The 115,343-nt window shown below is 46.2% G+C and carries 78 protein-coding genes (2 of these 78 cut by a window edge); 41 read left to right on the forward strand and 37 right to left on the reverse strand.

Annotation, left to right across the window (positions count from 1 at the left end; all coding sequences use genetic code 11):
• The 18 genes from D6024_RS21010 to D6024_RS21100 form a co-directional block, all read left to right on the forward strand.
• A protein-coding gene (locus tag D6024_RS21010) for a hypothetical protein (protein ID WP_121356784.1) crosses the window boundary here: on the forward strand, positions 1-3,118 show its 3' portion. Its footprint begins 3,848 nt before the window's first position; the window shows 3,118 of its 6,966 coding nt (coding positions 3,849-6,966); its start codon lies off the left edge, out of view; its stop codon occupies positions 3,116-3,118.
• A gap of 31 nt (positions 3,119-3,149) precedes the next feature.
• Positions 3,150-4,055, forward strand: coding sequence for a hypothetical protein (locus D6024_RS21015; protein ID WP_121356785.1), 906 nt, complete (start codon positions 3,150-3,152; stop codon positions 4,053-4,055).
• 156 nt (positions 4,056-4,211) lie between these two features.
• Positions 4,212-13,292 (forward strand): RHS repeat domain-containing protein, encoded by a 9,081-nt coding sequence (locus D6024_RS21020; protein WP_121356786.1) that lies wholly within the window; start codon positions 4,212-4,214, stop codon positions 13,290-13,292.
• A gap of 7 nt (positions 13,293-13,299) precedes the next feature.
• Complete coding sequence (locus D6024_RS21025; protein ID WP_121356787.1) at positions 13,300-13,626, forward strand: hypothetical protein; 327 nt, start codon at positions 13,300-13,302, stop codon at positions 13,624-13,626.
• Positions 13,627-13,699: 73 nt separating this feature from the next.
• Positions 13,700-14,941, forward strand: a complete 1,242-nt coding sequence (locus tag D6024_RS21030) for an RHS repeat-associated core domain-containing protein (protein ID WP_121356788.1) — start codon at positions 13,700-13,702, stop codon at positions 14,939-14,941.
• Entirely contained in the window at positions 14,934-15,650 is a 717-nt protein-coding gene (locus D6024_RS21035; RefSeq protein ID WP_121356789.1) for a hypothetical protein, read from the forward strand. Before D6024_RS21030 ends, D6024_RS21035 begins: the two co-directional genes overlap by 8 nt.
• A 164-nt stretch (positions 15,651-15,814) precedes the next feature.
• Positions 15,815-16,828: an RHS repeat-associated core domain-containing protein gene (locus tag D6024_RS21040; RefSeq protein WP_121356790.1), complete on the forward strand. Its 1,014-nt coding sequence runs from the start codon at positions 15,815-15,817 to the stop codon at positions 16,826-16,828.
• 10 nt (positions 16,829-16,838) lie between these two features.
• Positions 16,839-17,300, forward strand: a complete 462-nt coding sequence (locus D6024_RS21045) for a hypothetical protein (protein WP_121356791.1) — start codon at positions 16,839-16,841, stop codon at positions 17,298-17,300.
• Positions 17,301-17,419: 119 nt separating this feature from the next.
• On the forward strand, positions 17,420-18,640 hold the full coding sequence (locus tag D6024_RS21050) for an RHS repeat-associated core domain-containing protein (RefSeq protein ID WP_121356792.1): 1,221 nt from the start codon (positions 17,420-17,422) through the stop codon (positions 18,638-18,640).
• Positions 18,641-18,644: 4 nt separating this feature from the next.
• A complete protein-coding gene (locus tag D6024_RS21055; protein ID WP_121356793.1) occupies positions 18,645-19,070 on the forward strand; it encodes a contact-dependent growth inhibition system immunity protein in 426 nt (141 codons plus the stop codon).
• 109 nt (positions 19,071-19,179) lie between these two features.
• Complete coding sequence (locus D6024_RS21060; protein WP_121356794.1) at positions 19,180-20,478, forward strand: RHS repeat domain-containing protein; 1,299 nt, start codon at positions 19,180-19,182, stop codon at positions 20,476-20,478.
• Positions 20,478-20,981 (forward strand): hypothetical protein, encoded by a 504-nt coding sequence (locus D6024_RS21065; RefSeq protein WP_121356795.1) that lies wholly within the window; start codon positions 20,478-20,480, stop codon positions 20,979-20,981. The genes D6024_RS21060 and D6024_RS21065 overlap by 1 nt, the downstream gene beginning before the upstream one ends.
• A 108-nt stretch (positions 20,982-21,089) precedes the next feature.
• Entirely contained in the window at positions 21,090-22,397 is a 1,308-nt protein-coding gene (locus D6024_RS21070; RefSeq protein ID WP_121356796.1) for an RHS repeat-associated core domain-containing protein, read from the forward strand.
• The gene (locus tag D6024_RS21075) at positions 22,394-22,855 is read left to right on the forward strand and encodes a hypothetical protein (RefSeq protein WP_121356797.1); all 462 of its coding nucleotides are present in this window, start codon (positions 22,394-22,396) and stop codon (positions 22,853-22,855) included. Before D6024_RS21070 ends, D6024_RS21075 begins: the two co-directional genes overlap by 4 nt.
• 50 nt (positions 22,856-22,905) lie before the next feature.
• Positions 22,906-24,111, forward strand: coding sequence for an RHS repeat-associated core domain-containing protein (locus tag D6024_RS21080; protein WP_121356798.1), 1,206 nt, complete (start codon positions 22,906-22,908; stop codon positions 24,109-24,111).
• A 6-nt stretch (positions 24,112-24,117) separates the two neighbouring features.
• Positions 24,118-24,807 (forward strand): toxin-antitoxin system YwqK family antitoxin, encoded by a 690-nt coding sequence (locus D6024_RS21085; RefSeq protein WP_121356799.1) that lies wholly within the window; start codon positions 24,118-24,120, stop codon positions 24,805-24,807.
• Between the two features lie 225 nt (positions 24,808-25,032).
• The gene (locus D6024_RS21095; protein WP_121356801.1) at positions 25,033-26,400 is read left to right on the forward strand and encodes an RHS repeat-associated core domain-containing protein; all 1,368 of its coding nucleotides are present in this window, start codon (positions 25,033-25,035) and stop codon (positions 26,398-26,400) included.
• Between the two features lie 9 nt (positions 26,401-26,409).
• Positions 26,410-27,054 (forward strand): hypothetical protein, encoded by a 645-nt coding sequence (locus D6024_RS21100; protein ID WP_121356802.1) that lies wholly within the window; start codon positions 26,410-26,412, stop codon positions 27,052-27,054.
• 92 nt (positions 27,055-27,146) lie between these two features.
• On the opposite strand, the gene D6024_RS21105 is transcribed toward D6024_RS21100, so the two are convergent.
• Positions 27,147-29,681: a glycine-rich domain-containing protein gene (locus D6024_RS21105; protein WP_121356803.1), complete on the reverse strand. Its 2,535-nt coding sequence runs from the start codon at positions 29,679-29,681 to the stop codon at positions 27,147-27,149.
• Positions 29,682-30,460: 779 nt separating this feature from the next.
• Here D6024_RS21105 and D6024_RS21110 point away from each other — a divergent pair.
• The gene (locus tag D6024_RS21110; protein ID WP_121356804.1) at positions 30,461-30,640 is read left to right on the forward strand and encodes a hypothetical protein; all 180 of its coding nucleotides are present in this window, start codon (positions 30,461-30,463) and stop codon (positions 30,638-30,640) included.
• 69 nt (positions 30,641-30,709) lie between these two features.
• Here D6024_RS21110 and D6024_RS21115 read toward each other — a convergent pair whose 3' ends face one another.
• The 4 genes from D6024_RS21115 to D6024_RS21130 form a co-directional block, all read right to left on the reverse strand.
• Positions 30,710-31,357 (reverse strand): hypothetical protein, encoded by a 648-nt coding sequence (locus D6024_RS21115; protein ID WP_121356805.1) that lies wholly within the window; start codon positions 31,355-31,357, stop codon positions 30,710-30,712.
• Complete coding sequence (locus D6024_RS21120; RefSeq protein ID WP_121356806.1) at positions 31,350-32,693, reverse strand: RHS repeat-associated core domain-containing protein; 1,344 nt, start codon at positions 32,691-32,693, stop codon at positions 31,350-31,352. The genes D6024_RS21115 and D6024_RS21120 overlap by 8 nt, the downstream gene beginning before the upstream one ends.
• A 131-nt stretch (positions 32,694-32,824) precedes the next feature.
• Positions 32,825-33,370 carry a hypothetical protein gene (locus D6024_RS21125; protein WP_121356807.1) on the reverse strand — a complete coding sequence of 182 codons (546 nt, stop codon included), beginning with the start codon at positions 33,368-33,370 and terminating at the stop codon, positions 32,825-32,827.
• A gap of 3 nt (positions 33,371-33,373) precedes the next feature.
• Positions 33,374-34,615 carry an RHS repeat-associated core domain-containing protein gene (locus D6024_RS21130; RefSeq protein ID WP_121356808.1) on the reverse strand — a complete coding sequence of 414 codons (1,242 nt, stop codon included), beginning with the start codon at positions 34,613-34,615 and terminating at the stop codon, positions 33,374-33,376.
• A gap of 371 nt (positions 34,616-34,986) precedes the next feature.
• Here D6024_RS21130 and D6024_RS21135 point away from each other — a divergent pair, with 371 nt between their 5' ends.
• The 3 genes from D6024_RS21135 to D6024_RS21145 all read left to right on the forward strand — a co-directional run bounded on the left by D6024_RS21135 (position 34,987) and on the right by D6024_RS21145 (position 38,903).
• Complete coding sequence (locus D6024_RS21135) at positions 34,987-35,838, forward strand: tyrosine-type recombinase/integrase (RefSeq protein WP_162944913.1); 852 nt, start codon at positions 34,987-34,989, stop codon at positions 35,836-35,838.
• Positions 35,839-36,748: 910 nt separating this feature from the next.
• The gene (locus D6024_RS21140) at positions 36,749-37,249 is read left to right on the forward strand and encodes a toxin-antitoxin system YwqK family antitoxin (protein ID WP_121356810.1); all 501 of its coding nucleotides are present in this window, start codon (positions 36,749-36,751) and stop codon (positions 37,247-37,249) included.
• 67 nt (positions 37,250-37,316) lie between these two features.
• Positions 37,317-38,903, forward strand: a complete 1,587-nt coding sequence (locus D6024_RS21145; protein WP_121356811.1) for a hypothetical protein — start codon at positions 37,317-37,319, stop codon at positions 38,901-38,903.
• A 1,579-nt stretch (positions 38,904-40,482) separates the two neighbouring features.
• On the opposite strand, the gene D6024_RS21150 is transcribed toward D6024_RS21145, so the two are convergent.
• The 5 genes from D6024_RS21150 to D6024_RS21170 form a co-directional block, all read right to left on the reverse strand.
• On the reverse strand, positions 40,483-43,794 hold the full coding sequence (locus D6024_RS21150) for a sacsin N-terminal ATP-binding-like domain-containing protein (protein ID WP_121356812.1): 3,312 nt from the start codon (positions 43,792-43,794) through the stop codon (positions 40,483-40,485).
• A gap of 589 nt (positions 43,795-44,383) precedes the next feature.
• Complete coding sequence (locus D6024_RS21155; protein ID WP_121356813.1) at positions 44,384-44,950, reverse strand: hypothetical protein; 567 nt, start codon at positions 44,948-44,950, stop codon at positions 44,384-44,386.
• A 52-nt stretch (positions 44,951-45,002) separates the two neighbouring features.
• Complete coding sequence (locus D6024_RS21160) at positions 45,003-54,626, reverse strand: hypothetical protein (protein WP_121356814.1); 9,624 nt, start codon at positions 54,624-54,626, stop codon at positions 45,003-45,005.
• Between the two features lie 39 nt (positions 54,627-54,665).
• Complete coding sequence (locus D6024_RS21165; protein WP_121356815.1) at positions 54,666-56,030, reverse strand: hypothetical protein; 1,365 nt, start codon at positions 56,028-56,030, stop codon at positions 54,666-54,668.
• A gap of 32 nt (positions 56,031-56,062) precedes the next feature.
• Positions 56,063-57,247, reverse strand: a complete 1,185-nt coding sequence (locus D6024_RS21170) for a M4 family metallopeptidase (protein ID WP_121356816.1) — start codon at positions 57,245-57,247, stop codon at positions 56,063-56,065.
• A gap of 178 nt (positions 57,248-57,425) precedes the next feature.
• Between D6024_RS21170 and D6024_RS21175 the strand changes: the two genes are divergently transcribed.
• From D6024_RS21175 to D6024_RS21200, 6 genes are all read left to right on the forward strand, one after another.
• Positions 57,426-57,782, forward strand: coding sequence for a hypothetical protein (locus D6024_RS21175; protein ID WP_162944914.1), 357 nt, complete (start codon positions 57,426-57,428; stop codon positions 57,780-57,782).
• Between the two features lie 57 nt (positions 57,783-57,839).
• A complete protein-coding gene (locus tag D6024_RS21180) occupies positions 57,840-58,163 on the forward strand; it encodes a hypothetical protein (RefSeq protein ID WP_121356818.1) in 324 nt (107 codons plus the stop codon).
• Between the two features lie 399 nt (positions 58,164-58,562).
• Entirely contained in the window at positions 58,563-59,660 is a 1,098-nt protein-coding gene (locus tag D6024_RS21185; RefSeq protein WP_121356819.1) for a glycoside hydrolase family 25 protein, read from the forward strand.
• On the forward strand, positions 59,657-61,534 hold the full coding sequence (locus D6024_RS21190) for a caspase family protein (protein WP_162944915.1): 1,878 nt from the start codon (positions 59,657-59,659) through the stop codon (positions 61,532-61,534). Before D6024_RS21185 ends, D6024_RS21190 begins: the two co-directional genes overlap by 4 nt.
• Before the next feature lie 565 nt (positions 61,535-62,099).
• Entirely contained in the window at positions 62,100-65,939 is a 3,840-nt protein-coding gene (locus D6024_RS21195) for a caspase family protein (protein ID WP_121356821.1), read from the forward strand.
• Between the two features lie 1,446 nt (positions 65,940-67,385).
• On the forward strand, positions 67,386-67,706 hold the full coding sequence (locus tag D6024_RS21200; RefSeq protein WP_162944916.1) for a hypothetical protein: 321 nt from the start codon (positions 67,386-67,388) through the stop codon (positions 67,704-67,706).
• Positions 67,707-69,114: 1,408 nt separating this feature from the next.
• Here the strand turns inward: D6024_RS21200 and D6024_RS21220 are convergent.
• A complete protein-coding gene (locus D6024_RS21220) occupies positions 69,115-69,339 on the reverse strand; it encodes a hypothetical protein (protein ID WP_121356826.1) in 225 nt (74 codons plus the stop codon).
• 90 nt (positions 69,340-69,429) lie between these two features.
• Here D6024_RS21220 and D6024_RS21225 point away from each other — a divergent pair, with 90 nt between their 5' ends.
• On the forward strand, positions 69,430-69,690 hold the full coding sequence (locus tag D6024_RS21225; protein ID WP_121356827.1) for a hypothetical protein: 261 nt from the start codon (positions 69,430-69,432) through the stop codon (positions 69,688-69,690).
• Positions 69,691-70,686: 996 nt separating this feature from the next.
• On the opposite strand, the gene D6024_RS21245 is transcribed toward D6024_RS21225, so the two are convergent.
• The 5 genes from D6024_RS21245 to kaiC are packed head-to-tail and all read right to left on the reverse strand — an operon-like array spanning position 70,687 to position 74,729.
• Entirely contained in the window at positions 70,687-71,082 is a 396-nt protein-coding gene (locus tag D6024_RS21245) for a response regulator (protein WP_121356831.1), read from the reverse strand.
• Between the two features lie 8 nt (positions 71,083-71,090).
• Positions 71,091-72,389, reverse strand: coding sequence for a sensor histidine kinase (locus tag D6024_RS21250; protein WP_240410111.1), 1,299 nt, complete (start codon positions 72,387-72,389; stop codon positions 71,091-71,093).
• Positions 72,379-72,702, reverse strand: coding sequence for a circadian clock KaiB family protein (locus tag D6024_RS21255; protein WP_121356832.1), 324 nt, complete (start codon positions 72,700-72,702; stop codon positions 72,379-72,381). Before D6024_RS21255 ends, D6024_RS21250 begins: the two co-directional genes overlap by 11 nt.
• A gap of 1 nt (position 72,703) precedes the next feature.
• On the reverse strand, positions 72,704-73,015 hold the full coding sequence (locus tag D6024_RS21260; RefSeq protein ID WP_121356833.1) for a circadian clock KaiB family protein: 312 nt from the start codon (positions 73,013-73,015) through the stop codon (positions 72,704-72,706).
• A complete protein-coding gene (gene kaiC, locus D6024_RS21265; RefSeq protein ID WP_121356834.1) occupies positions 72,999-74,729 on the reverse strand; it encodes a circadian clock protein KaiC in 1,731 nt (576 codons plus the stop codon). Before kaiC ends, D6024_RS21260 begins: the two co-directional genes overlap by 17 nt.
• Before the next feature lie 428 nt (positions 74,730-75,157).
• Here kaiC and D6024_RS27340 point away from each other — a divergent pair, with 428 nt between their 5' ends.
• From D6024_RS27340 to D6024_RS21285, 4 genes are all read left to right on the forward strand, one after another.
• Positions 75,158-77,221 carry an ATP-binding protein gene (locus tag D6024_RS27340; protein WP_121356835.1) on the forward strand — a complete coding sequence of 688 codons (2,064 nt, stop codon included), beginning with the start codon at positions 75,158-75,160 and terminating at the stop codon, positions 77,219-77,221.
• Between the two features lie 141 nt (positions 77,222-77,362).
• Positions 77,363-77,791 carry a hypothetical protein gene (locus D6024_RS26875; protein ID WP_162944917.1) on the forward strand — a complete coding sequence of 143 codons (429 nt, stop codon included), beginning with the start codon at positions 77,363-77,365 and terminating at the stop codon, positions 77,789-77,791.
• Entirely contained in the window at positions 77,730-79,829 is a 2,100-nt protein-coding gene (locus D6024_RS21280; protein ID WP_121356837.1) for a M48 family metallopeptidase, read from the forward strand. Before D6024_RS26875 ends, D6024_RS21280 begins: the two co-directional genes overlap by 62 nt.
• Before the next feature lie 403 nt (positions 79,830-80,232).
• Positions 80,233-81,072 (forward strand): enoyl-ACP reductase FabI, encoded by an 840-nt coding sequence (locus D6024_RS21285; protein ID WP_121356838.1) that lies wholly within the window; start codon positions 80,233-80,235, stop codon positions 81,070-81,072.
• A gap of 208 nt (positions 81,073-81,280) precedes the next feature.
• Here the strand turns inward: D6024_RS21285 and D6024_RS21290 are convergent, their stop codons facing one another.
• Together D6024_RS21290 and D6024_RS21300 are read right to left on the reverse strand one after the other, a co-directional pair.
• Positions 81,281-81,862 (reverse strand): RNA polymerase sigma factor, encoded by a 582-nt coding sequence (locus D6024_RS21290; protein ID WP_205573343.1) that lies wholly within the window; start codon positions 81,860-81,862, stop codon positions 81,281-81,283.
• Between the two features lie 804 nt (positions 81,863-82,666).
• Entirely contained in the window at positions 82,667-82,876 is a 210-nt protein-coding gene (locus tag D6024_RS21300; RefSeq protein ID WP_121356840.1) for a hypothetical protein, read from the reverse strand.
• A 209-nt stretch (positions 82,877-83,085) separates the two neighbouring features.
• Between D6024_RS21300 and D6024_RS21305 the strand changes: the two genes are divergently transcribed.
• Entirely contained in the window at positions 83,086-86,355 is a 3,270-nt protein-coding gene (locus tag D6024_RS21305; RefSeq protein ID WP_121356841.1) for a hypothetical protein, read from the forward strand.
• Between the two features lie 216 nt (positions 86,356-86,571).
• Here D6024_RS21305 and D6024_RS21310 read toward each other — a convergent pair whose 3' ends face one another.
• Positions 86,572-87,888: a C1 family peptidase gene (locus D6024_RS21310; RefSeq protein ID WP_121356842.1), complete on the reverse strand. Its 1,317-nt coding sequence runs from the start codon at positions 87,886-87,888 to the stop codon at positions 86,572-86,574.
• Between the two features lie 1,184 nt (positions 87,889-89,072).
• Here D6024_RS21310 and uvrA point away from each other — a divergent pair.
• Positions 89,073-91,931, forward strand: coding sequence for an excinuclease ABC subunit UvrA (gene uvrA / locus D6024_RS21315; RefSeq protein WP_121356843.1), 2,859 nt, complete (start codon positions 89,073-89,075; stop codon positions 91,929-91,931).
• 118 nt (positions 91,932-92,049) lie between these two features.
• Here the strand turns inward: uvrA and D6024_RS21320 are convergent, their stop codons facing one another.
• The 10 genes from D6024_RS21320 to D6024_RS21365 form a co-directional block, all read right to left on the reverse strand.
• Positions 92,050-92,724 carry a T9SS type A sorting domain-containing protein gene (locus tag D6024_RS21320; protein WP_121356844.1) on the reverse strand — a complete coding sequence of 225 codons (675 nt, stop codon included), beginning with the start codon at positions 92,722-92,724 and terminating at the stop codon, positions 92,050-92,052.
• Positions 92,725-92,747: 23 nt separating this feature from the next.
• Entirely contained in the window at positions 92,748-92,948 is a 201-nt protein-coding gene (locus D6024_RS21325; protein ID WP_121356845.1) for a hypothetical protein, read from the reverse strand.
• Between the two features lie 23 nt (positions 92,949-92,971).
• Positions 92,972-94,339, reverse strand: coding sequence for a hypothetical protein (locus tag D6024_RS21330; RefSeq protein ID WP_121356846.1), 1,368 nt, complete (start codon positions 94,337-94,339; stop codon positions 92,972-92,974).
• A gap of 511 nt (positions 94,340-94,850) precedes the next feature.
• Positions 94,851-95,195: a hypothetical protein gene (locus tag D6024_RS21335; RefSeq protein ID WP_121356847.1), complete on the reverse strand. Its 345-nt coding sequence runs from the start codon at positions 95,193-95,195 to the stop codon at positions 94,851-94,853.
• A gap of 285 nt (positions 95,196-95,480) precedes the next feature.
• Positions 95,481-97,862 (reverse strand): hypothetical protein, encoded by a 2,382-nt coding sequence (locus D6024_RS21340; protein ID WP_121356848.1) that lies wholly within the window; start codon positions 97,860-97,862, stop codon positions 95,481-95,483.
• Positions 97,863-98,059: 197 nt separating this feature from the next.
• The gene (locus D6024_RS21345) at positions 98,060-98,476 is read right to left on the reverse strand and encodes a DUF4293 domain-containing protein (protein WP_121356849.1); all 417 of its coding nucleotides are present in this window, start codon (positions 98,474-98,476) and stop codon (positions 98,060-98,062) included.
• Between the two features lie 205 nt (positions 98,477-98,681).
• A complete protein-coding gene (locus tag D6024_RS21350; protein WP_121356850.1) occupies positions 98,682-100,076 on the reverse strand; it encodes a hypothetical protein in 1,395 nt (464 codons plus the stop codon).
• A gap of 72 nt (positions 100,077-100,148) precedes the next feature.
• Positions 100,149-100,730: a YceI family protein gene (locus D6024_RS21355; protein ID WP_121356851.1), complete on the reverse strand. Its 582-nt coding sequence runs from the start codon at positions 100,728-100,730 to the stop codon at positions 100,149-100,151.
• A gap of 437 nt (positions 100,731-101,167) precedes the next feature.
• Positions 101,168-101,782 (reverse strand): START domain-containing protein, encoded by a 615-nt coding sequence (locus tag D6024_RS21360; protein WP_162944918.1) that lies wholly within the window; start codon positions 101,780-101,782, stop codon positions 101,168-101,170.
• Between the two features lie 357 nt (positions 101,783-102,139).
• Positions 102,140-103,414, reverse strand: a complete 1,275-nt coding sequence (locus D6024_RS21365) for a serine hydroxymethyltransferase (RefSeq protein WP_121356876.1) — start codon at positions 103,412-103,414, stop codon at positions 102,140-102,142.
• 247 nt (positions 103,415-103,661) lie between these two features.
• Here D6024_RS21365 and D6024_RS21370 point away from each other — a divergent pair, with 247 nt between their 5' ends.
• Together D6024_RS21370 and D6024_RS21375 are read left to right on the forward strand one after the other, a co-directional pair.
• Complete coding sequence (locus tag D6024_RS21370; protein ID WP_121356853.1) at positions 103,662-104,654, forward strand: sugar phosphate nucleotidyltransferase; 993 nt, start codon at positions 103,662-103,664, stop codon at positions 104,652-104,654.
• Between the two features lie 85 nt (positions 104,655-104,739).
• The gene (locus D6024_RS21375; protein ID WP_240410112.1) at positions 104,740-105,720 is read left to right on the forward strand and encodes an NAD(P)H-dependent flavin oxidoreductase; all 981 of its coding nucleotides are present in this window, start codon (positions 104,740-104,742) and stop codon (positions 105,718-105,720) included.
• On the opposite strand, the gene D6024_RS21380 is transcribed toward D6024_RS21375, so the two are convergent.
• Entirely contained in the window at positions 105,668-106,279 is a 612-nt protein-coding gene (locus D6024_RS21380; protein ID WP_121356854.1) for a 2'-5' RNA ligase family protein, read from the reverse strand. The two genes, D6024_RS21375 and D6024_RS21380, sit on opposite strands and share 53 nt — an antisense overlap.
• Positions 106,280-106,324: 45 nt before the next feature.
• Positions 106,325-107,122: a hypothetical protein gene (locus D6024_RS21385; protein ID WP_121356855.1), complete on the reverse strand. Its 798-nt coding sequence runs from the start codon at positions 107,120-107,122 to the stop codon at positions 106,325-106,327.
• 224 nt (positions 107,123-107,346) lie between these two features.
• Here D6024_RS21385 and gatC point away from each other — a divergent pair, with 224 nt between their 5' ends.
• The 4 genes from gatC (at position 107,347) to D6024_RS21405 (ending at position 109,659) form a co-directional block, all read left to right on the forward strand.
• On the forward strand, positions 107,347-107,646 hold the full coding sequence (gene gatC, locus D6024_RS21390; protein ID WP_121356878.1) for an Asp-tRNA(Asn)/Glu-tRNA(Gln) amidotransferase subunit GatC: 300 nt from the start codon (positions 107,347-107,349) through the stop codon (positions 107,644-107,646).
• Entirely contained in the window at positions 107,646-108,344 is a 699-nt protein-coding gene (locus D6024_RS21395; RefSeq protein ID WP_121356856.1) for an ABC transporter ATP-binding protein, read from the forward strand. The genes gatC and D6024_RS21395 overlap by 1 nt, the downstream gene beginning before the upstream one ends.
• Before the next feature lie 65 nt (positions 108,345-108,409).
• The gene (locus tag D6024_RS21400; protein WP_121356857.1) at positions 108,410-108,976 is read left to right on the forward strand and encodes a cob(I)yrinic acid a,c-diamide adenosyltransferase; all 567 of its coding nucleotides are present in this window, start codon (positions 108,410-108,412) and stop codon (positions 108,974-108,976) included.
• Positions 108,977-109,056: 80 nt separating this feature from the next.
• A complete protein-coding gene (locus D6024_RS21405; RefSeq protein ID WP_162944919.1) occupies positions 109,057-109,659 on the forward strand; it encodes a DUF922 domain-containing protein in 603 nt (200 codons plus the stop codon).
• Positions 109,660-109,743: 84 nt separating this feature from the next.
• On the opposite strand, the gene D6024_RS21410 is transcribed toward D6024_RS21405, so the two are convergent.
• From D6024_RS21410 to D6024_RS21435, 6 genes are all read right to left on the reverse strand, one after another.
• Positions 109,744-110,376: a deoxynucleoside kinase gene (locus D6024_RS21410; RefSeq protein WP_121356859.1), complete on the reverse strand. Its 633-nt coding sequence runs from the start codon at positions 110,374-110,376 to the stop codon at positions 109,744-109,746.
• Between the two features lie 78 nt (positions 110,377-110,454).
• A complete protein-coding gene (gene trpS, locus D6024_RS21415) occupies positions 110,455-111,453 on the reverse strand; it encodes a tryptophan--tRNA ligase (RefSeq protein WP_121356860.1) in 999 nt (332 codons plus the stop codon).
• Between the two features lie 263 nt (positions 111,454-111,716).
• A complete protein-coding gene (locus tag D6024_RS21420; protein WP_240410113.1) occupies positions 111,717-112,868 on the reverse strand; it encodes an LptF/LptG family permease in 1,152 nt (383 codons plus the stop codon).
• Between the two features lie 34 nt (positions 112,869-112,902).
• The gene (gene tgt / locus D6024_RS21425) at positions 112,903-114,042 is read right to left on the reverse strand and encodes a tRNA guanosine(34) transglycosylase Tgt (protein WP_121356862.1); all 1,140 of its coding nucleotides are present in this window, start codon (positions 114,040-114,042) and stop codon (positions 112,903-112,905) included.
• A gap of 299 nt (positions 114,043-114,341) precedes the next feature.
• Entirely contained in the window at positions 114,342-114,992 is a 651-nt protein-coding gene (gene rsmG / locus D6024_RS21430) for a 16S rRNA (guanine(527)-N(7))-methyltransferase RsmG (protein WP_121356863.1), read from the reverse strand.
• A gap of 257 nt (positions 114,993-115,249) precedes the next feature.
• Positions 115,250-115,343, reverse strand: partial view of a glycosyltransferase gene (locus D6024_RS21435; protein WP_121356864.1) — the end only. The gene runs 1,025 nt beyond the window's last position; only the last 94 of its 1,119 coding nucleotides appear in the window; the start codon falls outside the window, past its right edge — the gene reads right to left on this strand; its stop codon occupies positions 115,250-115,252.

The following is a 115,343-nucleotide window of genomic DNA, read 5'->3' on the forward strand; positions in this document are numbered from 1 at the left end:
CGGCTCGGTAATTAATGAATACTATACTGCCAAAGACTACCCCACCAAAGTGCAAGTGTTGACTTTGGAGAAGCGAAAGCCCGGATTTGAAAAAATCCTGAAGCTTTTAAAGATAAGCATACGTGATCTTGTGGGTCTTTCACAAGGCTATGTTGTTGAAAACAACGACATGCACGGTAAACCAAAAATGGTCACAGTGCTGAATCAAGGCGGAAGTCCAATATCAACCCAGGAGTATATCTATAAAACAGAAAACAAATTAGCTGAATTAAAGACACTTTCGAATAATGTGAAATTGCTGTTCCCTGACGGTAGTCAGCACGATGGAACGATTGGGCAGGAGGTAGAAGTGTTTACTGATATGCGGCAGCAAACAACAGAAAATTACGGTTTGCGTATCCAGGCAAGTGGTGGAAGTGGCGCAATCGGTCCCTTTCCGCTACCGTTTGCCTTTCCGGGAGTTGGCCCCAACAATGAATACCGGTCTTATCGGGCATCCTCCACTATCAAGCTGGTTAATAAATTCAGCCTGTTGGAAAAAGTGGTGAAAACAGAAAATGGCTCCAGTATAACGACCGAGAACCTGGCTTGGGATCCATTCACAGGTGAGGTACTACTGACTAAAGTGCAAAATGAATTTGACGATCCCGTGTACAACTTCACCTACCCTGCACACTGGGCCTATGATCGCATGGGACAAGCATATCGAAACGTAGGTACCTACCTGGATGGCTTTTCAACCAATGCACAAGGCGTCATTACCAATTCCGCTTATACCACTGGAACAGATAAGGTGCTGCTTCCCGGAGATGAACTCATTGATTTGAATGCCGCAAAAAAATACTGGGTTGTTTTTACAAACGGCGAGTACCGCCTCATTGACGAAAGTGGACAGCTGCAAACTGTATCCAATTTGTCCATCAAAATTCTTCGTTCCGGCCGGCGCAACATGCCAGATGCAGCCATTGCGACAGTGACTTCGTTACAGAACCCTATCATAAACGGAAAACTGGATATTAATTCACTGACAAAAGTACTGGATGCAAAGGCAATAGTATTTAGCGAGGAGTGGAAGATGCCAGCACCTTGTCTTACATGCCCGGATGGTTTCCAACTAGGAAGAGATGGTGTTTGTCACAAGGATACCATGCCTAGCGTAGCATCAGGATGTTATACAATCTGTGAAGGCGACCACCATGATTTATATGGCTCACAAGGTGCTTATATCTATCAGCCCGGATATGATGTAAATGGTAACGGATCCATTGCACAGATATTAACGGACTCATTTTGGGTAGGACGGCAATGCGCTTCAACTACAACTTCAATGATGACTGCGGCTGCTGGCGCAAACCAAGCAACAAGCAGCACGACAAACAGTGGTCAGACGGCAAGTACATCCTCATATACCTCTATTGACACGCCCTCAAAAACGAGTTTTTCGCCATCCACATATAGCGTATCCTCAAATGAAGCTACCTTGCAATCAAGCTCATGTAATCTAACGCCTGGTCAACGATCAACCGACTGGTGCGGTCCGCTTAATAGAACCTCTATTTGGACATGCCAATCGTCAAGTAATGGCTGGGATCGACCCCCTCTCCAACAATGGCTGGGTTTTTCAACCTGTATTACAAACGCTACTGATAAAACCTATTATTTAGGCATTGCATCGGACAACGATTTCCGCGTTAAGGTAGATGGTGTTATAAAGGTTCAGAAGCTCGAAAGTTCAACGGAAAATTTCAACAAATGGTTTATTTATCCAATTCAGCTCGGACCTGGACGTCACATTATCGAATTTGAAGCTATGAATGTAGGGGGTCCTGCTGCTTTCGGAGCCGAGATCTACGACAACACACTTCAACAAATCGCACAAGCGACAAACTATACCAGCTTGAACGTGCTCTTTACGACAAAGGATATGATCGGCCAACAGTTTCAATTGGGACAGTACACTTGTCCTGCAGGCTATGCATTGTCAACCTGTAGCGATCCTTTTATTTGTCAACAGGCGGTTTCCCCAACTGCGGTGTTCAATCCTTATCTATCAGGTATATTGGGTAACTGGCGACCACTGGAATCCAACGTCTACCACATTGATCGGAGCAAGGAGACTGATGCAAATGTTCCCGCTAGCAGCACAAATATTAGAAAGGGTGGTGTCTTCAGCTATTTTACCGCTTTTTGGAAATATGATGCGCAGTCGGGAGTCTTCATTCAAAGCGCAACGGATAAAAACTGGATTGCTGCAAGTCAAACAACACTGGTGAATGAAAAAGGTGTCGAAGTGGAGAACAAGGATGCCTTGAGCCGATATAACAGTGCTTTATATGGCTATCTGGAGTCTCTGCCGGTTGCTGTCGCCTCAAATGCTCAAGCATCAGAAATTGCGTATGACGGAATGGAGGACTATAACTTTGATTTACAGTGCAACTTGATTTCTACAAATTGTGATTCTTTGGTATCAGCTTTCAACTTCAAAAAGCTGGTTAACGCTACAAGCACGATCCTGACAAGTGATGAGGCCCATAGCGGTAAGTATTCAATTAAGCTCTTAAATGGGATATCTATCACCAAAGCTGTTACCGATCCTACACAACCACTCCAACCCTTTTATACAATTGATGCAATGGGGCAGTATCTATACAATGGGGCTGGTAGCCTGAAGCGGTTTTCTCCAATCGCCGGTAAAAAGTACGTTTTCAGTTGTTGGATAAAAGATGGAGTGGAAACAAGCGCTAATACTTCGTTTCGGGTTGTCATCAATGGCAATAATAACTACATAACCACCAACAGCAAATGGCCGCTGATAGAAGGGTGGAAACGGATTGAGTTTCCTTTTATCATGCCAGCCGGACAATTGCAGCTCCAGCTAATGACAGGAGGTGGTACGGTCTATCTCGATGATATCAGAATTCACCCCTTCGACGGCCAGCTTAAAACGTTTGCTTACGATGCTTCAAGCCAGCGTCTGATGGCTGAGATGGACGAGAACAACATGGCCACTTTTTATGAATACGATGATGAAGGCATTTTGATCAGAGTGAAAAAAGAAACTGAAAAAGGCGTTATGACCATAAAAGAGACGAGATCATCATTGCGAAAAAGAATCTAAAAACACTTCGAAAGAAATGCGAATGAATATAATGTCCAAGCGAATTATTTTCCCAACGGCAGTTGTTTTATGTGCAGCCATTGTTTTTGCACAAGCAACGGGCCATTTCAAGTTTAATAAATCAGCGCCGATTGCTTCATCGTCTAATGATAAAACAGTCCGCAACAATCAAAAAAGCACGGCCGGTGATCCATGGGCTGAATTGGAACATCTGTTTGCAGGCTACCAAAAGGCCAGGTCAATTGTTTATGAAGGTACAATGAAGCTTACTGACGAAGAAGGAGGAGAAACAATCGAAGAAGCTGATTTTTCCGGTGAAGTACAAGGCAAAACTTCGCATTACATCATTGATTCTGTTGAATTCATTCACGAGGACAATGTGTCGCTAAATGTCTATCACCGGGAAAAGCTGGTGGTAGCTGGCACCGAAAAGTTGCCGGCTAAAACAATGTGGCAGTTTGCAAACATCGATTCCATGAAAAGCTTTGTGGCCCGGGAAGGTGCTTTGGCCGAAGTGGATTGGGATAAGGCTGACAAAGTGATCAAAGTCACCAACACGGTCAGTACCGATGTTTATGGCTATGAGATCTACTATAGCCCACAAGATTATCGGTTGAAAAAAATGGTGCTGCACTTCGCAACTCTTGATAATCTGGGTGAGAATCCAGATGAAGAGGGAGGTTCGCAAGAAACCACAGCTAGCTCCAAAGAAAAAATGAACGTTGCTGCAGATTCTACGTCAAATACTCCTTCGATTGAATTTAATCTTTACAAGCTGGAGTTTGAGTACAAATTACTGAGCATGGGCAAAACGGCAAACAAATTTGAGCCGTTGAAAAAATATGGGCAAACAAAAGGGAGAGAATTCCATCTGAACAATTCCTATCCTGATTACCGTGTGGTGTGGATGGACAAGGCTGAAAAAAATGATGAATAATTCGCCCAAAAGGAGCACGTGTCGATGGGGATAAATACGCCCAAAAGGTGTAAAAAGATGATGCACTACGTCACTATGGTGGACAAAGTATTATACTTATTGAACGGAGGGATGGATGTGTGATTACTGTAGTTGAAACAATACATAACTGACCTTATGTTGAAAAAAATTTGCCTCTTTGCTTTTGCCTTATTTATCAATGTGTTTGCAGCATTTGCGGCAGATGAGCCTTATGTAAACATGTTAAGGGGGGCGCAATTAACGGCCGGGAGTTTCTTTACTGTGACTGATGAAAAAATCAGAAATGCAGGTACCAATAATTTCACGCTTTCATCAGTTGACAATATCCTCTCTTTTGAGATTGATTTTTACGCCAACAAATTTTTCTACAATACTTCATTCACTTGTACCGCCAACCTCACTATCGAAGCCTATGACCGTTTTGATACCACACAAAAAATTCCCGGTTGGCCGAAAACCATTAAACTTGAAATAAAGTATAATAAAAATGAAGGCGAACGTTACAAAGGAATGGGGTTGTACAAATTCAAGGGCGCACATAAGTTTAAAGTCACCGTTGACAGCATCAGCAGTGCAGAGTTGGGTAGCCCGTTGCCTGAAATCTTTTTGCTAAAGGGAACAACCATTGTTCACGACCGCAAGTACGATCTGCAACCGCCGTTATCGACCGCCCGCACAACGTATACAAAAGAGCCTGGCAAATTGAACCTGCAATGGAACCCGGGTGATTATCCGGGTGCCGAAATGTTTGACCTGGAGTACACCTTCATTGACAAGCACAGCCTAATCAGCGAGCGGCTGCGGACAGCGTTCAGCCCCTCCACCAATGTATCGGGACCTTTTCAGGTTCCTGCTGATACGTTAAACAAATGGTTTAAAAACAACAGTACCCGGGTTACGTTGACATCACCTTCTTACTTGTTGAACCTTTCTTATGATAGTGGATATGTGTTATTCCGGATACGTGGTGTGCAAATGTCTATGCCGCCGGATGAGATTCGACTGACAACAGTCTGGAACTACCAGGCGATAGATGGCAACACACAGGTACAAACCACTGCGGCAATTTTTACCGATGGACATGAACAAAATTTAAACTGGCAATATGCCGCCACCTTTGCCGAAGAGGGCAAGCGTAAAGAAGTAATGTCTTATTTTGATGGCTCACTGAAAGGCAGGCAAGCCGTTACCATCAACAATTCCGACAATCGTTCGGTGGTGCAAGAGTCGATTTACGATGAAATAGGCCGGCCAGTGGTCAGTTTGCTGCCGGCACCTGCTGACGACAGCACCTTGCACTACTTCCGAGCTTTTAACCGCAACCAGGCCGGCAATCCTTTCAGCTTTACCGATATTGTTTACGCAAAATGTGGTGTTACAGTCAGCCCGTTATCTACTGCTTCGGGTACTTCACAATACTATTCACCACAAAATCCATTTACCGGTTTCCTCCATCAAGCGTACATCCCAGATGCATTGGGATATCCCATTGCCGTAACAGAGCACACGCCAGATAATACCGGTAGGATCAAGCGACAAGGTGGCGTAGGCGCTGCATTTCAATTAAACAAGGGTCACGAAACTTCGTACTTCTATGGTAAGCCTGCACAACCAGAGCTGGATAGGCTTTTCGGATCTGAGGCAGGAGAAGCCAGCCATTACCTGAAAAACATGGTCGTTGACCCGAATGGGCAAATCAGCGTAAGCTACGTGAACGCCAGCGGCAAAACGATTGCAACCGCTTTGGCAGGGAAAAGCCCACCAAACCTGCATCCGCTTCCTTCAAACAGCGAGAGTACGATAGTGAAAATGACAAATGAGCTGATTACAGGAAAGAGCTTTGTACCGAATGCAGCGTCTTATTCGCTGACAGCCTCGGCTACATTTCTTGCTCCCGTTACCGGAGATTACATCTTTACTTACAATGTAAATCCCCAGCGCCTCGATATTGCTCATGGCGAAAACGGTGAAAAGACCATCTGTAACACCTGTTATTATGACGTATTGATTACGGTAAGAGATGGTTGCGATGATACTATTCAAACCAGGCAAGTGCCTGCTGGTTTTGTATTTGACTCAACCTGTGCTGTCCCTGCGCCTATTAGTGGAACCTTTACAGCTGGGATTAGTAAGATCGGTGAATACAATGTTTCCTATGAATTAAAAGTGAGTAAGGCAGCTCTTGATTTTTACGATGCAGAGCACATTAAAAAGAATACAAACCTGAAGAAGGTAAACAGCTTTTTGCTCGATCAGTTAAAGGAAACTGATTTTACGGGTTGCTATAGCAACTGTGAAACCTGTAAGGAAGATTTGGGTGACAAAGAAGAATTCAACAATTACTTCAAAACCTTGTACGATAAAAGTGCTGTGGAATTTGGTGAAGCTGATTCTTTGTGGGTGAACAACCTCTACGACAGCTTGTATGCGAATTGTGCTGCTTTGCAAGCTTCCGCCGATTGCGGCAGCGGGCCTTGTGAGGATCGCCTTGTTTTGCTCAAAGCCGATGTAACACCTGCGGGCCAGTACGCACTACTTGACAGCACCTGGCAACACTTCACCAACGTTGACGGTGAGAACGACTCTACTTCGGTGTTTGCATTCCATAACGATGGAACCAATGTTCTGTATAACTACACTTCCATTGATTTTACGGATGGGAGTGGAAAAATAGACTCTGTTGCCAATAGTGTAGGAGATCTTGTGCCTGTGAAGCAACTGACACAAGATGAATTTATCAAAAATTGGAAGGACTCGTGGGCAGATTCTCTTGTTACCCGTCATCCGGAGTATTGCTATTATCGCTGGTGTTTGGCCAATCCGGGTAGTTATGCGTTTGACGACATGATCCAGGATTTTGACGATGCAGACAGCGCCATGCGTGCCGGTTATTTTGACTCAACCCGTGTGCGGTATGACGCCCTGTTGCAGTATGACCCATTTTTCAATGGTGGCCTCGGCTCTTCGCTAAAGGACCGTATGCGTGATAGCCTGCGCCTTTTTTCCCGTACGCTGCTGCGTTACGGGGTGCCTGATAAAACTATTTTGCAATTTATCGATGTAGCGTTGTATTGCAACAATCAGTACAGCGGTTGGCAAGGTTGTCTGCCACCCGACAATGAATGCCGCAGTGATTACCAGGAATGGCTCCTTTACCGGAACCTTTACTTAAACCTGAAGCGAAAGTTTTATGAAGAAGCAAGACGGACCAGCAATGATCCTGTATTTGCCAATTGCTCCAATTGTTCCATCGGGAAGGATAACTTTTCCCTGGCTAATGCACCCATAGCTATTAATCCTGCAACTCCTTTCTCTGATTCCACTACCTGTAACTATTCGTGTCCCGGTGGCATTTACTCACCGGCCGACAGAAACGGAATTTCCTTCTTTGTTCAATACGGCACACCCACCGTTTCGCCCACGAATACACCTTCAGGTTACGGCAACTGCCAGTTCTACAATGTTTTTGACTTGCAAAAAGGCGGAGGGATAAGCTGCCGGTTTCTAAATGTATGGGTTTGTATGTACGATTCTTCCTGCAATGTCACGGCTCCGCCTTCCTCGTGTGGGCAAAGTTTTAGCGGTTCATCGCCCGCTATCAGCGGATTTTATACATACCCTGATCAAACCATTAATGTGCATACGGTTGCACAAGGCGGTAGTATTAGCCTGTATTACGACGCCATTGAACTACCAAACAATTTTACCATATACGACGGCACAACAGGGGCCATGATTGCCACTACAGGCTGGCAGGGCTACGCTACCTATGAGGGGCAGTGGGGAAATAGCCTGAACACGCAACCCAGCGGCGTACTGACGTTTACCCGAGGTGCTTCCTCCACTTATATTCTGCGGGTGACTACCCAAACGCAGCAATATGAAAATGATGCATGGAATGCCAGCATTGCTTGTGATTCTTCCGCTGGCGCCGCGCCTTGTCCTGTGCCGGCTTCCTATCCCTCTCAATGTCCGGACAATGCACAAGCTTCACTTTACAAAGATAAAATCCGTCGCTACCCTGACTATGTCAACACCGACAGTTTTATCGGTCAGGTGCTGGCATCCAATCCTGCGGGGCAAAGCCAAGCTAACGCCGCAGCTATCATTGACGAATGTAAAAGCTCCTGCGAAGCCCAAGCTGATAATTGGATTGCGGCACTTTCCAATTGCAATGCCGACTCTGCTCAACTGACGCAACTACGTGCAGCCTTTGTAGAGATATGCAGCGCCGGCTGTGCTTACAGCAAAGGCAATCACGGCTCCTCATCTGTGCCAGCGGGATCGGGCACTGCTTACAATAGCTTTGAAGAGGCCATTATTGGCATTCTCGGTGCAGACCATCTTAACGATGCCTGTACGGCAGAACTCATTGGAACACCTTATCCCTACAATCGGCAGCCGTTTGATGCGAACCGCACCGTCTTTACAACCGATTACGATATCTGCAACAAACTGCAGCAATATAGAAGTCAATACAGCGCTTCAGGCTTTGCCGGCAGCCTTCATGCTTATTTGCAGGAACTACTAAAGTCGGATTATACACTCGATTCGCTCGACCTTGACAATCTGGTAAAAAGCTGCACCACCTGCAATGGCATTCTCAAAGAGCCGGTTGTGTTGCCCATCGCCTTTGAGCCCGGAAGCCGGCCCTGCCTTGACTGTGGCAGTGTGCAACAACTCCTGTCCTCCTTCACTGCGAAGTACAACATCACGCCTGCCAACCCAAGGTATGAAACCTTGCTCACCAACTACTTCAACCACAGTCTCGGCTTTTCGCTTACCTACCAGGATTACCGCGACTTTATGGACAGCTGCGATGCACACGGAGGCAACTACAGCGGTCGCCTTTGCGACCAGCCGGTAAGCCCGGCTGAAAGCAGTGCGGTTACGGAGGGAAATAGTTGCACGGGTGAACTGTTTAATACAGCGCTGGAAAATGCCTATATCGAGTACAACCAATATATTGACTCGGTACACCTTGCCTTCCGCGAAGCCTACACCACGAAGTGCTTGAACGTGCAAGCCGGCCTGAGCATGACAGCCGATCTTTACGAATACCACTATACCCTTTACTATTACGACCAAAGTGGCAACCTGGTGAAAACCATCCCACCCGAAGGCGTGAAGCTGCTTACGCAGCAGCAGATTGATACGGTGCAACAGTACCGTAAGCTGAACACCGATGGTTGCTACCAATACAGCAATTACCTGAAGTTAAACGAAAGTGCTTCAGCAGGGGGGCGCATTCAGGGCAACAAGGCGTTCTATCCGCTCATGGGTAGCAAAGCCTATACAATCGAGATGTGGGTGAAGCCGTCGAGCTATGCCGACCAGGGGCTATTCAGCCATGCCATGCATGCAACCACCAGTCCTACGGTCTATTCCGGTGTGTCGCTATCGCTGGTCAACAAAAAACTGAATGTCTATCTCTATGACATGATCAACAGTGCGTCGAGCCCGGATGTGCCGGAGATCAAATTGCAATCGGCTGACGTGACCGGAAAGTTAAAGCTGAACGAATGGAACCACATTGCCGTAACGGTACAAGGCAGCGGTTACGGTTCGGTAAGGCTGTTCTTGAATGGACAAGACCCTGCCAGTCGTTACCTGAAAGACACGCCTTGCGAACTTTTTCAAACGACCGACGGCCAGAGCTTTACAGTAGGAACGGCTTATAGTTGGAATGAAAGCCAACCCGGTGCGCCACCCGTTGAGGTGGATGCGACCAATCTTGGTGTAAAACAATTCCGCCTTTATAACCGTGCACTGACTAACTCGGAAGTCGTGCAAAACGCTTTTTCGGGTTGTCTGCTACCTGCTTCTGAAGTTGGGCTGAAGGCTTGGTTGCCATTGACGAGCCTCCCCATTACCGATCTTACCGACCCTGTGGTCAATGCAAGTGCAGAAAATGATATAAGTGTTGGTAGCGGCCTTGGACCTGTTTTTCCGGACCACGGACTGCCAACAACCTATACGTACAACAGTCTGAACCAGGTGATCAGACAAAACTCACCCGACGGTGGCGAAAGCCAGTTCTGGTACGACCGGCTGGGACGCCTGAGCGCATCGCAGAACGCGGAACAAAAAGATCCATCGAACGGTGGGGAGGCAAACCGTTACAGCTACACACTTTACGACAAGCTAGGCCGCATTACTACTGTTGGAGAAAAAACCGGCGTAGCGGATCTTGCCACCGTTGATACCAAAGATGATCAGGCGCTGTCCGGATGGCTGGCCGCAGGTTCTAACAAACAGGTAACCAAGACCCTTTACGACGATCCGGTGAACCTGACCTTTCAAACCATGGGCAACAGCCGCAAAAGGGTAGTGGCTTCCGTTTTCCTGGAGAATGAGAGTGAGCTGGAAGGCGACTCCACGCTCTACGCCTACGACCTTTCCGGCAACGTGAAAACACTGGTGCAACACGTAAAGGCCTTACTGGCGAACGATCCGGATAACGGGAAAAAACGGGTGGATTACGACTACGACCTCATAAGCGGCAAAGTGAACAAGCTAACGTACCAAAAGGGCCGTGGCGACCAGTTCTTTTACCAATATGGGTATGATGCCGAGAACCGGCTGACGAGTGCGCAAACGAGCCGTGACGGGCTTGTGTGGACGCAGGACGCTACCTACCGCTATTACTTGCACGGTCCGCTGGCCCGTACTGAGTTAGGTCACTACAAAGTGCAGGGCGTCGACTATGCCTATACCCTGCAGGGGTGGCTCAGAGGCATTAACAGCGATACCTTGAACTCCGCGAAGGAGATCGGTGGCGATGGTGAGCCGAATACTTTATTTAGCAAAGTATCCAAAGATGTCTATGCCTTTACCCTGGGATATTACGGCGGTGATTACACACCCATTGGGGGCACCGCTGCACCGGCTTTTGGCTTGGTGCCCTACAGTGCACCCAGCAGTTTAGCGGCAACGGGCAATTCACTTTACAACGGTAACATCAGCTATACCACAGTGGCACTTTCAAAAATCAACAATGGCGCCACTGCCGGCTATACCTATGGTTACGACCAGCTTAACCGCTTGCGGGAGATGCGGCAGCACACGGTGAACGGCGCCTGGAGCAACAGCAACATTATTGATGCGTACAGCGAATCCATCGCCTACGATGCCAATGGCAACATTTTACAGTACCTGCGCAAAGGGGCAAATACTGCTGGTCAGCCACTGGACATGGACAGCCTTACCTACAAGTACAACCGGGATGCTGATGGCCGGCTGCTCACCAACCGGTTAAACCATGTAAGAGATGCTGTGAGCAGCAGCAACTATACCATAGATATTGATGATCAGGCACCGGACAACTATGCCTATGACAAGATCGGAAACCTGACCAAAGACAATGCTGAACATATTTCAGGCATCAATTGGACGGTGTACGGCAAGATCAAAAACATCACAAAGGGGGGCAGCACGGCCTCACAGATCAATTATGGGTACGATGCCGGAGGAAACAGGACGCTGAAAACCGTGGGCGCCGGTGAAGCCCTGAAAAAGACCTTTTATATACGGGATGCGCAGGGCAATGTGCTGGCGGTTTATACACGCAAAAACAGTGAAGCCGTTAAATGGGAGGAACAACATCTTTATGGCAGTAGCCGTTTGGGCATGTGGCAATGGGATACCCTTGTTCCCGCTACGGCACCCCTTGTACAAAGTGATGGACAGCCTATCTTTGATAGCCTGCTACTAGGCAGCCGTACCTATGAGCTATCGAATCATTTGGGTAACGTGCTGGCGACGATCTCTGATAAGAAGATCGGTGTATCTTCACCACAAGACAGTTCTTTGATTGAGCACTACAGGGCGGAAGTAACCACAGCCCAGGACTATTACCCCTTCGGGATGCTAATGCCGGAGCGCTCGGGGGCGCTGAGTGCCAGCGGGTTGTGGCAAAATGCGGGCAACGGAAGTGCCCTTCCGGCCAACCCGGTCTATGACAGCCGCACGGGCAATGAGCCCCTGGAGTACAAGGCCACCGAGACCATCACCTTTGTAGAGGGCTTTGAAAGCGGGGTGAACGATGCCTTTGAGGCCTATATCACAACGGATAATGGAGGTGGTAGCGGTGGAAATGGTGGCAGTGGTGCAGGCTTGTATGCTGATGGTGGGTATCGCTATGGGTTTAACGGCAAAGAGAACGATGATGAAGTGAAGGGAGTGGAAGGCAGCCAGCAGGACTACGGCATGCGCATCTATGACCCACGACTAGGTAGATTTTTAAGCGTGGATCCCCTAGAAGATGAATATCCGTGGAATAGTCCTTATAGTTTTGCTGAAGGCGATCCTGGCAACTACATTGATTTAGACGGTGCCGAAAAATCAAAAAGCGAACTCCAACAGATTGACCGTCAAAATACAACCCGCCTTCAAGTTATAAAACAGAATGCAAATCTGCTGGCAATTGCCACCCGCGGTGCTTCAGATGCTCTGTTAAATGCTAATACCGTTGGCTTTTCGGAAATGTTCGGTACTCATTTGAACGATTACAATTCCGATGCTGAAAGAGAAGCATATCTCAGGGGAAGGATTTCCGGAGATGTTATTGCAGGCTTACAATCAGCGAACGAAATTGGCACCGGCGGTGGTATTGCCTTGGCTTCCGGTGGCGAAACAATGGGTGCCGGGGCAGTTGTTGGAGGTGCTGTTGCTTTGCATGGATTTGGTGTGGGTGTTACAGCGGCAAGCGATATTGGCTGGGCGATAAAACAGCTTTACCAGCTGAATATGCAGGGCACAGCAGGAAACGATGCCACCAACTCTACAAACCAACAAGCTCAATCTGCTCATCAAAAAAGTAGCAACGCTTCTAACAGCAATACATCTAATGGAAATCAGTCAAATATCAAAACAAATCAACAGAAAGGGACGAGTCGAGAAGCGGCAGAACTGGCAGAGCTGAAACAAAACAATCCTAATGCATCAGTACTAGCAGAACGTTATTTAAGAGACAAAAACGGGAAAATATTAAAAGATCCACTTACCGGGGAAGCAAGAAGAATTGACTTTGCTGTCATTGAGAATGGAAGAGTCAAGCAGTTGGTTGAAACTACAAGTCTTACGGCAAATAAGACAGCGCAGACAGCAAAAGAAATGCGCATTAGAAATGCCGGTGGAACCTTTATAAGAGATTCAAAAACTAGAAAACTTTATGATGTTAGTACTATTCAGACAACTTTAAGCAGAAGACAATAAATATTATATGGAAAAAGATTTTATCATTGACCAAGTAAGTTGGCACACACACAAGGATAGAAATTTTGAGATCAATCAAGACCTCATTTATTCATATTTCAAAGGTATAATGACATATCTTCAAATTAGAGGTTTGGCAACGAAACCGCTCATTCAAGACGCTACTGTGATCAATGACAATACGCGGATTAGTTCGGGTGATTTAACTGAAGAAGGATTGTTGTTGATGAAAAAAGCATACGGCAAATGGGTCGATGGGATAATGGATAAAGGCAAGAATCCTTTCGACTATAAAACCCTAGATAATGCTTTAAATAAAATCAGAAATAAGTAAGCATTTAATACTGTATATCTCCACTTACACACTTGCATTATATTGGTTAATGGTTCTTTGACATTCCTTCGGGATGAAGCTGCCGGGCCGCTCGGGTGCGCTGAGTGCCAGCGGGTTGTGGCAAGATGGGGGCAGTTCCAATGCTCTGCCAGCCAACCCGGTTTACGACAGCCGCACGGGCAATGAGCCCCTGGAGTACAAGGCCACTGAGACCATCAGCTTTGTGGAGGGCTTTGAAAGCGGGGTGAACGATGCCTTTGAGGCCTACATCACAACGGATAATGGAAGCGGCAGTGGAAATGGCGGCAGTGCAGCAGGCTTGTATGCTGATGGCGGGTACCGCTATGGCTTCAACGGCAAAGAGAAAGATAATGAGATAAAGGGTGAGGGGAATAGCTTAGATTTCGGAGCAAGAATTTACGATCCCAGGCTTGGACGTTGGTTCAGTGATGATCCTAAATCTTCAAAATACCCAAGCTACAGCCCATACATATATTCCGCAAATAGTCCGATTACTTTTATTGACCAAGATGGTGAAGATTGGATTGTATCTACTTCAACGGATAAGAAAACTGGCGTAACAACAATCAGTATAACAATCAATGCTAAAATTGTGAATAATTCGTCCAAACCTATTGATATGAAAAAGTTAATCAAAAATGTTGAGGCGAATGTTGAAAGGTTATACTCTGGATCAGATCCTTCCGAGAAGTTGGTCTGGAAAACAAATCTGAATTTGCAGGAGTTTAAACAAGACAAAAACAAGCAGTCTAATCTTAGCAAAACAGATCACTTTTTAGAAGTTTTAGATGGTGACCATTTCAATAGTAAAACCACAGGGGGTTTCTCAAAGCAAGGTGGACTGTACATCGGTTTAAATGCAGATTATTTTGATAATAAAGGCACAATAGGGCGAATAAATGCGGGCAACGGCAAAATCGCTTACAATACCTCAATAATAGCTCATGAACTCGGCCATACAGGAGGATTACTCCATCCATGGGAAATTGAGGATAATCCTAATCTCAATACCGTGAACGGAAAAAAATTGGAAATCCCGGCACAAATAGCTGAAGATAGCAGAAATGACGACTTATATTATACGTTTATGGGCTATTCAAGTAATCCGCCTGCTGGAGTGATATTAGACCCTAATATTCCAGCGCGTAATCCAAATAATGCAATGGCAAGTCAAATAAAAGATATTAAACGAAATGCAGATAAAGGAAATCTAAATGGTAACGATACATCTACCCCAAGCGGTAAAGTTATACAGAAACGAACTCAAAAAAGTTTTGCAAATACACATGAATAGCTACGTGATATTTTGGTGGGCTGCATGTTTTAGCCTCATTTTATCAAGTGTTAACTGTAAACTTAACAACGAGGCAATCATTCAAATTGACAATGCAGTTTTCGCTTTACCGAAGGGATGGAGTTATAAACAGCCTTCATCCAACAATTTTGTAATATTTAATGACACCAACAGGATAATAGTCAATATAACCAATGACACTTCCTTTACGGACACACACCTTAAAAGTCCTTTAGAATATATTGAAACAGAAGATCCAAACCTTTTAACCCGCTTTGCATTTAATGAGCCAGGCGTTATATATACTTCTAAAGAAAACGTCGAAAAAATCAAAAGATCGAACGGCCTTGAAAGCAAAGTTCGAGAAAACCCTAAACCTGTTTTGGAGAGAGTAGTGAAAATTAATGACAGCTCATTAAGAAAGGAGGGCGTGGACTATTTATGCAGATTTAGAGTTAACGGCGGAGAAAAATGGCTACCTGTAAGCTTGCCAAAATACTTAAATAATTTCCTATTCGAAGTGAGTAAAAACGAAAATACATACAAAAAGCTTTACTATCCTATAAATAAAAATAGAGGGAAGATTGGTTTTCTGATCAAAGATTTCAACCATCATATTGTGCTGTCCGCTCATAGTAATTTGATAAATAGTGACACCCAATATTTTGTTGATATGCTAACGATATTTAATTCAATGAGAATTAAGTGATAAATACGGGCGACCCCTAGCCTTTATTGAATTATACAAATGCATGCGTCTGGCTTTTGGTAGTGTTCGCTTAGATTATCAAGGACTTCTGTTTTAGTCTCTTTGGCTCTAGAGAGTTATTCTTATTTTCCACCATTCTAGTTCTTTGACAGTCTCCCTTCGGGATGAAGCTGCCGGGCCGCTCGGGTGCGCTGAGTGCCAGCGGGTTGTGGCAAGACGCGGGCAGTTCCAATGCCCTTCCCGCTAACCCGGTTTACAACAGCCGCACAGGCAACGAGCCCCTGGAATACAGGGCCACCGAGACCATCAGCTTTATGGAGGGCTTTGAAAGCGGGGTGAACGATGCCTTTGAGGCCTATATTACGACGGATAATGGAAGCGGCAGTGGATCAGGTGGCAGTGGTGCCGGCCTGTATGCTGATGGTGGGTATCGCTATGGCTTCAACGGAAAAGAGCAAGATCCAGAGACCTACGGCGATGCAAACATTTATGATTATGGCTTTAGGATTTATAATCCTCGCATCGGGCGGTTCTTGAGCGTCGACCCGTTAACAAAAAAATACCCTGAACTGACGCCTTATCAATTTGCTTCAAACAGGCCAATTGACGGTGTTGATTTAGATGGTCTGGAGTATGCAACTTTCCATATTTACGTTGACAAAAATCAAAAAGTAACGAAGGTTACAGTCACTACCGATTATGAGTTAAAGAATAACGGTACCGAAGGACCCGGAGTAAAATATGTTATTTTTAAAGTGGATGAAGGGTATAGGCCTGATGAAGTAAGATGGTCCAAGAATATTTATGGCATTTATCAAGGTCCAGATAACCCCCGGATGCCCAAGGTAGGTAAGAACTATAATGTTTTATATGATGATTATAGGCTTGCTCCAATAGATGAAGCCGACGCTAATGCAAAGCAGCACGATCAGGATTATGATGCCGTCAAGGTAAGAGGCTTGGGTGGTGTGATGGATTCTAAGAGTACACCTGCAAATGAAGCTTATATAAAAAGAGCAGGCATAATCGAAGAAAAACAAAAGAAAGGTGAAAAGGACAACATTACTGGAAAGCCGGTGACAAAGGAAGCGGCGAAAGCTGCAAAAAAAGGTAGCGAGTTTTTTCAAGCGGCTGAAAGTCTGAAAAAAATGAAGGGCATGCGGATACCGACACAATAAAGCACAATAAATGAGATACAGTTTGGTTTTTATTATAATACTGCTCGGCTGTGGCATTGATGGTGGCACCCATGGTTCAATAAAGGGATACCGCTATCATGTCTCAAAACATCGCTTACAAGAGGCTGTCAATGCAGTAATTAACACGAGCCAAAATGTTGTCCGGGATACAAGTAAAGATTACTACAACGATGGAGAGAACTACCTCACAATAACAATTAAAAAACAAGACGTTGAGAATATTTATACGTTCCGGTATTATGGCAAAAAAGAAGATTGGGATACATCTCACAGTTCAGAGGTATTCATTGCCTATGCACATGACAAAGAAGGAAATGGCGGCAGCACAGGGGATGGAGGTTTCACACGGCTAAGTGAAAAATCAAAACAAAAATTGATTGGGATTTTCGAAACTGAATTTATTGATAAAGTTGACGGTCACGTAGGGCAAACTCATGTAACCACCGATTAACGATCATAGTCCTTTCCCCGTTTCCATTAATATTGAGAATATCCAAAGGTTAATTTGTGAAGGCATCTTAAGAACAAGAATTGATCTCTGCTTTGGTTCTTTGACATTGTCCCTTCGGGATGAAGCTGCCGGGCCGCTCGGGCGCACTGAGTGCCAGCGGGTTGTGGCAAGATGGGGGCAGTTCAACTGCCCTTCCGGCCAACCCGGTTTACAACAGCCGCAGTGGCAACCAGCCCCTGGAGTACAGGGCTACCGAAAGCATCAGCTTTGTGGAGGGCTTTGAAAGCGGGGTGAACGACGCCTTCGAGGCCTATATCACGACTGATAATGGCAGCGGTAGCGGTGGAAATGGCGGCAGTGCAGCAGGCTTGTATGCAGATGGTGGGTACCGCTATGGCTTTAACGGAAAGGAGAATGACAATGAAGTCAAGGGTGAGGGCAACCAGCAGGACTACGGCATGCGCATTTATGACCCGAGGCTGGGACGGTTCCTGAGCGTGGACCCTGTTGTCTCTGAGTTTCCATGGATATCTCCTTATGCTTTTGCCGAAAACGATGTTATTAGAAATTTTGATTTAGATGGACTAGAAAAAGCAACTCCTGCCGTTTATGACATGGCTGTACAGTTGAGAGAAATGGTGGGCAGAAGGGTTACGAATTCTACAGTTTCACTCTCCAAGACAACAGATAAAGAAGTTATCAAGACTTTGAAGTTGTCAATTGAACTTGATAAAAGAACATACGCTGCCTTAGTACTTTTTACATACAAAAACCATCCTACAGAAACTGAAAGGTTAGCCTACTATGCTGAAAAAGCAAAGCCAATTGTTAAAGAAGGCCTAGACTTAACTCCTGCCGGAGATGTAAAGGTTGTCTTAACAGGTAAAAATTTCAGAGGGGAAGAGAGCAGTAGATTAGGGGCTGTAGGCTGGTTGGCATTAGACGTTTTTGGCGCTGAGATTTTAAGTGGCCTAGGAAAAGCAGGACGAGCGGCAAGAGTGCTTGAGGGAGCTGGAAAAGAAGCTCTTGAAAACGTCATTAAGAAGGTTAATAATATTTCTACTGCTTTGGACGAACTCCATATAAGAGCCGCTGTAAATGACATATTTGGCAAGCCGGTCATAATCAATGGGAAAGCTTATGATCATCTAACCGAAGTAAAGAATGCTTTGGGCGGCTTAAAAAATCAAATAAAAGAACTGAACAAGTTAATTAATAGCAACAAAGTAAGTAGGGATGTAGTTGAAACAGCCACTGAATTGAGGAATACACTTTCTAAGCAGAAAGATGAAATAAATGCCGTTCTAGATAGAGCAACAAAAGCCGCAAAAAACAAATAACAAAATGAACACCCAAGAAGCGAATAACCGATCCTTAGAAGAATTAGAAAATGACTTTTGGAATGTCCCGTCAGAGTTTCCAACAAAACTAGTTGAAAGTGTATTTCTACTCCGGAGGAAACCGATATACAATTTAGATGCTAATGAAATACGTATCCTTTTGTCACAAAATGTTGGGCTAAAATATATAGTTCCTTTAGCAATTAGTTTATTAAATCGGAATGTTTATGAAGAAGCCCTATACTACCCAGGAGATTTACTACTAACTCTTTTGAAAGTCGAAGAAAGCTTTTGGTTGAAAAACATTCAACAAAAGAATGAGCTAATAAAATTGATTAATAAAAAGAGACCAAATATTATCAAGAGTGATATATTGGATGAGGATATAAAAAACGAGATATTAGACAAATTTCAGAAGCTTGTAGTTTAAGATATGCAACTCTAAAGCAAATTGCTACTGGTTTGGGACATGGCAACCGTGAGTTTTAATACAAGAAAGAGTAATCAATCGCGCTCTTTGACAAGTCTCTCCCTTCGGGATGAAGCTGCCGGGCCGCTCCGGCGCATTGAGTGCCAGCGGGTTGTGGCAAGAGGCGGGCAGTATAAACCCTCTTCCGGCCAACCCGGTTTACGACAGCCGCACCGGCAACGAGCCCCTGGAATACAAGGCCACCGAGACCATCAGCTTTGTGGAGGGCTTTGCCAGCGGGGAAGTTGATGCCTTCGAGGCCTATATCACACAGGATAATGGAAGTGGTAGCGGTGGCAATGGCGGCAGTGGTGCCGGCTTGTATGCGGAAGGCGAGTATCGCTACGGCTTTAATGGCAAGGAGAATGACGATGAGGTCAAGGGAGTTGAAGGTAGTCAGCAGGACTACGGCATGCGCATTTATGACCCACGGCTGGGCAGGTTCCTGAGCGTGGACCCATTGACTTTTAAATATCCAGAATTAACTCCTTATCAATTTGGTTCGAATAGGCCAATTGATGGTATAGATGAAGACGGTCTTGAGTGGGCACCAACTAAAGACAAGCAAGGTAAGGTTACTGATTATTCTTGGGTAGGTTATAACTCGGACGGTTCAGCAAAGGCTGGATCGGTCTCCAGTGCCATTTTATTTAAAAGCGATTTTGACTACTATTTTTCAAGCAACTCCAAAGAAAAATCTGGGGCAATTGATATCATTTCGCAAAAACGTTCAGAGGGCCGTACAGCGCCCAGTGAGATTTATGATGCAACGAAAGATTATAATTATACGATCAACTTTACTACTTCCGGGAGTGGCCGTTATGGTTCAGGGTATAAAATAACTGCTAATGTATGGGCACCGAATAGCGGCTCAAGTCCTGATACTTGGATTGATGCGACAAATTCCAGAATAGATCCAAGTGGTTACGGCGGAGAAAGGGCTTTGAACAAGGCCAGTTCAACATTTGGCCTTAAGCAGCAATCGCCTGCACTCGTTCCTGTATATCCAGAAGCCTTGCTAATGCCTTTACCTAAGCTGGGGATGTTTGGGAAAGCGGCAGAGTCTCTTGAAGGCTTTCTTGCAGCTGAAACTGGCGGCATGAAGCAGTGGTTGAGATTTGGAAAGAGCTATTCAAAGGTCGGAGAAACGCCTACGGTTGGTTTTCGATGGGGTGCTGGTGGAGACTTTAGTTTAAAAATTGGTAACCCGTACTTAAGATCAGCTAATGAATGGTTGAGAACTAGAAGGTTATTCCCTGGTCTGAAAACATGGTGGAATGAGGCAGGCCATTTTCATCTAATGAAGTTGCCAAGCAGGACCTTCTATCAAAACATGGCAAGGGAAAACATTATAAATTTACTGAAGTAATGAACATTGTAGATCATGAAACTAAGATGTTCCTTAAAGGGAACAATTCTATAAATGTGCTTAAGGTGATTGACTTCTTGGAAAATCACAAAGCATTACAAGCAAATGCTACGATAGAAGAACTGGCTACTGCAGACTTTTTCAAAATATACTTTAGCTGCAGTTTACATAGAAGGTGCTCGTTCTCGATTTGGATAGAAAGAAGTGATGATCAAATAGTGTTTTTTAATGTAGGTGAAAAGGAGATAGAAGCAACTGTTTTTCATTACATCGAAATATCCTCGCTGAAGGATGTTGAGCAGGTAATTTCAGGAATCAAAACTTTTTTGGAAAGCGTTGTAGAAAAGCAGTCTCAATATTGTAACGGACGTTTAAAGAAAGTCTCATATAAGTTGATCCATGCGAATCATAAAGGCCTAATCTATACAAAGCTTGTAGAGAGCCATCTTTTTTGCTTCAGAAAGTCACTCTCCTACGACAAATATGAGGCTTGGACGAAATAATCCTTCTAAGCGGTTGCCGTTGTCCCATTATGCTTTCTTCCAGAACATTGCTATAGCTGCAATTGAAGTCAGGCAACAACAGCTCTTTGAAACTGCCCTCCCTTCGGGATGAAGCTGCCGGGCCGCTCGGGCGCACTGAGTGCTAGCGGGTTGTGGCAAGAGGCAGGCAGTTCAACTGCTCTGCCAGCCAACCCGGTCTATGACAGCCGAACGGGCAACCAGCCCCTGGAGTACAAGGCCACCGAGAGCATCAGCTTTGTGGAGGGCTTTGAAAGTGGGGTGAACGATGCCTTTGAGGCCTATATCACGACGGATAATGGAAGCGGCAGTGGATCAGGTGGCAGTGGTGCCAGCTTGTATGCTGATGGCGGGTACCGGTATGGGTTTAACGGCAAGGAACAAGATTCGGAAATTTCCGGTGATGGAAATCAGTACGATTACGGGTTTAGGATTTACAATCCCCGGTTAGGAAGATTCTTGAGTGTAGATCCCTTGACAAAAGGTTACCCGATGTTAACACCTTATCAATATGCCAGCAACAGGCCTGTAAATGGAATAGACTTGGATGGATTGGAGTTTTTGTCCTTCCAAAAATCTATGTACCGAATGCAGTTTAGCGTTTCAAGTACAAATAATGTGTCAACGACAAGCACAATCCTTCAAACAGTTTATGAGAATATTCCTGCGGCTTTACAAGATGCAAAGATGCAAAGCTTCAAGTTTGTGAATGGAGGTCCTGTTACAACTAAGGGGCGAGACTATAACTCAACACTTGATGGGGCTATCGTTTATGACGCTAATAAATACTACGGAAGGCAAACTCCTGGCTTTAACGGCCTTCCCCCAGGGTCTGCACCAGAGCCTACAGATGCCACTAAACCGGTAGGTAGTTACTATGGTGATGATCCTGCGTGGGGCTCTTCTGGTCCGGCACAGATAAGTGCAGGGGCTTCGGGAGCTAAAGAAGGAGTTGAAATTGCACAGAATGTTTCTAACATTAGCATTTGGGATGCTCTATATGATGAGAGTAATTTACGCAGGGGATTTTATAACGCAACCAACACGATTGATGCTTACATGGCAATAAATCCAAAGACGGGAAAGAATTATTTTGGAGACGAGCTAAAAGGCGCTGATCAAAGAGTTATGCTGGTTAATTTTTTAAGTGATGGTTATCTGCCGACTGCCGAAACCGACCAGTTCACTGGTTCGGAATATAGCAAGATCCGGAGAGAAGCTTTTGGAAGGCAGTTAACGGTAGCTTGGCATGGACTACAGGTTATGCAGGCTCAAGGAATTAAAATTCAGGATAAGACAAAGAGTGCCGTAAATGATGTGTTGAAAAAATACAAAGCAGACGGCGGAGGTAATGAATATGATAAGATTAGTCAATATACTTCAACCCAGAAACAATGATTAAATTATTTACGATAGTATATGTCACTTTTTTGACAAGCAGCGGTTGCAGCAACATTGGCTCTGCAAAAGATAAAAGACGTGAGGTTATCGAGAAAGCAGTTACTGCAATATCAAAGTATGATACCTCTCAACTATATCAGCTAGTAGATACGAGCCGGTGCTTTAATATTTACAGCAAGGAAGGATTTTTAGACAAGGTGGATTTTGTGTCCAAACGTTTAATAAACTGTGGTAGTCAGATCAATGACAGTATAATAAAGATCGAAAAGGAGCAGCCATATCACACAAAATACACCATCCCCTTTTGTTCCTCCGAGGGACAGACTAAAGATGATAGCTTTAGTCTGATATTTAGCTTTGCTGATTATCGAAAAGACGAAATGATAGATTTTATGGATGTTGAAGTTCGTCGAGAGATTCAGACTAATACACTGCCTGTCCCAACTAAGAATTGAAGTGTAAACTAGGCGGAATTTCTTTTTAGCCGGCTAATTACCCCTTCGGGATGAAGCTGCCGGGCCGCTCGGGTGCCCTGAGTGCCAGCGGGTTGTGGCAAGAGGCAGGCAGTGGAAACCCTCTTCCGGCCAACCCGGTCTACAGCAGCCGCAGTGGCAATGAGCCCCTGGAATACAAGGCCACCGAGACCATCAGCTTCGTGGAAGGCTTTGAAAGCGGGGTGAACGATGCCTTCGAGGCTTACCTCACAACGGACAATGGCAGCGGTAGCGGTGGCAATGGCGGCAGTGCAGCCGGCTTGTATGCTGATGGCGGGTACCGCTATGGCTTTAACGGCAAGGAGCAAGACCCGGAAGTCTCCAGTGATGGAAACCAGTACGATTACGGGTTCCGTATCTATGACCCACGAATCGGCAGGTTTAAATCGGTGGATCCTTTAACTGCAAGTTACCCGTGGTACACGCCTTATCAGTTTGCCGGAAATAAGCCCATTATGAATGTAGATATGGACGGCAAGGAAGATAAGTGGTACATGGTAGAGATCTTTCTGAACGGTACAAACACTAAGATTGAAAAGATTAATATCACAAATGTTGGAACCTACTCTAATAACAATGGGCCACGACAAAATTTACCACAAGGCCCCAAAGGGCCAGGCATCCAATTTAATGTGCAGGTTTGGCACTGGGAGGGAAACCGGATGGTTCAGGAAGAAGCCGGTAATCCATTTTTTGCAGCCTCCAAACAAAACAAAGGTTTCTGGGACAAAGTCAGTGATTTTTTCTCTGGTCTTCGCCAGAGCGGTTCGATTCTTAAAGGCGGAAACTCGCCAGATGGCATGGGCGGTTCTGGACACGTTAACCTTGTGAATGTAGATGAGATAGACATCAGCACTATTACCGCTATTGCCAGCATTGCGAGTGCCAAACCAGAGGCACTTAGTGAATCATTGCATGGTAAGGGAATTGGGAAAGTTATTCATCTTTTAGAAGGAGTGAAAAACGCAGGGGAAGCACTAAATACCAAAGACGAGATTCTTAAAAAGAAAAAGGAGTTAGACGATGATAAGGAGAAAAAGGAATCTGAAAAAAGAGAGCCTGACACTATACTGCCGGCTGGTAGCGATTCCTGCACCATTTGTAATAAAGTTGAACCTAAGGACAGTATGAATCACCACGTTAATCCCGAAGAAAATTATCATGGTAATAAGACACGAACGAAGGCGACAAACAAAATACCTACTATCAAAAGCTAAAACAGGATGAGAATTGTCGAACGATATATTTCGGTGTTTTTATTGATATTAATTTTTGAAGCTTGTGGTAATGACCAGTCAGTAATAAAGGAATACTACTCAGACGGAAAGCTTAAAAAGAAAATAGTTTTTGAAGGCTCCCGCCGAAATCGTGAGGAAATAAGCTATTATGCAAACGGTGTTATGAGTAGAAGATGTCATTTTATGAATGACTCATTAAATGGCGAAGCATTAGAGTTTGATACTTCTGGCCAGTTACGAGGCAAAGGCTATTTTCTTAATGGCACTGCAATAGGACCTATTTTCCATTACCAAAATGGAGCTTTGAGCCTTTATAACGAGCGTGACTTCAAAGGAGAGATATATTATGTAAAAAAGTATGATTCGCCAACCCAAAACTTGATCAAAGAAGAAGGTGTTTGCCTAAGCCCTAATACAATGATTAGAAATGCGGTTGGAACTGAAAATAAACAAGAAGTCATATTTCTATATGCCGAACCCAGCGGTTATTCGAACCAAGTGACCGTTTTGATAAACAACTCACTTTATTCATTTGACACTATTGCAAGCCATGTAGGAAGAATAAGCCTCCCGAACTCAGGAAGAAACGAAAATGAAGTCGAAATTTATTCTGTCTTGCGTTCTGGCGACTCAAATATAGTTTGCCGTGACAGTTTGAAGATAATAGTTCAATGAATTAGGCGAGACCCCTGTTGGGCACCTTTGAACTAAGCATGTTAGCCCAGCAGGTTTTTATTTTTTTTATTGGCGATGAGGCTGTCCAGAAAGTCGAAGACGAGTTCCTTTTCTTTTTTGGTGGAGACGTCAAATTCTTTTCAGTGCAGTTATTTAAGCACATTTACATCGTTTTCGATGCGGGGGTTGCACCCAGTGTCGATCTTGCAATAGAGCGCTGCTTTTTTGAGACAGTACCTTGACATTTTTTATTCCTTTGGCAACGTGCTGGCGACGATCTCTGATAAGAAGATCGGTGTATCTTCACCACAAGACAGTTCTTTGATTGAGCACTACAGGGCGGAAGTAACCACAGCCCAGGACTATTACCCCTTCGGGATGAAGCTGCCGGGCCGCTCGGGTGCCCTGAGTGCCAGCGGGTTGTGGCAAGATGCAGGCAGTGGAAACCCTCTTCCGGCTAACCCGGTTTACAACAGCCGCACTGGCAACGAGCCCCTGGAATACAAGGCCACCGAGACCATCAGCTTTGTGGAGGGCTTTGAAAGCGGGGTGAACGATGCCTTTGAGGCCTACATCACAACGGATAATGGAAACGGCAGTGGAAATGGCGGCAGTGCAGCCGGCTTGTATGCTGAAGGTGGGTACCGCTATGGCTTCAACGGCAAGGAGCAAGACCCGGAAATTTCCGGCGATGGAAATCAGTATGACTACGGGTTCAGGATTTATAATCCCCGGCTAGGGCGCTTCTTGAGTACTGATCCTATTGCAGCGAAATACCCTGAGCTTACACCGTTTCAGTTTGCAAGTAATAGTCCCGTTAGCGGCGTTGATCAAGATGGTTTAGAGTATGTGTTTTACAAGATGTTTCGTAATGATGCTACTTCTGAGTTTAAAATTGTCAAGACCGGAGAAGTGGATTATGGAAATTGGGCATTAAACTTAGTCCATAAAACAACGGGTTGGACACCAGACTATTTTAAAACTCCTGTGCTTGAATATCTTGATGGAAAGCATTACTTGTTTTCTTCAGAAAAAGAAGTAATGAGTTTAAAGCCTGGTGATGCTAGGTTAAGCCCAGACAAGACCTATACTTTAGAGGGGATCGGAGCTTTATACAACGCTACAGATGCATTAGGCGGTGTATTAGTTGGAACTTTAATTGAAAAGGCGCCAAGCGAAAAAGTCTCTCCAAACAAAGGAAGAGGAACAGCATTAGAGAAACAAAATGGAACGGCTGCGCAACAATATGAAAATACAATACCGGGATCCGCGTCCGACGTAGCTACCCAAAAGAAAATAGTTCCGACTCTTAAGTACGATAATCCTAACCCTAACGGGAAAAACTTTATTAAGTTTGATGGATTTGAACCTGAAACAAATACTTTTATAGACAGGAAGCTTTCTTTCACCAGTTATCCAAAGTCCTTAGATCAGTTAAGAAGAGCCTCTGAAGCGTTGAGACAAAATCCTGGCTTTAACATTCGGTATGAGGTTCCTGATGCCAAACAGCTTAGGACGGCGGTAAAATTATTTAGAGACTTAAGAATAACCAATGTTGGTGTAAAAGTTGTGCCCAGAAAGCCTACGCCTTAACAATTAAACATGAGATATAGATTTGACCTTTCTTCCAGAACCAGCATAAACATTAGTGTTGAACAAAAGCATGAGAAAATTATTAATGGTTTAAAAGTTATTCCAAAACCATGGGGAGTGGAAGACGGCTTCTATCCAGTTCCTGATTTTGCAGATGGCATTATAGCTATTTTTCCTTTGGACAACATTCTTGGAGAAGGTATAACAGGCAATATCATCTATCGCTATAGAAGGCGCTTGGAAGATAGTTCAATGGATGACGACATTATAAACATAGAATTTAATCCGAAGAAAGTGGACTATGGTCATCTACTTAATGAAACGTTTAAGAAGTACATTGATTTTTTCGATCCTTATGCAGCTCAAATTTTCGATGAAGAAATCATTTACCAAGACTTTGAAAGAGTACAGAACAAAAATCTTAGAAAAGAGCTTATCCGCCTCTACCCTGTAAATTATTATGATACTCAATATTGCAATGATGCTTTGGGAATGTCTCCAATACAAATAAAAGAATTAATTGCGGGCAGTGTTGAGAAGGCTGAGTTATACAGAAATGGTATAATTATTATTGTCAGTTCTAAGCTATTGTATGTTGAACAAGCAGATAAAATTGATATGGAATTGAAATCTCTACTTCAAAAAAACCGCTGATTGCTCAGCGGTTTTTTGGTAGCCTCTAATTCTTTGTGTAAATAGATTAATAAATTTCCACTCTTCAGAAGAAAAGCAAACTCAAATGTTATTTACCGGTATTCATAAATGATAATCACGCCGGCAGAACCTGCGCCACCAGTTTGCCCAGCAACGGCACCAATTGCTGCTGCGCCGCTACCACCACTTCCATAAGCTGTTGCCGTCATACCAACACTTGTAGCTGTACGGGAAGTTCCTCCTCCACCATAAGGAGAAGAAGCCCCTGCACCACTTGCTACCACAGTTCCACTTAATCTCATTCCATTGTCACCAGGCTGACCAGCACCGTTGATATCTCCGTTTGTGCCCACACTCGCCCCGCTACCACCGGATACGAAGAGTGCTGTTGCAGCATCGGAAGTTGAACCACTGCCACCGCTACCACCAGGTGCCGTATAAGTCACTCCGTTAATTACAATGGATGTGGAACCTCCATTATCACCATTACCACCTGCCGTTGTACCGCCGCTACCGCCGGTTCCAATAGAATACGTAAAAGGACCTAAAGGCAGCGAAGAAATGTATTTTTTGACCTGCGCACCACTACCGCCACCGGCACCACAGCTTGCATTGTTGTTTGTTGTTGCAATAGTTCCGCCACCCCCACCGCCGCCGCCAGTGAGCTCGATTGCGATAGCTGATGTACCAGTGGACGGAGTGTACACAGTACCACTAGTCAGTACACGAATGCCAATCAATGTACCTGATGCCATCGCCCCTGTTAATTGTTTTGTTACAGGATTGTAACTAACGAGGGTGTCCCTGCTTGTAGCCGAAAAAGGCAAAGTGGAAACCCGTGCCGAGCCGGCTACGTCAAGTGTGAACGACGGTGCAGATGTGGCTATACCCACGTTACCCGTACTATCCACAATCATGCGCTGGGTATTGTTGGTACGAACACGCAATGACACGTTATTGGTAGTTCCCAAAAATGAACCTGTTTCACTCCCTGCAGCGGCTGCGTTGCCTGTCAACTTCCATGCAATGGAGTCGCTGTTGGGAGTTCCACCCAAACTGCTGGAGGCCACTGTTTCCACGTTGCCGGTAGTTTGGTTTCTCACCAACACATCATAGTTACCGGCACTGTATATAGCTGGCGCAGCGGCATAGCGCATTTTGCCGCCAATCGTGACGGTATTGGGATTGGCTGTGTTATTCTCAACGCTCAGCAAGTCGCTGCCCCAACCAATTTTCAGGGTGCTGTCGCTGGCATTGTTCAGGTATGAGCCAAACAGGTAGGAGGCCTTTCCAGTGTTGAACAGATACTTCCCCATCAATACCGATGGATAGGGAATTGGTTTGTTGAAAGCGCCAATGGTGGAGCCTGCATAGTTGCGCACACCTACACCATACACAAGCGACGCGGTTGAGTTGTTGTAGATGCTATCAGTGTTGTTTGCCCAACCACCGACAAACGAGGACAGGCCAGTGTTCTCCACATAAGCCCCCTTTTGCGCAAAAACCGACATAAATGATCCCCCGCCGCCGTTTTTTACCGTGGTTGAGGTATCAGCCACCGCGAATAACGTTGAGCCATATCCACTGTTCGTGACCGAAGAATTGTAGTAAGACGTAGCAAAGGTGCGTGCATTGTATCCCGATGTAATGACCTTCGAGCCGATAAAGGCACGCGCTGCCGTAAAGGACATTTGCCCCGCTGCCGATATGGTATCGTTGGACGTGGTCGTTGCGGCATCCCCCGTGTAGCCAAAGACAACCGCACCGGCCGATGTGCTGCCGGTGTTGCCCATGAAGCTGTTTGTACCTGCCGAAATGCCGTGTACAAACACACCGGACACTGAGGCGCTCAACTTGGCATTGAGTGCACCCGAAGGGTTGTACGCATAGCCTGTTGCCCGTGAGCCTGCGGCCGTGGCCAGTATATCACCGCCATACGCTATCCCCTGCGCAAATGAACCCGAGGCCGAAGCAAGGATGCTGTCGCCGTCTTTGATGGAATAACCCTGCGCAAACGTACCCGAACCCGAGGCTAGGATGGCAGAGTTGGAAGCAGTGAAGGTTGCGTTAAGCATCTGCGCACCCTGCGCAAACGAACCCCGGCCTGTTGCCATAATACGGCCGCCGTTGGAATATCCACCGGCAAATGCTCCCGGCAACGTCGCAGCAATCACACTATTCGGATTCACCGTCCCGTACTTAAACCCGCCTATACGTGTCATAAAAAGGGCGCTGTCAGCGTTTTGTTGCAGGTACTTTATGCTGTCTATAGTCAGGTCGAAGCCTTTGAAGCTGTGCGCCCGGTTACCAGTTGCCCTGCTGTCTGCACTAAAAAAGAAATCACTGCCCGCAAACTTTGCCGGACCGGTGCCGGTTTTTAAGGTATCTGCGCCGATAATGTAAGTTGTATCATCAACTTTGATGACTCCGCGGCGGAACTCGGTGCGGCCATTGGCCTTGTTGAAAAGAAAGCCGTTGACGTTCCTGGTGCTATTTTCGAGTATCAGTTCGGCGTTGCAACTATCATTGGTAATTTTGACGCTATCGGCTTTGATTTTGTATACGTATTGTGAAAAGCCGGTTGCGGATAGCAGCGCCAGAAAGAGCAGGAGAAAAGCTTGTTTCATTGGTACTTGTTTGAAGTGGTGGTTCAGTTGTTTGTCTTGTTTTGGTTTTAGGTCAGATATCTTTATTGTTACTATTTCAATGCACGAGGGCCTCTTCCTGCCAGAAACAGGTCACTGGCAGAGGGGTGAACATATATTGCCTCTTGCTTCTGAGCTTGGATATGGCTGAGATGCAGCAGTTGATTTCAAGGAATAAAAAATGGCAAATAGAGGGACCATTTTGATGAACATTTTGGTATTGCTTAATAAAATTAGTTTGGTCAAAATAATATACATATTCGAAAAATGCTTTGGCTTTTGAAATGCTGGGTTAGTAGCGCAGCCCATATTGTCAGTGTTTATAGGATGTTATGGATAGCTGACGAGCTACTTTGACTGTGCTGACATCAGAGTATAATTTTGCCCATAGATATGCCTCACACTTGTCGTTTCTTTGTTGATCGTTGTTAGCATATTACCAAGATTATCACTCCAAATCCGTTTTTGCCATCGAATTTCTGCAAGCCTCTGTACACCTTTTGTATCAAAGAACTTTTGCTAAAGAATTGCCTTACAACTGCACAAGATAAAAGTATTTGTCATTCATGGGTAGCGTATTTCTACGATTGATTTCACTAATTCCGGCTTACCATAGTATCTCCGACGCCTTGAAACTCGACATTGGCGGGTTGTAGTTTAAAGGAGCTTTCAAGCTGCTAATCAAAACCCTATTACATCTGCTGCTTGCGAAAAAGGATACTTACAACTTAAGCAATGCACTGAGTATAGCAAAATAAAAAATGAAGCCTTCCATCGAAGCGGCCGCAAAGATGGCCGACCTCCTAGAAGTGTCGCTGGATTGCCTGGTAGGCAAGGCCGATGAGCATTTGGATAAATTTACCCTCACCCGCATCCTTGAAGTGCAAAAGCTGCCGGCCGAGAAGAAAAACTTTGTCTTCAACATGATTGATATGGACTAAGAGACTTCAAAGTAGGCCGGGCCCACACCGGATAACACAAAAGCCGCTGCATGTGCAGCGGCTTTTGTGTTAGTAGTTTACACGGTCTTTATAGTCTGGCGGCAGCCACTCTCTCACCTCCTGCCACTCTTCATCTGGTTGCGTAAGATTTCGCATAAACAGATTTGACAGTTCCGGTTTAAATCCAATGATGTCAAGTGGCTTTTCAAAATCATTTGCCGAATACTTTCCCCATGCTGCGGTCTGCCCAAAAACAAAATATTCTTTGTGTGGCATTTCAAAAAGGACGGAAGAGATGAAGTTGCCGCTCATTAGCTCTTCCCATGTAACTATAGCTGGATACTTCATTCGTAAAGGCGGTTCGTCGGAAGATTTACCAAAGGTGTTTTCAATAACTACAAAACTCCTCTCACCAAGTTCTAAAAAACATGCCTGCAAACTTTCAAAATCAGCCTTCTCAAAAAGCACCCCTCCTCTCAAGGCTATTAAACGATAGCTGTCGCCAAAAACCATTTCAGGTAAAGCCCTATCTTGATTAATAAAAATCTCATCTTGTAGTGGCTTCCAAAAAGTTTCATACTCAGGCTCCGTCAGGCCGTATTTTTCCAAATAGCCTCTTCCAACTGCTTTTAATCCCCACTCGTTCTCCTGTATGCTTGAGTAAAGCAGGTAATAGTTTGAAGAATACTTTTCAATTAGCGTTTCAAAATCATTCATTCTCTACTCTTATTTTATACGTCTTTCCAGAATTGTTCACGTCAATGGTCGGCACTCCGGTTCTCGTTGAGTTATGCATTCCCATTCTAAGCTCGCCAGACTGGAAAAATATTCCTCCTTTGCTGTCAGCTTGTAGCTCTGCACCGTATTGCTTCGCCAAGCCCTGCAACACATCATACGCATCTCCTTTGATAGTACCCTGCTTAACTCCCCCTTTGAGCCTTGTTAATGTACCGGCATCTGAAATCAAGTCATCCACCTTTTTATACTTCGCTGCATTTGCATTTTCAAGAGAAAAGCCACTGGTTCGGTTTAATGGACCAATATTGTTCTCGCCCAACGTCATGAAGCCGGTAAACAACTCCATCATTTGAAGGTTTGTAAACCACACGAAATGATAATTCTGGGTTGTCCTGTCGTGTCGCTCTTGAATGAGTGCCGCTTTTGTATTTGGGTCTTTTGCCTGGTTAATCTTGTTCAGGTAATTATTGTACGCAGCGTCTCCAAAAAACCTTGACCTCGCATAGTCGTTTGCAATCTCAAACGCCTTGTCCATAGCACTTTGCTGGATGCCTGTTACATCACCGCCTGCGTAAAGCGAATAGGATGTGTACTTGCTTAACGCATTGGTTCCAAAGTATCCGTACATCGCATCTTTAACCCTGGTTGTAAACTCCGGATCAATGTTGTAGTTGGGATTGAACTGCTTTTGAACAATGTCATTTATCTCAACTACGATTTGGTTCCAACTTTGCTGTTGCAGTAGAACCAATCCTCTGGGATTTGTTGAAGCCATCGTTTTGGCAGTCTTTGAAGCTATTGGGTCGGCGGTTATCACAAATACGTCTATTACGTTGGTCTCTTGCTCCTCCAACCCATCTAAGTCAACGGCAATAATCGGTTTGTTTCCTGCAAATTGATAAGGGGTATACCAAGGATAAGATTTAAACAGAGGGTCAACGGATAAGAACCGTCCCAATCTGGGGTTGTAAATCCTGAACCCGTAATCGTACTGATTTCCATCGCCGGAGATTTCCAGATCATTTTCCTTTCCGTTAAACCCATAGCGGTACCCACCATCAGCATACACGCCGGCCCCACTGCCGTCATTTCCACTGCCGCTTCCATTATCCGTCGTGATATAGGCCTCAAAGGCATCGTTCACCCCGCTTTCAAAGCCTTCCACAAAGCTGATGGTCTCGGTGGCCTTGTACTCCAGGGGCTCATTGCCGGTGCGGCTGTTGTAAACCGGGTTGGCCGGAAGGGCAGTTGAACTGCCCCCATCTTGCCACAACCCGCTGGCACTCAGGGCACCCGAGCGGCCCGGCAGCTTCATCCCGAAGGGATATCAAAGAGCTGAATAATAACACAACCAATGAGTCCGAAGCCAATGCATAAAAACAGCGGCTAGACTCATTGAGGAAGGAAAAATTGAAATAAACCTTAAATAGTATGTGGCTTTTTGTTTTATAAGTTTGTAATTATAGCTCTACACTCATTAGGGAAATCTGCACACTTATCGTTTAATACGTTGTATTTAATATCTGTTTCTAAAAAAATATATCGGCTAATAACAAAACCTACTAATGAGCTGGATTTTTTGATGGTTTCATTTAAAGGAAACAAAAACCTCCTTCCATAAAGACTATAATCACTTAACCTCTTATTTATTTTTCTTCCGCTCTTACTTTTTGGATTATTTTCCATCACGTTATAGACTTTAAATTCCTGCTTTAGAGTATCAAGTATTCCTAATTTTGTAGAATAGTTTTTTTTACTCAATGCACTCATAACAGAGTCTATTTTTAAAGGCGTATCGGAAACAATCAAATATAAGTCTTCAAAAGACACATACCCCAAATCAATTAAACCAGAAGCATACACAGGATTGAAAGAAATTATGTAACTACCAGTTTTGCTTGCTGGTGTTTGAGCAATAGCAAAGCAATTGATTTGAAGAAGCCCTGCTATCATTGCTACCTTGATAAATGCTATTATTTTTTCAATCTTCATTACTTATTGTTTAGGTGGTTCTGGTCTTTTCGGAACAGATTGCAATATGTTAGTAACATTGGTTTGGCTAAGTGGTTTGATACCATCAAATGAAACGGTTGTCTTTTCATCTGTTGATGTCCTTATTTGTCCAGGGAACCTAAATTGAGCTGTACCGTAATTTAAAATACCGCCACCTGCAGCAGCATGTCCTGCGGCTGTATTTTCAGGAGAACTAATTTTTCTATCAGGATGTAATCTTAAAAAGAAGTGTGTGGCTTCATGACCTGTCGTATGCGGTCTTTGAGTTCGTTCGTCATAGAATTGGCTATTAACCGTTACAACAAAGCCCCTGTCTAAGTTACCTTCTTCTTTAGTACCCTCGTCTCCTGGCTCTGACGGCATCACTTCAGGATTTATAAGATCTCTTCGTAAAATAAATCCTCTGTATTGATAGGCTCCGCCACCTTCGGGAGTTACTTTGAATGCTTGATTATTTTTAAGCTCAGTAACTTTGTTCTCAATTCCAGTTTCCGAACCATCAACTTCAAAGGTTTTAACGTTGAACCTCCATATAACATCATTTCCTGCATCATCTTTAAACTTATTGTCTGGGAATTGAGAATTCAAATCTCCTATTACTTGGCCTTTAACTTTCACATCATCAGATGGCTTCTTTGCATAAAAATGAGGTGAATTTTTATCTCTTGATATTGCCACATAAACATCTGCTTCAACTACTCTTTTGATAACAGCCTTTCCATCTTTATCAGTTTGTGTTTCTAAGTATTGCACTCCTTCTAAACCGTCTACATCTATAGCTTGTATCGGTGAATTACTTGCAAACTGATATGGCGTAAGCATAGGGTATTTTTTCATTAATGGGTCGGCAGAAAGGAACCGTCCTATTCTCGGGTCATATATGCGCATGCCATAGTCCTGCTGGTTACCCTCACCCTTGACCTCATCGTCATTCTCCTTGCCATTAAACTCATAGCGGTACCCGCCATCAGCATACAAGCCAGCTCCACTGCCGCCTGATCCGCTACCACTGCCATCACCCGTCGTGATGTAGGCCTCAAAGGCATCGTCCACGCCGCTTTCAAAGCCCTCCACAAAGCTGATGGTCTCAGTGGCTTTGTATTCCAGGGGCTCATTGCCCGTGCGGCTGTCGTAAACCGGGTTGGCTGGCAGAGCATTGGAACTGCCCCCGTCTTGCCACAAGCCGCTGGCTGTCAGGGCACCCGAGCGGCCCGGCAGCTTCATCCCGAAGGGAGACGAAAATCTCGACTATAACTATACAGATCGCCAGGATCTTGTCAAAGAACAGTTGTTTTTGCCTTTGAACACAAAATGCAACTTTTTGGCTGTTTTTGCACTATCATTTTTAACCTATTTTCTTTAAAAAACAATTTGTTATGGCAAAAAAGTGCAAACAACCGTATTGTTTCTTCTCTTTATTTGAACGCTTCATAAAAGAAAGCAAAAGCGGGAAGCGAATTCAGCCCAATGGAAAACGTATTTCCAAAGGCACCATTAAAAATTATACCTGTACAAAAAACCTTCTCGAGCAGTTTTGTAGCAAGAAGCAGTTTTCACTTCGTATCATTCCTGAAAGGATGCTAACCAGGAGAGGCATGGAAGTCGAGAAGAATTACTGGAAAAAGTTTTATCGTAGCTACACTGATTTTTTGTACAATGAGAAGGATTTTTTTGACAATTATGTAGGATCAACGATTAAGAACATCAAAACTTTTTTCAATTACCTCAATCGCGATCTTAATTTGGGTGTCGGCATGTTTCACAAGCAATTCTATGTGCGAAAGGAGGAAATTGCCATTTATCCTTTATTGCCGGAGGAATTGAATTTCCTGATCTATAACAAAGATTTTGAGCAAAGGCTTTCTAAGCGGATGAAAGAAGTAAAGGACTTTTTCGTGTTTGGTTGTACGGTGGCACTGCGCATTTCCGATTTGCTCCATCTGAAAAAATCGGCCTTGCGCGTGGTGAATGGACAATATTACCTGTCTGTGCGCTCACGAAAGACGAATATTGATACATTGGTGAAATTACCAGATTACGCAGTAGAAATTTTACAAAAACGCAGAAAAACCCAAAACGGCCTTTTGCCTTCATTTCAAACGTCAAACCTGAACAAATACATAAAAGTTTTGTTGAAAGAAGCTGGGTTCACTCATCCTGTTACTCTTTATCGTGAACGTAGAGGGGTACCGGTCGCTATCCGGAAGGGAATAGTTCTTTTTTGTGACGTAGCCAGTACACATTCGATGCGCAGGACAGCCATTACCACGATGCTTTGCCTTGGAATGCCTGAGCAAGTAGTACGAAAGATCAGTGGACATTCACCAGTGACAAAAGAGTTTTACCGTTATGTACTTTGGGCACAAACCTATCAGGATAGCGAATCGGATCGCATGTTTGAGAAATTAAAAGAAAAGAAACTGATTCTGCAAAAGTCGATTTTCTAATTTTAATGGACTTGTCCAAGTATTTAAAAAACAGGGTAGAAGTAGGTTTTAGTTTAAGAAGTCATGCATCAAAGAAATGAACGCTGAGTTGATCTTTCAATATACGCGGGTTAAATTACAGATTGAATTACGAAATTTCCTTTTGATGATACATTCATAAGGCTTTTGTTGATATTGGGAAGTTACGATTGTTTTCGTGCTCGCTTATTCCACAATACCAAGCCTATAAAACTCTTTTCATAACTGGACCTCTTTGCCTTTCAGTCGAGGACGGGCTCATTTTTTGTCCACCAGGGCAGGAGTCTCTATCGACTTCAATGCTATTTGCGGGGCGAACTTATTTCAATACAGTGCTTTCTTCACATCTGCATTTAAGAATCGTTTCTTTTATTCAATTGGCATAACAGGACTTAGTGAAACAAAGTGAAAAGCAAAGAAAGACAAACTAGTTTTTCCAAATCAGAGAATTGCTGCTATGAAAACACAGGAAAGAATCGTGAATTCATCATTGTTTCGGAAACAGCTAAAGAAACAGCAATCATGGTCACAAAAACGATTTTTTAGCAAGTAGACTGTAGCAAACTTCAGCAAGTATCTGTTAACCAATCGAACAGTAAAAATACCTCAAAATAATTCATCGCTTTCGCCTACAATTGAAGGATATATACAAGCCATACTTGAACACTAAAGAAAAAATTGTTTTTAAGCAACAGGGGGACGGAAATAAGGTATTATTTAAATATTTATTACGGGGAAAAAGCAAGGTTACGATCAGAAGGCTATGAAATTTAGGTCTTAGTGATTATCATTGTATAAAGTTCAATGATACATCTGTTTTAACAGTCATTGAGGCTTATATTCTTCTTAAATGCTAATGCTTATTATTTATTTAAGTTTATAAATCCGTAATATGAAAATTGTCCTAATCCTTTTTTTATTAGGTATAACATTCCCGGGCCTTTCGTATAGTCAAACGATTCTAGACGAAACTTTTAATGAAAACAATTATGTTAAGCAGCGCCAAGGTTTAGACCCTGAAAGCTCCAATGAACTGTATGCAATTTGGTACAGGCTTGTGCAAGACACTTCCTATACGTATAAAAAAACGTTTTTGGATAGCAACTACACACAAATATTGACAAAGTCCTTTTACAAAAAAGACTTGCAGGTTGGTCCGTTTTATGGGTATTTGAGCGGGATACTAACCTTTCAGGGCTTTTATAAACAAGGAAGGCTGGACGGCGAAACACTTACCTACCACAATGGCACAATTGTACAGCGGGCTCATTATACGAATGGTATCAAAACAGGATTATGGGAGGAGTTTGATCTGGAGGGAAAGCCAATAAGGAAAATTACTTATAATATGAGAGGGCTAGTTGTCACTGAGGAGAAAATTCTTTCTGACTAACCCATGAGTCGTTTTTACTGCCAACCTTTGTATGCGCTAATTCCTATTCCCCTTTAAACTATTGTTTATGAAAAAGATCCTTCCCTTTTTAGTTATCTTTTCTTTAACGACCATTTACGGCTTTTCTCAAACTGCTACCAATAAGTTAGAGCCAACCGGCAATGCCGGTGTGGGTACAACAACTCCGCCGGGACTTCTTTCTTTAGCAGGAGACAAGAGTGCTTCATCTTGGACGACAAATGGTGTGAACTTTCAAACCGCTGCAGCTACTTACACCAACAGTTCATCCTCAGGAGGTTCAACTGTTGCGGCCCAAGTTGCTAATTCCTTTGGCGTGCCAACATTTAGTTCTACTAACGCCATTACGGTCACGAATGCGGCTAACTTGTACCTCGCGGGAGCGCCTAATGCGGGAACCAATACCTCCATCACGAACGCCTACGCACTTTACGTAAATAGTGGCAACTCATATTTCGGCGGCCGGCTGGGTATCGGCTCCATGGGGAACGGCTATCCTACCGAGCAACTCAACGTTGGTGGCAATATTGGAGTTATGGGTGGTAATGCTGTCCGGTTGTATGATCAATATAATAGCAATTTTGGAGAGATTTTATTCGATGAGGGCAGCAACTATGTCATGCGCTCCCAGTACTATAATGTGGAAGCACAAGCAGCCAATAATATTAACCTTAAAACTTATGATTATGGCGCTTCTTTTTATTCAACAAAGTTAACGGTTTTGAATGGTGGAAATATTGGTGTTGGTACAACTGCACCGGGGGCCAAATTTGAGTCGCTTTCAACAGGTGAACAGTTACGGCTTTCTTACAGTACTGGCAATTATACATCTTTTACTGTGGCGCCAAGTGGCGCTCTTACTGTGAGTTCACCCAATGTCCAACCGGTCACGTTCAACAATGGTATTGCGATAGGCAATATGGCGGCCAATCTGTATGTGCCTGATTACGCTGGTGGATCTTATGCCACCAATACAGCCTATTTATTAGGTGGCGCCAGCAACACAGGATTTCGAATTGCCCTTCGCGGTACAGGAGCGAATACACTGGGTACTAACTATTCCGGTGCCAACTTTTTGATTGGAGGTCAGTCTATTACGGCGGCTGCTTCGGGCACTCACAGCATTGTAGCCCAACAGGCAATCAAACCTCTTACGATTACCAATACAGGTACAGCTTCCATTACAAACTCAGCCACCCTGTATTTAGAGAACGCTGCAACGGGGGCGCAGAATAATTATTCCCTTTGGGTGGATGATGGCGTAACTCGCTTTGATGGCAGTGTGGGAATTGGTACGAACGACCCTGGCATGTATCAATTGGCTGTTAAAAATACGATTGGTGCTGGAAAAGTAAAAGTGTTAAATACGACAACTTGGCCTGATTATGTTTTTGCGCCCAGTTATAAACTCCCCACGTTAAGAGAAGTGGAGACTTTTATTCAAACACATAAGCATCTACCTGATGTTCCTTCAGCAGAGGAGGTGAAAAAAGATGGTTTGGATGTTGGCGATAACCAAGCAACGCTTTTAAAAAAAATCGAAGAGCTGACGCTCTATGTGATCGAAATTAAAAAAGAAATAGAACAGCAAAAAAGGGAAATTGCAGAGTTGAAAATCAAAGTAGAAAGTAATTAGGGACATTATACGTTTGTTTTAGCTATAAGCACGTAAAAGCGGGGGCAAATGCTCCTGCTTTATTTTATTGGGCGCATTTGCACTACCCTTTTACTAATTGTCACTTTTTGTTCCTGTTGTTCTTTCAAAGAAGAGGCTGAAGATTCGATTTTTCATAACCATTTTAATAAAGATTTCAGGTGGTTAATTTCCCTACCTTATTGACAGAGTTTTAAGCTGCATAAACACATCGCTTTATCCAAGGTCCACATGTGTCATTTCTAAAAATTAATATATCCAGCACTGCTATAACTTGGGCTTTCTGCCAAATAGTATTTACAATTCATGTCCGAGGTTTATGTCGGTAAAATGAAACATGTTTTTATACTTTGAAGTTTTTACTTGGATGTCAAAATGTTAATTCAACAGATTTCTTAAAAATAAGCATGTTTCTATTCTTCATTATTACTAAAATGGAACTACCATACGATTTGGGTGATTTTCGTTGTTTATGTTTGAGGCAACTACAAGGACGCCATATATACAACAGCATCGAATAACATAACACGCATGAATTATGAAATTCATACAGGAGCTATTTTGTATTTCCCAGAAGGATTGCATTATTTTTTGTTGCACCGATTGTTGCCAACTTTTTGACAACAGGTTTTAGTTTCTAGTGAGGCAAGAGATATAAAAGAAAAAAGCTGGCAGCTCAGCAAAAACATCAACTTTCAGTTAGCCACAGCTTAAAAGTCGCCTGATGGCTACTTGGGCTTTTTCACGTTCTAGCTCCTATTTGGCCCTGAAGGCAAGTTTTGTCCAATAATGGACTTTAAAGTGTGAATTCTTCTCAATAAATCCCATATTTGGTTCGAACTTTTGCTGGTTAAGTCCACATTACCCCAGTGTTATTAGTGTAATTAAATTATCGGCCGCTTCGTCCTTTGGTGTGTTGTAGTAAAACCCATTGTAGTTGGCGGTACCGGTTTTTTAAAGATTCCTTTGACCTGAATGGGTTTCTTTTCTTCTTTGGTAACCGTAGCCGCATTTATGATGGCAGCGATTGACGCAGGCGAATAAAATAACGATTCAAATGTGCGGGGCTCATTTGGCAGTTCTGCTGGTATAAGGTTGGTTCCAGGCATAGAGAGGGTGCTATTGTAATGTTAGGGGGGTAGCCCAATAATTACAATAGATAAACCGAATGCCTTAACAAGTATCTTATAAAGGGGTTATTAATTTCTGCAACGACTGCAGCAATCTCAAAATTGAAACAGTGATGTAATAGATGAAAGATTGTGTAAAAAACAACTACTGACAGGCGATGTTTTTCTTTTCAAGTGGTTAATCCAGCATACTGCTGTATCCTACATCAGGAAAACTTCCAACATAATTACAGAAGTGAAGGAAATACTATCTGGCTATTCCTTCATTCACGATTCTTTTCAGTAAATCATAGAGGGCTCTGTCAATAGGATAAATTGTGAGGCCTGGATTACAGGTAACAAGTGAGGTGATAAGAGCTATCTGCTCCATTATCCTGAAATAATTGTTTGCACAACCTCTCATTATTGTTCGGTTTTATCAGGTATTGAGATCAGATAGAAACAGACTGAATTTTTTTTGCTCGCTCTAGCAAATTGTTTACAAACAAATCAAAGGTTGCTGCTTCATCTCCCAACCAAACACGTTTTCCTATTTTGTATTTGAAGTTCTTATTATCAAAATCGATTCCTTCGTCCTCACCGGCTGCTTCTTCGTCAATCAAGGCTTCGATCCTAATAGCTGCGTCTACGCGGTTGCGCAGACGTATGCCGATATCCATAATAAAACGTGCATTCTCTTTGAAATACATTTCGGTGACGTCCTTCAAGTTCTCTGTCCTTCCAAGCACGCATAGCGCGTAGTTGGAAGGGTTTTCAACTGCTGTTTTCCCTTGTCGTTTTGACATATGCACCTTCTGCTTATCGGCTGCATAGGACTTTACCTCCACAAAATAGTGTGTACCGTCGCTGAAGGTAATTGCAAAATCTTGTCCCCAGTCAAACCCTTCCCGTTCTACCTTCAATACCTGGGCGTAGCCTTCAAATGCGTTACGGAACTTTTGTTCAACATGCGAACCAAGATGTCTTAGGAATGCCAGATTTGCCTGTTCCTCCATATGGGCATCTACTATTTCTTGGAGATTTTCAATTCCACCAACGGCCTGTTGTATTCTGGTCAATTGGGTAATGTTGATTCCAGCTTCTACCGCTGCGGAGATCGCATCAAAATGCTCACTTTCTACAATCATCGTAAGTGCTCCAATATCCGCATCCATCTTTATAAGGTTGAAGATGGGTTCGCGCTTTCCTGGAGGTAAACTCTTGAATACGATGTGCGGCTTGTTTGTTTTTAGCCGAGGGAATTCCTGTTCATATTCGAGGTGGGAGTCGAGCCAATCAATTACGCCCATTGCCATCCCGGCGTCATTGTGTAAATAGCGTGTATCAAGCTCTATGTCGATTTCGCCGGATATCGTGCTTTGGTAGCATATTTTTTCTACCGCAGCCGTTTGGAAATCTTGAAGCAACAACGTGCTGCGAATATTTTTTGAAGGAAATAATCGATTGTGCATGTCTTTCAAAAAGTCATCCATACAATCCACATCAACTGCCAGCTCTTTCGCAAGATGAAAATTACTCGACTGATCAGGATAGATGCCATACTCAGTCGAAAACTCTTTTAATTCACCATGGTCTTCAATAAGCCTAACTAAACGCTGTAACCAAAATTCAGAATCTTCTTTTTTCTCAAGGTTGAGCAATGAAAGAAGATTGTTTATCGACCCTGCGAGTTGGACTTTGCCCAAGCAATATTTTACTACAGCCCTAAGCGCCGAGCGGAACTTAAAATCTTCACCTCGTAACTGCGGTGCATTAACGGGAGTTTCCGCCCCAACTGCGATTATTCTTGACAAATGACGTGTAATGGCAAGCCTAGTGTCGTCTGCCCTTTGTCCACCGGTGACAACATGACAAAGCCTTGCAGCTGCAATCAGTTTTTCGTCCGGGTCCTTTTCAGGATGAATATTGCTTTGGCCAATCACTTCGTTTAACTCAAGGGATATTTCTTTTAAACTCCGGTCCTTCTTGACGGCATCACAATTTAGACCGGGAAATATGAGCGTGCTGCGATAAGGCTTACCAAAAGCTGCTCCAGCATCCTTTAGCAGTTCGGGTATTCCGCCTTCCTGTTCCCGTTCGATGAATGCAGCAAAGCAGAAATGTCGATCCTGATTAGGGACGATTTTGAATCGGTCATAAAGGTGTATTTGATCGTTCTTGGTTAAAAACGAATACACCTGATTAAGCCATAAAGCAGCATCGTTCACCTCATTAAATCCAAGATTGTCAATTTTGCCGGAGTTCTCGATGAACTTTAGCAACTCTTCCAAGTTGAGTGCCGCATTTGCGTTCCATGTGTGGCTCTCGGCCTGGATTATGTCTAACCATTGTAAAAACTCGGTCTCTATAGGGATTGCCTTGCCGAAAGGTGCGACACAGAGATGATAGAATGCTAGATAGTCTTTGTCCGAGCTTGCGATTGACGGATCAAATATTGGGAAACGACATTCGATAATTGGCTTAAGGCCTTCAGATGTATTAACAATAGGCAATAGTCTTGCGTCCGTTCTGAATGTAGTTTGAAGTTTCAGTAAAAAATCCTTTACATCAACCTGGTCTTCCTGAAGCGGCAAGCCGGATCTCATTAGTCTATATAGGCCGAGTGGAGGAGTGGCAGGGTCACTAAGCAACTTTACGAGGCTTAGCGCCTCGTCAAAGAGTTTTTCGATTAACTCTCTGTTTCGTTCGACCTTGAGACCTGGTTTCTCTTCATCTCCACTGATGTGAAGATAAAGACCATCACGAGGATCGGTAGGCTCGAAGAAGACTCCATTACAAACAAAATCAAACATCCAATTCTCGGTTCCAACTAATGGAAAATCCTTGAATAAAACCGGCACTTTTTTCTTTAGTCCGATCACTTCATTGATAACACCATCGCTGCCGATGGAAACAGGCACTGCTAATGTCAAACCATCTTTTCCCGGTAGATATGCGAGATCGCTTTTTTTGATATCTCCCGTTTTCTTGTTTTCAATTAATGCTTTGAATAAGAGGATATTTCCACGTAGCGGATGAGCTTCTTCACGGAAAATTCGGTAATGTGAATGGTCTATTTCATTGATAATTTCGATTTCGCCAATTCGTTTATTAAACAACAGAACAAAGGCGGAATTGCTGAGTAAGTCATGAATTCCTTCAAGAGCTGATCGTATTGTTCCACTCGATAGTTCATATACAAAACGAGTATTGAATTCACCTAAGATTGTCTCTCTCTCTTTGGAAGTAAGTGGCGGATACAAGTCATCATTGCTTAGTTGTTCCGTTTGTTTGAATGACTCTTTCACTTTATCGATGAGTTCTTCTGGCGTTTCAGCGTTCCGATCTAAAGTGAGATGAAAACGCTTCGCATCGGTGCCATACTCTAGAATACTATCGATGTGAACCACCTTACTCAGCATATGGGTAGTGATAAAGCCAGTTCCGAACTTGCCTGTTGTTTCAGTATTTGCTTGAGACCCTTTTGAACTGGTTTGCTGTACTAAGCCTATAAGGCTCTTAATATCGAAGGGATCAGCGTTATGTTCAAAAACCAACTCGTGTGCTCGACAGATAACCCGAATTTTAACGGGTCCTAGATTTTCCTTTATGTCCACGTCTTTTGCGTTCTGGACCAACTCCCAAATCCACCGCCGTCGTTCGCCTTTATTATAAGCCGTTTGAATTCCGTTAAATAGCTTGTCTGCTATTGCCTTAATGAAAGTTTCCAACTGGGCATCTTTAACTTGGTCGGACAATGACATAAAATGAATTTTGCAGTTAATTAAGGTCTTTTAAATCAAAGCGTTCATTGAAAATATGGCTTTTAGTTTATCTGTCAAACATGTTGGCAAACGTTTGAAAAATTCTCTATCAAAACTGACGTATTTGCCATTGCTTGTCTGTCACCTCTCCATACCACTCCGGTACTGTGCCTTCGTCTGCTCCATAATTTCTGTTTTTTAGCTTCACGAATTGCTTCCGTTAGGAATAAAGTCGAACGATGTTCTTTTCAATTCGGAACTAATTTGTACTTCTTTATTCGTGTTTCTATATGCGGCTGCAAGGATTTTGAAAAGCGGCTCTGTATTGAGCATTTTTGTTGCGCTGTTTTGATTAAATTTGACGATAGTTCTTTCATCCAGTTCCTTTGCCGTTGGCTAGAAAATGAGCGAAGTGTACTGGAACTTACAGTAAAATTTCCAACTGTTCCGAACCCTCTTTAATTTCTTCTCGTTCATTACTGTAGCGAGTGTAGAACTTCTCAAAGCTTTACTCGGATTTGAAAGATTGCTGGATAACAACGTTGCTGGATTAAACTCCAAATTGGTGTTAATGATGTATGTTGTGGTGTTAGTCTTTTTTAACAAAAATAAATACCTGCTTGATTTTGTTGAAAGCAAATGCCTTGCTTAGCTTATCGCAAACAAAATTGTTAGCAATGGTATCTTGGGCGAAATTGGCTGCGTTGGGAACCTTCATGCCATTCCAACCGCCCTGCTGCTTTCCCGGTAAAATGATCGCAACATGACCGTGTTTTTTGTCATCAGGGTTTCGCCAAACGGCAACTACGCAGCGATTGGAATTAGCAATATTTTGAGCATTATCCAATACCTGCTGTTGATCGCAACTTCCTAAATTCTCCCATTTATCGCTTAACTCAATAAAAAGACGATCTGCAATTTGATTTGCAGATAAATAACCCGAACCAGAAGCTGAACTTTCGAAATCACCAATACCATAAATCTCTTTCACAACACGAGCGACAAATACGTTGCAGTTTTCTGTTGCTGGCGTTTGCTCACAGACACCTTTGGTTTTATCGAGGACAGCAAGCACTTGCGTGCATTTGTCCTCTGTCTGTGCATAAAGAAATAATGAAACAAATGATAACAAAGTGAAAAGGCACAATTTTCTCATAAAATTATTTTTTTAATGATGTATAATGCTTAATTACATAACTAAACAATTTCTAAGTTTGTTGTTTGAAAATAGTATTACAAAAGAATACTGGCAAGTCATTTTCGGCGTCCACATGTTCGTCATTGTAAACCGTGATTGTCATTGCGGGGTATCCATTATCATAATTGACAAACAATTCATCTATATTGGTAGGAAGGATGGCTTCCTTCATGAGTTCCATTTGCATAATAGGAATGGAAGGAAGGGATAAGCTCCGCCGATCGCTCAGATTAACCTTGCCATAAGTGTTCATCAGGTATTTAATCGAAGACTTAAAAGGTAGAACGCCTTTCTTATTTTTATCCATTAGGTTATTAAAGACCGTTTGCAGTTTGTCCCTCACAAGAATCGCATTCAAATATTTCAGATGCACAGTAGTCCAGGTAGGAGGAGTTACAACAGGTGTTTTATATCTGAAATTTGGGTTCTTGATATCCGGGCTGTCGTTCCGTGTGACCCAAACATCTGGCCTAACAGATATGACGGGCTTTTTATTGGGCAGTTCGGCATCCGCAAAAATGTTAGGCCCATGGAAGATTAGTTTTTTAATATCGACAGTATCGCCCACCTTAAGCGGAACAGGAGCGGCTTTGTTCTGTTGTGATTCGGCAATCAGGTAAATATCCCTGATGGATTTTATCCATCCGATTTTCCATTTTCCTGATTCATCTTTTATCAGAATGATATCTTCTGGAACATTCATACTCTTGCCTGATTCAGTCTTCGTATTTACTGGCTTTTGTAATTCTGAATGCAGGTCCGCAATAAACTTAGCGTAGTTGTTTATTATATCATGTGCGGCCCAGTAGGAAATGAACCCTTCAAAATTTCTGAAATTGTCCGCAGCAAATCTATTCAGCGTCTGCGGGCTTTTAAGATTCAGTTTAATGTAGATCTTGTCATTGGGTTTGAATAAGGCGTCGTCATTAAAGCCCAGCAGATATTGCCATTTTCCCAGATTCGTGGCCCATGTTTTCGAAAGGCTTTCGGGAACTACCTGAGAGGTATTATTCAGTTTTATTACCGGTTTCGGAGGATAAGCTCTAATGATCGACGGAAAGTTCTTAACAGATATGGGGTCTAACTGAACTGGTTCCAGTAACTGTATCCATTGAGCATCCTCAATTTCACTAACCCCGTCACTGTTGATGTTATACTCGATATGCGTTATTACCGGCTTCACAACAAATTCATATTTGGCGGGCAATCCCTCGCCTTCGGAATTATTCAGAATGTAGTCAAAGAGGATGGACCAGGTAATTTTATCGTTTTTCCTGAAATCAAGCTTTGACGACTGTATCTGGTATTGGCCCTCTAAAGCCGTTTTGTCTATGATAATGCTTAGCCTGTGATCCTGCAAAGCTTTATTTGGTTGTAGCTCGATCTTTAGCACTCCGTCGTAGTTATAAAAATTATTCAAATTTTCAAGCAGGAGATTTTCAAACTCCTGAAGGTTATCCTTTCCTGTTTCTATGAGATTCTCCAGTTTATCGGAAAGTTCGCCTGTAAGTTTACATGGCTGATCAGACACTGCTTTAAGGATTTCACAGTCTCCTTTTACAATTAGTTTCTTGCAATTTATTAATGTATTCAGGGATTTAGCGTCTGCGCTGTTTATCTTGCTAAGATTTGCAGGAGCGAAAAGTTCGCTCATTTTTGTAAGAACAACTTTTAACGCTTGGTCGGGGTCTATGTCTTTATAATTTTCTTCATTATAGCTGCCTGACCACAAACTTGTGCTGTAGGGTTTTATGCCATAAAAGTTTTTGTTTGGATTTAATGCTACATCCTTTGCCAAGGATTTCAGAACTCCTTTTCTTACTAAGAACGGAACCCGTTCAAGACTTTTATCAACTACGCCGGCTCCTATGCAATACTCTGTTTCCATCAACATTTTATTCAGTTCAGTAAGAGCGTTTTTTAATTTCCTCTCACCCCCATCTGAATTTATATGGTCGGAACTGGCCAGGACTGTACGGGTTTTTACATATTTTATTGATTCATATTCCCATGGTGCATTGATGGCTATGGAGCCGGGAAGTTTGCAGAACCAATCATCACTGACAGCTCTTTTCATAATGAGCTCGGGACTAAGAGCTGTTTTCAAAGCATTGGGCTTGATGAGAAATTCAACCTTCACAGTGTCGGCAGTACTTTCCGTTACGGTTTCGCCGGCGTATTTAAGGGAAGCGTTTATCAATTTATTTAATTCTTCCCTCTTGTCCTTGGGGAGTTCGGTTTCTGCATTCTCATTTGTAATTGAGATTTTAAGGTTTTTATCCAATAGCTGCGCCTTAACCGTATATAAGGTCTCAATGATGTGTTGTTTGCTCTCCAGATCTTCGAGGAGTTTTTTATTGTTATTGCCCGGTTCTTTGTTGAGATCAAATTTTAAAAACCAGGTAATTTTTTTTGCGCTGTCCAATTCGCACCAAAAGGCTAGGTTAATAAAGGGCCAGGAATTAACAGGTATTATTTTGTCAAAATAAGTATGCTTATAATCTTTTTTTGCCATCGAGGGTAGTTCGGCAGCCCTGAACCCGTATATATCACGTAAGGAAAAATCAATTGAATAGCTGGCGCCTACTGCTGCATACCTATTGATGTTATGAACGTCATTTTTGTAGGAGATGAGAGTAGCTACATGATTGTAGAAAAGCTTGTTCTTAATAATATTATCCGGTGTCAGCGGTTTGGTACTATCCTTCATCACCGTTTGCGGCATTATCGGTAATACCGTATCCCTGTTGACGAGCTCTTGGCCGGCAGTATCATTCTTTATGCTGAAATCAATAGGAACATAGTGCTGTACCTCGTCGGCCTGCATCTCCCGCTCTAGTTCAAAACTCAGACAATGCGATGGTAAAATCGTATGATACTCTTTTGCCCAAGTGTTAAATTCACCATTTGCACTAGGGATGTTTAACAGAACATCAGTATATAAATAGTAATCGTTGTGTTCAAGCGATTGAAAGATCGTTTTGGTCGGATCTAAATCTGTTTTTGCATTGGCTACTTTGAAAAAATTATTAAATCCATACACAGGTGCCAGTTGATCTTTAGTCGTCTCGAAGGATATTACAAGTTTGAGTTCCTCCGCAGAGCCGTTTATCGCTTTAAAACTGTTGTCGTTATCGCTGACAAAATAGAACCCTCCATTATTGGTTGTCATTCCTTCCCATAGCAGGCGAACGAAACTTTTGGTGTCTTTAATAGTAGCAATGTATTGGTTGCTTTCTTTGTCGTCGTTTCCACGAAACTGTGAGGGGCGAAAGATTATCGGTGGATGCGTTTTAGGTGAAAGATTTGTTTTTACCAGTGAAAACCCGGCAATAGGCAATGCCAACATCTGGGTTTCTGTAGGGGTTTCATCTGCTTTGTATATGGAAATATTCTCAATGAGGTCTCCAATAGAAGTTTTTCGGTGCACCGCATTGATCAAGACCAAGTCATCAATGGCTACGGTGCCAAACTCGAGTGCGAGGACTGTTTTATCTTCTGCAAGGAAGGGTTTAACGGTTAACTGGACATTCGTACAAATCTTTGTGGAAACTTCCACGGTTTGATTTTCACGGCGATAGAGTTTCTCATCTTTGGTAGAAGCCTTAGTTAAATTAAGCCTAAGAACACATTTTTCAGAATCACCAAAGTGCTCTTTAATTTTAGAAGGTATTTCAAAAAAGCCAAAGCTTTTATCTGTGGTGTGAATGCGTGTGTTCTGTAGGGCGAGTTTCACATCAATCAATTCAAAAGGACTCTTGAGCGTGAAGCTTTTGAATTGATTATCAAAATCACGGTCGGCAATCAGTTTTTTGCCTTCGTTTATAAAAAGTTTAAACTGCTCTTTGTTTTCGTATAATTCATCTTTTAGGTCCCTTGAATATTTTGGAGTCCCATCACTGTCTATTTCAATAGAACTGAGCACGAAGCTGGAATTTTGGTAATTGTCTTCAAGGAGTTGGCCTTTGAAGGGAACAGCCTGTTTCAACAGTGAAAAATAAGATTTGACTACATCATCCCTGTCCTTAAACCTCAAGCCATTATTATAAAAATAATTGAGGTGGCCGATGATGTCGCCGATATGATTATTAATGTTCCAAGTTTTGTCATTGGTGAAGTCGGAGGGCAGGTCAGTGAGGATTTCGGATATTTTTACAGAGAGCCTGAAGTTCTTGTCGTCGCGGTGTTCGTCCAGGCCGTAGAGAAAATTGTAGTAGGTTTCCAAAGTGAGCAAGCCGAGTAAACAGAAATATTCAGGGACCGCCAAGTCTTCACGCAAATCGTAGAAGTCATTCTGATATGATTTTGGTTCTGTGTCGAATTGTGTTTTGTACGTATTATTCAGTTCGTCCTGAATGGCCTTGATCCTTTCTTTTGGAAACGCGGCATCCTTTTGAAAGCTTAAAGCCAGAATTTCTTCGTCGGTTATCCCTTTGAGTGCAATGGTAAATCCATTGAGCGGAGTTGGGTCCTTAACGCCGTTTGCGATCACCTGAATTGCAGAAGATACCGGAACAGGTATAGGCCGGTACAGGCAAGCCCCGGGATCATTAGCGCATGTATCAGCTGCTGAATTCTGAATAAATAAATTGGACTCTGTTCTGTCAAAACCAAAATAGGCTTTTAAGAATTCAGCATATTCATCAGTGGGAGCTGCCGGTTTTTTAAAATCGGCCAAAAACGTAGGACGATAGTTGGGAAATGAGAAGGTGATAGGCGTGTCTTCTAATTTTCCTTTTAATACGCTGCGTAATTGTTCATAGTCCATGCTCCCACCTTCTGCAATTCCGAAAGCTTTGTAAATCCCGGCGTAGAGGGGGCGGAGTATCTGGTCCTTCAGGATATTAAATGTACTTACACGAAGTTGCCTTGTGCCATTAACTGCAGCCACTTCAAACCCGAAAAAGGGAATCGCAAAGTTCCCTATGAAATAATTTTCTGCAGTTTGTTTCTCCGCAGCCCTGGTAAATGTCGGAATGAAAATAACGGGGATATTCGTAATGCCAGTTATTTTAATTTTCTCCGGCACTTGAATCGCTATAAACGAGCACGGTTGCGGCTGACCACCGAGTACATAGGTAAAGCGCACATAAGCATGGAAGGACAGATGAATGGTTATGCAAATGCGGTGTCCGAAAACCTTGAAGCAGGCAATGGTAAAGTCAAATTCAACAATGACTTCTCCCTCGATGTATAAAGGTACGGGTTGCAAACCACGGTTTTTTATCAGGACGAGCGTAAGCCCCACTTCAACGCGAAGCACAATGTGTATACTGGCTTTTAAGATCTTGAAGTCTACGTACCCCACTAATTCCGCAATGGCGCCAATTCTTCCAATCAAGGCAAAATGATCCGGCAATAGTTTTTGCAAGGCGCTGCCATTCTTCTCAAACGCAAATGCTCCTTCAAGAATACCGTAAACGCTTATGGAGGCGCCAACATAAAATATGCCTTTATCAATATAGGCGCCTATTCCTATCCGTATGGCAAAACCTGCTTGGAAGATAGAAGTGTTTTCTACACATTTGCTATACTGCGGGCCGAAGAGCGATAAAGAAGCCGTCTTAAGCCTGGCGACATATAATCCTCCCCATCCTACGAACGGTCGAAGTTGAACCAGGCAGGAGCGAGACCAGTTATTCCCTTTCGGGAAACCAATATCCAGTTTCCAATCGCCTTTGGTAGAAATATCGATACCGAGATTAGGGAGGGTAATTACCAATTCACCAGCATCAATGGTCCTGAGGGTTGGATCGAGTTCGAATTCGAGGGACCACATGCCCAGGTCATCTGAAAGCTTTTTGTACAGGATGTCAATTCCAAAAAGCCCGACCAGTCTGATATATATTCCATAGAGCACCGGGTCATTGAATATAAACTTGAGATCGACAATAGTTGCTAGCGACTCGGGGATAATATTTTCAGATGCCACAAGCCAGTTATTTCCGGGCTTGTAAACGGTATTGGGAAAGCTTTGAGTTTTGCATACATCTATTGCGGGATCAAAAATGGTTTTGATCGCTACCATCGCATCGTTCACTGTACGGATATCTTCCAACCCTGGCAATCCCACTCTTTGTCCGATGCCTAATGTCAACTTTTTTGATTTCTTTTCGACATAAGAAATCAGCCAGGCGATTTTATTGCCCTTGCTGGCGAAGATCAATGCACTAAAATCGTAATCGCCGCTAGGCAATTCCAGCCCCAGTATGGTTAGTCTTGCCCGGGTCAGTCTAAGCAAATACTGATTTCCGAAAGTGCACAGCTCCACTTTCTCGATATCAAGCTTCAAAGCCCCAAAAAGATCCACGTGGATGGCGCTGGTGCCGGTGGCATTGAGCTTAAATCCCAGTGCAAATCCTCCTCTCAAGGACCATCCCAATACCAACTGTCCTTTTAGTGCTTTTAAAAAGCCAAGATCACCTAAGGTCCCCATGTCGAAATCGAAAATAAAGCTGAACAAACTTGGTATTTGAAAATTGGGCAGGGATATATCGTCCAAACTGATATCAGGCCTGGAAAAACTGATTTTTGAAAAATCGAAATCGGGAAAGTCAAGGTCGAACCTCCCGTCGGGTGCCGGAATTTTTTTCAGCTTGAACATTTCAAAATGGCTGAAGGAGATCGGAAAGCTGCTAAGGAATCCATTGCAATCAAAGCTTATTTTGGGAAGTACAAAGAGTTTCGAAAGATCGAAGCTTATTCTGGGAAGCCTTATCGACTCGGCATTAAATTGAAGCCCTACGTTCCCAAACTTCAGACTGTCAAACCTGATCAGGTTTTTGAATCCATTTACATCGTTGGTAAAATTAGCCCCGGCATCAATATCAAACCGGTAGGTGTTTCCGAAAGTGTAACTGAATGCTATTTTGTCGATATCCAATGAACTCAGTATGTTTCCCTTATCAAATGCAATTTTAACCTTTGACTCGGCACTGAACACAAATTCATCCTGCCCTGCAAGGTTTTTTTGATAACGTCCTTCCAGGCGCACCAGGTTTTTGATCATATCACCGGCCTTATCCCCATTGCTAAGCATTGTCTGAAAGTTGCTAACCGGATTTTCAAATAGGTTCTTAATCTTCAGAAAAGCAAAGGATCTGAAATTCCGAATCTCAGCGTTTTCAAATCGAACAAGGAGTTTGGTAAGCATGAACTTCCATGTAAGATTGTCCCTGGAATTGCCAAACTCGTCGTTCAGGTACCTTTTCGAGGTTTTATAATCAGCGGATTCCGTACCGCCTGAAAATAAATCATAGTCTATCAGTCCGAAAATAGATGTCGACTGGATTTCAATTTTTCCTTTATTGATGAAGGTCTTGTTGACCGGAATGGCGACATATTCAAAATTCAAGGGTGTCTCAAGCGCAAGTTTTTCGCCTCCTTCTGTGGGTTGTAAATTTTGCGAGGCCGTCAGCCCTGTAAAAATTGAAGGTAAATGGTCATGATCGGAGACAGGGATGGTCAGTATGAAGACACCGTTCCAGTTTCTATCATTTGCCACCACCTGGTTGGGATAAAAATAATCCTCATTTTTTGCGCCACCCTTGTTTTGATACCGATCTGAAAAGTGATCGAATTTTTCCTGAATAATTTTCTGCAGGGAACTCCAGTTTGGTCGGCCTTCTGCAGATTGCCTCATGTATTTATTCCAATTGGACCATTTGGACGTATCTGCCAACAGTTCATTTACGCTATGCTTACTGTATTTAAATAAAATGATCCGCTCGTTATCTGTATGCTGCCCGGAGCCAAGATTTGCTAACACCAGGTCTACGTCAAATCCGCAAACACTAAAAAAGATATCAAATTCCACCTTTGACAGCGATTCCTTAAGCAGTTTTGGTGTGATGACAAAAAAGACATCTTCTTTCGACATTGATAAGTTGAAATCGGTGTCTATCTTTTTGATGGTAAAACGCAAGGTCTGCTGGTGCTGCGTTTCCTCTGAAAACCTGAATTCGGATATTTGAGACCGATCAGGTTTAAGGTTGCGAACCGGATTCATGTAATTGAACGTATTTGCATCTTTTAGATAGCCTTGTGGTGTGACATAGGTTCCTTTAACCGGCTTCGGTTTTTTGTAGTTATTCAGCCTTATTTTACTGAATACTTTTTCCAATGCAGTCAGGTCGTCCATATCTTGCCCGGCGGGGTAGCCATTTGGATTAGGGTTGACGAAAGCTAGTAATGGAATGATCGGTTGAACAACCTGCTCCAGATCGTTACGATGCAGCCTGGCAATTATATCTGAAAGGAAGGCGCCTGGCCCGCCGGAGATCGTTTCGTCATCGCCTAAAGCACCTGTATCAATTGCTTCATAGGGAATCTGCTTGCTCGTATTGGATTTTGTGCTTTCATCATTGCTGAATAGAGGGGACTTATCGGCATCTACACAATACGTCTTTTCAAAGAACCACAGTTTAGATGTGACAGACCCCTGGAATTCTTCCAACCCGTTCAGGGCCTGGTTCGTTTTCAACTTTGCAGAGAGTACGAAGGCTATATCCAGGCTCGTATGCTGGATCTTGATTCTTTCTGTGCCCGAGTACCCTAATAAAGCTTCGGATTGTTTATTGTCTGCAGTGAAAAGAGTGAGTTTATTGAAAGGTATAAATAGGAACTTCGGATTCTCGCTATCCGGAGTTTTATAAACTGCCATTCTACAGAGAAATGTGGAAAAATCTTTGGCAACATATCTTCTGCCGAATTTGTCTACGTTATTTAAAAGGACAGAAGCCCCGGCTGTTTTTTGGAAAAGTTCTATGTAGCTTACTACTGAGGAAGAATTCGTAAAGTCCCTGTAAGGATACAAGGTTACAAACAGATCAATGTTCCTCGTGAAAGAATTTTCTTCGAAGTAATCGATGAATACCGGGACTGCCGTTTTTCCCTTGTTTAACAGATAAGGAGAATAGGGTTTTATAGGCCTTACCCTACCTTGGTCTTCTTTAAATTGATAAGTCCTGAACCGGATGCTGCCCGAGTTATTTTTAATCTGTGTTGCTGCGTTCGCAGCATCCATCGCAACAGAAGTATTGGAAAGTCTTATTTCCAGTTTTTTAGTTAAAGCAGTTTGATTGTTCGCCAAAAAACCAAAAGCGCCTGAGTCGGCGGAAATGACGAAGGCATCGGTTGCTGCGTTGTAGTCAATGCGGGTTTTGCTTGCTGCTTCAACGTCTAATTGAACACCGTCTTGCCTGTCGACATTGAGAAAAAATACACTTATGTCTTTTATTTGGTTCTTGTCAATTTGTAAACGCGGCAAACCCTCATTGGATTTGGCTTTGGAATACCATATGAAACTTTTCCTTTGCAGATTAGCCCTGCAGACGTCTTCAAGTTCCTGGTTAAAACTGATGTCTTCATGAAAGAATATGATTGAAAACTCATAAGCGGCATATTCCGGTTTAAATGCTTTTTCGATTTCGAATTCACTCTCATTAAATTCTTCGCCTGCATAAATGAAATAATTGACAGATGGGTCGTCCGAGACAAAGAAATACCTGCCTCTTCTTTTGAACTTTCGTATGGGGGCGGCCAGTGCATTCAATGGTGAAAGGGCAACTGAAGCGCCGAGAGTGGCAACAACTACTTTTTTGATAAAATGTCTTCTGTTATTGGAATTGGGCATGGTCGTGGAGTAAAGGTGATAACTGTGGAACTGGCTTATCTAATAGCTGATCTTGTCGTTGGGAAGAAGGAGCAGGTTACCGTTGGCGGACTTAATCCTTCTATACTTATTCTTATAAATCCGATAAACTTTCATCTTATCTATCGGAGGGATGATGCCTTGATTTTTATTAATGTCAAGTGTCGAATTCAGATTGACCTCTACTGTGACCTTGTTAATGATGACAGGTATTACAGCATTGATCTCGTTTCTCATCCCGAAGGTGGAATACTTCAAGCCAGGAGATTGATGCGGGTCTGGGTTTACAGCATCCATCAGGTTGACAAATGCTCTATTGATCGTGTTGTTGAATAATAATTGGGAGTTGTTTTCTGTGAAGTTATTATCATCATCCTTCGGCTTTTTGGAGGCGTTGGAATTATTGCGTTTAAAATTGTTTTGAAAAAGGTAGATGAATTTTTGTTTTTTAATTATATCGGATAATTGAATATCAGCTGTGGATGCCTGTAGCGTTCCTTCATATGGGTGGCGGGGATTGCTATCATCTATGTTCAGGGTGTTTGCAGGTAAAACAGTCTTTTGAGAAAACTGCAGGAGCGGGTACTGCATGATCGCCCCTTTTTCATTTCGGTAGAACCTAATCAGCGTTTGACCAAGCAAGTTGTAGCTCCAAAAATCATTATTGGTACCGGTGGGATTTCCTTGATTATCAAATTGAAGTTTGGGCCTGGTCTTTTCAACGTTGTCGACACGAAGCCATATCTGCGGGTCTAACAACACAAAGGTCTTGTCGTCATCTATGAGAGCCATATAGCGGCCAAGAGATTGGTCCTGCGGGATAGGCGTCAACTCAATTATTTTTTTGACAATTTCATGAACCATACTCCCATTTTGACCTCCCCAGCCTACCGACTCATCCAGTCTGGCAATTTCTACGAATAGGTCGAAATAGTAGTTCTTGAAATTAGCCAAGTTTTGCAGCAATAGGTCATAATCGATTTGAAAGGCAATATTGTCCTTGTTGGCGGAAATGAAATAATTGACGTAAGCATCAAGCTTGACCGGAGTATTGGTAACATAGCTCCTAATAGCTCTGGGTAAAGCGCTCGTAGAAGATCTTTTATATGTCGCATTTGAAATGGCGTTCTTAGAGGTTGAATAATTCTTTGATAGTCCGCGAAAGATTACGTACTGGTACCTGTATTTTGAGTTATTCGTAAAGGTCAACGGGCCTTTTTTATGGAACAAAAAACCTGTAGGGGCAATTTTTGACTTGGGAGGTATCAGGAACTCGATTTCTTTTCCTGCGACATTGACTTTTTGTAACCAATATGATTGCGCATGCGAAGATGCAAAGAATAGCAGCGTTAAGATGGTCAACAGGAGGTAAAGTTTTGGTTTCATGTATGTAGTTTAATTGAAAATGAAATTTTGGTTTACCGATAAATTTCGCGGCAAGAAGGTACCCCAACGGCTCTCCACGCATCCTTTACACTCTGAAGCTGCACTGATCCTTGTCCAAAAAGGTCCGTCGCGGATCTAATGCAGGCGTCTCGCCAATCACAGTACTGGGAATTCGATTGGAGGTATACGGTTTCGCACCGGTAGATAATGCTATCCGATGCTCCCAAGCCGATTTTTCTGACTTTATACTGTTTGCCATTAGAGTTTGTACCTTCTCCGCCATTCACTAATAAATAAAACATGTAATTACCCACACCGCTATTAATGTGATCGTTTTTATCACTGCTGCCGCCGCGGTACCACAGGGCTATATCTTTATAAGTGTCGGGTTGATTATACAATTTGGGGTCAGACATATCTCTAACCTTGTAATTCATTTTGTTACTGATGATCCAACTTGATGCGTTTGGATCCGACCAAAACTCAATTGATTTTCCCATGATGTCGCTTATGCTTTCGCTAATCGCACCCGACTCTCCACCCGGGCGGAGTCGCGAAGTATGTGCTGTGACCCCATGGGTCAATTCATGGCCAATAATATCAAGAGTGGCGATGCCGTTTCCTGAGATTGTTTGGTTTCCTATCCTTAAGTTATTTCCGTACCAGACGGCATTGTCTGGAAAGTTGGGATCATTGACGTAGCTGAATATTGCACACCCGTTGTTATCAATGCTATTGCGATTAAAAAGGGTTTTATAGAACATATAAGTCTGAGACACGCCGTAATGGACATCTAGTGCGAATTGATCCTTTTCTTGGAAGAACCACCCGGGCATTCTGCTGATATAGTCTCCTCCTTCATCATCGCCACTTCTAAGCGTTATGATACCTTTTCCTTTGCTCCTATCTCTCAAATAATAAGTTGTGTCATTGAACCTCACGCAGGTGATGATTTGCCTGCCCGAATAGAAGGTCTGGGCGAAAACAGATGTATCAATGCAGTCATGGTTTTTCATCCCAGATGTCATTGGATAATTGTTTGACGCTCTGGAAGCGGCTGCCGACTTGCTCCCGACTCCTATTATTCCTTGTGCGACGATAACCGAAACCATTAAAGCAAAAGAAGTCAGCCGGAAACATTTCTGTATTAATAAATGTTCATACATACCCATAAGAAATAGCAAATGAATAAGTGTAGGATCGACTAATAGTAACAAATCATTTAGTTAGTTGTAATTCGGTATTAAAAAATTAATGGACTGGAATGAAGCGCCATTCAAAACAAGCCGGGAATCATAGTATTCGAATATAAATAATATTTTAACTTTAACAAATTATATTATATATTCAATTGCAGATTGAGTTATTACATCAATGAGATACGTAATCCATAGTATGAAGTATTTCAAGCTCGCTATGATTTTATTTAGTATCAACGGATTTGGCTTCCATGTATTTGGACAAAATTCCACACCGGGTAATGACGCATTGCAGCGGTTATTTAGAGATAGTCTTCCTACTCTAGTCAAGCGAATTGAAAACAGGATTATGTCCTCTCGATATATGGAGAAAATAGTCTTACAAGAAACAGATACATTAGAAGGCTGGAAGGGGTATATGGTTAAATTATATGAATATAAATTCAACGCAAAAGTTCCTAGTGCAAAGGTATACATGTTGAATGCAAATAGTCAGCAAGTGGCGAAATGGATTATCTCAGCATGTTATCGAGTGACTGGAAGGCTTGATTAAAAACATACAAACCTTCTAATTAATACTATAAGAGATCAATCTGGAGGACAGTTTCCGGTGAAGGGAACAGTTTACGAAAATCGTAATAAGCCACCTTTCTTTTTCAAAGATGGCGTAACTGTTTTCTTAAAAGCTAATGTGAAAGATAAACTTAAAAAGCACCAAATTGATACTCTTTCTGCTATAACTGACCAAAATATCACGTCTGGAAAATATGGGAGAATAATAAGTACAACAAGAGAAGAATACAAGATGAATGGTGGCAAGGAGGATGTAAGCGGATTGAACTGGCTGAAAGTTGTTAGACATGCATACCAAAAGGCACTAAATGTTAATGAGAATGAATTGATCACTGCTTGGGCTAGACAACATTTGCATTAAATTCAAAAAAACATAAATAGTGAGGGGGACAATTTCAGGGCCTAAATAGAAAACTTTCTTAGCACTCCTAACTGTTAGAGTACGGAATAGGCAATTAGGCAGCAAAAGCGGGTTAATTATGATAAAAGTTGTTTGTGTTGCCGAACAGTAAGCCTAATATAAAAGTAAAGTATTCGGAAGATCAAAGGTGAACATTGGCGCATGAATTATTAATACCAAGGCAAAGACCAACAATTCAAAAGCTGCCAAATATTTCTTTTGACATCGTGCAGCTTAAAAAAAACAGTGATAATGTAAAGCTGGAAATTAGAGGCATTATTGCGGGTATTGGTATTTCAGCACATACTTGACTCATATCCTAAAATTATTTTTTATTCCCTAACAAATAAACCAATTCTAATGGTAAACAAAACGCTTTTCCTTCTACTGCTGCTATTCATAGTAGGCAGCGCTGTGGCGCAAAAGAAAATGAAAAGCAGTAAGCCTCTTACTGAAGACACTAACTCCAAAGCATTCTTGTACTATGCTGTAATGGATGTAAAGCATGCCTCAAGTGATACGGTGTGCCTTGAAAATAACGTTTACCTGTATATAAACCGCCAAGACAATGGTTTGTACTTCAAGAAATACGATAAGTTGTATCCTGTGCCGAAAAAATATTACAGTGATATTACTACATTTATCTTCCAGTCCGCACTTGCCAATGATCCATATGGCATCTTGGAAAGAATGGCACAAATGAATGGTCTGCTTAAAAATTCAAAGATCGGAATAGATGTTGCAAGTCACCAATCGCCTACGGGGCAGCCTATAGATTGGCATAAGGTAAAGGCTGACACGGCCAATGCGCCAATTTCATTTATAATCATGCGGTCTATACGTGGATATGACAACTCTTATGATCCAAGGTTTCTTACTCATTACACGCAAGCATCAGCTACCGGTTTCCCAATTGGTTTTTACCACAATTTCGTACTAAACCGCTCTCACCGCCCCGACTACCTAAAGCACGCCGAAGAACAGGCTTATAAATTTGTCGAGTCGTTCAAAAACAAAAAAGTTGCTTTTAAGCCAATATTAGATATTGAAGTACATGAAAAATATGCCGTTGGAAAAGATTTTTCACCAGATGAGATTAGAAAGGCGACAAAGGTGTTCATTGATTTTGTTGAGCGTGAATTAAAAACTGATGTGATTATTTACACATTCGAAAGCTTTTATTATACTAATCTAAAAGGCTATTTCGATGACAGGTATGTATGGATCGCACGCTATCCTCACGGTGCAGATTTTGGCAAGCAAGGCACATACCCCGGGAGTAAAAATCCCTTCCTCGGTATATCCTATGATTTCGTTAACCAGAGATTTGATTACAGGCTTAAGAATAATTCTATAGGGTGGCAATTTTCCGAAAACGGCATAGTGAAAGGTACCCATAATGACGTGGACCTGAGTATTATACTGAATAAAGATTACGAGAAGTGGTTATGGAAATGAGAGCAATAGCACTGACAGTGTTTCTAGCTGGATTTACATTCCTGACAAGTGCACAGAACGTGAACCATGCAATAGTAATTGGGGTTGATAAGTACCTGTACGACGATGAATGGGGCACTATCCCGGAGTTGAAGGACAATATTGATACCGTTCTTGCATTCTTAAAAAGAGACCCAGTTCATAAGTTTCAGGTAACGCCGCCCTTAAGGAATAAGAATGCAATAGTTCGAAAAATAGTTACTATGTTCCAAAACCTTAAAGTGAGTAAGGGTGATAATGTGCTTATCTATTTGACCGGCCATGGTAGTCAAGTAGATGACTTAAATAATGATGAGAAAGACGGGAAAGACGAAGTGTTTGTTTGTTATGATGCTCCAAGCCCGAAAAATGATAGTGAGTTCAGGAGAAAAGTATTAATAGATGATAAGTTAGATGAACTGCTCACAGCTCTCAGGCAAAAATTGGGAAGCAGTGGACAGGTGTTCCTTATCGTAGAATCTTGCCATTCAGGTACAATAGAAAAGGCAGGAAATAAGGTAGTCTTTGTAGAAAGTAAGAAATGGCAAACAGCCTTCATGAGCGAAAAGCCTGTTAAAACAGAAGGGCTTGCACCCTTGATAACTTTCTCTTCTTCACGCGCCAATGATCCCACGCTTGTTGTTTACAATTATACCTCGCATTTCTTGAACGCACTTGAAAAGTTCGGCCGAGGAAGCTATTATGATCTGTACTATAACTTTTATCTGCTGCAGCGGCAGGAAGAGTTTAATAATTCTAACGTCGAACTTACCCTGAATGTAAATGTGGATGATCCTTATTATCTGCGGCTGGGTGTTTTCCAGGATATGGTTTACCCGGAAAAGAAGTTTGTGCGGGTCATTGCTACAGACCCGGCCTATCCTAAAGTGTCGCGGTACGAAATAGACAAAGGGATTTATGAGGGGCTCACTATCGGTTCGCTTATCAAGTTAATAGATGGTAAAGGGGCTGGTCACCAAGGTATGGTAACGTTTGTAAAAAGCAACTCATCCATTATTACACCCGATGCTAATGATGTAGCGCCGAAAGTAGATGATCTTTGGCCTGCCAAAGTAGAAATCACACACTACAATTTTAGCGACACTTTGTTGCTGCATATTGATTCCACCGTACCCGCTGACAAAAGGGCAGATATTATTACGGCCATGAGAGGGCTGGAATTTGTAAGGCTTGCAAATGACTCAGTCAGGGGATATACCCTGGTAGGCGTTTCCAATGGGGAGTTAGTTATAAAAAGGAACAATGATAATAAAGGCATTTACCTGATAAAAAATGCTAATGATACGAGAGCGGCCATGCTTAAACTGCAGATAAGTCATTTCATCATTAGGCTCAACACCGCCCGAGATTCATCAGTGAACTTATGCCTTCAAAGCAATGGGAAATGTCTCAGCGCTACCGAGTTAAACCAGCTAACAACCGGACAAAAACTAGCGCTTTTCGTCAAATCCAACAAGCTTATAAAAGACAAATATTATTGCATTCTTCAAATAGAAGATGAGATCATCAGGCAATTGGTGCCGGTCACATTTCGCTTCAATGAAAGTGATTGCATGCTAGCCAAAGATCAGTTGCAAAATATCTTTATTGGCGACATCATCGTTGGCAAGCTTAATGGCTCTTTTTTGCTCATCAGCAGTGAGAATCCTATTGACCTTAGGGAAATACTGTTAACGCCGCTTACGGCTAAAACAAAGGGCCATGGTGAAATGAATGACCTGGCGAAACTGGTCAGCCAATTGTTTCTCAACAGGAGTGGCAACCAGACCCTGTATGATCCCAGCAGCATTATTACACAGCAATTGGAATACCACGTGCGTGCAAAAAGTCAATAGGTAAATAACTTTATGTAATGTGAGAAAGATATTCGCTATAACCTATTTTGTACCCTTTGCCATTACAGTTCCCGCCCTATTGAAGTGTTCCTTTAATGAAAACAGAAGGCCTCTGCAGAAAGAACACGTATCAAGGCATTGGCCATATCGCGCCGACAAGTGTTACACTGTTGATGAGCAATGTGGGAAAATTATTCAACTTCAACCTATAGAGGTAATTTGTAATGTAAATAAGAGTAAGGCGAAATGTGACATCTAATGAGAAATTCGTTACAAGCAATTATGACATTTTACTTTATTTTGAAGACGACGAATATCCGCAACAGATAGCGTGGGCAGAACGATGGTCATTTTCTGTTGCTGGTGAGCGATGAACTGCTGAACCTCACGGGCGTGCTGATTACGTTTATTGAACTGAAACAGAGCGGAGTAGCAAAGATGAAAGTGCTGGTCTCGCAACAAAACGGACTGTTCTTGGAAAAAGTGGAAAGAGGTCGCTGAATAATCCCAAAGTGCTGCAAACCGTAAAGATTACTTACTCAATTAATTAATAAACTCTTTTTAGATGAAATGGTATGTTTTTCTGCTACTTGCATGGTGGTGCAACCAAGGCGCATTTGCACAAATTTCTTTCAAAAAGGTGAAAAAATTGCATTTGCCTATACAGGACTGTAAGATTCATGATGTGAGTAGCGATGACCACTATGCGCTCATTTCCGACCTCCACCGCAACCAGTTGTATGTGTACGATCTACAAAGCCAGGAAACGGTATATGCTGCCGAACACACCCCTCTTCCTGATCACCCGCGGTACGCAAAATTCAACAGTAACTACAACAAAGTATTGGTTTGTTACACAGAATCGGATAAGCCTGTTATTGTTTATCAACTGGACTTTTCTGTTGATAGTATGCGGGTGCGGGCGTTAAAGCTGCCAATAAAAGGAAATAATCTTTTGTTTTTTCGCGTTTTCCGAAATCTATTATTATTCGAAACGAGGAAAACATCGTTGAGTCCCATACAAAATCTGTATGCTTATAACCCTGAAACATTAACACCCTACCAAGATTTAGATAAACTTTACAGCAAAACATGTAATAAAAAACATCGGGCATTATGCCTTGTGGATGAAGTTAAAAAAGTTGTGTATGCAGTCACTGAGGAAAAACTCCAGGCAGGTGTGATTAAAGGCACAATAACAAAATTAACTCAAACTACAAAAGGATGGAGGCTAGGATATAACGCTCCTTTGAACATGCTGGATGTTAAAAAGTTTGCGGATGTTAGTGATTTGAGGATTATACCAGAATATTTTTTGATGGAAAAAGGCCGCCAGATTATTATCGTGGGAAACGGAGGTGAGGGTTTATACAGGCAGAATACATCGAAAGTTTTAGAGGTAACCGTTTTCAATACCCAAACTCGGGAGAGTACCACACAAATGTGGAAAGGTAATGCATTAAAACTACGCCTTGACAGTTTGTTCGCTAAATATGGTGGCCTCGATCTGGCGAATGCGCTGGAGGGATTTAGCTATCAAACGAAGGGATATGGCCAGAAATATCCAATGGAAAAGTATGGGTTGCAAAGCGATAGCATTCAGTTGTACGAGTTTAGGGGAGCAGAACGGGATTCTTTTTTAAATGCGGTTCCAATTTCAAAATTGTCATTGTACGGTGCGGGATATGCGCGGGGCCGGTATAAAGCATTATCGGATTCATATTATGATTACGGTGAGAACGAGTCTGCCGGCGGAAAACTGGTTTTCGATTATACAAATAGCGCTGCTACGCCCATTTTACTGGATAATAGCCCTGAAGTGTTACAGTACAACGACGTGGTGCAGAACCTGAGTAGTTATCAGTTGATCCGTAATACTCCATTTGATGTGGTACACGATAAACCGTGGCGAATATTACATGCTTTTTTGTCATGCCAAGCTCAACGTACTGACACTAACCAACGAGAGGTACTGCCTTTCAGCTATAACCCTTCTACTTCAACCATTGATACTGGTTGGCAAGATTGTGATAAAGGGATTATTTATATCAAAACGGGGGGGAAGCAATATACATTTGCCCGCGATACGCTAATAGCGCAAATTGCGAAACTCGCAGATTTACCTCACAATGCTCTGTCAATCATTTCGGAGATTCGTGTGGGCAGTTTTCACTACCCTATAGCGCATATCTCCGCCTATTTTGATAAAGTAAGTTACGTCTATTTAGCATGGAACGTCCAAATACAGCAGCTTGTTTCGTTTCACCGGTTTTATAGGAAAGAAGATTACGGTATATGGAAGAGAGTAGATCCAAAAGATTCGATCTTGTTTTTCTGTGATGAGCGTAGGGGTAAGGAAAATATCGGAAACTTGCCCGCTACGAACTCGCTGAAACCATATCTTTCTAAAAATGACACGGTAGATGTTTTGGATTTGTATGCTGTGAACCTACTATCCGGGAAATTGTCGATTTTAGATACGATTCAATATCATGCGTTGCAAACGACGCATATGGCTATTGATTGGGGAAACTACGGATACGAACCAAATTTAGGGTTAGCTATGTATCATATACCCGGTTCGTTCGAAACTACTGTGGTTTACGATCTGATAAACCGACGGCGATTGCTGCATTTTGAAACCAATTACGGAAGTATTTCAGGGCAGATGATGCCTGTGCTACAAAAGTTTTTGCAGAGATTGCTGCAACTAAACCAGATCAAAAAGGAAGCAGTAATCGAGTTGCCCTTACTGTCTACGCTTTTTGACGGAGACGCGTTTGACAAAAACCCGGAAAATGTGTTCAGAATAGATCTGGAGCATAAACGGGTAACTGTAATAACGCAGGGACAGCTGGTTTTGATGAATTTGGAAGGAGCGGAATTGAAGAACGTCAGGAATTATTTCTATGAAGGCGAATATGCGTATGCGGACTTCGGACGAGGTATGTTTGCTAGCCGTATAGGTTTTGATGATAAAGTTTATAAATTGTACAGGCTTGAAGATGGGAAATACCTATGCACAGTATATTTTGACGTATCCGCTGTGCGCTTCGAAGACGCATTTGGCAATTTCGCTTCATTTTCGCTATACAGCAGTGGTTCCTCCGCGCAAAACGATGCAATGTTGAACCGACCGGATCTGTTTTTAAAGTTGCTGAATAACCATGATGAGCGGTTTGGCATTATTTACGATCGGGTAGTAAAACTAAGGCAACATAAATCACAGCATGCGGTACAAACCGGTAAAATGCCCGAAGTGAGGATTGTACAAACGTCAGACCTGAAAATGCTATACCGGAATTCAAACAAGGTGCGGCTCACCATTCAGCTCTTGGATAGCTTGCGTTCCATACGAAAAATCAATATTTGGATTAACGGCCTACCTACATTGGGGTACAACGGCAAATTGGTTCCGATGGCAATAGACAGCATGTACCAAACCGTTGTACTAACAGAGGGGAAAAACGTAATAGAAGTGGCGGTGATGAACGAAGCGGGTGTTTGGGGGAAGCGTGCGAAGTTTGTGTGTTACTATGCCCCGCCTTTGCCAAGTCCTAGCTGTACCTATTTCGTCGGCATCGGCATGTCTGAGTACGAAGATACTACGCGCCGCCTCAATGCCTCTGTGGAAGATATTCGCAGTGTAATAAAGAATATGCAGGCGCAGGATCCCAATTTCAAAGTGCTGGATACTCTGCTGAACACACGGTATTCACTTCGCAGGCAACTGATGCAGATCAAAGAAAAACTGATTCGAACATCAGCCAAAGACAAAGTGATATTCTGGTTAAGCGGCCACGGCTTGCTGTCCCCTGGAAACTTAACCTGGCATTTCGCCGGCTACAATACCAATTTCGCCCATCCCGATACCAGCACAACGCTTACGTATGACGATCTTGAAGATTTATTTGAGGGCGTGCCCGCGCGGAAACGTTTAATCATGATAGACGCATGTCATGCAGGACAATCGTATTTCGATTATGCGGATACACAAGGCTATAAACAAAAAGAAAATGCCGCTGACGGACAGAAAGATCGTTCGGGGGACCCGCCCGTAAAGTCATCGTTTGAGATTATAGATGGGTTTTCAACTTTTATTCCTGATGATAGGTTCGAAAATATAGACTATGAGGCATTTAAAATCATTACCCAAGCTTTTCCTGACTACAGCCAGAACGGCTCCGTAGTAATTACCGCCTCTCGCGGCGAACAAACGGCCAAAGAAGACAAATACAATGGCCTATTTACACGGTCGTTCCTCAAGATTTATGACCGTACACCGACTGGTACACTCACTGTATCAAGACTCGTCGATCAATTGCTAGAAGAATTTAGGAATTCCGAATACCAGTCGCCTTCACTCAAAGCCTTCAATCCTGCATCCGACTGGATTCTGAAATAAATCAAAAGCATTTTCGGTACATCAATTCGAGTGTTTTCTTCTACTTTACAGGTTAGACGACGTGGGCTGAATTCCTTGTCTGGTAGCTGCAAGAATTTTTAAAAAAGGCTCTAAATTGAGCCTTTTTTGTTGCGCTGTTTTGATTAAATTTGACGATAGTTCTTTTCATCCACTTCCTTCACTGTTGGCTAAAAGATGAGCGAAGTGCATTGGAACTTACAGGTAAAATTTTCAAGCTGTTATGATCCGAGTTGGACCATGCCTTTCGACGATTACAGTTTTTAGTCGGACGCCACTGGCGACTATAATTCATGGTGAGTCATTCGGTGAGTCCAAGATATGAAAATATATAAGTCGGTGAAAGTCATCATATTACAAGGTACTTTCAAATCCTGTCTTCCCGACAACTAAACAATAAAACCCGCTCCTATAGCGGGTTTTATTGTTTTTCTGCCATAGGAGCAAAAACCATGAATTTCTATGAATGAAGATTTATAATATTAGTGAGGATGCCAAGAATTTGACTACGAAATTATTTTTTGAGGAATGTGCTATCAGCGATCCAAAAAGGAATACAGCGAATAGTAATTCTACTGTTTGATTACTACAAAAAGTAACGAGCCTTGTTTTAAATAAATCTCTCTTGATCCAAAAGTTATTTAAATATGACTTTTGTAATTATAACTTCAGTCATTCTAACACTACATACTCGCTTCCTAATCTTTTTTAAAAGTATTCTTCCGTCTATTTGTGTTTAAAATAGATATTCCAGACTTTCATTACTCTTGCTGTAGTACGCCAGCGGCGATGGTGTTAAAAGGAACCTGGAAACCAGAAAATATCTAAAAACAACGACCAGCAATACCATAAAATGGGTAAAATTCCAGCCTGCGAAATTGTGTTGCAAGCGAGTGACTGTATAGAAGCACACGTAGTGTCTACTGCGGGACGTGGCCCCCGGCCCTCTGCACAGGCGCTTTACGTTTCCTCAAAGGCAATACCTGTACAGATTTGACCCAAGGAAATTTGAATCGGCGACGTTGCAAACCCGTTTGCTTCTTTTTTGCTCCTGCGTTTGAACGTTTTGACTAACAGAGAACGAATGCCTGAACAGCGTTTTCCCAGACCATACTATTTCTCTGCTGTTTTCCAGACATCAGGAAAAGGTTGCTGACTGCGGCCTTTTCCCTTTTTGTACTGATATCGCTGCCGAAGCATCAGGTATGCACGCCGTCCTTTAGTTGTTTGCATTGGCAAAGCCCCGCCTTCTATCCCCGACAACTGTCATTTCATTATCTATATGTCAATGAATGGTGCCTGAATACATGTGCAAGTATCGAGAAAATCTGGGCGACTGCAGGGCATTTGCGGGGCGCCGCCTGCTGCTTCAAGACGGGTCGAAAAACATCTATCTGCTGAAAGTTTGTGACCTCCTACCTTTGCCAGATGGTTGAAGTGATTTGCCTGGACGATACGAACAAGCCGGAAGCCATTCCTGACCGATTCTGGATAAAGGAAGGCGAGAAGGTTCACATCACGCTTGTTACCTTTCATCCGATGCAGGAAGGCGGCATCCAGGGCTGTGAATTGTACGAAAAGCCCCTGCCGCTGGAGTACTGCGCCCCTTACAACTTCTGGAAATTAAGCCGGTTTGGCATCACGCCAGAGAACCTCGAAGCGCTGATTGAACTGATAAAGCAGTCCACGGAACTCAATGACGTGGACATCCGGCACCTGATCGAAGAAACAGAACTACAGACGGTGTAGTTTGCCTCATGCGCCTGTTTGCAGCGGGCCATCAAGTAGAGATTACTGCGGCTGTATTGAAAGTTTATTCTGCGAAAACAAGCCACCGTTTATTCCAGGGAGCCTTCGGTGTGTCCGGTGTGTTCGCAGGAGCGCACAATTGGTCGCGGGTGAGGTTTTACTTCTTTACCGTTCCCTTGCAGGAAGACCAGTAGACCTTTTTATTGAAAGAACCGCTATAAACTGATTTGTCGTTGACTGGCTTGTTTGCTGCGGTTGGCGTTTTTCCTGCTTTGTTTATTCTGACGGCTTTGCAACCTGTGAATAAGGTGGGAAGCACCTATCCATGCGGACGCAAGGAGCTCTTTATAAAATTGTAGACACAAGGCCTGTCGTTTCATCCACAGCCAAACAGCTGTTGGAGCAGGCTATTTTTACCGTATTCACGTCACTTCATTGCAGACGGCCTGCCGCCACCTTGCGCCTGTACGACTCAGACAGCTTGCTTCTCTTCTTTACAGATTGACCCTACGGTTCGCCGTTTGTATTCAGGGATAGGTTGCGTTTGCAGACTTGCAGCAGAGGCCACCTTCCACACAGGCCCAAATGCTAGTCTAAGGCTGCGTTGCAGTTGCTGAGGTATTTCCCTTTCGTTGTACTCAGGGTTTCCACTCATGGCCCATTTTGCCCTTATTTCCCCTGTAAATTTCGTCTGCCAATCGGCGGTTGTTCGCCCCCGTTTTTTGATAGTTCAGCGAACCGCAAGGCATCGCTGTTTTTGCGGCTTGTATTTTTGTGTGGTCAACAAATCCAGATCCTGAAAAACAATCGACCAAACAATCTTAAAAACCAAAACAAACTGTATCCGAATCCTGTAAAAGCCCGTTTAGATCCGTATTGACTATGAAGATGATCCAATCCTTGAAAACCAAAGGCGTCCAAGTTGTCCAATGAAAACCGAACCCTGAACCCAAAAACGCCTTCTCATCGATCCCCTCCCCACCAGGTGGGGATTTGTGTTTCCAAAAGGGTTTGTACCGTTGTTTTTCGCTTTGCCGATTTTCGTGAAGAAGGAGCAGGAGGATCCTATTGAACCCGGACACATTGCCGTTGACAGCAACGGGTCCAATTGTGTGAATCTCTCTCCGTCAACCACCGTTTCACGCAGGTGTCGAAAACCACCGGCAGCTTTTCTTCGTGGGTGTGCCGGCGCTTTTTTTGTGCTGCCGCTCGCCTCATTTTGACCCGGGCTGGGCAATTTGTCTTTCGAACCTGCTGCTGCAGGGCCCCTGATGGCCGAACTGCTTTTTCCAAAATGGGCTTCGCCTTTTTCATAAGCCGGTGGTCGGCCCTGCCTGAAACTTTACGCTTGTCAATGCCATCCCCGTTTTTCTGATCTCTGCCCGGATGAATGCTGCCGGCACATTGTTTATTTCGTAAGGTTATTCATCCGATCCATCAATGCCCGGACGGCCGTACAGGTCTTTGCCAGCATCTGCACTTCACAATCGATGAAGGCTGATTTGTATTGTTCGACGGCCCGTTTTTCCATAAGTCCCTGCACAGCCGTGATGCTTTCATTGGGAATGAACCGGATGCCCTGGAAGGGCCTGTTCCTGGTTTTCGTCCATATAACAATACGGTAATACGGCACGCCGCAAAGCTAAAAATTTTAGCAATTGTATTTGTCAAATGCTAATTTTGGAAAAATTGCACTTTAGAGGAATCCGCTAAAACCTTTCCTATGGCTAGCCTGCTTGTTGCCGTTGTACTGCTTGTTCTGCTTGTGTTGCATTGCTACGGCAAGGGCGATCCTATTGAATGCATAGAAAAGGAGAAAGATATCATTGCGCAGCTTAGAGAAAAGTACCAGGACGCATTGAAGTCGGGTGATAAGGGAAAGGCGTTTACCTATGGACGTGATTATTACTGCTATTTGCGAAACTCCAGCCAACTGAGCGCCTTTGACGAGCAGATCATCCTGAACGATCTAGGTGGATTGTAGCGCAAGTTGCTCTTTCGCTCTATCACTGGTGGTCGATGCCAGGTGATTTTTCTACTCCGGTCAATAAAAAGCCGCTTTCATGCAAGAAGCGGCAACAAAGGCCACCCGTTTTGCTGTTATTTTTCCTAAAACGGTCGTGTCGTAACGGACATCGTTGCCTGATTTTTTTATCGCCCCTTCAGGGCTTTGCTTTTTTGTGTTTGGCTTCTGGCCGGGCTTGTGCACCGGGCTATTTATCGGCAGCCTTTCAGACCTCTTTTTTGTAAACGGTTGCCTGATACAAGTGGCGCAGATGATGGTGAGGCGGGATGGTCTGAAGCGGTGCCACCGCAGCCTTCGCAGTCACTGAAAGATGGTATTCATTTTCCTGTTCGCCGGCATATCTGACGATGGATGCCGGCTGTATATACTGCCGGGCCGTGGCGGGTGCTGCCGCCAATACGGATCGCTTCTATTCTACAACTCATGTCTGCAAACCATCCATCATTTACAATCGTGGTATTGTATTACCGGTATCATGCAACCCAGTGGCTGCAATCAAAACTGTTTTCCAAAATACAGGCTGCCTTCAGGCTGTATTTCCAACGATGCGGAACCGGTACTTGCCGTAAAGACAAATGGCTGATCCAGGCAAAACCCCTGCAGACGAAAGCGAAGCCTGCGTTTGAGAAAGTCGCGGCAGCTCAACCTGCCTAAGCTTGTGTAAAGGTGCCCCGGGGGGCTGTTTACAAACCGGTTATCGCTGCCCTGTCTGCGCTGTTGACGATTCTTTCGGACCTACTCTCAATTGGCATGGGCAATCAGCAGCCGGGAAACAGAGGCCTGTTAAGACAATTCTCCATCGGCCATACAGGTGTGCAAACTGAAAATGGTGTACGTGCCCGCTTTGCCATGGCAGGCCGGTTGAAAAGAAAGTGAAGGTCAGGCGTTCAATCCCTGCCACGGCTCAGCCTAACGTTGTGGAGCCATGCTCTCCCGAAATGTGTACCAAAGGGTTCAGTCCAACAAGTTCAAAATGGCGTCTATCATTTCTTCATACCCTTTTTTTGAAATGGGTTTTGCGATCACCAATGCAGCTCCTGCAGCCATGCTGTTGCTGACCAACTCTTCATCTGCATAGGTGGAGTAGATCACAACGGGAAGGTGAGAAAAGCGGGCCTCGGCTTTTAGCGCTGCGAGGGTCTGCAGGCCATTGCGCTTTGGCATGTTCTGATCAAGGACAATGACGTGCGGTAAATCCTGGCTCGTTGTATTTTCCAGGACGGTCAGCAATTCCTCGCCATTTTCCACCACGGGCATAATAACAATGTCCTGGCGGTGTGACAAAAAATCACAAAACAGTTTTTGGTCATCCGCATCGTCTTCTGCCAACAAGATTTTCCGAAAGGTCATAAACGGCGCTAAGATATGTTTTGTTTTACCGGTAAGATGATTTTGAACTGCGTGCCGGCGCCTTCGCTGCTGCTCGCCGTGATCAAACCATTGTGCTTCTCAATGATCTTTTTGGCAATGGCCAGCCCGATGCCGGTGCCTTCGTATTTATCCTTGGAATTGAGGCGTTCGAAGAGGGTGAAAATGTTCGAAAGGTATTTCTCATTGAAGCCGATCCCGTTATCGGCGACGGTGATCAGGCAATAAGGGCCATCAGCCGACTCCGGACTGTCAAATGAGCGTTGTCCGATTTGCCGGGACGTAACCGAAATAACAGGTGCCTGGCCGGGCTTTGAAAACTTCAGTGAATTGCTGATAATGTTCTGAAAGACCTGGCGTATCTGGCCCCTGTTGGCATCAATACAGGGCAACTGTCCTCTATCAACGATGGCACCTTTCTCCGCAATCACCAGTTCAAAATCTTCCAACAGTTCTTCGACAATTTCGTTCAAATCAATGCAGTCATGAGGAAGGTCGCTTGCAGAAAGTTTTGAGTAATTCAGGATGTCCAGGATCAGTGTCTTCATCCGTGAAGAAGAAACAATGATTTTTTCGAGGTATTTTCTTGACAGGGGCGTCAGTTCGATTCCATTCTCTTTTATGAGGTTGGAAAAGATCTGGATCTTGCGCAGGGGTTCCTGCAAATCATGGGAGGCCACCGAAGCAAACTGCTGCAGGTCGTGGTTGCTGGCTTCCAGGGCCTGGTTGATCTCTGCCAGTTGACTGTTGTTGTCGCGTAATTGTTTCTGCGTTGCCTTTTGTGCAGTGAGATCCGTGAGAATGATGCTCAGGGAAATTCCTTCCTGCAGTTCCAGTGTGGTTAACGACAGTTGCACAGGCTTGCGGTCTTTACCGGCGATCAACAAAACCTCTCCTTTGCAATCATCCGTCCAGCAGGTTTTGAATAAGGCGTTGTAGTGCGGCATATTTTCCGGTGCGATGAAGGTGTCGAACGGAATACCAATGACATTGGAAAGCGGCAACTGCACCATCCGGGCAAACTGCGAATTGCAATAAAGGATCAATCCTTCGGGATTTAGCGTCACGGCTCCTTCGGTCATTTTTTCAATGAACACACGATAGGTCTGGTCGGCATTTTTCAATGTGTACAACTGGTGGCCATTTTCGCTTTGCACCACAAGGGCATCAACCTGCCCGGTGCGAATGGCTTCAATGGTATCATTGGCCTCCTCCAGCTGCTGGCGCAGTTCATCGATTTCCGCCTGGAGGATTTCCCTGGTTTGGTATTTCACGTCTTTATCTGCCATGAAGATAAAAGCCTAATCCTTTTAATACTTTTTCTGTATCCGACATGTCGCCGATCAGCCTGCGTTCCGGCAAGGGCTGTCTCCTGATCAGCAGCGGTAGTGCAACCAGTTGTTCTTTTTCAGCAAGGGCCTGCTGTTGATATACATCGATGATCTCCAGCTGATAATTTCCTTTCAGGTGATCCTCGCAAATCTGTTTGATGTTGGCAACCGCCCTCACCGAGTTGGGTGTTGCGCCGGTAATGAATAAATGGAGAACATATTCATTCGTTCCGTTACTTGTACCATCGGCATGTTCTTCCTTTTTTTTCATGTTATTTCTTTACGGGACGTATGTTCAATCCTACCAGCACCTTTTCTTCATTGGACAAATCGCCAATGATCTTGCGGATGGGTACAGGAACTTTTCGTACCAGGGTAGGGATGGCCAGTATCTGATCGCCGGCGGCCAGTTGGGGGTGGATCAATAAGTCAATGACTTCGATCTTGTATTCATCCTTCAAATGCTCTTCACAATACTTTTTCAGGTTCGCCAGTGCCATCACCGATTTGGGCGTGTTCCCGGCAATGTATAACCGCAGTTCCCACTTGTAGGTTTTCTTCACTGCTTTACTTCCTTTTGCCATTGCCTGCATTTTTGGTGAGCCTGTTCTCGATCATCTGCTTGCGGTTCTTTTCCATTATCTCTTTCTTAAGATCTTCTTCGATGTAGGATTTGTTCAATTGATCCTGCACAGACTCAAACTCTTCCTGCAGGGAAGCAATCTTAGCTTCCAGTACCTTTCGCTTCCGCTGGATCTCGATGTCTTTGCGGCTGAGGGCATGGGTGCGCATCACCGCACCGGTGACTTCGCTGAGCATCTGTGCTTCCCTGGCCGAACCGGTGAGCACACCTTCCGGACCAAGGTAAACATCCACCAGGTCCAATCCCTCGTCGGTGATCACAAACTCTCTTACCTGGTTGGAGTGTTTCATGCCCCGCGATTTCATGATGTACATGCCGCGGTTGCGTTCACCGTTCGATTCAATGTCCCTCACCAGGAGCCAGGCATCAACAAGGGAAGAAACGCCTTCATCCGTTTGTTCATTAACGATCGTGTTTAACGACAGGGCCGTAAACAACACCGTAATTTGTTCGGCCTGTAAAAAGTCGATCAGCCGGACCAGCATGGACTTTACTTCGCTTACCGAACCCACGGTGACAAGGTTGGTGATGGGATCGAGAATGACTGTTCTGGGTTTAAACTTTTTGATCTTTTTGTGGATGTCCACCAGGTGCATTTCCAGCCCGTACAATGTCGGCCTTGAGGCATTCATCTGTAGCAGGCCATTGTCGATATGCGTTTGCAGGTCGATGCCGATGGAATGCATGTTCCGGATAATCTGTTGCGGTGATTCCTCAAATGCGAAGTAAATGCAGCGCTCTTTGCGGCGGCAGCTTTCATTGGCGAAAAACGCAGCAATGCTGGTTTTGCCGGTACCCGCCGTTCCCGACACCAGGATAGAGCTTCCGCGGAAGAACCCTTTTCCGCCCAGCATATGATCCAGTGCCGGAATGCCCGAAGAAATGCGTTGCGTGGACACCGGTGCATTCAGCAGGAGCGAGGTCACGGGCAAAACAGAGATGCCGTCTTCGTCAATCAGAAACGGGTATTCATTGGTACCATGCAATGATCCGCGGTACTTGATAATTCGCAGGAGGCGGGTGGAAATTTGATTGGAGACCCGGTGATCGAGCAGGATGACGCAATCCGAAACATATTCCTCCAGGCCCTGGCGGGTCAGACTGCTCTCGCCACGTTCCCCGGTGATAATGGCGGTGACGCCTTTTTCTTTCAACCAGCCAAACAGGCGCCGGAGTTCGGCCCGTAAAATACCCTGGTTATCGAGGCCGGAGAAAAGGTTTTCGATGGTATCCAGCACCACCCGCTTCGCGCCGATGCTGTCGATGGCATAGCCAAGCCGGATGAACAAGCCGTCCAGGTCATACTCCCCGGTTTCTTCTATTTCCGTACGGTCGATGTGTACATGGTCCAGCTTCACCAGTCCCTTCTTCTGAAGGTCTTTTAAATCAAATCCGAGCGATGCAACATTCATGATTAATTCATCGGCCTTCTCTTCAAAGGCCATGAACACGCCAGGCTCGTTGAATTGCATGGCGCCGCGAACAATGAATTCCAAGGAGAGGAGCGTTTTGCCGGAACCGGCAGCGCCACAAACCAATGTGGGGCGTCCGGCAGGAAGTCCGCCATCGGTTATCTCATCTAATCCGTTAATGCCTGTTGGCGATTTGGATAATTGTTTCAGAACGGGAGAGTGTTTTTTTGACTTCGCTGGCATAAATAAGAAAGAGGAGGATGATTAAATGTCTTTGAATGTACACTATTTCTTTATCGGGGACCGGAAAGCGTTTGTTCAGCACCAATCCTTTATGTCTTTGTGTACAACAATCTTGCCTGCCTCGTTCCGACGCAGGAACAGGCCTATTGAAAATGAAAATGGTGCTCTCTTAAAGGGTGCATAGCCCGCCTGACGATCATAGAATCCTACTTTGGTATTCAATCACCTGCCCGGCGCCATCCTGAATACCAAACAGCCGGCCGGTGACAAGTTTCATCCGGAATGCATGGCTTCCCATAAAGGAACTGAGAAGCTGCAGCACCGATCAATCAAGGCCGGAGGGAGGGTGAAAATTACCCCGGGTCTTGTATCCAGTTCTTTTGTACCTTTTATTATCTTTTACTTCAACCTCTTTTATCAAGGCCGCCATGAGAACGTGCCTGCTTTCTGTTTTGCTGCTTATCGGCGTTGTGCGTGCACCGGCCCAGCCCTCATCGCTGGGTGCAATCTATGATCCTGACCTCTTAAAGCTGAATGCCGACAGCCTGCGTGGCTTGCTCCTGCAGGCTAAAACGGATACGGGCCGTGTGGACCTCCTCATTTTGTTGGGGCAATCGTACCTGCAGCGGAATAAAGACTCGGCGCTTCGGTTTACCCAACAGGCCGTATGGTTGGCACAGCGGATCAATTATCCGAGAGGGCTCTTCGGCGCACGTACCCGTATGGCTTTGGTATTTAGAGATGAGGGCAACTATCCCAAAGCCATTGAATTGCTCTTGACAAACCTGGCTATTGCCGAGCGCTACCACGATACGCTGCGCCTTTATTTCATGAACCAGTTTCTCGGCATCGTGTATGGCGCCATGGGCGATTTTGCGCACCAATTGCAGTATGCCCGAAGGGTGCAACAACTGACTCACTCCGGTTTTTTTAAAACGGCAAACGAGGTGCAGTATTATGCCTTGCGGGGTTATGTCAACCAAATGGCCCGTGCGTTTGAGGGCCTGAACCGCCTGGATTCGGCACTTTTTTACTGGCAGCGTTCTTACAGTCTTGCAGCAACCTTAAAAGACAACCAACGGATTGCCTTTGCAAATCTGGGCCTTGCTTCCATACTGGCAAAGCAGAACCGGGTGGACGAGGCTTTTTCGCGTTACCGCACCGCGCTTGATTTTGCAGGGAAGACAGGCCGTGGATATTCGGAGTTGGCAAGCCGGGAAGAGATGATGGCGCAGTCGTGGCTGGGGATGGCTACGTTGTTTGCCAAAAACAAGCAATGGGATTCTGCAACGTCCTATGGCTACATGTCGCTGGCGCGGTATCAGCTACTGACATTGCCGGCGCAGGAACTGAAGGCAGATTTGTTTTTGAATGAACTGTATGCAAAGCAAGACCGCACCGACAGTGCTTACAAATACCTGCGGATGGCCATGCTGCTCAAAGACAGCCTGTTCAACCAGGAGAAGACAAGACAGGTGCAAAACCTGCAGTTCAACGAAACCCTGCGCATGCAGCAACTGGAGCAGGAAAGAAAAGAAGCCCTTCAGCGCTACCAGGTAAATCTGAAACTGTATGCGCTTGGTGCCGGTTTGGTCCTTGTGCTTTTGATTGCTTTTTTCCTATACCGGAACAACAAGGCAAAGCAAACGTCGAATGTGCTGCTGCACGAACAAAAGCGGCGGGTTGAAGAGGCCTATGCAAGACTTCAGGCTACCCAAGCCCAACTGGTGCAGCAGGAAAAGATGGCATCCCTGGGCGAACTCACGGCGGGCATTGCGCATGAGATTCAAAACCCGTTAAATTTTGTGAACAATTTCTCCGAGGCAAATAAGGAATTGCTGGACGAGCTGCAAGAGGCCAATGAAAAGGGTAACCAGGCAGAAATCAACACCCTTGCAGCAGACATCAAGGCAAATGAAGAAAAGATCAACCAGCATGGCAAAAGAGCTGACTCCATCGTCAAGAACATGTTGCAACATGCAAGGACAACTGCCGGCAAGAAAGAACCGATCAACATCAATCAACTGGTAGAGGAATATTTGCGCTTGTCGTATCATGGCTTCCGGGCCAAAAACAGTTCCTTTAGTGCCATTGTCGAAACAAGCTTCAGTGAAGAAGCCGGACAGTTGGCAGTGGTGCCACAGGATTTGGGGCGGGTGCTTCTGAACCTGTTTAACAACGCCTTTTATGCCACACAACAGAAGAAACAGCAACAGAACGGACTATTTGAACCAAAAGTTTCGGTCAGCACAAACAAATGTGCCGACGGCAGCGTGGAGGTGCATGTAAACGACAACGGCACGGGAATTCCGCAAACGATGATCCATAAGGTATTCCAGCCTTTTTTTACCACCAAGCCTACCGGGGAAGGCACAGGCCTGGGGCTGTCGCTCAGCTACGATATTGTCACCAAAGAGCATGGTGGTACATTGTCCGTTCAGTCAACAGAAGGGAAAGGGGCAGCGTTCGTGGTTATGCTGCCTGCCAGCTGACCAACCTGTTGGCTAAACAACATTCCTAAGGACCCACCCTCTTCCAAACCGGAACACGGCGGCTATTGAGAGATGTAAATTTGCCGGGTAAGTGATTAACCCGTTTGAACCACCTGCAAGATAAAAACCGGTGGCAGGAGGGTGGGACCCACGTTCCGCGTTGTTTTAGATTGCTTTGAGAACTGGTTTAACGATCGGCAATGTTGCCGCTTTTGTCTGCAAACTGCTTTTGATGAACTGCGCTCTTCATGCTCATTTACTGCTGCGATGATTTGCTTTTCTGTAATGCGGGTTTTTGCGCTGCAGCGATCTTCTGTTTCACTGTTTCCGGAAAAAACCAATCCCGAGAGAGCCGATGCCAAAATCAGGAATGAAGCGTTTCGTGGTGAAGAATACTCAGGACGCCGGAAGAAAGGCAAGGACTCTTCTTTTCACCGGACCGCCTTTCCGCTACTGCGCTTTCTTTTTTCACCAATAGCCAATAAATTCGTTGTCAAACTACTGCTTTATGAATCCCCCGCTCCCCAAGACGCACCCGGACGCCCTGCTTGCGCCTTCTGCCCAATTTAAAAAAGAGGCGGCGAAGTCGGTGATGGCGATACTGGCCTTTCTGCTTGTTTACCTGCTTTTGTTTCTTATCTCCCTTGCGCTGGTGGGACTTTGTTTTTACGCCGGGTATTTTATCATCGTTGCCAGGGCCTCGCTGTATACTCTCCTGTTCAGTGTTGGTCTTGTCGGTTGTGGCATTATGGTCTTTGTGTTTTTGGTGAAGTTCCTGTTTGCAACGACAAGGGCCGATGAAAGTGATTGTATCGAGATCACCAAAGACGATCAGCCGCTGCTGTTTCAAACGATCTATGACCTTGCCAGGGAAACGGGTACAGCCCGGCCTAAAAAAGTGTTTCTGAGCGACGATGTGAATGCGGCCGTTTTTTACAACTCGTCGTTTCTTAGCCTGTTTTTCCCGGTGCGTAAAAATTTAAAAATCGGGCTTGGACTTGTCAACAGCCTTAACGTGAGCGAACTGAAAGCCGTGCTTGCACACGAGTTTGGCCATTTTTCCCAACGCAGCATGAAGGTGGGTAGTTGGGTTTACCAGGTGAACAAGGTGATTTACGATATGCTGTTTAACAACCAGGGCTATGCGAACAGCCTTCGCAGTTTTGCCAGTGTGCACGGCCTTGTGGCTATTTGCGTACAGCTCACGGTAAAAGCGGTGCAGGGAATCCAGTGGGTGCTGCACCAAATGTTTAAAGTGGTGAACAGCTCCTACCTGAGTCTGTCGCGGCAAATGGAGTTTCATGCCGACCTGGTGGCCGCCTCGGTTTGTGGCAGCAACAATATCATCCATGCGCTGCGGCGCAGCGAGTTTGCCAATGACTGTTTTGCGGCGACGCTTGAAACCTGTAATACGGCGTGGAAAGAAAAACAGACGGTGACGGATTTCTATGCCCATCACCGTTTCGTGCTGGGACAGATGGCTGCCGTGCGGCAGGTGAAACTGCTCCAGGGATTGCCGGTGCTGGACATCGAAACCGAAAGCCGTGTGGGATGTCGCGTTAACTACAAAGACCAATGGGCCTCGCATCCCACCTTGCAGGAACGCAAGGCTTACCTGGATTCGTTTGCCCTGACAGCCACCGTCGATGAAGCGCCTGCCTGGACACTTTTTGAAAACGCAGCGGATTGGAAGGAGCGAGTCACAAAACAATTCTACAAAAGCATTCCTCCCGAAGAAATCAAGGGACAGATCGATGCATTGCGTTTTGCACAATTGTTTGAAGCACGGTTACAGACTGTTGCTTTTCCGCCTGTGTTCAAAAATTTTTACGCCAATCGCAGCCTTGCCGATTTCGATCCTGAAGCCGTGTCGCAGCAGCCGTACGTGCTGCAAGCCTTCGACGATTTGCTAACGGACGAGGCCCTGCTGCTTCCGCAAAAACTGGCCTTCCTTGAACAGGATCTTGCCGTTTTGCAAGCACTCTCCCGAAAGGAAATTGCCGTTCGCAGTTTTGATTTTGACGGCCGAAAATACCGGCGGCAGGAAGCGGCTACCATACTGGCACAGCTGGAGGGAGAACGCGAAATCCTGCAAAACCAACTGGAGGCGCTGGACCAAAGAATCTTCCGCCACTTCTATGCGATTGCGCCACTTGCCGAAGCAGAGGTGTTGAAATCCCTGTACAAAAACTATTTTGCCTGTCGAAACCAGGCGGATGAATCATTGAGCGCCTTTAGCGCCCTGCTGGAATTGCTGGGACCTGTTTTCCGGGGAGAAACTCTGGCGATCAATGCTATCCGGGAGATAATCGCATCGCTGAAAAAAGAGCATGAACCCGGTTTCAAACAAAGCCTGCACGAGTGGATCGCTGCAGGCGCTTTCGATCATGATCCTACCGTTAAAAGTGCCGCAGAAAAATTCATCCAATCGCGGTATGCGTATTTTTCGGGTGAAGCATTTTTCGACAATGAACTGATCGAGTTAAACCGTGTGGTACAGGGCGGGTGGGCCTGCATTCATCACTATCTGTTTTCCCTGTTTAAAACGATCACGGAAACACAGGCCGGTTTTTTACACGCAAAAGCACACGACGTGCAGAACGCGTAGCAGATTCCAACACCGGTTTCAACGCTTCGCTGCTATGTTCCTGGAGAAGGCTCAGGCGATGTCTTGTGATCGCATCGTTTGGAAGTACGTGAATGTGCTTCTTGCCGGTTAGGCCATCCGGTTTCCGTTGGTAAAAGATGAAGGACGACCGTGGAAAAGGAGCCGTGCTTTTCATCGAGGCCGATCGTTTTCTCCTGCTAACGGTTTTGGTAAACCTCGCTTTTTGTGTTGTGCCCCACAAAAGAGACCTGCCGTTTTCACCATGTCCCTGCAGGTGAAAGGTGCCGGCGGCAACCCGGAATGAGCCCAGAGCCATTGTCGATGACCGACGCCGCGAATTTCGGTCGGCTGCCAAACGGATAACCCTTATTTTTACGCCTCTAACTTTCAACCTATCTTGATTATGGCAAATAACCTTTTAGCCGGGAAAAAAGGAATCATCTTCGGTGCGCTGGACGAAAAATCAATTGCATGGAAAACCGCACTGGCCTGTCATGCACAGGGCGCACAAATTGTCCTCACCAATGCGCCGGTAGCCCTTCGCATGGGTGAGATCAACAAACTTTCCGAAGCCATACAGGCTCCCGTTATCGGCGCCGATGTAACCAACATGGACGACCTGAAAAAACTGTTTGAAGAAAGCCAGAAACATTTTGGCGGTGGGGTCGACTTCGTGCTTCACTCCATCGGCATGAGCCTGAATGTGCGCAAAGGCAAGCACTATACCGAAATGAACTACGAATGGAACCAAAAATCGCTCGACATCTCGGCCATGAGTCTCCACCGTGTGCTCCGCACAGCCTGGGACATGGATGCGCTTAATGAATGGGGGAGTGTTGTGGCGCTTTCGTATATCGCTGCACAACGCGTTTTTCCCGATTACAACGAAATGGCCGATGCCAAAGCCCTGCTCGAAAGCGTAGCCCGGAGTTTTGGTTATCATTACGGTGTTCGTAAAAAAGTGCGTGTCAACACCGTCTCGCAGTCGCCTACCCGAACAACGGCGGGCAGCGGCGTGAAAGGCTTTGATGCCTTTATCGATTATGCCGAAAAAATGAGTCCTCTTGGCAATGCGACGGCCGATGATTGCGCCAACTATTGCGTGACACTTTTCTCCGACCTTACCCGCTTTGTAACGATGCAAAACCTTTTCCATGACGGTGGCTTTAGCTTTACCGGTGTGAGTGAAGCCATCGTTAATACGATGAAGGCCACTGCCGACGACGATGTGACTACAGCATAGCCGGCTGGCGCAGAAAAGAAAAAGCATCCGTCGAGTGGCGGATGCTTTTTCTTTTGGTTTTTCGTTTGTGGAGAGAATTGGGTGTCATTCCTTATCAGCCTGTCACGGCAAGCTTGTGAGGGGAGATAAGAAATGACAAGCTATTGAGCGTGGCTTTGAGCTGCCGGCTGTGAGCTATGCGCCCTTTTCGCCAACAGCAGTTCAGCGCTTACAGGGAAATCTGTTTTTGAACCATCATTTTGCGCAGGTTTATCAGGCCATAGCGCATACGACCCAGCGCCGTGTTGATGCTGCAATTGGTGACACGGGCAATTTCTTTAAAGCTCATATCGGCATAGTGCCGCAGGATGATCACTTCCCGCTGGTCTTCGGGTAACTGGTCCAACATATCTTTTACCCGGTTGTGGCTTTGCTTTTTGATCATCTTGTCTTCCGCGCTTTCTTCGGTAAAGTTCAGGACCTCGAAAATATCCTGGTCTTCGCTGTTGCGAATGGTGGGGGTGCGTTTCACTTTCCGGAAATGATCGACGCAAAGATTGTGGGCAATCCGCATGGCCCAGGGAAGGAACTTGCCTTCTTCGGTGTAACGGCCACCTTTGATGGTGTCGATCACACGAATAAAAACATCCTGGAAGATGTCTTCGGCAAGGTACTTGTCCTTGACAAGAAAAAGGATAGAGGTAAATAATTTGTCTTTGTGACGCAATACCAGGGTTTCAAATGCGTTTACATTACCGGTATTGAACAAGTTAATCAGTTCGTGGTCGGACAGCCTGGACAAATACATCATAAACTCCTACGTTTTGAGGTGTAATGGATTATAGGGTGCAATAAAACGTTGTTAAGAGATCGTGTAGAAGTTCAGGCGATAGGCAAGTCTGGGTTTTTGTGGAACGGTTGATGTTTTTCTTCCTATAAAAATAATCTTCTTTCGCAATTCTCACAATTTTTATTGTTCAATCTGTTTTTTTCCCCGGTAAAAAAATGTTAACGTTCCCCGGAAAGAATGGCGCCGTTTTACGCCGGCTTTTGCCGCGTCGTTCAGGTTCGTAAAAACGGGGTAAAAAGGTCGATATCTGCCCGGGCTTCGATTCCCATTCAGCAACCTCCCTTGTCCTGTCGACTCCGGCTTCAATCCGGATAGCCGTTCATCTGGTACCAGTTGCTCGCCTGCTTTTTCCCGCCTTACAACATAGCGACACCTTTTGGTTCTGCGGCCTTTCGCTTGCGTATGGTTTTGCGTCGTTGTATTTCCCTGTAACAGGGCCGGAAAAAAATACGGTTCTTCTGTCCATTCCTTCAAACGAAAATTGCCGTATATAAAGAAAAAATTTGAAACTTGTTTTGTTGGTTTTTCTACAAAACATTTTATACCTTAGTAAGACCAATGAAAACGGTTCCTGTTTTCGCCTTTCCTTTCTAAATTGTTGACCCGCACCTTTCGCATTCTCCAAAACCCCGCTTGTATGCATTGCATGTGCATCTGTATTCCTGGAACAACATATCTCTGATATTTATACCTATCTGACCAGGTTTTTTGGGCCTTAACCTTACGCAATTGCCTGTTTGGGACTGTGTGCATTTGACCACTCTGCTAAAAATGACCTGGCATGCAACGCTCTGCTTCACCTGTTTGCTTATGCATATATGCAACCGGTTTGTATTGTTCTGCTTCAACCTTCTTTCTTGCGGTGGCCGCTGATCTGCCGCCACCCTTCAATTGAGTGCTGACGTAATTCCTGTTCACTGCCAGCTGAAGGTTTGATTTACCTATTCTTATTTTGGCACAAACAGCTCCTGTCATTGTTTTTGTCCGGCTGCGTATGCTTAGTTATCTCTCGTTTACAGCCGGATCAACACCTCATTCTCCTTACCAAACTGCGATTATGAAAAATTTCTACCACGCTGCTCACTCCCCGCCTGTGCATCTTCCGGACTTGTTAGCAGTCGAACGAAGTCCGTTGCTAACAAGCTGCCTCACTTGCCACTTCAATCATTCCTAAATCTATTTATATGGATGCTCAATTCAACAAAATTTCCGTACATCGTCCCTGGTGGCGATGTTTCAACGGGTTTCTCCCGAAGAAGAGTCTTGGATTACTGGTACTGGCCGGTGTTCTGGGCGGATCATCGTTTGCCCAAACGCCGGTTATCGACGGTAACCCTTCCGAGTGGCCAGGCATCTTGAACAATCCTGTCAACACCAAAAAGGGATTCAAACATGATCCGTTCCAGACAAACGGTATCGATGACCAATGGACTGGCGGTTCGTCCGATGCGGATGCCCATCCCAATACCGACTGGCACTGGGTTTTGGGTAATGCAAACGACAAAGGCGATATCGCCAACGCCGGAACCGTTCTGATTGGCAAAGTGCTTTACTTTTTTGGCGACAGGGCAGCTTTCAACGGAGACGCACAGATCGGCTTCTGGTTCTTCAAGGATAATGTGCAGCCGACCGGTACGGGTAGCTCCAGCAGTCCGTTCAGCGGCGATCACTCGAATGGCGACATCCTTGTCATCAGCAATTTTACAAACGGCGGTGGCAATGCCCAGCCCACGATCTACGAATGGAAAGGCAAAACATCGTCGTCACCCGGCGCGCCGGTTATCGTGACAACGGCACCCGCTGCACTGGCAACCAACACGGCAACCTACAGTGTGCCCGGTGGTACAGCCGGTACGACCATGTTCAATGGCGACAAGTGGACCTTTTCACCGAAATCGGGAAGTGCCGGTACGTATCCACCGCCGCTATTTTTTGAAGGCTATGTGGACCTGACCAATATACCAGAGGCCAGTTGCTTCCAGCGCTTCTTGCTGGAAACCCGGAACTCTCAATCCATTAATGCATCGCTGCAAGACCTGGTTGCCGGCGCATTCTCCGGTATCCCGCAGCCGCCGAAAGTCACTGGTGACGAAAAATGTTACGATAAACAACCTGTCATACTAACAGCCAGTTGCGCACAGGGTAAGCCTACCTGGTATGCAACGGCCACTAGCACCACGCCGCTGGGAACAGCTGACGGTGTATCGGCTGACGGAACTTCGCTGACTAAGAGCGGCCTGTCTGTAGGCACTACGACCTACTATGTGAGCTGTAAGGACGGCGATTGTGAAAGCCCGCGGGTAGCGGTCAATGCCATCATCGATGGTTTGCCCACAGTGGATGGTGTCGTAACCGAAGGTGAAAATGACAATTCTATCGACGACGGTGTAACCAAAGTGAGCGATGACATTTACCAGATCCGGATTTCTAAAACCGGAACGGCGCATGTAACGGCAACCGCTTCGGGTGGTAGTGGTGGCTATAGCTATTCCTGGCAGGCACTGGATGCCAACGCCGCGATCAGCTTTACATCCAATGGCGCAAACGGCACATTTACCGTGTTGACTGCCGTTGGCCTGAACCTAAGCTATTCCTTCAAAGTAACGACAACCGACAGCAAAGGCTGCCAGGCAACGGATATCGTGGAAATTCGACCCACTTCATCCTGTCCGCCTTGCGGTATCCTGGGACCGTCTGTTTCCTGCCTAAATGCTTCGCAGACCTATACCTATGGCGATCCGAACACGAATACGCCATTTGCTAATCTGCCGGCCGACTATGACCTGATCTGGACACTACCCGACGGCTCGACCGTGAAGAATCAAAAGTCTGTTACGGTAACCCTGAGCAGTACCGGGAATAATACGGTCAGCATTTCATTCAAGTCTGCCAGTGGACTGGTTGATAACTGCCCGGGTTGCAGCAAAACAACCGATGTTCGGCAGGTAACCTGCACGGTAACGAAGGTTAACGATGTTTCCTGTAAAGGTGCCTGTGATGGTTCGGCTACCGTGAACCCAACCGGTGGATTTGGCTCCTATACCTATAAGTGGGACAACGGTGAAACCGGCCAGACAGCGACCAAGCTTTGCGGCAGCGAAGCCGGAGCTGTGCACACGGTAACGGTAACCGATGCACAGGGTTGTACCACCACCTGTAACGTCACCATCCTGGAACCGCCGGCACTGACCTGTACGGCCAGCCAGGATGCTCCTGTTTCCTGTAAGGGTGCGTGTGATGGAAAGGCAACCGTAACGCCAACAGGCGGTAACGGCGGCTACACTTACCTGTGGGACAATGGCGAGACGAATGCACAGGCGACCAAGCTTTGCGGCAGCGAAGCCGGAACGCTTCACTCCGTGAAGGTGACCGATTCGAAAGGTTGCACGACAACGTGCAGTGTGACCATTTATGAACCGCCGGCACTGACCTGTATCGCGACATTGGTTAGCAACACCGATTGTTTCAAAAACAACGGGTCGGCGACCGTGACGCCAACAGGTGGCAACGGTGGTTATACGTATAAGTGGGATGACGGTGAGACGACGCAAACGGCAACAGCACTGAGCAAAGGAAGCCACAGTGTGACCGTGACGGATTCGAAAGGTTGTACGACCAGTTGCAGTGTAACCATTCCGGAGAATCCTTGCTACCATATCTTCTGTACAAACACCACTTGTCAGAATTTCATCAACAGCACACAGATACTCCCGCAGATCTGTTTCAACACATCGAATGGAACCATTACACCGGGTGTATTCTTCTACTGGACAAGTCTCAAAGCACCGGGCAGCAGCTTCGTCATTACTGTAACGCAAACCAACAACTGTGGCGCCGTGCCATTTGCATTGGGTAACGGTAACCAGTTCGATCTGCCGAATGCGACCTGCACCAATGCTGGTACAGTGACCTACTCGCAGAACGCAACAACCGGTGCGGTAACAGTGAGTGTAAGTGGCGCAACGGCTGGTCAGACGTATATCCTGGGCCTGAAGTATTCAGCGAAGTCCGGGGCGACCTTCTCATCGACCTGTACCTTCCAGTTTGACGCCTTTATTGGCGGTACGGAAGTCGGTGGCAGCCTTGGACAGATCAGTGTTGTACGGAATTGTTCAGCAACCTGCGTTGATGCGAACGTGGTACAGGCCTCACCAGTGGCACCGACGATCTCCGTTGGTTCTGCAGCACAGCGCCTGCAGGTACAGGCATATCCTAACCCGTTCAACCACGAGATCAACTTCCGCTTTGAGTCGCCGAACGCAGGCAAGGCAAGCCTGGAGGTTTACGACTTCATGGGCAGAAGGCTGTCTGTGGTTTACCTGGGCGAGATCGATGCAAACAGTCCGAAGACCGCAACCTACATGGTACCAAAAGCACACATGGTTCCGATGATCTACCGGTTTACAGTCGGTGACCGCTCCGTACGCGGTACCCTGTTGCCTTCCAAACAATAACCAGTTGCTTTTGTTTTTGCAATGAAAAAAGCGTCCCGCACTAGCGGGACGCTTTGCTTTACAGGCAGGGAAAAAATTCCGGTTTTCTACCCGTTGCCGTCAAGAGGCTCTGCTGCTTTTGTGGGACGTGAAACCGCAGTGAACATCACTGGAAAAGGTCCTGCGGTTTGCCCTCTGGAGTTTCACGTTTCACTACAGCTTAGTGACAGGCCGGTATTAATTCATGAAGTAAACCGAAGAGGCCACGGTCGGAAGGAAGTCGTAATCGATCCAGATGTAGCCGTTGGTGCCCCAGCTCGTGCCCCATGAATTAATGGCGAGGTAGGCATGCTTGGCATCGTCGTAGCCGCAGATCGTGATGGCATGCGAACCGTAACCACCCGAAGCATCGTACGATTTCCAGATGTAACCGGGACCTGCATTGTTGAAATTATTGTCGTTGGCGAATGACATCATCAGTGGGTGCTTATTGGAAAGCAGCGTTTTGATGGCTGTCGCGTCGGATGTATAGGCCCTTGAATAGGATGCAATCTTAAAACTGGCTGCTTCCGAATTCTGGCTGGCCGTGGGTTGCAGCGAACAGCCGTTGTTGTAGTCGTAAGGCATGGTGCCCCAGGTGCACACACCTTTGCTCACAACCAGGTCCAGTGCAGTGAGCAAGGAAGAGCTAGAGCAGCTACCCGCCTGCGTTTGGTTAAAGACATATTCCGGGCTGAAGATATTGGTGGAAAGGCTGAAGCCCGATGCATTGGTGCGGTAATATTGTTCGCTAGAGCGGGCTGCGTAGGCAACGGCAAAAGCCACGCAACTTCCTTCGCTTCCCTGGTAACTGACAGGCGGCATGGCCAGCGTTACAGTTGAAGGCAGGCTAGGCGGGGGTATAACCGTGGTACTCTTGGAAACGGATATCGACGATGGCGTATTGTTCCCGGCTGCGTCGTAAGCCCGGGCTGTCAGCGTATGAACCCCATCGGCAAGGCTGGTTACGTCCCACGAAGTACTGAACGGTGCAGTGGAACTGGTTGCAAAAGAAACACCGTCGACGGAATAGCTAACCGAGGTGACGGCCACGTTGTCGGATGTACTCACGGTAACGTTTACGGTCCCGGAAACCGTTGCCCCGTTGGCAGGGGAAGTAATGCTGATCGTTGGTGCGGTGGCATCCCCGGCTGGTGCGGTTGGCACCGTATCGGGACAGCCATCCGTATCCTGGTAGCCGTTATAGGTTTCGGGCTGCGTAGGACAGGCATCGCTGGCATCCGGAATGCCATCGCCGTCGGTATCTTTCAACGTGCCGGTTCGGCCACCCTTCGCGGTGGCTTCGCTTTGCGTTTTCAGAAACTCCGGCGAGACGTAAACAGGCACCTTCCCGACTTTTTGCGGATCATCCGGAAGCGCACCGGTGATTTTCAAACTACCCCTGGGAGAATTGTTTTCCTGTGTTACAGGGACATCTCTTTTTGTACAGGCTACAACGAGTACCATGGATGCGGCAATAGGCATCCATACTTTTTTCCAAAGTTGGCTTTTCATGGTTTATTCTTATTAAATCGATTTCCAAACGTCACAGATCATACGTCGTATTTTTTCACGGGTTTGTATAACCTTTTTTCAAAGGGCAACGGTTAACAATAGAGGGATACGCGTAGCGATGATGGCACCATCATTGCCCGTTATTTGCGCTTGCTGTCCATCTGGCTTTGTCGGGCAAATGGAAGACCTGCCCTGCACGAAAGCCGTGTTGGAGCGCTACTTAAAAATGTTTGGGGGATTGAAAGGATAAACGGATCATTTTATGGTTCTCATTAGTGTATTGGAAATTCCATCCCCTGCTTCACATGGTACAACTAAAAAATTTGCCCTAATGCGTACCGAAAATAGTACCAGAAATCATATGACTTTCTATAACAAATTATTTTTTGATTGTAATTAATCGCTTGCTGCAACAGGATTGCAGCGAATACGGTGCAGAATATTTTTATACGTGATTATGCATATATGTTAGTTGCTGTGAATCGGTCTGTGATGAGTGTGACAAATGGAAACTTGTATTATATCAAGTAAATGCATTGTCGGTGTTAATATTTGAGAGAGCGGCGTTATTTGGCGATGCCTTGTAGAGAAGAGGGTTAAATAGTTCTCTACCAAAAAAGTCAAATAATCAATTGTGAGCTTTGGTTGACTCCGTGTTCCAGTACAAACTGCGCTGTTGAATGATGCGCCTGCGCCGGTTCAAAATGACAAACCAGGGGAAGCTTCGTACCCTGTTGAACGGCCTGTAGAGGCGATCTCACGGCTTGCCGTTTTATGAAAAATGACTGCGAAAACATGCGGAAAATAACTTCACCGGGAAGCAAGTGTCTTTGCTTCGAATCACTTTGCCGGGCTGGTTCCCGCACTGTTGGAATCAGAAAAGAGTCATGGCGTTTTCAGGTGAAAAGAATGCATCGTCGTCGCCGTTTTTCCGCTGCCCGTGGCGAAGCAAAGAATTTGTGAAGCTTTGGGTTAAAATTGAAAGTTTCTGTGATAAAAGAGCGATCCGCCCACACCTTTGCAGACAGGCATAAACGGCTGGGATATAGGACAGAGGTGATCAAAAACTGTTCTTGCAGCCCTGGCGGTATCCCGGTTGCTGCAATTCGGGAGCAGGCAAGGCAGGGTAACAACTGAAAGCTGTCGCGGCCGGACATTTTGCAAAAAGATTTTGACCGATTACAATGAAAGAAAAGATCGCGAAGAGAAAAAAAGAAAAAGAACCGGTGCTGGGCGATGATCCGATTTTCGTGAAAGGCGCCCGGGTTCATAATTTAAAAAATATCGATGTCCTTTTCCCACGGAACAAACTGATCGTCGTGACAGGTGTTTCCGGCTCGGGCAAATCATCGCTTACCATTGATACACTTTTTGCTGAAGGACAGCGCCGCTATGCGGAAAGCCTAAGCGCCTATGTACGCCAGTTTCTCAACCGCATGGACAAGCCCGATGTGGATTACATCAAAGGGTTGGCGCCGGCCATTGCCATCGAACAGAAAGTGATTACCCGTACGCCACGCAGCACCGTTGGCAGCATGACGGAGATCTACGACTACCTGCGCCTCCTGTTTGCCCGTATCGGCCGCACTATTTCTCCTCTCTCGGGCCGGCAGGTCAAGAAAGATGATGTGAAGGACGTGCTGGATGCCATGAAGGCAATGAAAGACGGCAGCCGGGCCTATATCCTTGCCGCTTTTAAAACGCACCACAACCGCGACGAACGCGAAGAGCTGAATATCCTGATGCAAAAAGGCTTCACCCGGATTTATGTTTCGCCGTTTTCCAAAACGCAGAACGAAAACCCGGTAGATAGAGGCAGCATTTACGCGATTGAAGATGTGCTGTCGTCGCCCGATGATTTTTTGGCAGCCTTCCGTTACCCGGAAAATATCTACGTGCTGGTGGACCGTATTGTCGTCAAGGAATTTGATGAAGACGATGAGCACCGCCTGGCCGATTCGATCGGCACAGCCTTTTACGAAGGCGAAGGCGACGTGTATCTCGAGGTGGACGGTGAAAAGCTCCTGCACTTCAACAACCGTTTCGAGCTGGATGGAATGAGTTTCGAGGAACCCTCGCCCAATTTGTTTTCCTTCAATAATCCTTACGGTGCCTGCCCGGTTTGTGAGGGTTTTTCCATGGTGCTCGGTATCGATGACGAATTGGTTATTCCGGACAAGCGGTTGAGTGTTTATGAAGGCGCCGTGGCGCCGTGGAAGGGTGAAAAGCTTGGCCGCTGGAAGGAGAATTTCGTGCGGGCTGCCCGCCATTTTGATTTTCCCGTGCACAAGCCGGTGGCCGATCTTACCGCGGCACAGTACCGCGTTTTGTGGGAAGGGAATGCACATGTGGAAGGCATCAACGACTTTTTCAAAGAGGTGGAACAAAACCTGTACAAGGTGCAGTACCGCGTGATCTTAAGCCGCTACCGGGGCCGCACCAAATGCCCGGAGTGCGGGGGCTATCGGCTGCGCAAGGAAGCGCTTTATGTAAAAGTGGGTGATCGCCATATTGGCGAATTGAGCGAAATGCCGATCAATGATTTGCGCGGATGGCTGGAAAACGCCGAGAAGGCTTTTACAGACTACGAGAAAACCGTTGCCAAGCGAATTCTTATCGAGATCAACCACCGGGTGGAAACCATGCTGAATGTGGGCCTGGGCTACCTGACCCTCAATCGCCTGGCCAATACGCTGAGCGGTGGCGAGAGCCAGCGCATACAGCTCACCCGAAGCCTGGGAAGTAACCTGACCAACTCCCTTTACATCCTGGACGAGCCTTCCATCGGGCTGCATCCGCGGGATACGGCCAACCTGATCCGCGTGTTGAAGGAGTTGCGTGACCTGGGAAATACGGTGGTGGTGGTGGAGCACGATGAAATGATGATGCGGGAAGCCGATCACATTATCGACATGGGACCGCTGGCTTCGCACCTGGGTGGAGAAGTGATTGCCGCCGGCAATTACAAAGCGATCGTTGGCAACCCGGAAAGCCTTACTGGCCAGTATCTAAGTGGTGCCTTGTCGATTGAAACGCCAAAGAAGCTCCGGAAATGGCATTCGTCCATTACGGTGGAAGGCGCACGGCAGCACAATTTAAAAGATATCACCGTTGAATTCCCGCTGAACGTTTTGTGCGTTGTAAGCGGTGTGAGTGGCAGTGGAAAGACCACGCTGATCAAACATATTTTATATCCTGCGCTGAAAAAGCACCAGGGTGAACCCACCGATAAAGTGGGCTTTCACAAAGCCATTACCGGCGACATCGATGCCATCACGCAGGTAGAGATGGTCGATCAGAACCCGATTGGTAAAAGCTCCCGGAGCAACCCGGTTACCTATGTCCGCGCCTGGGATTCGGTGCGGGACCTGTTTTCTTCGCAGCCGCTCAGCAAGATCAGAGGTTACCAGCCCAAGCATTTTTCCTTTAACGTGGATGGCGGCCGTTGCGATGCCTGCAAAGGCGAAGGCGAGAAGATCGTGGAAATGCAGTTCCTGGCCGATGTGCACCTGACCTGTGAAGTGTGTCACGGTCGCAAGTTCAAGGAAGAAATCCTGGAAGTGCAGTACAAGGGCAAAAATGTATACGAGGTGCTGGAGATGAGTGTGGACGAGGCCATTGCGTTTTTTGCCGATGAAAAGCCGATCGTCAATGCGATCCGGCCGTTGAGTGAGGTGGGCCTGGATTACGTGAAGCTGGGGCAATCGTCGGACACCTTATCGGGCGGCGAAGCGCAACGGGTAAAACTGGCTTCGTTTTTAGGCAAGGGAAGAAGTGCCGGCAAGATTCTTTTCATCTTTGACGAGCCAACAACGGGTCTTCATTTTCACGATATTCAAAAGCTGCTCGGTTCTTTCCAGGCACTGATTGAACAGGGGCATTCGATCCTGGTGATTGAACACAACACCGATGTGATTAAACGTGCCGATTGGGTCATTGATCTTGGTCCCGAGGCCGGCGAAAACGGTGGTTATTTGGTGTATGCGGGGAAGCCGGAGGGTTTGCGTAAGGCAGGGAAAAGTCATACGGGGGAATTTGTTTAGGCTATGCTGCATTGTTAGCCTCCAGTATTTTTTTACGTTGCATTTCGCAATACTAAAACAAGATAAAAAAAATGGGATGTTCAGTTGAACATCCCATTTTGCATTTGCGGAAGCTGGTTTATTTAAGGCCAATCAGCTTGCCGGTTGTTTTTTCGGTACCGACGCGGAACAGGTAGATCAGATTGGAGCGTTGTGCACTGGGCACAGCATACTCAATGGTCTGAACCTGGTTGGCATTGACATACCCCTGGAACACGGTTTTTACCCGTTGGCCCAGCATGTTGTACAGTTCCAGTGAACCCTGCCCGGAAACCGCTGATCGCAGTGTAAAGCGGATGCGGTCGTTGAAGGGATTGGGTGCTGCCACAACCTTTGTTTTGGGTTCTGCATTGAGCACGATTTCCTGCTCGGTTACACTTGCCGGTTTGGAAACGGTTTGATAGACGCCGCCAAAGGTTCCGCATTCGTCAGGCAGCGATGTACAACCGTTGGCTGTCAGGGTCACGCTGTAGCCTTTGCCGATCGTGAGGCCTGTAAAGACAATCTTGCCGCCTACTGCATCTGCAGGATAGGTTTTGCTGATTGGGCTTACACCACCTGTCATTTGCCTGAGGATATAGGTACCGGCTACGGGGGCCGCAATTTCTACGCTGAACGTTGTTTGTGTACACGTTGGTCCCACATAGGTTGCTGTTGGCTTGGTCGGATTTGGCGTTTCACTGATGGAGGCATTGGCCGTTTGCGAGGTACAGCTGGTGGGGGCAGCCCCGGTGGCCAGCACGTAGTAGCTCACACCGGCGGGCAGGCTGGTCCAGGTCAGGGCTGATCCGGTGGTGCCGTTTTCCCTGTTTGGGAGTTGCTCAGCGTGATGGTGCCCGTGCCCGGAGCCGAAGCGCAGATGCTGTTTCCGCTCAGGGTATAGACGACCGGATTGGCCACTTCGGTGATGGAGGCATTGGCCGTTTGCGAGGTACAGCTGGTGGGGGCAGCCCCGGTGGCCAGCACGTAGTAGCTCACACCGGCGGGCAGGCTGGTCCAGGTCAGGGCTGATCCGGTGGTGCCGTTTTTTTTTTAAGCTGGTAGCTCACCCCTGTTTGGGAGTTGCTCAGCGTGATGGTGCCCGTGCCCGGAGCCGAAGCACAGATGCTGTTGCCGCTCAGTGTGTAGACTGTTGGCAGAGCGGCAACCGTTACGGTTGTTGAGGAGGTACAACTACCATCCGTGGACGTAAAGTTGATGGTGTGCGTACCAACGCCTGCAACCGATGGTGTAAACTGGTTGTTGCTAACTCCGGGGCCACTGAAGGTACCCGAGATGTTTGCTGTCAGGGCTTGCGGCGTGGTGTTGCTCACACAGAAAGGTCCGATCTGGGTGATTTGTGTACTGCCGAAGGTGAAGCTGACGGGAATGGGATCCATAAAGTCCTTCAGTGCTGCAGTGGATGAAGCGGAGGCTTTTGTTTTCACCCACAGTGTTGATACGTTGAGGCCTGCACAAGAGGCGCCAGACAGGTTCAACAGATAGGTGATGTTGACGGCTGCCTCCACAAAGGCAAATTGCTGGTAGGTGTTGGAGCCGAAGGCAGTGTAGGGAACACCGGTTTCTGCCCCGCCACGGTTGGTCTCGGCATAGGCATTGGCTGCCAGCGTAGTGGTGGGCGTGATCTGCTGCCAGGCCCAGGTGCTGCCGCTTTTCTTCCACTGGTAGATATACACGTTGGGTTTGGAACCACCGTTGGTGTACTCCATGGAAATGATCATGTCGTTGAGCGTACGGCCACCACCGGATTTATTGGCATCGTTGGGAAAAAGAGGTGTACCGGTAAAGGTGCCATCTGCGTTTTTCGTAATACCACCCTGCGATAATTCGAAGTCGATATAACTGGTCCCGTTGGTGGAAAGACGGTCGCCGGAGATAAAGACCCATTGGTTGTTGCTCGCGTCACTGGACACATGATAAAGGGCATTGTTGATGTCGTTTTTATCAGGTGCCGAATTGGTAAACCAGGCCAAAGAACTGACGTAGTCATTGAATTTACTGCCGGTGGTAAAGATCCCATCGTTACTGGTGTAGGGGTCTGTGGCCCGCCCGCTTCGGGAAGGGTCGACGGCCGTAATGGTCGTACCGGATACCGTAAAAACAGAGCCGCCCGTACCGCCCGGGCCTGGAAACCAGTCGCCCTGGTTGGCAGCAAATGGCGATGGAGTGGTTGGCGTGTTGGCCTTCAGGCCACCGTCAATCGCAAAACCACCGGTAGGAGGACTCACCGACGCCACCTGGGCTTGTGTAACGTGGAAGGAAAAGGCGAGCATGCAAAAAAGTAGCGTTTTGGCGTGGGTTCGCCGAAGCAGATTTGACAGTGTTGTCGTCAGTGATCTGGCCGAGGTTTGGTTGTAGTACTTCGCCATAAAATATATGTTTTTAAGTGAAAGAGACAGGTGAATGGCAAGGCCAGCTGGCCTTGCTTCGCAGCAAGGGTCAGGCATTCCTTAGGATAAAAGGAGAGGAAGCGAAACGGGGATTCCGGTATGCTAAAAGGGGTGTGCGATCAGGGGGTAGTGATAAGCACATACATGCAAACAACGATGTTGTTTTTGGTAGAAATTGGACGGTTCGGCGTAGGGGTTAAACTGGTATTCGCAGATGGTTAAAGAAAAATCTGTTTGAAGATAGAAGTAAAAAAAATAATATGCAAGAGGTACTGCTCATGAAGGAGAAATATTTTTAATACCCTGAATTGCCCTTCAAAATGATTTTGAGTAAAAGCTGATGGTGGTAGAAAAGGACTTTCATCCAAAAGAAATCCAGGCAATGAAAGCAGAATGGTGATCGCTTATCGTGAGCAAGGAAAATGGACGTATAAGTGGGCAAAAAAGAGCCGGTTTATCATGGGCCCTTCATCAGAATACAGGTGAACGATTATCGCAGCCGTTCAAGGCTTTTCTGCCATTTCTGGTCGTTGCGAATGCCATGGGTTGCCAGCATGTAAAACAGAAGGTTCGCAAAATAAAACAGGCACCAGAGGGCCCTGTCGCCGCGGTTAAAAATGGCTGATCTCCAAAAATAGCATACCAATAAAACAACACGCAGGTCAACCGTATCCGGAACGGTGTCCCGCTGCCAGTTGCCGACATAAAACGGAAAACGGAACGAATGGCGTCGAAAATAGAAGTCAGCCGATACCTTATCCGCTGGTGAAGCCAAACGGGTAAAGCTGGCGTCGTTTTTAGGCAAGGGACGAAGCGCCGGCAAGATCCTTTTCATCTTTGAAGAGACGACAACGGGCCCTATTTTCAGGACATCAAAAATCTCCTCGCTTCATTCAACGCATTGGTTGAGTAAGGGCACTCCATTTGGGTCATTGAGCACAATACCGATGCAGTCAGGAAAGCAGATTGGGTCATTGACCCGGGGCCTGAAGCTATTGCCGATGGCAGTTACCAGATGTATGCACGAAAGCCGCAAGGATTGCGGTAGGCAGAAGAAAGAAGGAGGTTTATCGAAGTAATGTGGTGCTGCGGTGAAAACTTCCTGTTGGTAAAGCAACCATCAGGAGACTTCTTCTAAATTGATCTCTACCCGCAGTGCTTTTAAGCCTTTTATTCCCTGTAGTTCTTCCAACTCCAGCATTTCGATACCGGGGTGCAGCACGTTCTTTTTCTGCAGAAAGCGGATGTATTCCTCATACTCTTGCGCCTCCCTTGGATTGGAATAAACAACCGCAATTCTTCCCGGCTGCGTCAGTCTTTCGCTGGTGTCTTTGATGTGCACTTTGTCCAGGCGCTTTTTAATGATCTCGTAACGGATGTTGTAAGAACCTTCCACGTCGAACCGCCTTTCGTCCCGGAGAAAACTGATGGTGATGGGTTGGCTGTGAAGAAGGATCAACTGTGTAGTGAGCAGCGGCAGTTTTAGGCTAGGCAGTAGCCTGTGTGTTACGCTGGCTGCACCGGCCATGGCCTTCAATTGCCAGAGGCGGATATTTTTTAAGTAAAAAGGATCAAAAGGCCTGTTGGGTGAAATGGACTGGCCGATGTAAATGTTGTATTCGATCCCGTCGGTGCGGTATTTTTCAAAATAGTGGGGGTACGACTGCTGAATGGCGTCTTCCTCTCCCTCCAGGTAGGAAAGAACAGCGTTGTTGACAGCCGCCACCGACTCTTCGTATTCGTAGCGGTTGCGGCCTAACGGGCTGTCACCCTGATTGCGCAGGCTGAAATAGCTGTCAATGATCTTCCCGGCGTCACTGTTGGTTTTTTGCAGGTGCAAAAAAAGCGGCTCCACTTCGCCGGCGAAAAACTCATTGATCATGACCTCGTCTTCCGTGGTCAGGTGCTCCTCGATGGATTGCCGTATGTTTTCGTTCTTGAATTCGAGGCCCTCCAGGAGCGGCAGCGACATGGTGTTTTGCAGTTGGGTCAGCACTGAGGCAATCAGGGCCAGGTGCTCTTTCAGGTCTTTTTGAAGGGCCCGGCTCCGCTCTACGGAGGAATTGCGAATATCGATAGCGCCATAGAGAGGATACACGTCCTGGAAGGTGACGGTTTTGCAGCTGTTGGGCCGGCTGTTGCTGCGCAAATGCTCCCAGGCCACTTCTGCAAATTTCCACTCGACGGACTGCTGCAGGGCCGTAAAGCGTTCCCGAACCACTTTTTCAACGCGGCTGTGAAAATCGTCACGGCACTTGAGTACAGCCAGTGAGATCAGCGGAATAGCAGGCTCCAGCCGCAGGATGGTCTCGTGGGTGAGTGCACCTTTGTTTGGCGATGCCAGTTCGAGGTAGCCGATCAGTCCATCTCCGTTCTGCATGGGGTAGAAAACATAGCTTTTGACGCCCTGCTCCACAAAGGGCTTCATAAAAGGTGCAAACTGAAGCATTTCTTCCGTGACGTGGGTAATGGGCATCGGCGTGCCGGCCTGCCCGACGAATTGGACAAACGCGTGATAGTCGCAGCCACTGCCTGTATTGCCGGCTTTCCATTGCTGCGCCACCAGGCTGTCCTTGCTGGCCTGTTCGTCAAAAACAACCTGCCCGTTGATGGTGACGAAAGGCATGAGGCCGACCTCCACGTCGTTCAGACCCACCAGTGCCTTGATGGCGGTTTTCAATTCTTCCATGGCCTCCAGGCCGCAGCTTTCGCGGAGCAGGATCTTTTTGATGATCTCCAGCGATTCGGAGGTGGTAACGTCTTCGGCCACCCAAACACCAAATCCTTCGGCCCGGAAAAGGTGGAGCGGCATGGTCTCCAGTTGTTTTTCCAGGTCCAGGATGCGGAAGGTGTTCATACACACGGCGCAGTTGTGAATGTCCGGCAAGGACCCTTCGAGATGAAGGTCGATGAACCGGCGATCGTACCGGATCTTGTAATAACGCCGCATGCCGGTTGCCGGGTCGGACACAGGGTAAATAAGATGGCGGTCTTCGTTGAGGTGCATGCCATAGAACTTTTCCAGCACATGGTCGTAAATGGCGGCGCACTGAATGGCTTTCAGTTCGTCGGTTGGAACGCCGTCGGGCAGCAACAGGTATTGTTCTTTCTTGTCGAAAAAAAGTTGTCGGAACTCATTGGAATAATAAAAGACCCGGAACTGGTAGGGCGAAGACAGCGCATAATTGTTCTGTTCCCCGCTGCCGACCACGGGAAACAAAGCAGTCGTCAGCAATTCCATCAGATCGCTGTGCGCATCTATCACGCCGGTATCGGAAATGGGTTGAAGCAGGGAAGGCTCGCTTTCAAATTTTTTGATCAGGTAACTGTACAGGCGTTCTTTTGTTTCCGAAACGGAAGCCCGCATGTCTTTCAGGTAATCTACAAAAGGCTTGAACGAGATCTGGCTGTTGAGAAACGGCATCGCCTCGAGGATAAGGGGAGAGGCGGCCAGTATCTTCGGGCTTTTCGAGGGCTTCACCACGGGCATTTCGTCCAGCATAACATCAGGTTTTAGTGACGAAACAGGAAAGCAGGGAGGATGCAGTTTAAAGGTACAAATTTGGCCGGATAGTGAATGGTTGATATTGGCTATTGGGATATTTATTGGCGGCTGCCTGGTTGAAGATGGTATGAATGCCGGCCTGCCATAAAAAAAGCGCCTTTTTCAAGACGCTTCTCTAAGCATTGAATGTTCTGTCAGCGCAGCCGGTCAAGGCTTTTGATCAGCTTTTGATCGTGCCGGATACCGCGGGCCGCCAGCAGGTAAAAAACAAAGATGGCAAAGTAGAAAAGACACCACAAGGCCATGTCGCCCCGGTTGAAATGACCGATCTCCAAAAAGTACAACAGCAACAGCACCGCACTCAGGAGAAGGCCAAGATAGGAGAGCCGCAGTTGCAGTTTACGGTTGCTGAAAAGGAAGATGTTCACAAAGGCCAGTACGCCGGTAATGGCTGTAAGGATCGTGAGCACCGTTGTGCTTTGTGCATTCAGGTCAACCGTATCCGGAACGGTGTCCCGCTGCCAGTCGCCGACATAAAACGGAAAACGGAAGGTGATGGCGTCGAAAATAGCAGCCAACAGGAGCCAGACGGATTGTATACGTTGAATCATGTATCGAATTTGTTGTAAAAATAGGGAGGAATGAATATGCAGGACGGCTTTGCTGCAAGGCGGATGGCAAAGCTGTTCGGCTTCGTCCAATCCTGTCTTCTTTCAAACCGGAATACAGGGTGGTTAGTGTACGAATCATTTTAGCCCGTGCAAAGGAAAAGCGGGCACCGGGCCCGCTTTTTTTTAAGGATGGACAGTTTCGTCATTAGAAGCCGACAACTGCTTCGATAACATAACCATGGAACTTGCCACCGTTGCGATAATCTGCTACCGGGAAGTCGTTGTAGTTTTGATTCACAACTTCACCTTTCAGCAACACGTTTGGTGTCAGGAACCAGCCAGCTACACCGGCAACCCTGTTCACTGTTACCGGATTTGCGATGCCGCTCAATTCAGCTTTCACGGTGTTGTAGCGGCCACCGATATAAACTTTTTCGCTGCTGCCAAATCTGTAGATTGCTTCACCGGCATACTGGAAGGCCAAACGGGTGGCGGTTTCTTTGCTGGTGCGGCCTTCGGCTCGTTCGGCCGTACCAAAGAGTTCAAAACCTTTTACTTTCAGGAAACCATTTACCACGGCGGCATCTACTTTTTTAGAGAAGCCCGGGTTCAGACGGCCAGAGAACGCAATGGCTGTCGATGCGCTGGCGGCGGCTGATGCTGTGAGCGGGTTGGTTACCCATTTTTCCACGACGTTTTGATAGTTGGAACCGGTGCGGTCGCCACCATAAAGTGTCAAACCACTTCCGGCATTACTGCCGTTGTGATAGAAGCTACCGCTAAGCCGTACTCGAACCGCGTCGGTGATCTGCTTGTCAAAGCCACCTTTCACGTAAAGGGAAGGGCTTCTTTTTACATTGCCATCGATCACGGACCCGTCAGAAGCTTTGGTGATGTAGGTTGTATCCACGTTGCCTTTGATCATACCGTTGGTTAAGCCCACCATTCCGAAGAAGCCGTTCTTCTGCAGGTAAACCTCGCCACCGATTTCGGTTGCAAAGGCATCCATGATGTTGCCTTCCATGAAGGGGCTTTGCAGGGTTTGGCCACCATCCGGACGACGGAAGTGTTCATCGCCATAGTTGATTTCGAAGTGACCCACTTTGATGGTGGTAATTTTCATCAGGTTTGTCCAGAACTGGCCTTTAAACGGCAGTTTGTCAAACTGGATATAACCGCCTTTTACCCATGCTTCGTTGTGGTGACGGGCAGAAAGATAGGTTGTCACATTCAGGCGGATACCGTCGGCCAGCTGGATGTCGGTGAATAGGTTGGCCTGTGCCGTCATGAAGCCGGATTGAAGCGGGTAAAGTTTATTGGCCTGGGCGGTTGCCACTGTTGTACCACCGTTGTTCGTGGCTGAATTTTCATGCTTCAGGTTTTGGAACTGTTGTGTAAAGCCGGCACCGAAACGGATACGCTTACCGGTATATGGAATGGTGTCTTCTGCTTTGGTGGTTTCAAAAACATTGATGCCTCTTTGGTCGTAGGGCCTCCAGTAAGAGGGGCGCAGGTACACTTCCTTGTCGGGGCTCTGTGCATTTGAGGCAAACGGCACAGCGGCTATCAATAAAGCAATTGGAATGATTCTCTTTTTCATAATTCAATTTTTTACAGTTTAGAATGGATCAAACCGGGACGAGCGGTCTTCTGTCTGATGATTATTTCGGAATTAAAAACGAACGTTATAGTTGATGGTCAGGTCGTCGTACACTTTCATCATGCCGAGCATGTATTTGGGCGGGTTGATGCCCCATTCGGTCATTTTGATTTTTTTGCTTCCGCTGATTACCTGTGATCCGTCTGCATTTTTGTGCGTGTTGGCCACCAGTGTAATGTCGCGGGTGTTGCCGGAGATGGTCAGCTGGCCCACTAGGTTCATTTGTGCACCGTTGCCTGACGCGCTAACCAGTTTAAAGGTGATGTTGGGGAATTTCTCCACTTTCAGCGCATCGTAGGCTCTTGAGTTCAGCAGGCCTTCATCGCTTTTCAGTGTTTTTACCGGCATGTTAAACGTCAGGGGCTGGATGCCTTCCACCAGCTTGGTGGCGGGGTTGATCGTGAAGTTGGCTTCCAGGTTGCTGCCGCTGGAGATCATCTTCCAGTCGTGGATGTTGGAAGTGCCCAGGAGGGTCACCTCGTAAGAGAAGGTTTTCTTTACCGTTTGTGCGTTTGCTTGCACCGTGGTTAAAAATGCAGTGGCCGCGATAAAGAGGAAGCGGAAAAGTTGGCTGGTGATATTCCTTGTTTTCATGATGACAATTTTTTTGGTTAATGACAAGTCAAAAGTATCCCGCCGGTGGGCTCCGGGAAATGAGATCGATACCGTATGCACCTGATTTTAAAATTGTCTTGCATGAGAAAAGTCAGGATTTGACTCTTGCGAAGTCATTTCTGTGGGAATTGCAAATCGGCGAATGCCCTGGTAAGCGTTTCAATGGCGAATTGTTATGTATAACCAACCGGATCGTGCCATTGCCATGCCGCTGGCAATACCAATTGTCGTGTTGGTAAAAGCAGGTGGAAAGAGTTTATCCGATGGGCAGATAACAGTTGGCAGCAGGAGAAAAGCGGTGCATTTTTACGCAGTCAGGTTTTTACCTTGTTCGGGATAAAAAGAGAAAAGCCTTTTGCCGGCAGAGGCGCAGAACAAAAGGCCTGGAAAGGATGGTGTTTTTCACCGTTGACGGCTTATTTATTCAATTGTTCGGAGAGTTTGCGGAAGCTTTCAAACGGGCCTTTGTCCACAAGGGCATTGACCAGCCACCCGGGCAGGCTGCCACCGGGATCGGCTTCAAACACATATTCAATATGAAGCTTGCCGGGCTCCGGTGCCGTCACCAGCCAACTGTTGGCCGAACGCGGCACCCGCACTTTCCCGTTCACGGCAGGTAGATAGTCCGGTACACCAACGGCGGCGATTTTCAGGAAACGATCCTGGCTGTCGCGGATGAAGCGGATATGAACGATGGCATCCCTGTTTTGCAGGGGCCAGGGCAGAAAGGTTTCGGTGTAATAAAAGTATTCAGTGGCACTCACCCTTTTGAGAATATAGGAACGCTTGGTATTGTAGATCCAGGTTTTGTGATTTTCCACGTTGTTCAGCACCTGCAGGAGTTTATCGAACGTGCCGTTGATGGTGCATTCCACCTTGATGCGTTTGTACACGGATTGATCCATGTCGGATTCAAATACCCGGATCCAGTCGATGTTTTTTACCAGGCTCCATTCTTTCTGGCCGTAGGCAGTGCCGGCCAGGAAGAAGCAGAAGAACAGGAGCAAACGGTAAATTCGGCGATGTGTCATAAATCCCTGATTGAATCCGGTGCAAATTATCCTGCAGCCGCCGGGCAAAGCATGATATTGGGCAGCCGGAACCCTATCGTTTGTCAATTTCCGGGATGATCGTTTGCGTAAAACCGGGAGTGAACAGTTTTGTTTTGCCCTGCCCGGTGTAAAAGAAAAGGGCATCTGGTTTTTGGGCCATCGACCGGGTGAAAAGAGTTGATTCGATGACAGATGACGGTCGGGAGAAAAGCATGGCTCTTTTCCGAAGAGGGTTGGTTCGTCCAGGTGGCCGTTTTGTATCAGCCGGTGAAGCAAATGAAAAAACCGCTCTAGGGGAGCGGTTCTTATCCTTAAAGATGGACTTTCAATTCGTGTTTATAATTCCGGGTACAGCGGAAAGCCGCCCATCAGCTCATGCACCTCGCCGGACACGCGGCTGACAAGGGCTGTATCGTCAATATTCATTAAGACTTTGTCGATCAGGTCCACCACGGTTTGCATGTGTTCTTCCTTCAATCCTCTTGAGGTAATCGCCGGTACACCTACACGGATTCCCGATGTGACAAAGGGACTTTTGTCGTCAAACGGAACCGCGTTTTTATTCAGGGTGATGTGTGCCTTATCCAGGGTTTCCTGTGCTTTTTTGCCGGTGATATTTTTGTTCCGCAGGTCAATCAGCATCAGGTGATTGTCGGTGCCTTTGCTGATCAGGTGGTATTCTTTCGCCACGAAGGCTTTGGCCATGGCCTGTGCATTGGCCTGAACCTGCCTGGCATACGTCGTGAAATTATCGGTCAGGATTTCGCCAAAGGCAACGGCTTTGGCGGCGATCACATGCTCCAGCGGACCGCCCTGTGAACCCGGGAAAACCGCCAGGTCAAGCAGCTGGCTCATGGTGCGCAGATTGCCCTTGGGATCTTTGATGCCCCAGGGATTTTCGAAGTCATGGCGCAGCATGATAATGCCGCCACGGGGCCCGCGCAGGGTTTTATGCGTTGTTGAGGTAACGATGTGACAATGGTCGAACGGGTCGTTCAGCAAACCTTTGGCAATCAACCCCGCCGGGTGGGCGATGTCGGCAAAGACGATTGCTCCGATTTCGTCGGCCACTTTTCGGATGCGGGCATAGTCCCAGTCGCGGCTGTAAGCCGAGGCGCCGCAAATAATCATTTTGGGTTTCTCCGCCCGGGCCTTTGCTTCCAGTTGGTCGTAATCGATCAGCCCTTCGGGTGTGACGCCATAGTGAATGGCATGGTAGGTTTTGCCGCTGAAATTGGCGGGACTTCCGTGTGTCAGGTGGCCACCCATGCTCAGGTCGAGACCCATGAATTTTTCGCCCGGCTTCATCACGGCCAGGAACACCGCACCATTGGCCTGGGCGCCGCTATGCGGCTGTACATTGGCCCAGCTACAGTTGAAGATTTTCTTCAGGCGTTCGATGGCCAGCGTTTCCACTTCGTCCACCACTTCGCAACCGCCATAATAACGGCGGCCGGGATAGCCTTCGGCGTATTTGTTGGTCAGGACGTTGCCCATGGCCTGCATCACCTGGAGAGACGTGAAATTTTCCGATGCAATTAATTCAATGCCGTTGCGCTGGCGTTCCAGTTCTTTCCGGATAATGTCGAAGACCTGTGTATCTCTTTGCATGTTTTTACATTTTTGCGCAGCGAACAGGAGGAGCGGATTGTTCAACAAAACGGCATTCTTTGCGAATCCCGTTGCGATCTTCTGTTGGCTGCGGTTAAGGCGGTGCAAAAATAAGCCCCGGCAGACAAGAACCGGCAACTTGTTTCGTTGGAAGAAAAAGCAGTAATTTCGACCGCCTAATTTTTCACGATTGTTCATGATGACGTGAAGAGTGAAACAGTGGTTCGACTCATCGAAATACGATTCAATGAAAGCAATAATTCCCGTAGCAGGTGCCGGTACCAAGCTTCGTCCTCATACCTATACTCAACCCAAAGCGCTAATTCCCCTTGCCGGTAAAACGGTTCTCAGCATCATTATCGACCAGTTGCTGGAAGGAGGCATTCGGGAATACGTGTTTGTCGTAGGCTACCTGGGCGAGAAGATCCAGGACTATGTGCGGCTGAATTACCCGGATATCACCGCCCATTTTATTTACCAGAACGACCGCCAGGGCATCGGTCATGCCATCCGCCTTACCCGCAACCTGGTGGAAAACGATGAGGTGATGATCGTGCTGGGCGATACCATCGCCGATTACGACGTGAAGGCCGTCATTCAAAGCGATACGTCCATGATCGGTATTAAAAAAGTGGATGACCCGCGCAGCTTTGGCGTGGCCGAGATCTGCGAAGACGCCGAAGTGTCGCATGTTGTGGAAAAACCGCATATCCCCAAAAGCAACCTGGCGCTGGTGGGCATTTATAAAATCAAAGAAACCTCGATGCTGTTTGAGTGCCTGGAGGCCAACATCAGCCAGGGGATCAAAACCCACGGCGAATACAGCATTACCGATGCCATCGACTGCATGATCCGCAAGGGGGCTGCCTTCAAGGCGTTCAAAGTGGCGTCCTGGTTCGATTGCGGCAAGCGGGATACCCTGCTGGAGTCAAACGCTACGCTGCTGAAAAAATTCGGTTCGAAAGCCGAACCGTCACCCGCTTATGAAAATACGGTGATGATCCAGCCGGTGAGCATCGGCAAGGGGTGTGCCATCAAGAATTCCATCATTGGCCCCAACGTGACGATTGGCGACAATACGAACATCGATTATTCCATTATCAAAAATTCCATCATCGGTGCTTACTCCAACCTGTTTGATATCGTGCTGGACGATTCGCTCATTGGAAGCGATACGGTGATCCGCGGCGAAACCCGCACGCTGAACATCGGCGACAATACCGACATTGACCTGGGATGAGAAAGAGGTTCACGAGTTCAAAAGTTTGTGCATAAGCAAAAAAACAAAAGGCACATCCTGCCAGGCCAACCTTGAAACCCAACTCGTGAACTATTTTTACCCGATGTTTTCCAATCGAATCACCCAGCTTTTTGGCATCGAAGTCCCTATCATACAGGCCGGCATGATCTGGGCCAGTGGCTGGAAGCTGGCGAGTGCGGTGAGCAAGGCCGGCGGACTGGGAATCATCGGTGCCGGCAGCATGTACCCCGATACCCTGCGGGAGCATATTCAAAAATGCAAGGCTGCGACCACTAAGCCTTTTGCCGTCAATGTTCCTTTGCTTTACCCCGACCTCGACAAACATATCCAGGTCATCATCGACGAAGGCGTGAAGATTGTTTTCACCTCCGCCGGCAATCCCAAGACCTGGACGCAGCATTTCAAACAACACGGTCTAACGGTGGTGCATGTGGTCAGCAGCAGCAAGTTTGCGATCAAGGCCCAGGAAGCCGGCTGCGATGCCGTGGTGGCCGAAGGTTTTGAAGCCGGCGGGCACAACGGACGTGAGGAAACCACCACGTTTGTACTGCTGCCGGTAGTGAGCGGCGCGGTGCAAATACCGGTGATAGCGGCGGGAGGCATTGCCACCGGCCGCCAGATGCTGGCTGCGATGGTGCTGGGTGCCGAAGGGGTGCAGATCGGGACCCGTTTTGTGGCGAGCGAAGAAGCGTCTTCCCATGCTGCATTTAAGCAGGCGGTGATCCATGCAGGCGAAGGCGATACGCAACTGATGCTGAAAAAACTAACCCCGGTGCGCCTGCTGAAAAACAAATTTTTTCAGGAGGTACAGCTGGCCGAGGCACGCGGCGCCGACGAAGCCGAACTGAAACAGATACTGGGCCGGGCCAGGGCCAAACTGGGAATGTACGAGGGCGGGCTGGAGGAAGGCGAACTGGAAATCGGCCAGGTCAGTGCCCTGGTGAAAGACATTCTTCCGGCAGGGCAGATCGTGCAGGATATCTGGGAGGAGTTTACGGCTGCCTTGCAACATCCGCTGGCAAAGGAGCCGCAAAAGGTGCCGTGAACACGACGTCCCAGTTACGACCGTTGTGCTTCAGCAGCGACAGCCCGGCTGCATCAAACGATTCCCTGAAAATTTCCTGTTGAAAAAAGGGCCAGGCTTCTGCGAAATCTTTTTTGTGCAGGTCTCTCGTGGCAATGGTGATGTGGGGGTGGAAGGGGCGGTTCTCGATCTTCATCCCGTACGCCGAATGGCGAAAAAAAGCGTCGGCGGTTTTCTTTACTGCCTGCAATGCGCTGCTTTCCCGGACGGCAACAAAGATCGTTCGCGGCCGGAAGGCTGAAAAATCGTTGGTGGTTAAGGGAAAAGGTGCAACCTGCTGTGCCAGTTTTTGCAGGTCCTGTTGCAGTGCGGACTCGTTTGCCCCCTCCATCCAGAACGGGGGGGCAAGTGTAATATGGGCGGGTGATTTCAGGCCCACCTTGCAGCCATAGTGTTCCTGCATTTGTTTTTTGTACACATGGATTTTTTCATTCAGCGTTGCCGGCAATACCACGGCAACGAAGTACATTTTTGCATCTGGCCGCCCCCTGTCCATGTACAGTTCCTTTCCGGCAAACATAAAAAAACGCCTGCACAAGGCAGGCGTTTCTCCCCGCAGCCGGTTTTATTTATCGTGGTCGATATCCAAGCCGTCTTCGTCTTTTTGCAGGGTAAAGTTGTCTTTGCCTTCCAGGAATTCCTTGTATTTCGCTGTGGCTTCCGCGGATAGCTTTTTGCCGTTCACCGTTAACTCCTTGCTCCGGTATTCGATTTTGTAGTTGCTTTTTTTATTGAGCAACCCGTCTGCATCAAGAGCGTTCACCAGGTTTTTGTAATTGGTGATTTCCTTGCGGGCTTTGGCGATATCTGCCTTGGCTTCCTTCATGGCTTTTTCGATCTGGGGCTGAATGCCTGCGAGTTCCTCCTTCATTTTTTTCATGTCGATCTCTTTCACTTTTTCCATTTCCACTTTTGCCTTTTCCAGTTCCGCCTTTACTTTTTCCATGTCCGCTTTGGCAAGCGACTCACTGATTTCTTTTTTCATTTTCTCGCTGTCGATCTCCTTCAGGGCTTTTTGCATTTCAAGATCGATCTTTTGCCTGTCCACCTCTTTCATGGAGCGGGCCAGTTCTTCCTTCATTTTTGCCATGTCCTGCTCCATGTTTTTCATGGCCTTGCGCACTTCGCTTTCGATCTTGTCGCGGTCCCATTCTTTCAGGGCCCGCTGCATTTCCATTTCACCTTTATCAATCTCGGTAAGGGCTTCGTCAAGGTCGCGGATCTTTTTTTGGTTCGACGGGATGGTATCGGCAGAAATCGCTTTGGTCTTGTTGCCGGTCGTTTGGGCAAAGGCGACTGTCAGTACAAGGCCGCTGGCCAGCAACAGGAGGGGCAGGTTTTTGAAAAGAAATGCTTTTTTCATATCCGGTTGATTTTTTCGGTTCAATACAAACCTACGATGTGCTTCGTAAAGGAGGCTTACCGTTCATCAAGTTTTAGAAACGGCCGGCAGCGGGCTTTCGGTCTTCAGCCATGCGCTATCAGCAGGTTTATATGTACCGGTTTCAGGCTTCGGAGCTGCTTGCTGACGGCCAATCGCCAAGAGCTGACAGCCGACAGCTGATTGCTTTCAGCTATATTTGTTCCATGCTGGTAGACGACGCATTGATCGACAAACTTTCCCGCCTCTCCATGCTGGAGTTTGATGCCGCCGAGCGGGAGGAAATCAAGGCCGATCTGGAAAAAATGATCGGCTTCGTGGACAAGCTGAAAGAACTTGACACAACCGGTGTTGAGCCCCTGTTGCACATGGCCGGCGAGGTGAATGTGCTGCGCGAGGATGTGCCGGGCGGCATGCTGACACAGGCCGAAGCCCTGCAGAACGCACCCCTGCACAACGAGGCTTTTTTCCTGGTACCGAAAGTGATCAAAAAGGACGAAGCCTGATGCAGCCGGTCATTCAGTTCGTGGATGTACGGAAAAATTACTACCTCGGCAAAGTGGCCATCGAAGTGCTAAAGGGCATTTCGCTCCGCATCTTTCCTAACGAATACGTTGCACTGATGGGCCCTTCGGGCTCGGGCAAGAGTACGCTGATGAACATCATCGGCTGCCTCGACACACCCACGGAAGGCGAGTACCTGCTGGCCGGCCAGAGCGTTGGCGGCATGGCCGAAGACAGCCTGGCCGACGTTCGCAACCAGGAGATCGGCTTCGTGTTCCAGCAATTTCATTTGCTGCCCCGCCTGACTGCCCTGGAAAATGTGGCCCTGCCGCTGGTATACGCCGGTGTTTCCAAAAAAGAGCGGACCGAAAGAGCAAAAGCGGCACTGGCCCTGGTTCACCTGTCCGACAGAAGCCACCACAAACCCAATGAACTTAGCGGCGGGCAGAACCAGCGGGTGGCCATTGCACGGGCCCTGATTAACAACCCGTCCATCATTCTGGCCGATGAGCCAACCGGCAACCTCGATTCGAAAACCTCGGGGGAGATCATGGACATTTTCGACCAAATTCATGCGGCGGGCAATACGGTTGTATTGGTGACTCACGAAGAAGACATTGCCGCCCATGCAAAACGAATGATCCGCTTAAAAGACGGCATGATCGAAAACGATGCGCCGATTATTGCCGCCGGGAGGTAGCAGGCGGATGCGAAAATCGCACTGCCGGATTTTTGAATTTTTAGTTTTGACCTTTGTAAAGACTTATGGCATTTAAGATTTATACAAAAACAGGCGACAAGGGAAAGACATCGCTGATCGGTGGCACCAAGGTTGCCAAAAGCGACAGCCGGATCGAAACCTACGGCACGGTGGATGAACTGAACTCCTGGATCGGGCACATCAACGACCGGTTGAACGACGCGGAATTGAAAAACGAGCTGCGGGAAATCCAGGACCGGCTGTTTACCATTGGTTCGGCGTTGGCCACCGATGGCGAAAAGGAACCGAAAATGAAACTTCCCGACCTGCATACAAGCGACATTGCCTTCCTGGAGCACCGCATCGATGAAATGACGGCAGCACTACCGCCCATGAAGTCCTTCATCCTGCCCGGCGGTCATCCCGATGTTTCGGCCATTCATATTGTCCGCTGCGTCTGCCGCCGTGCCGAGCGTCTGGCAGTGGCCATGCAACAGGACAACCTGTTCGTAGATGAAAAAATAATCCAATATCTCAATCGTCTCAGCGATTACCTGTTTACACTGGCCCGCTACGTTGCCCAAAAACTGGGTGCCGAGGAAGTGCCCTGGCGCCCCCGGTTAAACCCCTGAAATCGGGATTTGGCCGATGAATGCAAAGATTTCATGTGCCCTTAAAAAATTTTTTTCAAGAGGTTTCGTTATTTCCATACATGAAACTCTTCCACCTCTTACCCTTACTCGGATTAACTGTCAATTTTTCCGGAAAACAATTCCCTGACCAACCGCAGGCTTTTGTGAGCGCACAGGCCGGAGCCCCGGGTTCCGTTGTCTATAATGAAGGCGAAACGGTCATCCCGTGGACGGCTGAGCGAAAGCTGATGTGGGATGATTTTCTTTGCGAACCCAAAAAAGAAGGCGACGCTGTTGCATCGACCAGCACCTCGCTCGGGCTTTCCTATAAAGTGCGGGAGGGGCAACTGTCGTTTCATATCTCCTGTAATTTTTCGAAGGAAAAATCCTGGGGTGCCCTGAAAACCGAATATATCCTGGCCCACGAACAAGGACATTTCGACATTACCGAGATCCATGCCCGCAAGCTTTACGAGGCGTTGTACAATTATGAATACAACCCGGCAACGTTTAAAACCGATATTGCTGCGATCTACAACCGCATTGTGAAAGATAAGGAAGAGATGCAGGAAGCCTATGACGGACTGACGGATCACAGCCGCCGCCGGGGTGTACAGGAAGAATGGCTGGAAAAGATCGATGGTTTGCTCAATGCAACGGAGATGTTTTCGACCTATCCCTAAAAAAAATTACGGCAACAATAAAAAAATCCCGCTCTCGAGCGGGATTTTTTTAAGATATGATTTCCGGCAAAAGGAGTTTCCTGGCTAAAAAAGTCCGAAAAGCTGGGCGTCGATCAGGTTGATGACCTTACCGAGGTCTTCTTCTTTCTCGCCAAACTTGTTCTCGTCTCCGTTGATAATGAGCAGTGGTCCTTCGGTATAATTCTCGATCCACTTGTTGTAGTATTCGTTCAGGCGTTTCAGGTAATCGAGGCGGATATTTTCTTCGTATTCCCGTCCCCGTTTTTGGATCTGCCCAACCAGCGTGGGCACCGATGCCTGGATGTAAACCAGCAGGTCAGGCGGGTTTACCATTGCCTTCAGCGTCTGGAAGAATGAAAAATAGTTGTCGAAGTCGCGTTTACTCATCAGGCCCATTTCGTGAAGGTTTGGGGCAAAGATGTGCGCATCTTCATAGATCGTTCTGTCCTGGATCACGGTTTCCGTGCCCCGGTGAATCTCGATCAGCTGGCCCAGGCGGCTTTGAAGGAAATAGATCTGCAACTGGAAACTCCAGCGGGGCATGTCTTCGTAAAAATCGTTCAGGTACGGGTTGTTCTCCACATCTTCAAAATGTGGGATCCATTTATAATGCTTGCTCAATTGCTGCGTCAGCGTGGTTTTTCCAGCACCAATGTTCCCGGCAACGGCTATGTGTTTTGGTTTGGCTGTTTTCATGATATTCCCTGCCCTCGAGCAGAGTGAGGCTTTTTTAAGGCGTTAAAAATAGAGTTTTCCGGCTACTTGCAGGCAGTGTCAGAAATAATTTAATCCAACAAGTTTCCGCGTTTGCGCAATGGTTTCGCGGGCACTTTCTCTTGCTTTTTCGGCACCCTGCTCCACCACTTTTTTCAGGTAGGCTTCGTCTCTGCGGATGCTTTCCGCTTTTTCGCGGATCGGTGTAATGAAAGCCACCATGTCTTCCGCCAGTTGCTTTTTCATGTCGCCATAACGGATGGCGGCATTGTTGAAGTCCTCGCGGAATTTTTGCACCGTGCTTTCTTCGCTCACGAGTTGCATCAGTTGAAAAAGGTTCTGAATGTAATCGGGCATTTCCGAATGGGGGGTCGTGGGACCGCTGTCGGTTTTGGCCTTCATGACTTTTTTCCGAATGAGGTCATTGTCATCGGCCAGGTACAGCGTGGCAAACTGGTTCTCGCTTTTGCTCATTTTGCCGGCACCATCGAGGCTGGGCACTTTTAGCAGGCTTTCGCCGAAGTTGAAGGCCTTTGGTTCCGGGAACAGTTCGCCGTAGCGGTGATTGAAGCGCTGGGCAAAATTGCGGGTGATCTCGAGGTGCTGTTCCTGGTCTTTGCCCACCGGTACATATTTGGCGCGGTGAATCAGGATATCCGCCGCCATGAGAACGGGATACGTGAGCAAGCCGGTGTTCACGTTATCGGGCTGCAGGCGCACCTTGTCCTTGAACGTAGGCGTTTTTTCCAGTTCGCCTTTGTAGGCCAGCATGTTCAGGTTCAGATAGAGTTCGGCAATTTCCGGTACGGTGCTTTGTACGTAGAGACAGACCTTCCCGGGGTCCAGTCCTGCGGCAATGTTTTCCGCCAGCACGTGCAGCACACTGTTGCGCAATTCCTTTGTATCGGGATGGGTGGTGAGGGAGTGCCAGTCGGCCACAAAAAAATAACAGTCATACTCCTCCTGCATGCGCACATAGTTGCGCATGGCGCCAAAATAATTGCCCAGGTGAAGATTCCCCGTGGGCCTGATACCGCTGACAACGATCTCCTTTTTCATAAGGCGGCAAAAGTAAGGAAAGCCCCCCTACCCCCCAAGGGGGATTGGCCAAACCACAAGGGCTTGCTTAAGCATGATGTCATGTTAGTACAATCATATTCTAAACGTTGAAGTGTGTGACGCAACGGAAGACGAGTTGAAATGCTGCTGCTGGTCACATAAAAGAATAACGCAGTCTTAAGGAAAGGCCGAGGCTTTGTTGTGTCATGCAAAAGCAAGGGTTTGTGGTTTGGCCACTTCCCCTTTGGGGGATCGAGGGGGCATTATTTAGGCGCCTTTTTGTACAGGTAAATTGCTACCAGCGTAAAGGCAATGTTGGGCATCCAGGCTGCCAGCACGGGATGGAAATTACTCTTGATGGCAAACACGCTGGAGAAGCGGTCCGATAAAATATAAAGTGAAGCGATGATGATCCCGATCGCCAGGTGAAGGCCGCTGCCACCGCGGGTTCTGCGTCCGGCAATGATGGCGCCGATCAGCGTGAGCAGCACCACGGTATAGGGCGTGGCATTGCGCCGGGCCAGCTCAACTTTCAACGGTGCCAGTCCTTCGGTGGCCCGTTGTTCTTCCACCTTGATAAAATGATTCAGTTCCTGCGAGGTCAGTTTGTCCTTTAGGAATTCATCTTTTCGCAGTTCGGATGGCTGCAGGTTGAGCGACATGTTTTTGAGCGGGTACTGTTGCACCACTTCCCGGGCACTGTCGATCGTCCGTTCCACCACGTTGGAAAGTTTCCAGTTCTTTTTGGTAGAGTCCCACTCCAGCCGGTCGGCACGCAGGTTATAAACGACCTTGTTGTTTTTCACTTTGTAGAGAAAAAACGAATTGGCCGTTTTGGTTGTCGCGTCAAAATATTTGATGCCGGCATAGGTCACGGCGTCGAGACGTTTGTAAAAACAGTTCTCGCACCGCTGATAGCCCGTTTGCGGACTGGAGGGGTTGATGTATTTGTTTTCAAATGCACTGCGCACTTCATTGGCTTTGGGAATGGCATAGAGGTTGGCAAACCAAAGCACCAAACCGAGAAACAAGCCTCCCAGGATATAGGGCCGCAGCCAGCGCCGGAACGTGGTGCCGCTGGCCAGGATGGCAATCACTTCGGAGCGGAGCGCCATCTTGGACGTAAAAAAAATCACGGCAATAAAAACGAAAAGCGGAAACAACAGCCCCCAGATGAAGGGCACAAAGCCAACATAATACTGCTTGATGATCTGGAAAGTCGACAGGCCCGTCTTTACAAAATCATCTGTCTTTTCGCTGCTGTCTACCGCCACGGCGATCACCGTAAAGGAGAGCATGCAAAACAGAAAGGTGGTAAAGAATTTACGCAGTATGTACCAGTCGATCTTTTTCATTCCGCGAGGCGAATATAGAACGAAGATTTGCCGGGTGAGCAGGATTAACAGTTTTCGCAAACCCCGGTGGTTTTCAAGACCTCCGGGGTTGTGCTTACAGCCTTGTCTTCAGCACCGGCACCATTTCGTTTTTCCAGCTCAAAAAATCACCGGCCACGATGTGCTTTCGTGCTTCCTGCACGAGCCACAGGTAAAACGAAAGATTTTGCACCGATGCAATGGTCAGTCCCAGCAACTCGCTTGATTTAAAAAGGTGACGAACGTACGCTTTGCTGTAGTAGTGGCTCCATTCATTGTCCAGGCCTTCGTCGATGGGAGAGAAGTCGCGTTCCCATTTTTTGTTGTCGATGTTGATGACACCTTTGGTGGTAAACAGCATGGCGTTGCGGCCGTTGCGGGTGGGCATCACGCAATCGAACATGTCTACACCCAAGGCAATGCATTCCAGGATATTCCACGGCGTGCCCACGCCCATCAGGTAGCGGGGTTTGGCTTGCGGCAGGTGCTCGCAGCAAAGCTGGCAGATCTCGTACATCACCGGTTCCGGCTCACCGACACTCAGTCCACCGATGGCATTGCCGGTAGCTCCTTTGGAAGCAATGTACTCACACGAGGCCTTGCGCAGGTCGTGGTAAACGGCGCCCTGCACAATGGGAAACAGGTTTTGGGTATGTCCCCATTTGTCCGGTGTGTTGTTGAAATGCGTGAAGCAGCGGTCGAGCCAGCGGTGGGTCAGGTTCATAGAGTTCATGGCGTAGCGGTACTCCGAGTTGGCAGGCGGACATTCGTCAAAGGCCATCATGATGTCGGCGCCAATGGTGCGTTCGATGTCCATCACTTTTTCGGGGGTGAAGAGGTGCTTGCTGCCGTCGATGTGGCTTTGAAACATCACGCCCTGCTCGTTGATCTTACGGTTGGCCGCCAGCGAAAACACCTGGAAGCCGCCGCTGTCGGTGAGAATGGGCCGGTCCCAGTTCATGAAGCGGTGCAGGCCGCCGGCCGCTTCCATCGTCTCCATGCCGGGACGGAGGTAAAGATGGTAGGTGTTGCCCAGGATGATCTGCGCTTTCACCTGCTCTTTCAGTTGTTGCTGCGTCACGCCTTTCACGCTGCCGATGGTGCCCACCGGCATAAAGATGGGCGTTTGTATCTTGCCGTGATCGGTGGTGATGGTTCCTGCACGGGCCGCGGATTGCGGGTCTGTCTTCTCTAATTCAAAAGCTAATGCCGACATAAGCCGGCAAAGATAATCTCCCTGTTCCCCGAAAGGGAAGACTTTGGTCTGTTAAACTTTTTGTTTTCAAGCAAGCTGCCAATGCTGACTTTTCTTTTTATGTGACCAGCGAATGGATAGCTATGTAGCGTCCGTTGCGTCGCACACTTGAGCGTTCAGTAACTCTATCCGGCAGAGGAGAATTCACTCATAGATAACACAGATGAACACAGAATGAAAGCATCTGTGCCTTTCCTTACTAGCTGTGAGAAATTGTGGTTTTCACAACTGCGAAGTGTTGCTTTTGAAGAAAAACAGCTTTAAGAAAGTGGTGTGTAAAGAATGTATTTCTCTTTAAAATACGCCTCGTCAAAAATGTTGCTGATCTCGGTCATCTTCGGACGAAGGCCGCTTTCCGAAATTTCCTGGGCCAGGTCGCCGCCTTTCAAACAGATCAGGCCCGAACGAAGCTGCATCGCATTTTCTTCACTGCCCATTTTGTAGGTGCCGTTTTTTATCAAAGGTTTGCTCCATTGCCACAGGTCTTTCAGCGGCGCCACCGCACGGCTCACGGCAAAATCAAATTTTCTTCCTTTGATTTCTTCGGCACGGACATGTTGCGTGGTGATGTTGGGCAGGTCAATGGCTTCTTTGATGGCGTCGATGATCTTCAGTTTTTTCCCGATACTGTCCACCAGGTGAAATTTTACCTCCGGGAAAAAGATGGCCAGCGGCACGCCGGGAAAACCACCGCCGGTGCCGATGTCCACGATCTCGAGGCCGGCCGGAAAATCAAAAACCGCTGCGATGCTCAGCGAATGCAGGATGTGTTTTTCATAGAGGCTGTCGATGTCCTTGCGGGATATGACGTTGATCTTTGCGTTCCAGTCTTTGTAAAGTTCGTCCAGTGCTTTGAACTGCGCCAGTTGCTTTTCGGTAAAGTCGGAAAAGTATTTCAGCAAAATGTCCATGCGGCAAAGATAACGGCCCCCTTGATCCCCCAAGGGAGAAGTGGCTGCGCACAGTCCTCGCTTAATTGGTGATGCTTGTCTTGCTCAGTCATTTTCTGAACGTACAAGTGTGCGACGCAACAGATGCTCAATGATAATCTGTCGCTGGTGACATAAAAGAGAAGCCGTCCCCCGAAGGGACGGCTTCTTTCAAACGTATCGTGCAAAAGCCAGGGTCTGAGCGGGGCCACTTCCTCCTCCGGAGGGCGGGGAGGCTTTTAATTCCACGTCTTCCGTGGCTTCCTGTATACCGAACGGGCAAAGATGATGTAATAAAAAAACAGCCAGAGGTCCCAGAACAGGAAAAGCGGG

Origin of the sequence: Flavisolibacter nicotianae, from assembly GCF_003628535.1 — a bacterium.
Lineage (GTDB): Bacteria > Bacteroidota > Bacteroidia > Chitinophagales > Chitinophagaceae > Flavisolibacter > Flavisolibacter nicotianae.

Coding starts and splice junctions, on each gene's coding strand:
- D6024_RS21225 (WP_121356827.1), top strand. CDS start 69,430: ATGGCTAGCCTGCTTGTTGCCGTTGTACTGCTTGTTCTGCTTGTGTTG.
- rsmG (WP_121356863.1), bottom strand. CDS start 114,992: ATGGACATTTTGCTGAAATACTTTTCCGACTTTACCGAAAAGCAACTG.
- D6024_RS21400 (WP_121356857.1), top strand. CDS start 108,410: ATGGCATTTAAGATTTATACAAAAACAGGCGACAAGGGAAAGACATCG.
- D6024_RS21190 (WP_162944915.1), top strand. CDS start 59,657: ATGAGAGCAATAGCACTGACAGTGTTTCTAGCTGGATTTACATTCCTG.
- D6024_RS21035 (WP_121356789.1), top strand. CDS start 14,934: ATGAATAGCTACGTGATATTTTGGTGGGCTGCATGTTTTAGCCTCATT.
- D6024_RS21355 (WP_121356851.1), bottom strand. CDS start 100,730: ATGAAAACAAGGAATATCACCAGCCAACTTTTCCGCTTCCTCTTTATC.
- D6024_RS21195 (WP_121356821.1), top strand. CDS start 62,100: ATGAAATGGTATGTTTTTCTGCTACTTGCATGGTGGTGCAACCAAGGC.
- tgt (WP_121356862.1), bottom strand. CDS start 114,042: ATGTCGGCATTAGCTTTTGAATTAGAGAAGACAGACCCGCAATCCGCG.
- D6024_RS21285 (WP_121356838.1), top strand. CDS start 80,233: ATGGCAAATAACCTTTTAGCCGGGAAAAAAGGAATCATCTTCGGTGCG.
- D6024_RS21260 (WP_121356833.1), bottom strand. CDS start 73,015: ATGGCAAAAGGAAGTAAAGCAGTGAAGAAAACCTACAAGTGGGAACTG.
- D6024_RS21100 (WP_121356802.1), top strand. CDS start 26,410: ATGAGATATAGATTTGACCTTTCTTCCAGAACCAGCATAAACATTAGT.
- D6024_RS21410 (WP_121356859.1), bottom strand. CDS start 110,376: ATGAAAACAGCCAAACCAAAACACATAGCCGTTGCCGGGAACATTGGT.
- D6024_RS27340 (WP_121356835.1), top strand. CDS start 75,158: ATGAGAACGTGCCTGCTTTCTGTTTTGCTGCTTATCGGCGTTGTGCGT.
- D6024_RS21255 (WP_121356832.1), bottom strand. CDS start 72,702: ATGAAAAAAAAGGAAGAACATGCCGATGGTACAAGTAACGGAACGAAT.
- kaiC (WP_121356834.1), bottom strand. CDS start 74,729: ATGCCAGCGAAGTCAAAAAAACACTCTCCCGTTCTGAAACAATTATCC.
- D6024_RS21050 (WP_121356792.1), top strand. CDS start 17,420: ATGAAGCTGCCGGGCCGCTCGGGCGCACTGAGTGCCAGCGGGTTGTGG.
- D6024_RS21290 (WP_205573343.1), bottom strand. CDS start 81,862: ATGATGTATTTGTCCAGGCTGTCCGACCACGAACTGATTAACTTGTTC.
- D6024_RS21310 (WP_121356842.1), bottom strand. CDS start 87,888: ATGAAAAGCCAACTTTGGAAAAAAGTATGGATGCCTATTGCCGCATCC.
- D6024_RS21120 (WP_121356806.1), bottom strand. CDS start 32,693: ATGAAGCTGCCGGGCCGCTCGGGTGCCCTGAGTGCCAGCGGGTTGTGG.
- D6024_RS21160 (WP_121356814.1), bottom strand. CDS start 54,626: ATGCCCAATTCCAATAACAGAAGACATTTTATCAAAAAAGTAGTTGTT.
- D6024_RS21380 (WP_121356854.1), bottom strand. CDS start 106,279: ATGTTTGCCGGAAAGGAACTGTACATGGACAGGGGGCGGCCAGATGCA.
- D6024_RS21130 (WP_121356808.1), bottom strand. CDS start 34,615: ATGAAGCTGCCGGGCCGCTCGGGTGCCCTGACAGCCAGCGGCTTGTGG.
- D6024_RS21345 (WP_121356849.1), bottom strand. CDS start 98,476: ATGATTCAACGTATACAATCCGTCTGGCTCCTGTTGGCTGCTATTTTC.
- D6024_RS21030 (WP_121356788.1), top strand. CDS start 13,700: ATGAAGCTGCCGGGCCGCTCGGGTGCGCTGAGTGCCAGCGGGTTGTGG.
- D6024_RS21040 (WP_121356790.1), top strand. CDS start 15,815: ATGAAGCTGCCGGGCCGCTCGGGTGCGCTGAGTGCCAGCGGGTTGTGG.
- D6024_RS21065 (WP_121356795.1), top strand. CDS start 20,478: ATGAACATTGTAGATCATGAAACTAAGATGTTCCTTAAAGGGAACAAT.
- D6024_RS21055 (WP_121356793.1), top strand. CDS start 18,645: ATGAACACCCAAGAAGCGAATAACCGATCCTTAGAAGAATTAGAAAAT.
- D6024_RS21110 (WP_121356804.1), top strand. CDS start 30,461: ATGAAGCCTTCCATCGAAGCGGCCGCAAAGATGGCCGACCTCCTAGAA.
- trpS (WP_121356860.1), bottom strand. CDS start 111,453: ATGAAAAAGGAGATCGTTGTCAGCGGTATCAGGCCCACGGGGAATCTT.
- D6024_RS21165 (WP_121356815.1), bottom strand. CDS start 56,030: ATGAAACCAAAACTTTACCTCCTGTTGACCATCTTAACGCTGCTATTC.
- D6024_RS21025 (WP_121356787.1), top strand. CDS start 13,300: ATGGAAAAAGATTTTATCATTGACCAAGTAAGTTGGCACACACACAAG.
- D6024_RS21075 (WP_121356797.1), top strand. CDS start 22,394: ATGATTAAATTATTTACGATAGTATATGTCACTTTTTTGACAAGCAGC.
- D6024_RS21365 (WP_121356876.1), bottom strand. CDS start 103,414: ATGCAAAGAGATACACAGGTCTTCGACATTATCCGGAAAGAACTGGAA.
- D6024_RS21175 (WP_162944914.1), top strand. CDS start 57,426: ATGAAGTATTTCAAGCTCGCTATGATTTTATTTAGTATCAACGGATTT.
- D6024_RS21350 (WP_121356850.1), bottom strand. CDS start 100,076: ATGAAAAAGAGAATCATTCCAATTGCTTTATTGATAGCCGCTGTGCCG.
- D6024_RS21385 (WP_121356855.1), bottom strand. CDS start 107,122: ATGAAAAAAGCATTTCTTTTCAAAAACCTGCCCCTCCTGTTGCTGGCC.
- D6024_RS21370 (WP_121356853.1), top strand. CDS start 103,662: ATGAAAGCAATAATTCCCGTAGCAGGTGCCGGTACCAAGCTTCGTCCT.
- D6024_RS21250 (WP_240410111.1), bottom strand. CDS start 72,389: ATGGCAGATAAAGACGTGAAATACCAAACCAGGGAAATCCTCCAGGCG.
- D6024_RS21060 (WP_121356794.1), top strand. CDS start 19,180: ATGAAGCTGCCGGGCCGCTCCGGCGCATTGAGTGCCAGCGGGTTGTGG.
- D6024_RS21150 (WP_121356812.1), bottom strand. CDS start 43,794: ATGTCATTGTCCGACCAAGTTAAAGATGCCCAGTTGGAAACTTTCATT.
- D6024_RS21360 (WP_162944918.1), bottom strand. CDS start 101,782: ATGACACATCGCCGAATTTACCGTTTGCTCCTGTTCTTCTGCTTCTTC.
- D6024_RS21080 (WP_121356798.1), top strand. CDS start 22,906: ATGAAGCTGCCGGGCCGCTCGGGTGCCCTGAGTGCCAGCGGGTTGTGG.
- D6024_RS21300 (WP_121356840.1), bottom strand. CDS start 82,876: ATGACAGGAGCTGTTTGTGCCAAAATAAGAATAGGTAAATCAAACCTT.
- D6024_RS21125 (WP_121356807.1), bottom strand. CDS start 33,370: ATGAAGATTGAAAAAATAATAGCATTTATCAAGGTAGCAATGATAGCA.
- D6024_RS21200 (WP_162944916.1), top strand. CDS start 67,386: ATGGTTGAAGTGATTTGCCTGGACGATACGAACAAGCCGGAAGCCATT.
- gatC (WP_121356878.1), top strand. CDS start 107,347: ATGCTGGTAGACGACGCATTGATCGACAAACTTTCCCGCCTCTCCATG.
- D6024_RS21140 (WP_121356810.1), top strand. CDS start 36,749: ATGAAAATTGTCCTAATCCTTTTTTTATTAGGTATAACATTCCCGGGC.
- D6024_RS21405 (WP_162944919.1), top strand. CDS start 109,057: ATGAAACTCTTCCACCTCTTACCCTTACTCGGATTAACTGTCAATTTT.
- D6024_RS21340 (WP_121356848.1), bottom strand. CDS start 97,862: ATGCTGGACGAAATGCCCGTGGTGAAGCCCTCGAAAAGCCCGAAGATA.
- D6024_RS21185 (WP_121356819.1), top strand. CDS start 58,563: ATGGTAAACAAAACGCTTTTCCTTCTACTGCTGCTATTCATAGTAGGC.
- D6024_RS21045 (WP_121356791.1), top strand. CDS start 16,839: ATGAGATACAGTTTGGTTTTTATTATAATACTGCTCGGCTGTGGCATT.
- D6024_RS21145 (WP_121356811.1), top strand. CDS start 37,317: ATGAAAAAGATCCTTCCCTTTTTAGTTATCTTTTCTTTAACGACCATT.
- D6024_RS21335 (WP_121356847.1), bottom strand. CDS start 95,195: ATGAAAAGGATCTTGCCGGCGCTTCGTCCCTTGCCTAAAAACGACGCC.
- D6024_RS21105 (WP_121356803.1), bottom strand. CDS start 29,681: ATGAAACAAGCTTTTCTCCTGCTCTTTCTGGCGCTGCTATCCGCAACC.
- D6024_RS21115 (WP_121356805.1), bottom strand. CDS start 31,357: ATGAATGATTTTGAAACGCTAATTGAAAAGTATTCTTCAAACTATTAC.
- D6024_RS21020 (WP_121356786.1), top strand. CDS start 4,212: ATGTTGAAAAAAATTTGCCTCTTTGCTTTTGCCTTATTTATCAATGTG.
- D6024_RS21070 (WP_121356796.1), top strand. CDS start 21,090: ATGAAGCTGCCGGGCCGCTCGGGCGCACTGAGTGCTAGCGGGTTGTGG.
- uvrA (WP_121356843.1), top strand. CDS start 89,073: ATGAAAGAAAAGATCGCGAAGAGAAAAAAAGAAAAAGAACCGGTGCTG.
- D6024_RS21245 (WP_121356831.1), bottom strand. CDS start 71,082: ATGACCTTTCGGAAAATCTTGTTGGCAGAAGACGATGCGGATGACCAA.
- D6024_RS21155 (WP_121356813.1), bottom strand. CDS start 44,950: ATGAGAAAATTGTGCCTTTTCACTTTGTTATCATTTGTTTCATTATTT.
- D6024_RS21395 (WP_121356856.1), top strand. CDS start 107,646: ATGCAGCCGGTCATTCAGTTCGTGGATGTACGGAAAAATTACTACCTC.
- D6024_RS21330 (WP_121356846.1), bottom strand. CDS start 94,339: ATGGCGAAGTACTACAACCAAACCTCGGCCAGATCACTGACGACAACA.
- D6024_RS21280 (WP_121356837.1), top strand. CDS start 77,730: ATGAATCCCCCGCTCCCCAAGACGCACCCGGACGCCCTGCTTGCGCCT.
- D6024_RS21305 (WP_121356841.1), top strand. CDS start 83,086: ATGGATGCTCAATTCAACAAAATTTCCGTACATCGTCCCTGGTGGCGA.
- D6024_RS21135 (WP_162944913.1), top strand. CDS start 34,987: ATGGAAGTCGAGAAGAATTACTGGAAAAAGTTTTATCGTAGCTACACT.
- D6024_RS21085 (WP_121356799.1), top strand. CDS start 24,118: ATGAGAATTGTCGAACGATATATTTCGGTGTTTTTATTGATATTAATT.
- D6024_RS21015 (WP_121356785.1), top strand. CDS start 3,150: ATGTCCAAGCGAATTATTTTCCCAACGGCAGTTGTTTTATGTGCAGCC.